General features: G+C 67.7%; 106 protein-coding genes, 3 tRNA genes and 3 pseudogenes (2 of these 112 cut by a window edge). 64 read left to right on the forward strand and 48 right to left on the reverse strand.

The features are described 5' to 3' along the window. Both RHA1_RS17595 and RHA1_RS17600 read left to right on the forward strand, forming a co-directional pair. Window positions 1–112, forward strand: partial view of a bile acid:sodium symporter family protein gene (locus RHA1_RS17595; RefSeq protein ID WP_011596232.1) — the final stretch only. Its footprint begins 881 nt before the window's first position; 112 of the gene's 993 nt are visible here — the last part of the coding sequence; the start codon falls outside the window, past its left edge; it ends in the stop codon at window positions 110–112. A gap of 10 nt (window positions 113–122) precedes the next feature. Then, window positions 123–905: a Mut7-C RNAse domain-containing protein gene (locus tag RHA1_RS17600; RefSeq protein ID WP_011596233.1), complete on the forward strand. Its 783-nt coding sequence runs from the start codon at window positions 123–125 to the stop codon at window positions 903–905. Here the strand turns inward: RHA1_RS17600 and RHA1_RS49475 are convergent. The 3 genes from RHA1_RS49475 to RHA1_RS17615 form a co-directional block, all read right to left on the reverse strand. Then, window positions 893–1,087 (reverse strand): hypothetical protein, encoded by a 195-nt coding sequence (locus RHA1_RS49475; RefSeq protein ID WP_011596234.1) that lies wholly within the window; start codon window positions 1,085–1,087, stop codon window positions 893–895. The two genes, RHA1_RS17600 and RHA1_RS49475, sit on opposite strands and share 13 nt — an antisense overlap. Window positions 1,088–1,156: 69 nt before the next feature. Then, complete coding sequence (locus RHA1_RS17610; protein ID WP_009476712.1) at window positions 1,157–1,762, reverse strand: YqgE/AlgH family protein; 606 nt, start codon at window positions 1,760–1,762, stop codon at window positions 1,157–1,159. Window positions 1,763–1,829: 67 nt separating this feature from the next. Continuing rightward, window positions 1,830–2,525, reverse strand: coding sequence for a TetR/AcrR family transcriptional regulator (locus RHA1_RS17615; protein ID WP_009476713.1), 696 nt, complete (start codon window positions 2,523–2,525; stop codon window positions 1,830–1,832). Between the two features lie 145 nt (window positions 2,526–2,670). Here RHA1_RS17615 and RHA1_RS17620 point away from each other — a divergent pair, with 145 nt between their 5' ends. After that, window positions 2,671–3,621 carry an NAD-dependent epimerase/dehydratase family protein gene (locus tag RHA1_RS17620; protein WP_011596235.1) on the forward strand — a complete coding sequence of 317 codons (951 nt, stop codon included), beginning with the start codon at window positions 2,671–2,673 and terminating at the stop codon, window positions 3,619–3,621. Then, a complete protein-coding gene (locus RHA1_RS17625; protein ID WP_009476715.1) occupies window positions 3,622–4,920 on the forward strand; it encodes an MFS transporter in 1,299 nt (432 codons plus the stop codon). 8 nt (window positions 4,921–4,928) lie between these two features. Here the strand turns inward: RHA1_RS17625 and RHA1_RS17630 are convergent, their stop codons facing one another. Further along, a complete protein-coding gene (locus RHA1_RS17630) occupies window positions 4,929–5,339 on the reverse strand; it encodes a PaaI family thioesterase (protein ID WP_009476716.1) in 411 nt (136 codons plus the stop codon). 265 nt (window positions 5,340–5,604) lie between these two features. On the opposite strand from RHA1_RS17630, the gene RHA1_RS17635 reads away from it, so the two are divergent. Further along, window positions 5,605–7,140: a glycoside hydrolase family 183 protein gene (locus tag RHA1_RS17635; protein WP_016884727.1), complete on the forward strand. Its 1,536-nt coding sequence runs from the start codon at window positions 5,605–5,607 to the stop codon at window positions 7,138–7,140. A 21-nt stretch (window positions 7,141–7,161) separates the two neighbouring features. Here RHA1_RS17635 and RHA1_RS17640 read toward each other — a convergent pair whose 3' ends face one another. From RHA1_RS17640 to RHA1_RS17665, 6 genes are all read right to left on the reverse strand, one after another. After that, window positions 7,162–8,241, reverse strand: coding sequence for a sulfate/molybdate ABC transporter ATP-binding protein (locus tag RHA1_RS17640; RefSeq protein WP_011596237.1), 1,080 nt, complete (start codon window positions 8,239–8,241; stop codon window positions 7,162–7,164). Then, window positions 8,238–9,044, reverse strand: coding sequence for an ABC transporter permease (locus RHA1_RS17645; protein ID WP_011596238.1), 807 nt, complete (start codon window positions 9,042–9,044; stop codon window positions 8,238–8,240). Before RHA1_RS17645 ends, RHA1_RS17640 begins: the two co-directional genes overlap by 4 nt. Continuing rightward, window positions 9,041–9,850, reverse strand: a complete 810-nt coding sequence (gene modA / locus RHA1_RS17650; RefSeq protein ID WP_011596239.1) for a molybdate ABC transporter substrate-binding protein — start codon at window positions 9,848–9,850, stop codon at window positions 9,041–9,043. Before modA ends, RHA1_RS17645 begins: the two co-directional genes overlap by 4 nt. Beyond that, window positions 9,847–10,251, reverse strand: coding sequence for a TOBE domain-containing protein (locus tag RHA1_RS17655; RefSeq protein WP_009476721.1), 405 nt, complete (start codon window positions 10,249–10,251; stop codon window positions 9,847–9,849). The genes modA and RHA1_RS17655 overlap by 4 nt, the downstream gene beginning before the upstream one ends. An 85-nt stretch (window positions 10,252–10,336) precedes the next feature. Continuing rightward, the gene (locus tag RHA1_RS17660; RefSeq protein WP_011596240.1) at window positions 10,337–14,473 is read right to left on the reverse strand and encodes a bifunctional nitrate reductase/sulfite reductase flavoprotein subunit alpha; all 4,137 of its coding nucleotides are present in this window, start codon (window positions 14,471–14,473) and stop codon (window positions 10,337–10,339) included. 244 nt (window positions 14,474–14,717) lie between these two features. Continuing rightward, the gene (locus RHA1_RS17665; RefSeq protein WP_011596241.1) at window positions 14,718–16,169 is read right to left on the reverse strand and encodes a CCA tRNA nucleotidyltransferase; all 1,452 of its coding nucleotides are present in this window, start codon (window positions 16,167–16,169) and stop codon (window positions 14,718–14,720) included. A gap of 149 nt (window positions 16,170–16,318) precedes the next feature. On the opposite strand from RHA1_RS17665, the gene RHA1_RS17670 reads away from it, so the two are divergent. The 5 genes from RHA1_RS17670 to RHA1_RS17690 all read left to right on the forward strand — a co-directional run bounded on the left by RHA1_RS17670 (window position 16,319) and on the right by RHA1_RS17690 (window position 24,736). Further along, window positions 16,319–16,894 (forward strand): NUDIX hydrolase, encoded by a 576-nt coding sequence (locus RHA1_RS17670; protein WP_005572816.1) that lies wholly within the window; start codon window positions 16,319–16,321, stop codon window positions 16,892–16,894. A gap of 2 nt (window positions 16,895–16,896) precedes the next feature. Then, complete coding sequence (locus RHA1_RS17675) at window positions 16,897–19,287, forward strand: DUF6049 family protein (protein WP_011596243.1); 2,391 nt, start codon at window positions 16,897–16,899, stop codon at window positions 19,285–19,287. A 113-nt stretch (window positions 19,288–19,400) separates the two neighbouring features. Beyond that, entirely contained in the window at window positions 19,401–23,279 is a 3,879-nt protein-coding gene (gene murJ / locus RHA1_RS17680) for a murein biosynthesis integral membrane protein MurJ (protein ID WP_011596244.1), read from the forward strand. Between the two features lie 47 nt (window positions 23,280–23,326). Further along, window positions 23,327–23,908 carry an RNA polymerase sigma factor SigM gene (sigM, locus tag RHA1_RS17685; RefSeq protein ID WP_011596245.1) on the forward strand — a complete coding sequence of 194 codons (582 nt, stop codon included), beginning with the start codon at window positions 23,327–23,329 and terminating at the stop codon, window positions 23,906–23,908. Between the two features lie 78 nt (window positions 23,909–23,986). Further along, a complete protein-coding gene (locus RHA1_RS17690) occupies window positions 23,987–24,736 on the forward strand; it encodes an RsmA family anti-sigma factor (RefSeq protein WP_011596246.1) in 750 nt (249 codons plus the stop codon). 3 nt (window positions 24,737–24,739) lie between these two features. On the opposite strand, the gene RHA1_RS17695 is transcribed toward RHA1_RS17690, so the two are convergent. Then, window positions 24,740–25,312 carry a TetR/AcrR family transcriptional regulator gene (locus RHA1_RS17695; RefSeq protein ID WP_011596247.1) on the reverse strand — a complete coding sequence of 191 codons (573 nt, stop codon included), beginning with the start codon at window positions 25,310–25,312 and terminating at the stop codon, window positions 24,740–24,742. 89 nt (window positions 25,313–25,401) lie between these two features. Here RHA1_RS17695 and RHA1_RS17700 point away from each other — a divergent pair, with 89 nt between their 5' ends. The 5 genes from RHA1_RS17700 (at window position 25,402) to RHA1_RS17720 (ending at window position 30,421) form a co-directional block, all read left to right on the forward strand. Continuing rightward, complete coding sequence (locus RHA1_RS17700) at window positions 25,402–26,373, forward strand: NAD-dependent epimerase/dehydratase family protein (protein ID WP_011596248.1); 972 nt, start codon at window positions 25,402–25,404, stop codon at window positions 26,371–26,373. A gap of 36 nt (window positions 26,374–26,409) precedes the next feature. Beyond that, complete coding sequence (gene nox, locus RHA1_RS17705; protein WP_009476731.1) at window positions 26,410–27,597, forward strand: 4,4'-dithiodibutanoate disulfide reductase; 1,188 nt, start codon at window positions 26,410–26,412, stop codon at window positions 27,595–27,597. Window positions 27,598–27,709: 112 nt separating this feature from the next. Further along, on the forward strand, window positions 27,710–28,693 hold the full coding sequence (gene trxB / locus RHA1_RS17710; protein ID WP_009476732.1) for a thioredoxin-disulfide reductase: 984 nt from the start codon (window positions 27,710–27,712) through the stop codon (window positions 28,691–28,693). A 39-nt stretch (window positions 28,694–28,732) separates the two neighbouring features. Continuing rightward, window positions 28,733–29,056: a thioredoxin gene (gene trxA, locus RHA1_RS17715; protein WP_009476733.1), complete on the forward strand. Its 324-nt coding sequence runs from the start codon at window positions 28,733–28,735 to the stop codon at window positions 29,054–29,056. 165 nt (window positions 29,057–29,221) lie between these two features. After that, window positions 29,222–30,421, forward strand: a complete 1,200-nt coding sequence (locus tag RHA1_RS17720; RefSeq protein WP_009476734.1) for an N-acetylmuramoyl-L-alanine amidase — start codon at window positions 29,222–29,224, stop codon at window positions 30,419–30,421. Window positions 30,422–30,439: 18 nt separating this feature from the next. Here the strand turns inward: RHA1_RS17720 and RHA1_RS17725 are convergent, their stop codons facing one another. The 5 genes and pseudogenes from RHA1_RS17725 to RHA1_RS17745 all read right to left on the reverse strand — a co-directional run bounded on the left by RHA1_RS17725 (window position 30,440) and on the right by RHA1_RS17745 (window position 35,255). Then, the gene (locus RHA1_RS17725; protein WP_005560833.1) at window positions 30,440–31,138 is read right to left on the reverse strand and encodes a GNAT family N-acetyltransferase; all 699 of its coding nucleotides are present in this window, start codon (window positions 31,136–31,138) and stop codon (window positions 30,440–30,442) included. 157 nt (window positions 31,139–31,295) lie between these two features. Then, window positions 31,296–32,378: a ParB/RepB/Spo0J family partition protein gene (locus tag RHA1_RS17730; protein WP_011596249.1), complete on the reverse strand. Its 1,083-nt coding sequence runs from the start codon at window positions 32,376–32,378 to the stop codon at window positions 31,296–31,298. Continuing rightward, window positions 32,375–33,388, reverse strand: coding sequence for a ParA family protein (locus RHA1_RS17735; protein ID WP_011596250.1), 1,014 nt, complete (start codon window positions 33,386–33,388; stop codon window positions 32,375–32,377). The genes RHA1_RS17730 and RHA1_RS17735 overlap by 4 nt, the downstream gene beginning before the upstream one ends. Window positions 33,389–33,456: 68 nt before the next feature. Continuing rightward, window positions 33,457–34,140 (reverse strand): 16S rRNA (guanine(527)-N(7))-methyltransferase RsmG, encoded by a 684-nt coding sequence (gene rsmG / locus RHA1_RS17740; RefSeq protein ID WP_029539744.1) that lies wholly within the window; start codon window positions 34,138–34,140, stop codon window positions 33,457–33,459. A 709-nt stretch (window positions 34,141–34,849) separates the two neighbouring features. Beyond that, window positions 34,850–35,255: pseudogene (locus RHA1_RS17745) on the reverse strand (nuclear transport factor 2 family protein). Window positions 35,256–35,811: 556 nt separating this feature from the next. Here RHA1_RS17745 and RHA1_RS51315 point away from each other — a divergent pair. After that, the gene (locus tag RHA1_RS51315; RefSeq protein WP_041811648.1) at window positions 35,812–36,006 is read left to right on the forward strand and encodes a hypothetical protein; all 195 of its coding nucleotides are present in this window, start codon (window positions 35,812–35,814) and stop codon (window positions 36,004–36,006) included. Between the two features lie 282 nt (window positions 36,007–36,288). On the opposite strand, the gene RHA1_RS17755 is transcribed toward RHA1_RS51315, so the two are convergent. From RHA1_RS17755 to rpmH, 5 genes are read right to left on the reverse strand one after another with little or no spacing between them, the layout of a single operon-like run. Beyond that, window positions 36,289–36,843 (reverse strand): Jag family protein, encoded by a 555-nt coding sequence (locus RHA1_RS17755; RefSeq protein ID WP_005249113.1) that lies wholly within the window; start codon window positions 36,841–36,843, stop codon window positions 36,289–36,291. 19 nt (window positions 36,844–36,862) lie between these two features. After that, window positions 36,863–37,975 carry a membrane protein insertase YidC gene (gene yidC, locus RHA1_RS17760; protein ID WP_011596256.1) on the reverse strand — a complete coding sequence of 371 codons (1,113 nt, stop codon included), beginning with the start codon at window positions 37,973–37,975 and terminating at the stop codon, window positions 36,863–36,865. A gap of 4 nt (window positions 37,976–37,979) precedes the next feature. Further along, window positions 37,980–38,345, reverse strand: a complete 366-nt coding sequence (yidD, locus tag RHA1_RS17765; RefSeq protein ID WP_011596257.1) for a membrane protein insertion efficiency factor YidD — start codon at window positions 38,343–38,345, stop codon at window positions 37,980–37,982. Beyond that, a complete protein-coding gene (gene rnpA, locus RHA1_RS46200) occupies window positions 38,342–38,719 on the reverse strand; it encodes a ribonuclease P protein component (RefSeq protein WP_011596258.1) in 378 nt (125 codons plus the stop codon). The genes yidD and rnpA overlap by 4 nt, the downstream gene beginning before the upstream one ends. 27 nt (window positions 38,720–38,746) lie before the next feature. Further along, window positions 38,747–38,890, reverse strand: coding sequence for a 50S ribosomal protein L34 (gene rpmH, locus RHA1_RS46205; protein WP_005263481.1), 144 nt, complete (start codon window positions 38,888–38,890; stop codon window positions 38,747–38,749). Between the two features lie 739 nt (window positions 38,891–39,629). Here rpmH and dnaA point away from each other — a divergent pair. The 21 genes from dnaA to RHA1_RS17875 all read left to right on the forward strand — a co-directional run bounded on the left by dnaA (window position 39,630) and on the right by RHA1_RS17875 (window position 63,700). Next, complete coding sequence (gene dnaA, locus RHA1_RS17775; protein ID WP_011596259.1) at window positions 39,630–41,216, forward strand: chromosomal replication initiator protein DnaA; 1,587 nt, start codon at window positions 39,630–39,632, stop codon at window positions 41,214–41,216. Between the two features lie 646 nt (window positions 41,217–41,862). Beyond that, a complete protein-coding gene (gene dnaN / locus RHA1_RS17780) occupies window positions 41,863–43,047 on the forward strand; it encodes a DNA polymerase III subunit beta (protein ID WP_005249107.1) in 1,185 nt (394 codons plus the stop codon). Between the two features lie 62 nt (window positions 43,048–43,109). Next, window positions 43,110–44,021, forward strand: coding sequence for a phosphogluconate dehydrogenase (NAD(+)-dependent, decarboxylating) (gene gnd, locus RHA1_RS17785; protein ID WP_011596260.1), 912 nt, complete (start codon window positions 43,110–43,112; stop codon window positions 44,019–44,021). Continuing rightward, window positions 44,022–45,254, forward strand: a complete 1,233-nt coding sequence (gene recF, locus RHA1_RS17790; protein WP_009476747.1) for a DNA replication/repair protein RecF — start codon at window positions 44,022–44,024, stop codon at window positions 45,252–45,254. After that, on the forward strand, window positions 45,244–45,810 hold the full coding sequence (locus RHA1_RS17795) for a DUF721 family protein (protein WP_009476748.1): 567 nt from the start codon (window positions 45,244–45,246) through the stop codon (window positions 45,808–45,810). The genes recF and RHA1_RS17795 overlap by 11 nt, the downstream gene beginning before the upstream one ends. Window positions 45,811–45,935: 125 nt before the next feature. After that, window positions 45,936–46,844: a metal-dependent hydrolase gene (locus tag RHA1_RS17800; RefSeq protein WP_011596261.1), complete on the forward strand. Its 909-nt coding sequence runs from the start codon at window positions 45,936–45,938 to the stop codon at window positions 46,842–46,844. Further along, on the forward strand, window positions 46,841–47,959 hold the full coding sequence (locus RHA1_RS17805; RefSeq protein ID WP_011596262.1) for a PDR/VanB family oxidoreductase: 1,119 nt from the start codon (window positions 46,841–46,843) through the stop codon (window positions 47,957–47,959). Before RHA1_RS17800 ends, RHA1_RS17805 begins: the two co-directional genes overlap by 4 nt. Window positions 47,960–48,008: 49 nt before the next feature. Beyond that, window positions 48,009–48,947 (forward strand): alpha/beta fold hydrolase, encoded by a 939-nt coding sequence (locus tag RHA1_RS17810; RefSeq protein ID WP_011596263.1) that lies wholly within the window; start codon window positions 48,009–48,011, stop codon window positions 48,945–48,947. Between the two features lie 197 nt (window positions 48,948–49,144). After that, window positions 49,145–51,187, forward strand: coding sequence for a DNA topoisomerase (ATP-hydrolyzing) subunit B (gene gyrB / locus RHA1_RS17815; RefSeq protein WP_009476752.1), 2,043 nt, complete (start codon window positions 49,145–49,147; stop codon window positions 51,185–51,187). A 425-nt stretch (window positions 51,188–51,612) separates the two neighbouring features. Then, window positions 51,613–54,438, forward strand: a complete 2,826-nt coding sequence (locus RHA1_RS17820; protein WP_011596265.1) for a sensor histidine kinase — start codon at window positions 51,613–51,615, stop codon at window positions 54,436–54,438. Continuing rightward, complete coding sequence (locus RHA1_RS17825) at window positions 54,435–54,851, forward strand: roadblock/LC7 domain-containing protein (protein ID WP_005249096.1); 417 nt, start codon at window positions 54,435–54,437, stop codon at window positions 54,849–54,851. The genes RHA1_RS17820 and RHA1_RS17825 overlap by 4 nt, the downstream gene beginning before the upstream one ends. A gap of 7 nt (window positions 54,852–54,858) precedes the next feature. Next, window positions 54,859–55,233 carry a DUF742 domain-containing protein gene (locus tag RHA1_RS17830; RefSeq protein ID WP_009476755.1) on the forward strand — a complete coding sequence of 125 codons (375 nt, stop codon included), beginning with the start codon at window positions 54,859–54,861 and terminating at the stop codon, window positions 55,231–55,233. 13 nt (window positions 55,234–55,246) lie between these two features. Continuing rightward, window positions 55,247–55,798 (forward strand): GTP-binding protein, encoded by a 552-nt coding sequence (locus tag RHA1_RS17835; RefSeq protein WP_005249094.1) that lies wholly within the window; start codon window positions 55,247–55,249, stop codon window positions 55,796–55,798. An 11-nt stretch (window positions 55,799–55,809) separates the two neighbouring features. Further along, complete coding sequence (locus RHA1_RS17840; protein WP_011596267.1) at window positions 55,810–56,667, forward strand: MHYT domain-containing protein; 858 nt, start codon at window positions 55,810–55,812, stop codon at window positions 56,665–56,667. Between the two features lie 151 nt (window positions 56,668–56,818). After that, window positions 56,819–59,341: a DNA gyrase subunit A gene (gene gyrA / locus RHA1_RS17845; RefSeq protein ID WP_009476757.1), complete on the forward strand. Its 2,523-nt coding sequence runs from the start codon at window positions 56,819–56,821 to the stop codon at window positions 59,339–59,341. Beyond that, window positions 59,341–60,744 carry a DUF3566 domain-containing protein gene (locus RHA1_RS17850; protein ID WP_011596268.1) on the forward strand — a complete coding sequence of 468 codons (1,404 nt, stop codon included), beginning with the start codon at window positions 59,341–59,343 and terminating at the stop codon, window positions 60,742–60,744. Before gyrA ends, RHA1_RS17850 begins: the two co-directional genes overlap by 1 nt. Before the next feature lie 131 nt (window positions 60,745–60,875). Further along, window positions 60,876–60,949, forward strand: a tRNA-Ile gene (locus RHA1_RS17855). Window positions 60,950–61,069: 120 nt separating this feature from the next. Further along, window positions 61,070–61,142 (forward strand) — tRNA-Ala (locus RHA1_RS17860). A 92-nt stretch (window positions 61,143–61,234) separates the two neighbouring features. Continuing rightward, on the forward strand, window positions 61,235–62,068 hold the full coding sequence (locus tag RHA1_RS17865) for a siderophore-interacting protein (RefSeq protein ID WP_011596269.1): 834 nt from the start codon (window positions 61,235–61,237) through the stop codon (window positions 62,066–62,068). A 19-nt stretch (window positions 62,069–62,087) separates the two neighbouring features. Further along, complete coding sequence (locus RHA1_RS17870) at window positions 62,088–62,678, forward strand: chorismate mutase (protein ID WP_041811655.1); 591 nt, start codon at window positions 62,088–62,090, stop codon at window positions 62,676–62,678. Between the two features lie 50 nt (window positions 62,679–62,728). After that, complete coding sequence (locus tag RHA1_RS17875) at window positions 62,729–63,700, forward strand: helix-turn-helix domain-containing protein (RefSeq protein WP_011596271.1); 972 nt, start codon at window positions 62,729–62,731, stop codon at window positions 63,698–63,700. Here RHA1_RS17875 and RHA1_RS17880 read toward each other — a convergent pair. After that, on the reverse strand, window positions 63,690–64,154 hold the full coding sequence (locus RHA1_RS17880) for a hypothetical protein (protein ID WP_009476763.1): 465 nt from the start codon (window positions 64,152–64,154) through the stop codon (window positions 63,690–63,692). The genes RHA1_RS17875 and RHA1_RS17880 overlap by 11 nt on opposite strands. A 190-nt stretch (window positions 64,155–64,344) precedes the next feature. Between RHA1_RS17880 and RHA1_RS46210 the strand changes: the two are divergent. Next, a pseudogene (locus RHA1_RS46210) lies at window positions 64,345–65,344 on the forward strand (alpha/beta-hydrolase family protein); the annotation flags it as partial. A 16-nt stretch (window positions 65,345–65,360) separates the two neighbouring features. On the opposite strand, the gene RHA1_RS17890 reads toward RHA1_RS46210, so the two are convergent. Further along, on the reverse strand, window positions 65,361–65,921 hold the full coding sequence (locus RHA1_RS17890) for a hypothetical protein (protein ID WP_011596273.1): 561 nt from the start codon (window positions 65,919–65,921) through the stop codon (window positions 65,361–65,363). 100 nt (window positions 65,922–66,021) lie between these two features. On the opposite strand from RHA1_RS17890, the gene RHA1_RS17895 reads away from it, so the two are divergent. Both RHA1_RS17895 and RHA1_RS17900 read left to right on the forward strand, forming a co-directional pair. Continuing rightward, window positions 66,022–66,549: a peptidylprolyl isomerase gene (locus tag RHA1_RS17895; protein WP_029539740.1), complete on the forward strand. Its 528-nt coding sequence runs from the start codon at window positions 66,022–66,024 to the stop codon at window positions 66,547–66,549. A gap of 13 nt (window positions 66,550–66,562) precedes the next feature. Then, window positions 66,563–67,480 (forward strand): rhomboid family intramembrane serine protease, encoded by a 918-nt coding sequence (locus RHA1_RS17900; protein ID WP_011596275.1) that lies wholly within the window; start codon window positions 66,563–66,565, stop codon window positions 67,478–67,480. On the opposite strand, the gene RHA1_RS17905 is transcribed toward RHA1_RS17900, so the two are convergent. Continuing rightward, window positions 67,474–67,932 (reverse strand): PH domain-containing protein, encoded by a 459-nt coding sequence (locus RHA1_RS17905; RefSeq protein WP_016884704.1) that lies wholly within the window; start codon window positions 67,930–67,932, stop codon window positions 67,474–67,476. The two genes, RHA1_RS17900 and RHA1_RS17905, sit on opposite strands and share 7 nt — an antisense overlap. Window positions 67,933–67,999: 67 nt before the next feature. Beyond that, a complete protein-coding gene (gene crgA / locus RHA1_RS17910) occupies window positions 68,000–68,263 on the reverse strand; it encodes a cell division protein CrgA (protein ID WP_005249082.1) in 264 nt (87 codons plus the stop codon). Window positions 68,264–68,382: 119 nt separating this feature from the next. On the opposite strand from crgA, the gene RHA1_RS17915 reads away from it, so the two are divergent. Both RHA1_RS17915 and RHA1_RS17920 read left to right on the forward strand, forming a co-directional pair. Next, complete coding sequence (locus RHA1_RS17915; protein WP_009476770.1) at window positions 68,383–69,084, forward strand: DUF881 domain-containing protein; 702 nt, start codon at window positions 68,383–68,385, stop codon at window positions 69,082–69,084. A gap of 55 nt (window positions 69,085–69,139) precedes the next feature. Beyond that, entirely contained in the window at window positions 69,140–69,793 is a 654-nt protein-coding gene (locus tag RHA1_RS17920) for an aminodeoxychorismate/anthranilate synthase component II (protein WP_011596277.1), read from the forward strand. A gap of 60 nt (window positions 69,794–69,853) precedes the next feature. On the opposite strand, the gene pknB is transcribed toward RHA1_RS17920, so the two are convergent. The 7 genes from pknB to RHA1_RS17955 all read right to left on the reverse strand — a co-directional run bounded on the left by pknB (window position 69,854) and on the right by RHA1_RS17955 (window position 79,575). Next, the gene (gene pknB, locus RHA1_RS17925; RefSeq protein WP_011596278.1) at window positions 69,854–71,773 is read right to left on the reverse strand and encodes a Stk1 family PASTA domain-containing Ser/Thr kinase; all 1,920 of its coding nucleotides are present in this window, start codon (window positions 71,771–71,773) and stop codon (window positions 69,854–69,856) included. Beyond that, window positions 71,770–73,152, reverse strand: coding sequence for a protein kinase domain-containing protein (locus RHA1_RS17930; protein ID WP_011596279.1), 1,383 nt, complete (start codon window positions 73,150–73,152; stop codon window positions 71,770–71,772). Before RHA1_RS17930 ends, pknB begins: the two co-directional genes overlap by 4 nt. A gap of 2 nt (window positions 73,153–73,154) precedes the next feature. Next, window positions 73,155–74,642, reverse strand: a complete 1,488-nt coding sequence (locus RHA1_RS17935) for a penicillin-binding transpeptidase domain-containing protein (protein WP_011596280.1) — start codon at window positions 74,640–74,642, stop codon at window positions 73,155–73,157. Continuing rightward, a complete protein-coding gene (locus RHA1_RS17940; RefSeq protein ID WP_009476773.1) occupies window positions 74,639–76,093 on the reverse strand; it encodes an FtsW/RodA/SpoVE family cell cycle protein in 1,455 nt (484 codons plus the stop codon). Before RHA1_RS17940 ends, RHA1_RS17935 begins: the two co-directional genes overlap by 4 nt. Beyond that, entirely contained in the window at window positions 76,093–77,553 is a 1,461-nt protein-coding gene (locus RHA1_RS17945) for a PP2C family protein-serine/threonine phosphatase (RefSeq protein WP_011596281.1), read from the reverse strand. The genes RHA1_RS17940 and RHA1_RS17945 overlap by 1 nt, the downstream gene beginning before the upstream one ends. Further along, on the reverse strand, window positions 77,550–78,014 hold the full coding sequence (locus tag RHA1_RS17950; protein WP_005249074.1) for an FHA domain-containing protein FhaB/FipA: 465 nt from the start codon (window positions 78,012–78,014) through the stop codon (window positions 77,550–77,552). Before RHA1_RS17950 ends, RHA1_RS17945 begins: the two co-directional genes overlap by 4 nt. Before the next feature lie 256 nt (window positions 78,015–78,270). Beyond that, window positions 78,271–79,575: an FHA domain-containing protein gene (locus tag RHA1_RS17955; RefSeq protein WP_011596283.1), complete on the reverse strand. Its 1,305-nt coding sequence runs from the start codon at window positions 79,573–79,575 to the stop codon at window positions 78,271–78,273. A gap of 255 nt (window positions 79,576–79,830) precedes the next feature. Here RHA1_RS17955 and RHA1_RS17960 point away from each other — a divergent pair. The 5 genes from RHA1_RS17960 (at window position 79,831) to RHA1_RS17980 (ending at window position 82,464) form a co-directional block, all read left to right on the forward strand. Beyond that, window positions 79,831–79,916: transfer RNA gene (locus RHA1_RS17960), tRNA-Leu, on the forward strand. Between the two features lie 282 nt (window positions 79,917–80,198). Beyond that, window positions 80,199–80,594: a DUF6292 family protein gene (locus RHA1_RS17965; protein WP_016884699.1), complete on the forward strand. Its 396-nt coding sequence runs from the start codon at window positions 80,199–80,201 to the stop codon at window positions 80,592–80,594. Window positions 80,595–80,648: 54 nt separating this feature from the next. Then, window positions 80,649–81,302: a hypothetical protein gene (locus RHA1_RS17970; RefSeq protein ID WP_009476777.1), complete on the forward strand. Its 654-nt coding sequence runs from the start codon at window positions 80,649–80,651 to the stop codon at window positions 81,300–81,302. Continuing rightward, the gene (locus tag RHA1_RS17975; protein WP_009476778.1) at window positions 81,299–81,760 is read left to right on the forward strand and encodes an RDD family protein; all 462 of its coding nucleotides are present in this window, start codon (window positions 81,299–81,301) and stop codon (window positions 81,758–81,760) included. Before RHA1_RS17970 ends, RHA1_RS17975 begins: the two co-directional genes overlap by 4 nt. 20 nt (window positions 81,761–81,780) lie before the next feature. Continuing rightward, a complete protein-coding gene (locus tag RHA1_RS17980; RefSeq protein WP_011596285.1) occupies window positions 81,781–82,464 on the forward strand; it encodes an AraC family transcriptional regulator in 684 nt (227 codons plus the stop codon). Here the strand turns inward: RHA1_RS17980 and RHA1_RS17985 are convergent. Next, window positions 82,454–82,849 carry a VOC family protein gene (locus RHA1_RS17985; RefSeq protein ID WP_029539739.1) on the reverse strand — a complete coding sequence of 132 codons (396 nt, stop codon included), beginning with the start codon at window positions 82,847–82,849 and terminating at the stop codon, window positions 82,454–82,456. The two genes, RHA1_RS17980 and RHA1_RS17985, sit on opposite strands and share 11 nt — an antisense overlap. Window positions 82,850–82,960: 111 nt before the next feature. Between RHA1_RS17985 and RHA1_RS17990 the strand changes: the two genes are divergently transcribed. Further along, complete coding sequence (locus RHA1_RS17990) at window positions 82,961–83,356, forward strand: SRPBCC family protein (protein ID WP_011596286.1); 396 nt, start codon at window positions 82,961–82,963, stop codon at window positions 83,354–83,356. Window positions 83,357–83,459: 103 nt separating this feature from the next. Here the strand turns inward: RHA1_RS17990 and RHA1_RS17995 are convergent, their stop codons facing one another. From RHA1_RS17995 to RHA1_RS18010, 4 genes are all read right to left on the reverse strand, one after another. Further along, window positions 83,460–84,227: a hypothetical protein gene (locus tag RHA1_RS17995; protein WP_011596287.1), complete on the reverse strand. Its 768-nt coding sequence runs from the start codon at window positions 84,225–84,227 to the stop codon at window positions 83,460–83,462. Then, complete coding sequence (locus RHA1_RS18000) at window positions 84,224–84,889, reverse strand: DUF8176 domain-containing protein (protein WP_237726920.1); 666 nt, start codon at window positions 84,887–84,889, stop codon at window positions 84,224–84,226. The genes RHA1_RS17995 and RHA1_RS18000 overlap by 4 nt, the downstream gene beginning before the upstream one ends. Window positions 84,890–84,960: 71 nt before the next feature. Next, the gene (locus tag RHA1_RS18005) at window positions 84,961–85,848 is read right to left on the reverse strand and encodes a hypothetical protein (protein ID WP_041811660.1); all 888 of its coding nucleotides are present in this window, start codon (window positions 85,846–85,848) and stop codon (window positions 84,961–84,963) included. Between the two features lie 300 nt (window positions 85,849–86,148). Beyond that, the gene (locus RHA1_RS18010; protein WP_237724208.1) at window positions 86,149–87,171 is read right to left on the reverse strand and encodes an FAD-dependent oxidoreductase; all 1,023 of its coding nucleotides are present in this window, start codon (window positions 87,169–87,171) and stop codon (window positions 86,149–86,151) included. A 54-nt stretch (window positions 87,172–87,225) separates the two neighbouring features. Here RHA1_RS18010 and RHA1_RS18015 point away from each other — a divergent pair, with 54 nt between their 5' ends. The 5 genes from RHA1_RS18015 (at window position 87,226) to RHA1_RS18035 (ending at window position 95,721) form a co-directional block, all read left to right on the forward strand. Beyond that, window positions 87,226–87,774 (forward strand): TetR/AcrR family transcriptional regulator, encoded by a 549-nt coding sequence (locus tag RHA1_RS18015; protein WP_011596291.1) that lies wholly within the window; start codon window positions 87,226–87,228, stop codon window positions 87,772–87,774. A 306-nt stretch (window positions 87,775–88,080) separates the two neighbouring features. Then, window positions 88,081–92,709 (forward strand): glutamate synthase large subunit, encoded by a 4,629-nt coding sequence (gene gltB, locus RHA1_RS18020; RefSeq protein WP_011596293.1) that lies wholly within the window; start codon window positions 88,081–88,083, stop codon window positions 92,707–92,709. Continuing rightward, window positions 92,702–94,153: a glutamate synthase subunit beta gene (locus RHA1_RS18025; protein WP_009476788.1), complete on the forward strand. Its 1,452-nt coding sequence runs from the start codon at window positions 92,702–92,704 to the stop codon at window positions 94,151–94,153. Before gltB ends, RHA1_RS18025 begins: the two co-directional genes overlap by 8 nt. Before the next feature lie 181 nt (window positions 94,154–94,334). After that, window positions 94,335–95,249, forward strand: coding sequence for a cutinase family protein (locus RHA1_RS18030; protein WP_009476789.1), 915 nt, complete (start codon window positions 94,335–94,337; stop codon window positions 95,247–95,249). A gap of 22 nt (window positions 95,250–95,271) precedes the next feature. After that, window positions 95,272–95,721, forward strand: a complete 450-nt coding sequence (locus RHA1_RS18035) for an acyl-CoA thioesterase (RefSeq protein ID WP_016884695.1) — start codon at window positions 95,272–95,274, stop codon at window positions 95,719–95,721. 32 nt (window positions 95,722–95,753) lie between these two features. Here the strand turns inward: RHA1_RS18035 and RHA1_RS18040 are convergent, their stop codons facing one another. After that, window positions 95,754–96,419 (reverse strand): TetR/AcrR family transcriptional regulator, encoded by a 666-nt coding sequence (locus RHA1_RS18040; protein ID WP_016884694.1) that lies wholly within the window; start codon window positions 96,417–96,419, stop codon window positions 95,754–95,756. A 116-nt stretch (window positions 96,420–96,535) separates the two neighbouring features. On the opposite strand from RHA1_RS18040, the gene RHA1_RS18045 reads away from it, so the two are divergent. Together RHA1_RS18045 and RHA1_RS18050 are read left to right on the forward strand one after the other, a co-directional pair. Beyond that, on the forward strand, window positions 96,536–96,979 hold the full coding sequence (locus RHA1_RS18045; RefSeq protein WP_009476792.1) for an SRPBCC family protein: 444 nt from the start codon (window positions 96,536–96,538) through the stop codon (window positions 96,977–96,979). Window position 96,980: 1 nt separating this feature from the next. Then, window positions 96,981–97,821, forward strand: a pseudogene (locus tag RHA1_RS18050) (SDR family oxidoreductase). 9 nt (window positions 97,822–97,830) lie between these two features. Here RHA1_RS18050 and RHA1_RS18055 read toward each other — a convergent pair. Continuing rightward, entirely contained in the window at window positions 97,831–98,739 is a 909-nt protein-coding gene (locus RHA1_RS18055; protein WP_011596297.1) for an SDR family NAD(P)-dependent oxidoreductase, read from the reverse strand. Window positions 98,740–98,770: 31 nt separating this feature from the next. On the opposite strand from RHA1_RS18055, the gene RHA1_RS18060 reads away from it, so the two are divergent. From RHA1_RS18060 to RHA1_RS18080, 5 genes are all read left to right on the forward strand, one after another. Further along, window positions 98,771–99,268, forward strand: coding sequence for a hypothetical protein (locus RHA1_RS18060; RefSeq protein WP_009476795.1), 498 nt, complete (start codon window positions 98,771–98,773; stop codon window positions 99,266–99,268). 61 nt (window positions 99,269–99,329) lie between these two features. Continuing rightward, window positions 99,330–99,623: a putative quinol monooxygenase gene (locus tag RHA1_RS18065; protein WP_009476796.1), complete on the forward strand. Its 294-nt coding sequence runs from the start codon at window positions 99,330–99,332 to the stop codon at window positions 99,621–99,623. A gap of 11 nt (window positions 99,624–99,634) precedes the next feature. Beyond that, window positions 99,635–100,330 (forward strand): dienelactone hydrolase family protein, encoded by a 696-nt coding sequence (locus tag RHA1_RS18070; protein WP_011596299.1) that lies wholly within the window; start codon window positions 99,635–99,637, stop codon window positions 100,328–100,330. 247 nt (window positions 100,331–100,577) lie between these two features. Further along, window positions 100,578–102,041: a DUF7159 family protein gene (locus tag RHA1_RS18075; RefSeq protein WP_193384934.1), complete on the forward strand. Its 1,464-nt coding sequence runs from the start codon at window positions 100,578–100,580 to the stop codon at window positions 102,039–102,041. Between the two features lie 71 nt (window positions 102,042–102,112). Beyond that, the gene (locus RHA1_RS18080) at window positions 102,113–103,339 is read left to right on the forward strand and encodes a DUF7159 family protein (protein WP_041811665.1); all 1,227 of its coding nucleotides are present in this window, start codon (window positions 102,113–102,115) and stop codon (window positions 103,337–103,339) included. Between the two features lie 7 nt (window positions 103,340–103,346). Here RHA1_RS18080 and RHA1_RS18085 read toward each other — a convergent pair whose 3' ends face one another. Genes RHA1_RS18085 through lysX form a run of 4 tightly spaced genes read right to left on the reverse strand, consistent with a single transcriptional unit; the run spans window position 103,347 to window position 108,806 of the window. After that, a complete protein-coding gene (locus RHA1_RS18085; protein WP_011596302.1) occupies window positions 103,347–103,946 on the reverse strand; it encodes a histidine phosphatase family protein in 600 nt (199 codons plus the stop codon). Between the two features lie 5 nt (window positions 103,947–103,951). Continuing rightward, on the reverse strand, window positions 103,952–104,770 hold the full coding sequence (locus RHA1_RS18090) for an alpha/beta fold hydrolase (RefSeq protein ID WP_011596303.1): 819 nt from the start codon (window positions 104,768–104,770) through the stop codon (window positions 103,952–103,954). A gap of 14 nt (window positions 104,771–104,784) precedes the next feature. Further along, the gene (locus RHA1_RS18095) at window positions 104,785–105,465 is read right to left on the reverse strand and encodes a DUF998 domain-containing protein (RefSeq protein WP_011596304.1); all 681 of its coding nucleotides are present in this window, start codon (window positions 105,463–105,465) and stop codon (window positions 104,785–104,787) included. Continuing rightward, the gene (gene lysX / locus RHA1_RS18100; protein ID WP_011596305.1) at window positions 105,462–108,806 is read right to left on the reverse strand and encodes a bifunctional lysylphosphatidylglycerol synthetase/lysine--tRNA ligase LysX; all 3,345 of its coding nucleotides are present in this window, start codon (window positions 108,804–108,806) and stop codon (window positions 105,462–105,464) included. Before lysX ends, RHA1_RS18095 begins: the two co-directional genes overlap by 4 nt. Window positions 108,807–108,916: 110 nt before the next feature. On the opposite strand from lysX, the gene RHA1_RS18105 reads away from it, so the two are divergent. Continuing rightward, window positions 108,917–109,144 (forward strand): RNA-binding S4 domain-containing protein, encoded by a 228-nt coding sequence (locus tag RHA1_RS18105; RefSeq protein ID WP_005263380.1) that lies wholly within the window; start codon window positions 108,917–108,919, stop codon window positions 109,142–109,144. On the opposite strand, the gene RHA1_RS18110 is transcribed toward RHA1_RS18105, so the two are convergent. Together RHA1_RS18110 and rraA are read right to left on the reverse strand one after the other, a co-directional pair. Then, window positions 109,135–110,490: a dipeptidase gene (locus RHA1_RS18110; protein ID WP_011596306.1), complete on the reverse strand. Its 1,356-nt coding sequence runs from the start codon at window positions 110,488–110,490 to the stop codon at window positions 109,135–109,137. The genes RHA1_RS18105 and RHA1_RS18110 overlap by 10 nt on opposite strands. A 36-nt stretch (window positions 110,491–110,526) precedes the next feature. Next, entirely contained in the window at window positions 110,527–110,997 is a 471-nt protein-coding gene (gene rraA, locus RHA1_RS18115) for a ribonuclease E activity regulator RraA (protein WP_005563989.1), read from the reverse strand. Window positions 110,998–111,038: 41 nt separating this feature from the next. Between rraA and RHA1_RS18120 the strand changes: the two genes are divergently transcribed. Together RHA1_RS18120 and RHA1_RS18125 are read left to right on the forward strand one after the other, a co-directional pair. Continuing rightward, a complete protein-coding gene (locus RHA1_RS18120) occupies window positions 111,039–111,884 on the forward strand; it encodes an SDR family oxidoreductase (RefSeq protein WP_011596307.1) in 846 nt (281 codons plus the stop codon). A 36-nt stretch (window positions 111,885–111,920) separates the two neighbouring features. Then, window positions 111,921–112,598: a TetR/AcrR family transcriptional regulator gene (locus tag RHA1_RS18125; protein WP_009476806.1), complete on the forward strand. Its 678-nt coding sequence runs from the start codon at window positions 111,921–111,923 to the stop codon at window positions 112,596–112,598. A gap of 29 nt (window positions 112,599–112,627) precedes the next feature. Here RHA1_RS18125 and RHA1_RS18130 read toward each other — a convergent pair whose 3' ends face one another. After that, window positions 112,628–113,032: a hypothetical protein gene (locus tag RHA1_RS18130; RefSeq protein WP_011596308.1), complete on the reverse strand. Its 405-nt coding sequence runs from the start codon at window positions 113,030–113,032 to the stop codon at window positions 112,628–112,630. A 134-nt stretch (window positions 113,033–113,166) separates the two neighbouring features. Further along, window positions 113,167–114,072, reverse strand: a complete 906-nt coding sequence (locus RHA1_RS18135) for an oxygenase MpaB family protein (RefSeq protein WP_009476808.1) — start codon at window positions 114,070–114,072, stop codon at window positions 113,167–113,169. Between the two features lie 115 nt (window positions 114,073–114,187). On the opposite strand from RHA1_RS18135, the gene RHA1_RS18140 reads away from it, so the two are divergent. After that, window positions 114,188–115,093, forward strand: a complete 906-nt coding sequence (locus RHA1_RS18140; RefSeq protein ID WP_041811667.1) for an IclR family transcriptional regulator — start codon at window positions 114,188–114,190, stop codon at window positions 115,091–115,093. A 39-nt stretch (window positions 115,094–115,132) separates the two neighbouring features. Here the strand turns inward: RHA1_RS18140 and RHA1_RS18145 are convergent, their stop codons facing one another. Then, window positions 115,133–115,343: the 3' end of an acetyl/propionyl/methylcrotonyl-CoA carboxylase subunit alpha gene (locus RHA1_RS18145; protein WP_011596310.1), read on the reverse strand. It continues 1,571 nt past the right edge of the window; only the last 211 of its 1,782 coding nucleotides appear in the window; its start codon lies beyond the right edge, outside the window — the gene reads right to left on this strand; the stop codon is at window positions 115,133–115,135.

Below are 115,343 nucleotides of genomic sequence, written 5' to 3' on the forward strand. Positions count from 1 at the left end.
GATAGTGCTGCCGCTGATGATCTTCCACCAGATCCAGCTCATCGTCTGCGCCGCGCTCGCGCAGAAGTATTCGAGGCGCAGCCGCGAGGAGTCGGCCAGTACTGTGGCATGAGGGATGTGAAATGCCGATGCCCGAGCCACTTCGTCACTGCGAGTTCCGCTTCTACGAGGAGCTGAACGACTTTCTGCCGCCGCTGCGGCGCAAGCGCACGTTCGAGCACGAATTCGATGGCACCCCGTCGGTGAAGGACCGGATCGAGGCGCTGGGCGTCCCGCACACCGAGGTGGATCTGATCCTCGTCGACGAGGTGTCGGTCGATTTCGCGCACCTGCTGCGCGGCGGCGAACGGGTCGCGGTGTACCCGATGTTCGAGCGACTCGAGGTGACCGGAGTCACGAAACTGCGTCCCCGACCGCTGCGGGACCCGACGTTCGTGCTCGACGTGCATCTCGGCCGACTCGCCCGCTACCTCCGCCTGCTGGGATTCGACACCCGCTACCGCAACGACTTCGCCGACCCGGAACTGGTGAACATCTCCCTGTCCGAGCATCGCATCGTCCTGACCCGGGACACGGGCCTACTCAAGAGGTCGGCGCTCACCCACGGCGCGTTCCTGCACGAAACCGACCCACGCCGGCAGTTGCGGGAAGTGCTGGACCGCTTCGACCTTCGGTCGCGGATCTCACCGTTCACGCGGTGCGCGCGCTGCAACGGCCTTCTCGCGCCGGTTCCCCGTGCCGAAGCGCTCGCCGAGGCGCCACCGGGCGTCGCGGGTAATGAACACGAGTTCAGTCGATGCCGCGACTGTGCGCAGCTGTACTGGCCGGGCAGCCATCTTCCGAAGCTGCGCCGACGCCTGTCGGAGGTCGGGGTGACGCTCGAGGTGGATTCTCAGGATGCGTGACGCAGCTGCTCGGCGAACTCCGCCGAGCACACGCAGTCGCCGAATTCGTCGCAGTCGATGATCAGTGCGTGCCGGTCCGCGGACAACTCGACGCACGACTCGTCCGTGCACTCTGCTCCGTAGAGCGCGTGCACGATCAATGTTCCGTGACAGGTGTCGATCACGTGTGCTGTCCTCCTCACTTCTCGTTCCCCACCTCTGTTGATACCACCCGTCCCCGACAGTCCGGGGACGTGCGCGGGGTGTGTCGGCTAGTTGCGCTCGACGTCGATCGGGTGAGTGGCGAGCAGGGCGAGGGGGAGCGGCTGCCTGCGCAGCACCTGCGCCCACACGTCGACCCGGGCGGGAGCGACCACGTCCGACGCGAGCGCGGAGATCACGATCCAGTCGTCGCGCTGGAGTTCGGAGTCGAGCTGGCCGTACGTCCAGCCGGAGTAGCCGGCGAAGATCCGGACACCCTCCACCAGCGGGGCGATGACCTCGGGGTCGGAGTCGAGATCCACCATCACCACACGGCCGTGGACCCGGCGCAGACCCGCGACACCGTCGGCCTGCGCACCGGTGCGCAGCGTCGCCAGGCACAGTGCGGCGTCCCGTTTGACGGGGCCGCCGACGTACAGCGCGGACGGGCGCGCGGCGAGCGGCGCCCACTGTGGCAGCACGTCGTGCACCGCGGTTTCGCTGGGACGGTTGATGACCACGCCGAGGCTGCCGGCGTCGTTGTGCTCGATCACATAGATCACGGTGCGACGGAATGCGGGTTCGACGAGATCTGTGGACGAGACCAACAGGCTGCCGGGCCGGACCACCGGTTCCGTCGACGCCGTTCGATCTTCGGGTTCTTCTGCGTGCGCCACCTGAACATCATCCCACCGCGGCGGACGCGATGTGACGGAGGACGCGACCTGCGTCCGGTTCGCCGCTTTACGCCCCGGACAGCCCCGCCGTCTCGGCCAGAACCGCGAGGTGGTGCTCGTACAGTGCCCCCGGTGTGGTGAACGTGTCGGCGCCGTACTGCCCGAACACCTCGAAGTTCACCGCCCCGAACAGAGCCGACCAGACCAGCACGCCGCGGGCGAGCAGATGGTCGGGGGTGGTGAGTCCGAGTTCGGAGCGGATGCGGTCGAGGTCTGCCGCGAGCTCGTCGTCGATGGGCGCGGCGGCGGCCGCCTCGAGCTTGCCCGCCCGGAACGCGTTGTCGAAGATCCCGACGAGGGCGTAGATCACCCGCGTGCCCGGCGTCGTGGTCTGCTCGCCGGGCGCGTGGTAGCCGGGAACCGGGCTGCCGAACAGCAATCCGTAGCGGGCGGGCTCGTGGAGCGCCCATTCGCGCACCGCCCGGCCGAGTGCCAGGAACTGTTCCCGCGGTTCGGCGGCGGACGCGACGGCTGCCTCCGCGGCGTCGCCGAGTTCGTTGTATCCGTCGACGACGAGCAGCGTCAGCAGTTCGTCGCGGCTCTTGACGTACCGGTAGACGGCGGAGGACACGACGCCGAGGTCCCGCGCGACGGCGCGCAGCGACAGGGCCGCGGCACCGACCGCGGCCAGCTGTTCGCGTCCGATCCTCGTGATGTCCTGCAACGTCTGCTCGCGGGCGCGCTCCCGTGGTGTTCCTGGCATGGGGTCCAGCGTGGCAATTTCAGAGAGCGGTGTCAACAAACGAGAGCAGTGCTCTTGACAATGAGGTCGAGGGGGAGCATTCTCGAATGAGACAGAGAGCAGTGCTCTCGAATCGCCGAAATCAACTCACACAGCAGGAGCGGACATGTCGAACATCGAGATCGTCACCGGAGCAGGACCCGTCGGCTGGACCGTCGCCCTGCAGCTCGCCGAACAGGGGCGCCAGGTGCGGGTCCTCACACGGTCGGGCAGCGGCCCGGACCATCCTCTGATCGAGCGGCGGAAGGTCGACGTCTCCGACGCCGACGCGTTGGGTGAGGCGTTCGACGGAGCCGTCGCCGTCTACCACTGCATCCACGCCGCCTACAACGCCGACGCATGGGAGCGCGAACTCCCCGCCGCCGAGCAGACCGTGCTCGAGGCCGCAGGCCGCGTCGGCGCCGTCGTCGTGTTCCCCGAAAGCCTCTACTCCTACGACACGTCGCACCAGCCGATGACCGAGCACACGCCGCGGCCGGCCGACTCCGGCAAACGCGGCATCCGGACCCGGCTTCTGAAAGCCCGCGCCGAGTCCTCGACCCTCACCGTGAGCGTCGTCGCGTCCGACTTCTTCGGACCGCAGGTGCTGAACGCGCACGCCGGAGAGCGCATGGTGCCCGTCGTCCTCGCGGGCAAGACGATGCGCGTCCTCGGTTCCGCCGACCTGCCCCACTCGTTCACGTACGTTCCCGACTTGGCGGCCGCGATGATCGCCGCCGCCCACGACCCCGCGCTGTGGAACTCGGTGCTGCACGCACCGACCGTCCCGGCCGTCACCCAACGGCAGATGGTCGAGGCCTACGCGAAGGCCGCCGGGGTTCCCGCCCCGAAGGTGCGCACCCTGCCCGGCTGGGTGATCCGCGGCGGCGGGCTCGTGCACCAGGGGAGCCGCGAGCTGGCCGAGATGCTGTACCAGTTCGAGGAGCCGTTCGTGATGGACTCGTCCGAGAGCGAGGCCCGGCTCGGACTGGCCCCGACCCCGCTGGACCGCGCCGCCGAGGAGACCGTCCAGTGGTGGCAGGACAGGCGGTCGCGGCCGCCGGATAGGGTCCTGTGAATGGCGAAACAGCTCGGCGACCGGCGCGAGGCGTGGCGCAGAACGGCGTACACCCTCCGGCGGTCGCCCGGGCTGGCCCGCCTCGCGACGGTGCGATTCGCCAGTCAGCTGGGCGACGGCATGTTCCAGACGGCACTCGGCGGCGCGATTCTGTTCAACCCGGAGCGCGCAACGGATCCCGTCACGATTGCCGCCGGTTTCGCGGTACTACTGCTCCCGTACTCGGTGATCGGACCGTACGCGGGCGCGCTCCTCGACCGCTGGGATCGCCGCGCCGTGCTGCTGTGGGCGAATGTTCTGCGCGGACTGCTGATTCTGCTGACCGCCGTGTTGCTGGAGACGGGGACCGGTGAGTCCGCGCTCCTCCTCCTGGCGCTCGCCGCCATCGGAGTGAGCCGTTTCGTTCTCGCGGGAGTCTCGGCGGCGCTGCCGCGAGTGGTGCACCGGTCCTGGCTCGTGGCCACCAATTCGGTGCTCGCCACCGCCGGCTCCGTCGTCGCCGCACTCGGAGCAGCGACGTCCGTCGCCATCATCTCCCTCGTGGGCGCCGGCGATCGCGGCTCGGGAATCGCCGTCGCGACAGCCGCCTGCGGTTCCGCGGTGGCCGCATTCGCGGCGTCGCGCTTCCACCATCGGCTGCTCGGCCCGCACGCCGACGAGAAACCCGAATACGGGGCGGTCCGCGCCGTCGCCGCCGGACTGCGCAACGGGGCGGTCGCCGTGTGGCAGTCACCGGGCGTCACAACGGCGATGATCGGAATAGGCACGCACCGGATCGTTTTCGGTGTCAACACGTTGATCATGGTCCTGGTACTCCGGGACACCGCCACCGTCAGCGCCCTGCCGGGCGGTCTGGCCGGGTTCGGCGTCGCCGTCGGCGCCACCGCCGCGGGCATGCTGCTGGCGGCGATCTCGACACCGTTCCTGATTCCGCGCGTCGGACGGTCGCGCACCATCGTCGGCGGCCTGATCCTCGCCCTCGTCGTGCAGTGCACGCTCGTCGCGACGCTCACGCAGGCTTCGCTGCTGTGCGGTGCGCTCCTCCTCGGATTCGCCGGGCAGTCCATCAAACTCACCGGTGACGCGGCGATGCAGATCGAGATCGAGGACGACCGCCGCGGACAGGTGTTCGCCCTGCAGGACACGGTGTTCAACGTGGCCTTCATCGCGTCGATCGCCGCGGCCTCCCTGGTGATCGCCCCCGACGGCCGGTCACTCGGGCTGGTGTTGGCGGGTGGCGCGGTCTACGGACTCGGACTGCTCGGCGTCCTGTTCAACTCCCGACGCGAACCCGCCTGAGAACCGCCCTATTTCGACCCCGGCATCGGCACGTTCTGTAGCCGCACCTGACCGCGGGCCACCTCCTTGCCGGTGTCGGTCGCGGTGATCACCACCGACCACAACTGCTGCACCCGGCCCTGCTGGATGGGCACCGCGACCACATCGACCCGCCCCTCGGTGCGGGCCCGCAGGAAGTCGGTACCGTTGTGCACACCCACCGCGAACTCACCACGGTCGGCGACGGCAGTGCTCGCACCGATACTCGCGGCCGATTCGACCGCCGTCGTGTAGACGCCGCCGTGCACGACTCCCCACGGTGTGTGGTGGTCGGCGGACAGGTCGATGTGGCCGACGACCTTCGTCCCCGACACCTCGTCGAGTTCCAGGCCGGCAGCGGCGACGAAGGCGCTCGCCGCCTCCCGGGTCAGATCGGTCATGATGCGTTCTCCTCGTCGAACACTCGGTTAGTTTGAAATCCCAACCCACTGTGCCCGGCTTCGGCACCGACGTCAATGGTCCCGGTAGTACCGGGCGATGACATTCTCCTGTGTGACAGTGAGACCGCACTGTGACCGGACGGGCCGGGCTCGTGCGCTGAGGATGCCGTCGCCGGGTGTTATCTTCAACCCGAACGTGCAGGTCGGTCCACTAGTACTCCGACCACCGATCTGGAGGGGTCCCGTGGTCGAGAAGTCATGGTCTGTGGCCGGAGTGCCGCTGTGCGTCGCCGCCGTGGTGGCCGCGACGATCGGCTTCACCGCCGCCCCCGCCGCGGCCGAGACCACTCCGTGGCTGCCGGTGAACGCGTGCGGCGAGACCGGGTTCAACCCGGCCAAGGAACCGCCGAGTCCGGGCGGCGGTCCACTGCTTCCGCCCATTCCCCCGACCGTGAGCATCCCGATCCCGTACCCCGACTTCGTGCCGGTGCCGGTCCCCGGACCGACCGCCGACCAGACGCGTGTCGCCCAGGACCTTCCCGCCGACCCGTGCGCGGACCCGTGCCCCGACCTCACCGATCCGGTCGACGAACCGGAGACCGAGCCCGGGTCCTCCGGCTCTGCAGGCTCTTCCGGTTCCGCGGGGTCGTCGGGTTCGTCCGGCTCGAGTGCGCTGCCGATCCCGAAGATCTCGATCGATCCGCGTCCCGAGACCATTCCCATCCCCGTTCCCGGCGGCCCCGGACCCGAGCCGCAGCCGGCGCCTCCCGTCGAGATCAACCCCGCCGAACGTGGTTCCCTCACCGCACCCGTGGCGAAGCCGGAGGTCGGCGACGTCCAATTGGTGTCGCAGCTGACGGGCCGTGGTTCGGAGAACCGCACGGACAAACGCTGGCAGGTCGACGGCACCGACCTCGGCATCACCTGGGAGACGAAACCCGGTGAGGTCGCGGTCGCGTTCGGGGACACGTTCGGCAAGGACTGGGCTCCACCCGGCGCGTTCGGCGAGGACTGGCGGAGCAACGTTCTCGGCCACAGCACCGACACCGACCTGTCCGACGGCATGACCATCGACAGCATGGTCCAGGACAGCCGGTGCCATGCCGCCGAGATCATCGACAGCAGGCACATCAACAACTTCGAGACCACCACCATCCCCACGTCGGGGTTCGCGATCGGTGACCGTCAGTACCTCAGCTACATGTCGGTGAAGCGCTGGAGCATGGTCCCCGGCATGTGGTACACGAACTACGGCGGCATCGCGTACTCCGACGACAACGGGCAGACCTGGACCAAGGACCAGCATGCCAAGTGGGACAACATCTTCGGCGCCCGATTCCAGGTGTCCGCGATGGTGCCGCAGGGCGACTACGTGTACATGTTCGGCACCCCCAACGGGCGGATCGGCACCATCGGCCTGGCCCGGGTGCCGGTCGATCAGGTCCTCAACACCACGTCGTACCAGTACTGGTCGGACGGCACGTGGACCCCGGTGTCCCAGCACCTCGCCACCCCCATCGTCGGTGGAGTGGCCAGCGAACTGTCTGTCCGCTACGACGCGACCGCGGGCACCTGGCTGATGAGCTACCTCGAGCCCGTCGGCGGCTCGATCATCCTGCGGCAGTCGTCGAGCCCGCAGGGTGTGTGGTCGGACGGCGCGACGCTCGTCGACACGGCCGACTACCCGATGGCATACGGCGGCTTCATGCATCCGTGGTCGACGGACAAGGATCTGTATTTCACGATCTCGGAGTGGGACAGCTACAACGTCTACCTGATGCACGCGTCCCTGCACCCGTGAGTACTTGTTAACCGCCCGCGGTTAACAAGTACGCACGGCATGGAGGGCGACCTCGGTGGCCTTGACGACGAAGAACACGTCCAACCCCGGAACCAGATCGAGTTCCGCGACGGACGCCGCCGTCACGTCGGCGCTGAGCTCGAACCGGCCTCCGGCTTCGGCGGCGCGCACCCGGACCGTCGGCCCTCGCACCTCGATCTCCGAGATGGACACCCGGAAGACGTTGCGCGGACTGCCTTCCGGGGAGCGCCGGTGGACGGCCACCGAATGGGGAGCGAACACCGCGACCGCAGGCGCACCCGGCACGAAATCGGCGTCGGGCAGGCCGTGCAGCCGAACACCGGTCTCGGTCTCGAAGCCGTCCTGCGCCCCGAACACGGGAACGAGGTTGAGCCCGGCGATTCGCGCGGCGAACGCACTGCGGGGGCGGGTCAGCACGTCTCGTACCGAACCGAATTCGACCACCTCACCGCCCTCGACGACGATCACCCGGTCGGCCAGCGCCAGCGCGTCGAGGATGTCGTGGGTGACCACGACCGCGGTCCGGTTGCCTTCCCGCAGCACCCGTCGGAGCAGGACGCGCAGGGCGGGCGCCGCGGCCACGTCGAGTGCTGCCATGGGTTCGTCGAGCAGGAGGGCCTGAGGCTCGGCCGCGAGGGCCCGCGCCACCGCGACCCGCTGCGCCTGCCCCCCGGACAGCTCGTGCGGACGGCGGTCGGCGAACTGCGTCGCATTCACTGCGTCCAGCCATTTCTCGGCGATCGCCCGCGCCTCCCGCCGTCCCCGGCCGGCACTGCGCGGGGCGAATGCCACGTTGGCGGCCACCGTCAGATGCGGGAACAACAGCGCCTGCTGCGCGAGCAGCGCAATTCCGCGCCGGTGCGGGGGCACGGCGACGCCGCGGGTGGTGTCGGTGAGCACGCGACCGTTCAGTTCGACCCGTCCGAAGTCGGGGCGCACCAGGCCTGCGACCACGGACAGTGCCGTCGACTTGCCGGCACCGTTCGGCCCGAGCACAGCCAGCACCTCGCCCTCGCCGAGGTCGAACCCCACGTCGACGCCACGCGCATCCACCCGCGCCGTGGCGCTCAGGCCGGTCATACTGCAGCCCTCGACGCCCAGCCCCGCGAACCCACCACGATGAGCACCGCGACAACGACCAGCACCAGCGACAACGCCACGGCCGCATCGGCATCGGTCTCACGCTGCAGGTAGATCTCGAGCGGCAGGGTTCGCGTGACGCCCTGCAGACTGCCCGCGAACGTCAGTGTTGCCCCGAACTCGCCGAGCGCCCGCGCGAACGACAACACCGCCCCGGACACCAGCCCGGGCAGCACCAGCGGCAGCGTCACCCGCCGGAAGACGGTGGTCGGGCTCGCACCGAGCGTCGCGGCGGCGTGCTCGTACCGGCTGCCCGCGGTCCGGAGCGAGCCCTCGAGGCTCACCACCAGGAACGGCAGCGCGACGAACGTCTGCGCGAGCACCACGGCGGTGGTGGTGAACGCGATGTGGATCCCCGCGACCTCGAGGTGCTGCCCGATCAGGCCCTTCCGGCCGAACGTGTACAGCAGGGCGATGCCCCCGACCACCGGTGGAAGCACCAGCGGCAGGAGCACCAGCGACCGCAGTACGTGCAGTCCGCGAAAACTGCTGCGCGACAGCACGGCCGCCATCGGGACACCCAGCAGGACGCACAGCACGGTGCTCAGGGCGGCGGTCCGCAGGCTCAGTTCCAGCGCTGCGAGCGAGGATTCGGACGTGACCAGGTGGAAGAACCGCGACCAGTCGACGCTCGCCAGCATCGCGAACAGTGGCAGGACGACGAACAGTCCGCCCAGTGCCGCCGGAACGAAGATCCAGCCCGGAAGCCCGGACGGGACTCTGACGCGCGCCGCCCGGATCACGGCTGGGCGAACCCTGCCCTCGCCAGCACTGCCTGACCGTCGGGTCCCGTGACGAGGTCGACGAAGCCCTGCGCTGCGTCCGGTGTCTTCGAAGCGGACAGCGTCGCAATGCGATAGGTGTTCACAGCCTGCGCGGCCTCGGGGAACGCCACGGCCGTCACCTTGTCGCCCGCGCTCGCCGCGTCGGTGACGTACACCAGTCCGGCGTCGGCCTGGCCGGCCGTCACCTTGTTCAGCACGTCGGTGACCGACGACTCCTCGCTGACCGGGTTGAGGTCGACACCCGACGCGGTCTCGACCTTCTGCGTCGCGGAACCGCACGGAACCTGCGGGGCACACGTGACCACCAGCGTCCCCTCACGGTTCAGATCCGCGAAAGACGTGATCCCCTTGGGGTTTCCGGGTGCCGTCACGATGGTCAGGGTGTTGGTGGCGAAATCGACGGGACTGCCCTCGACGAGCCCGGCGTCGACCACCTTCGTCATGTTGTCGGTGTCGGCGGACGCGAACACGTCGGCCGAGGCGCCCTGGTCGAGTTGAGCGGCGAGGTCGGAGGATCCCGCGAAGCTGAACTCCACGTGCGATCCGGGGTTCGCGGTCTCGTACATCTGGCCGAGTTCCGTGAACGTGCCCTTCAGCGACGCGGCGGCGAACACCGTGATGTCGCCAACCGGCGCGGACGCGGACGCCGGCTCGGCCGGACCCGAGGCTCCGCTGTCGTCGTTCGAACCGCAACCGGTGAGAAGACCGAGACCGAGCGCGGCCGCGGCAGCCCCCGTCGTGGCCCGGCGCCAGGACATTCTCATGAAATTCCTCCAGGTGTTTCGACGATCACCGTGGTCGACTTGACGACGGCGACCGCGACCTTGCCGGGCTCGAGCCCGAGATCGCGGACGGCTTCGCTGCTCATCAGGGAGACGACGCGAAAAGGCCCGCACTGCATCTCGACCTGGGCCATCACCTTGTCCATCACCACCGCGGTCACGATTCCGGTGAATCGGTTACGCGCCGAGGACTCCGATCCGAGCAGATCGGGGGACTTCGACGCGTTGGCGCGCGCGAACTCGGCGAGCGCCGGGCCGTCGACGACCTTGCGGCCCGACTCGTCCTTCTCCGCCGCGAGGCTGCCGTTGTCGATCCACCGCCGGACCGTGTCGTCGCTGACGCCGAGCAGTTCTGCTGCCTGTCGTATCCGGATACCCGTCATCCGAGAATTGTCCGCGCATGCGTCATACCGACATCCTATGTCGGCAAATACGGACCGATCAAGTGTGTATTTCCGCAGATGCGGATCAGTACACGTCGCGCACGTAGCGCTTGTCGGTCGCGAGCTGCTTCATGTACAGCTCGGTGTCCTCTTCGTCCAGGCGCCCATGGGTGCGAACGACTTCACGGACGGTCTCGTCGACGTCCTTCGCCATGCGGCTGGCGTCGCCGCAGACGTACAGCGAGGCACCCTCCTGCATCCAGCCCCACAGCTTGGCGCCGTGCTCGCGAATGCGGTCCTGCACATAGATCTTCTGCCGCTGGTCCCGGGAGAAGGCCGCATCGAGGTGGGTGAGAAATCCGTCGCGGTGCATAGCTTCCATCTCCTCGCGGTAGTAGAAGTCGGTAGCCTCGTGCTGCTCACCGAAGAACATCCAGTTCTTGCCCGTGTGACCCAATTCCCGGCGTTCGTGCAGGAATCCGCGGAACGGAGCGATGCCGGTACCGGGACCGACCATGATCATCGGTGCATCGGCGGCCTGCGGGGGACGGAAGTGCGCCGACTTCTGCACGAAGATCGGCACGTCGGCCTCGTCGCAGTGATCGGCGAGGAACGTCGAGCAGACCCCGGCGCGGTTCTTGCCCTCGTGGTTGTAGCGCACCGCGGAGACGGTCAGCTGCACCTCACCCGGATCGACCTTGGGGCTCGACGAGATCGAGTACAACCGCGGCTGCAGGCGCTTGAGGACGCTCAGCCACTCGTCCGCGTCGGCGTCGACCCCGTACTCCGCCAGCACGTCCATCGACTGCCGCCCCCACAGCCACTGCTGGAGCGCGATCTTGTTCTGCGGGCGCAGCAGCCGCGCCAGCTCGGTGTCCTGGGTGCGGCTCTGCACGAACCGCAGCAGCTCGGGGGTCACCTTCGTGATCTCGAGCTTCGTGCGCAGCGCCTCGCGCAGCGTCATCTCCGGCAGGTCCGGCAACTTCACGGGCGTGTCCGGGATCGACCGGGTGACCTTCAGCCACTCGTCGACGACGGCGTCGCTGTTGGTCGGCCAGACACCGAGAGCGTCGCCCGCCTCATAGGTGAACTCCGGATCGCTCACTTCGAAACCGAACTGCCGCACGTCCTTCGACGATCCGGCCGCGCTGAGCGGAATGTTCTTCGTCAACCGCGTGATCAACGGCGTCTTCCGGGTGAACGTCGCCGCCTTCTTCGCTGCGGGCCGGGCAGGTGCGGGTGTGGACGCCACCACGGTCGCACCGTCGGCCGCCGCACGCTCCCGGACCAGCTTCTGGACCTGGGTCAGCCACTGACGTGCCTGCTCCTCGTAGTCGGGTTCGCAGTCGACCCGCTCGGTGAGACGCTTCGCCTCCAGCTGCTCCAGCCGGGCGTCGATCCGCTTGCCGTGCCCGCAGAAGTCGTCGTAGTTGGAATCACCGAAAGCCAGCACGGCGTACCGGGTCTGCGACAACTTCGGGGCCTCGTCGCTGCTGAGCGCGGACCAGAAGCTGCTGCCGTTGTCGGGGGCGTCGCCGTCCCCGAACGTGCTGGTGATGATCAGGAGGTCGCGGACGTCGGCGAGGCCTGCGACGTCGTAGTCGTCCATGCTCGTCAGACGGGTGCCGTGCCCGGCCGCTTCGAGTTGTTCGGCACATTCGGCTGCGAACTCCTCGGCGTTGCCGGTCTGCGACGCCCACACCACCACCACGGGGTGCTGTACCGATTCAGCGTTCGCGTCCGGCACCACGACACTCTGCGGAACGTCGGAACGGGAGAACAGCCCCGCCATGAGACCGTCCAGCCACACTCGCTTGGACCCCGAGATCGGTGCGCTTCGCGGAAGAACCGGAACGCCCTGGATCGCGGTGGACTGCAGCCCCGACAGCAGCCCGGCGAGGTACATGCGTTCGTGCTCGTCGAAAGTGGGGGAGGCGGAGTCGTCCAGGCCCAGGATGCGACTCATCTCCGCGGCGGGCGAACCCTGCGCGAGGGTGAGCGCCCCACCGGTCTCCGGGACCTCCGGCGCCGACACCGGGGCCACCCGGGTCAGGGAGACGGCGCACGCCTTGAACTCCGGCTGGAAGGACGTGGGATCGACGGCGTCATTGGTGACGGCGTTGATGCTGAGGTACTCGCCGAAGGAGTCGTTCCAGTGGAACGGGGCGAAACACCCGCCGGCCAGGACGCGGTCGCTGACGACGGCGGGAAGGACGGCGCGACCGCGCCGCGACGCGACCTCCACCTTGTCGCCGTCGGTGATCGAAAGCTTCTGCGCATCAGCGGGATTGATCTCGACGAACGGGCCGGAGTGCAGCTTGTTGAGCTTGGCCACCTTGCCCGTCTTCGTCATCGTGTGCCACTGGTGCTGCAGGCGACCGGTGTTGAGGACGAAGGGGTAGTCGTCGTCGGGCATCTCGGCGGGCAGCATGTGCGGGCGCGGGAAGAAAGCGGCCTTGCCGGTCGCGGTGGCGAACGCCAGCCGGGGGAGTGAACCGTCGGGAGCCGACAGCAGGTTCTGGCTCACGCCGTCGTTGACGTAGCGGAGGGGGTTGCGGTCGGTGCGGTTGCCGGGCGGGCTCGGCCACTGCACCGGTGTCTCCCGCAGACGGTCGTAGGTGATGCCGCGAAGGTCGTAGCCGGTCCTGGGATTCCAGGTGCGCTTGATCTCCTCGAACACGTCCTCCGAGGAGTCGTAGGTGAACGCGTCCGCGTATCCCATCTCGCAGGCGACACGGGCGATGATCTGCCAGTCGGGCAGTGCCTGACCCGCCGGATCGACGGCCTGCTGCAACAGGGTGAGGTTGCGCTCGGAGTTGATCATCACCGAATCCGACTCCGCCCACAGCGCCCCGGGCAGCAGGATGTCGGCGTAACCGTTGGTCTCGGTGTCGAGGAAGACGTCCTGCGTGATCACGAGCTCGGCGGCCTCGAGGCCCTCGATCACCGTCCGCCGGTTCGCCACGGTGGCAACGGGATTGGTGCAGATGATCCAGCAGGCCTTGATCTCACCCGCCACCATCCGCTCGAACATGTCGACGGTTCCGGTGCCGACCTCCGTGCGGATACTGCCCTCCGGCAGCTCCCACAGATCCTCTATGAACGCCCGGTCGTCGGCGGCGAGCACCGACCGCTGCCCCGGCAGGCCGGGGCCCATGTACCCCATCTCGCGGCCACCCATCGCATTGGGCTGACCGGTGAGGGAGAACGGGCCGCTGCCCGGACGGCAGATCGCACCGGTGGCCAAGTGCAGGTTGCAGATCGCGTTGGTGTTCCACGTGCCGTGCGTGCTCTGGTTCAGCCCCATCGTCCAGCAGCTCATCCAGTTCTCGGCCTCACCGATCCACTGGGCGGCCCGACGGATCTCGGATTCGGGGATGCCGGTGATCTCCGCGACCTTCTCGGGGGTGTACTCCTCGAGGAACTCCGGCATCACCTCCCAGCCCTCGGTGAACTCGGCGATGAACTCGGGGTCGGTGTGCCCGTTCTTCACGAGCAGGTGCAGCAGGCCGTTGAGCAGCGCGAGGTCGGTGCCCGGCGCGATCTGCATGAACAGGTTCGACTTGTCGGCCGTCGCGTTGCGGCGCGGGTCGACCACGATCAGCTTGGCGCCGGCCTTGACGCGGTCCATCATCCGCAGGAACAGGATGGGGTGACAATCCGCCATGTTGGCGCCGATCACGAAGAACACGTCGGCCTTGTCGAAGTCCTGGTACGACCCGGGCGGGCCGTCCGCACCCAACGACTGCTTGTAGCCGGTGCCCGCACTGGCCATGCACAGCCTCGAGTTGGATTCGATCTGGTTGGTGCCCACGAAGCCCTTCGCGAGCTTGGTGATCAGGTACTGCGCCTCGATGGACATCTGACCGGAGACGTAGAAGGACAGGGCGTCCGGTCCGTGCTCGTCGAGTTGTGCCTTCAGCCGGCGCGCGGTCTCGCTGATGGCGGCGCCGACGTCGATCGAGGTGGGTGCCTCCCCGCGCTCGTCGCGGACGTACCCGGTTTCCATCCGGCCACCGGCCACCAGCATCTCGGCGCTCGTCGCCCCCTTGGTGCACAGCCGCCCGAAGTTGGTGGGATGGTCCTTGTCGCCGGACGCCTTGAGTACACGGCGCGCACTGGTCTCGGGATCGATCCCGACCTCGAGCACCATGCCGCAGCCGACACCGCAGTACGAGCAGGCGGTCTTCACGGTGGAAGTCCCGGCTTTCTGCTGCTGCATCGACTTAGCTCCTCACCTGCACGGTCGCAGCCTGTCCACCCGGCTCACGACCTGTATCAATGCTGCCGTGAACCGTGTTTCGTCGGGATTAACCCCCGTGAGCGTTCGGTGACGTCTCTCGCACCCGGACCCGGGCCCGGTGGTGATGTCGACCAGGCCGTGTGACCGTCGTCACGTCAGGTGAACGGCCGCCCGAAAGCGGAATAAGGAGATGAGACGTCGACCCGAACGGATCGACGCTCGGTCAGCCCTGCTGCGTGGCCCACCACGACAGCAGTTCGGCCTCGGCCTCGTCGCGGCTGAGGGGGCCACGATCGAGCCGGAGCTCCTTCAGGTACTTCCACGCCTTACCGACGTCGGGGCCCGCCGGAATGCCGAGCAACTCCATGATCGCGTTGCCGTCGAGGTCAGGGCGCACCCGCGCGAGATCTTCCTGCTCGGCGAGCCGGGCGATCCGCTCCTCGATGTCGTCGTATGTCGCCTGCAGGGCGGCCGCCCGCCGCTTGTTACGGGTGGTGCAATCGGCGCGGACCAGCTTGTGCAGCCGCGGCAGCAGCGGGCCGGCATCGGTCACGTACCGGCGCACGGCGGAATCCGTCCACTGACCCTTGCCGTAACCGTGGAACCGCAGGTGGAGGAACACCAGCTGCGAGACGTCGTCGACCATCTGCTTCGAATACTTCAGCGCCCGCATCCGCTTGCGGACCATCTTCGCGCCGACCACCTCGTGGTGGTGGAAGCTCACACCACCGCCCGGCTCGTTGCGCTTCGTGTCCGGTTTACCGATGTCGTGCAGCAGCGCCGCCCACCGCAACACCAGGTCGGGGTCGCCGTCCTCGAGGTCGACGGCCTGCTTCAGCACGGTCAGCGAATGCCAGTACACGTCCTTGTGCTGGTGGTGCTCGTCGATCTCGAGCTTCATCTGCGGCACCTCGGGCAGCACGAAATCGGCGAGACCCGTCTCGCACATCACGTTCATGCCGTCGATGGGGAACTCGCCGAGAATCAGCTTGTCGAGTTCGGCCCGCACGCGTTCGGCCGTGATCCGCTCGATCTGAGGCGCCATGTCGACGATGGCCTGATGCACACGCTCGTGCAGCGTGAACCCCAGCTGGGACACGAACCGGGCGGCCCGCAACATGCGCAACGGATCGTCGTTGAAGGAGTTCTCCGGCGCCGACGGCGTGTCCAGCACCCCGGCCAGCAGCGCGTTCATGCCGCCCAGAGGATCGACGAAGTCCTGCGATCCGTCCGCACCGATCCGCACGGCCATCGCGTTGACCGTGAAATCGCGCCGCACCAGATCGTCCTCGAGCTTCGTCCCGAACTGGACGACCGGATTGCGCGACACCCGGTCGTAGGCGTCGGCGCGATACGTCGTGATCTCGATCTGCTGGCCCGCCTTGGCGGCGCTGATCGTCCCGAACTCGATGCCCGTGTCCCACTGGTTGTCGGCCCAGCCGGACAGCAGTTTCTGCACCCGCTCCGGGTGGGCGTCGGTGGTGAAGTCGAGGTCGGTGCCGAGGCGGCCCAGGATCGCGTCCCGGACACTGCCCCCCACCAGGTACAACTCGTGACCGGCGGCGGCGAACCTCTCACCGAGCGGCGTCAGGACTTCGGACAGCTCGCGCAGCGTCACCGCGGCGCCGGCAAGCAGTCGCGTACGGCGCTCGTCGTCGAGAGAAGGGGCAGTCACGTCCAGGAAGCTTACCGAGGTGCGCAAATAGCGAGATACGCATACACGCTGTCACCTCGCCGTTCGGTTCACCACAGGTGTGTCACGAAGCGTCTCGGTTCGGGTGCGGCGTTCCGGTGGAGACGGCAAAGCCAACTACTATCGATGGGGTGTCTGCTGCCGAACGTGCGAACAGGAGTCGCCGCAACTCGCGGCGGCGCGGCGCCGTCGGCAAACCCGCGAAACCCCACATGAGGACGGTTCGCGAAACTTCGGCGGGCGGGCTCGTCGTCAACGGTCTCGGCGGACCGCGGGAGAATCTGTGCGCCGCGCTGATCGGACGCACCGACCGACGCGGGCGGTTGCTGTGGTCGCTGCCCAAGGGACACATCGAGCAGGGCGAGACCGCCGAACAGACCGCGATGCGTGAGGTCGAGGAAGAGACCGGCATCCAGGGCACCGTCCTCGCGTCGCTCGGCAGCATCGACTACTGGTTCGTCACCGAGGGCCGGCGGGTCCACAAGACCGTCCACCACTATCTGCTGAGATGCCTCGGTGGGGAACTGTCGGACGAAGACGTGGAAGTCACCGAGGTAGCGTGGGTGCCGCTCGCCGAGCTGGGATCACGCCTGGCCTACGCAGACGAACGGAAACTCGCAGAAATCGCCGGTGACTTGATCTCCAAGATGACTACCACCCCGACCGCTCCCGACCTGAAGCTCCAGAAGGGGCCAGACGCCGGATGAGGATGGCTTTGCGTCGGGTCGGTGCCGTGACGTTGACCGCACTCGCGGTCGTTCTGGCTCCCACCAGCACCGTGGTGGCTGCGGCCCAGGACCCGGTGCCGCCCGAGAGCGCCGGGACCCAGACGGTCGACGAGGACCCCGAGTTTCTCGAACTGCACATCGACGACGTCACGCCGTCCACGGTCACCACCACCAGCGACCCGTTCGTCACCGTCACGGGCTCGGTGAAGAACATCGGTGACCGCACGGTCCGCGACGTCGGCGTGCGGTTGCAGCGCGCTCCCGCCGTCGCGAGCAGCGAGGGCCTCCGTACGTCCCTCACCCTCGATCAGTCGCGGTACGACACGGTCGGCATGTTCGACACGGTCGCGGGCCGCCTCGACGAGGGGCAGAGCAAGCAGTTCACGTTGTCGCTGCCACTGCGGTCCGACACCGACATCTCCCTCGACATCACCGAACCCGGCGTGTATCCGCTGATGGTGAACGTGAACGGCACCCCCGAGTACGGCGGTGCGGCGCGTCTCGACGACGCCCGTTTCCTGCTCCCCGTGTTCGGGGTCCCCGGCACTCCGGCCGTGCCCCCGGACATCTCCAGTCCCGTCGCCGTCACCATGATGTGGCCGCTCGCCGACCGGCCCCGGCTCGCGGCGGGGGTGCCCGGCTCCGTCACCGAACCGGTCCGTCTCGTCGACGACGACCTCGCGACCTCGCTCGCGGACGGCGGCCGCCTCGACGAACTGCTGGGCGCGGCGGAGTTCGCCACCCGGGAGAGCGTCGACCGCGATCACACGCTCCGGGACAGTCTGTGCCTGGCCGTCGACCCGGACCTGCTGATCACCGTCGAGAACATGGCGCGTGGATATCTGGTGGTGGACGACCCGTCCGATCCCACCGGTTCCGCGCACGAGGGCGCCGGTAAGGATGCCGCGTCGGCGTGGCTCGACCGCGCCCGGTCGCTGGCCGCGTCCATGTGCACCACGTCGGTGCCGTTCGCGCAGGCCGACTTGTCCGCGATCACCGAGGTCGCGAACCCGGACCTCACCGCGACCGCCGTCGAAGCCCCCGCGGACATCGTCGACAACGTTCTGGGTGTCACGTCGCTGCGCAATTTCGTGTGGAGCGACGCCGGGGTGCTCGACGACGCGACGGCCCAGATGCTCCGCGGAGACGAGGCGACCACCACGCTCGTGGCCGCGAATTCCATCGACACGACGACACCCCGCGACAGCGCCCACGTCATCGAGGCGACACCGCCCCCCGCGCCCGTTCCCGCGAACGGGGAGACGACCCCGGCGGCCACCGAGACGCCCGCCGCCACCGGAAGCGTCGACGCGCTGCTGTTCGATCCCGCGGTCGGCACGGCGCTCGCGGCCATGGGGGCGACACCGCAGACCCCCTCGTACACCCCGGAGCGCGCGCGGTACGACCTCTCGGACGATTCCCAGACCGCCCGGCTGCAGGACGCGCTCGGCGCGGTGTCCTGGTCTGCCCTCGAACCCGAGGCCGCACGGGCCGCCGGCACCCCGCGATCGCTGATGGTGGTGCCACCGCAGCTGTGGACGGCAGGCGCCGAGGACGCGAAGACACTGCTGTCCACGGTGTCCTCGCTGATGCGCTCGGGGCTGGCGACGCCCCGGCCACTGCCCGCGATCCTGGGACGGCAGCCCGGATCACCCGAGATCGCGACCCTGGAGTACCCGGATCAGGCCGCCGAGGACGGCGTCCCCGCCCACATCCGCGACGCCGCCGCCACGCAGACACCCCGCATCGAGGCACTGAACGCCGCGCTGGTCGACGACCCGCAGGCCCCGCTCACCCCGGAACGCTTCACCGCACCGCTGCGGGAGGACCTCCTGCGCTCGATGAGCCTCGCGCATCGCCGCGACGACGAACGACGGTCCGCGGAAGAGGCGTCCGACGTGCGCGCCGACGAGGTGGCCGAGACCATGGACGACCTGTTCGGGGCCGTCACCGTCGTGTCGCCGGGCGGCGTCTACACGCTGGCCTCGGAACAGAGCCCACTGCTGCTGGTGGCCAGGAACGACCTGCCGGTCGGGATCACCGTCCGCCTCCAGGTGGATGCGCCGTCGGGGATGACCATCACCGACATCGGCCCCACCACACTGCCCCCGCGCGGCAGTCGCACCCTCACCGTTCCCACCGAGGCCAACGACTCCCGCAAGCTCGTCGTCAAATTCTCTCTGACCACCGCCGATGGACAGCAACTGGGAGAGCCGACCAGCGTGACGGTACGGTCCAACGCGTACGGGCAGGCATTGGCGATACTGACAGCATGCGCGGGTGCTCTGCTGCTGTTCCTCGCCGGCCGCCGGCTGTGGCATCGATTCCGCGGCCAGCCGGATCCAGCTGACGAAGGGTACGAACGTTCATGACCGGGAACTTGCCCAGTAGGGGCCAGAGGCTTCCCGATCGCTCCCATCCCCGGGTCGCGCCGTGGGAGCGGGACCACTGGGCTCGGGAAATCCGGCCGGACGAGGCGCCGACGGTGCAGTTCGCGGCCATCCGCGTCGACCCCTCGCCGCCTCCGGTCCGGGATTCCGGGCCCTCGACCGCGCCGCAGAAGCAGAGCAACTCGCGACTGCTGGCGTCCACCGGCTCGATCGCGGTGGCGACGCTCGTCAGCCGCATCACCGGATTCGCCAAACAGCTCCTCGTCCTGACGCTGCTCGGTGGGTCGGTGGCCAGCTCGTTCACCGTCGCCAGCCAGATCCCGAACATGATCTCCGAGCTCGTGCTGGGAGCGGTGCTCACCGCGATCGTGGTGCCCGTCCTGGTGCGCGCCGAACGCGAGGACCCGGATCAGGGTGCGGCGTTCGTCCGACGCCTGTTCACCGCCACGTGTGTGCTGCTCGGCACGGCGGCGTTGCTGGCGACCGCCGCGGCACCCGTACTCACCACCCACGTCTTCCTGTCGGCCGACGGCAAGGTGAATACGTCCCTCACCACAGCTCTGTCCTATCTCCTCCTGCCCGCGATCCTGTTCTACGGACTGTCGGCGCTGCTCACGGCCATTCTCAACACACGGCAGGTGTTCAAACCCGGTGCCTGGGCTCCGGTGCTCAACAACGTCGTGATGCTCACCGTCCTGGTGATCTACTACGCGACACCGGGGGAGATCACCCTCGATCCGGTGCGGATGAGCGACCCGAAACTGCTGGTCCTCGGTGTGGGCGTCACGCTGGGTGTGGTGGTGCAGGCGCTGAGCCTGGTGCCTGCGATCCGGCGCGAGGGCATCTCGCTGAAACCGCTGTGGGGCCTCGACGACCGGCTCAAGCAGTTCGGCGGCATGGCCGTCGCGATCATCCTGTACGTGCTGATCAGCCAGGCAGGAATGATCGTCGCCACCCGCATCTCGTCCCACGCGGACGCATCGGGTCCCGCGATCTACAACAACGCGTGGCTGCTGCTGCAGCTGCCGTACGGCGTGCTCGGCGTGACGGTGCTGACGGCGATCATGCCGCGGCTCAGCCGCAACGCCGCCGCCGACGACACCCCCGCCGTGGTCGACGACCTGTCCGTCGCCACCCGGCTCACGATGATCTCCCTCATCCCGATCATCACGTTCCTCACGTTCGCCGGCCCCGAGATCGGCCAGGCACTGTACGGGTACGGCAACTTCGGGTCCGGTGACGCCGAACGCCTCGGTCAGGCCGTCAGCTGGTCGGCCTTCACGCTCATTCCCTATTCCCTGGTACTGATCCAGCTCCGCGTGTTCTACGCCCGCGAACAGGCCTGGACCCCCACGTGGATCGTCCTCGGCATCACCGCGGTGAAGATCGCTTTGTCCGCTCTCACCCCCCTCATCGCCTCCAGCGACGACCAGGTGGTCATCCTCCTCGGCGCCGCGAACGGCCTGGGCTACATCACCGGCGCGCTCGTCGGGGGCTGGCTGCTGCACCGCAGTCTCGGCAACCTGCAGATGGCGAACGTCGGCAAGACGGTGTGGGTGGTGGTGCTCGCGTCGATGGCGGGTGCGCTCGTCATGCTCGGCGCCGACCGCCTCCTCGGGCTCGACCGTCTCACCAGTCTGTTCGGCGGTCCGGGCTCGATGGTCCGGGTCATGATCAGCGGTGTCCTGATGCTCGTCGTCACCTTCGTGATCCTCTGGTTCGCGAAGATTCCCGAAATCGTGTCCATCACCGTCGCCGTCGCCCGCAAAGTTCGCGCGCTGCGCGGTCGCGGCGCCGCACCGGAACCGGAGGCCGACCCGCTCGCAGACGCCGAAACCGAACTGATTCCCGTGGTCCGCGCCACACCGCACCACTTCGGGGGACAGCCGCGTGGTATCGAACGACCCGGTGGACTCCCGTACCCTGGACACGAGCGGGTCGGATCGCCGCCCGGTACTGGTCGGAGTTGGGCATTCGAGAATGAAGGAGTGAGGGTGAGCGACGACGACGTGGCCGGCAGCAAGAGAGCCGGAGGTTCTACGGTGCAAGCGTCCGAACGCGATTCGGCCGCCGCCCCCAACGGCGTCGACGCCCCGACCACCCGGATCTCGTCCGAGTCGGCCTCCACCGACTCCGCGAAGTCCGGCAAGCAGGCCGGCGCCGACGCACCGCAGAAGAAGGACGCGGACACGTCCGCGGGCGCCGCAGACACTCCGAAAACGGGGCAGAGCAAGGAGACCGGCGGTCCTGCGGATGCGCAGACGAAGGCTGCGCCGACGACTCCCGCCGACGACTCCGGCGAATCGCGCGGAGACACACGTCACATGGGCGCTGCCCCCGCACGGGATCTCAGTTACGACACCGGAGTGATCCCGATCACACCGGCACCCGGACGTGAGCCCGGCGCAGGCCCGCGTCGTACTCCCCGTGGCCCCAAGCTCATTCCCGGCGCGTCCGTCGCGGGCGGTCGGTACCGCCTGCTGACTCCGCACGGTGGTTCGCGCGGACTGCAGTTCTGGCAGGCACTCGACGTCAAGCTCGACCGCGAGGTGGCCCTGACGTTCGTGGACGCCGAACAGCGCTCCACCTCCGCCGGTCCCGAAGGCCCGCAAGCCATTCTGTCGCGCACCCTGCGCCTGGGCCGGATCAACTCGCCCGGTCTCGCCCGCGTGCTCGACGTGGTCCGCGGTAGCTCCGGCGGCATCGTCGTCGCCGAGTGGACCCCGGGCCGCTCGCTGCGGGAGATGGCCGACACGAAGCCGTCTCCGATCGGCGCCGCCAGTGCCATCCGCGCACTCGCCGCGGCCGCCGAGACCGCGCACCGGGCCGGCGGGGCACTGTCCATCGACCACCCCGACCGCGTCCGTATCAGCATCAACGGCGATGCCGTGCTGGCGTTCCCGGCCACGCTCGCCGACTCCGACTCGAGTACCGACGTGCGCGGACTGGGCGCCATGCTCTACGCCCTCATCACCGCCCGCTGGCCGCTGGGTGACCCGTCCGCGCCCTCGGGTGACCCGTCGGGGTCGCACCGTCCGGGCAGCGTCGGCGGTATGCGACTGGCCGACCGCGACTCCAGCGGACAGCCCATCGGACCGCGGGTGATCCGGCCGGAGGTCCCGTTCGAGATCTCCGCGGTGGCGTTGCGCTCGCTCGAGCCGAACGGGGGAATCCGCACGGCGGCCACCGTGCAGCACATTCTCGATCAGGCGTCCGTCGTCAACGACAAGACCGAATTCATCCCCGCCCTGCGGCTCGGGCAGCGGGGCCCCGGCACGACCGGTCACGCTCTCGCCGACCCGGAAGCGTTGGAGGCGGAGAAGAAGAAGTCCAACCGGATGATCGCGGCGCTCGTGGGCCTCGCGGTCGTCACGATCATCGTGCTGGCGCTCCTGGGCTTCTGGCTCGCGACGTTCCTCACGGGCAGCAGTTCCGACGCGCCGCTCACCGAACAGGACTTCGGGCTCACCACGTCGGCCGAGGCACCGCCCAACCCCGAGTCGCCCGCACCCGCGCCCGCCCCGGCGGCGAACGTGGCACCGGTCACGCCCTCGGGGGCAACGGTGTTCTCGCCGCAGGGCACACCCGACTCGGCCGCGAACGCCCGGCTGGCCGTCGACGGCAACACGTCCACCGTGTGGAGCACCGACTCGTACTTCCAGCCCTTCCCCGCGCTGAAGAACGGTGTGGGCCTGATGGTCACGCTGGACGAGCCGGCGACCCTGTCGAGCGTGTGGATCAACTCGCCGACTCCGGGCACCAACGTCGAGATCCGCAGCGCGCCGTCGGAGAACCCGACCCTCGACCAGACGCAGGTGCTCGGTTCGAAGGTCCTCGGCAACGGCGTCACCGACATCCCGGTGAAGTCGGAGGGACCCACCAAGAACGTCCTGGTGTGGATCACCGGCCTGAGCAATTCCGGTGGCAAGAACCAATCGTCCATCGCCGACGTCGGTTTCAACGCCGCGACCTAGTCGGCACCCGGTGCTCGCGGACCGGCGAATTGAGCTAACATCCGCCGGTGCGAATCTTCCGGGGGGATTCCGAGGGTGAGCCCTCGGACGTCGACCTGTTGGCTGCGCACGTCGCCGGCGATCGGCACGCCTTCGAGACACTGCTCGCGCGGCACTACGACCATCTGTGGCACGTCGCCAAACGCACCAGCTACACCACCGAGGATGCGGCGGACGCCCTGCAGGAGGCGCTGCTGTCCGCGCATCGCAACGCAGGCTCGTTCCGCCGGGATGCCGCGGTCCGCAGCTGGCTGCACACGATCGTGGTCAACGCCTGCCTCGACCGGATCCGCCGCAACAAGGCTCGTCCGGCGGTATCCCTGTCCGCGGACGAGGACGACGAGCCGCGCGACGCCCGCGACTATGTGTCCGAGGTGGAGCTCAGCCTGGTGGTCGAGCGCGCACTGGCGCAGCTGCCAGCGGATCAGCGGACCGCGATCGTGGCCGTCGACCTCGAGGGCCGTTCGACCAGCGAGGCCGCCATTCTCCTCGGGGTTCCGGAAGGCACCGTGAAGAGCCGCTGCGCCCGCGGCCGGAAGAAGCTGGCCGCCTCTCTCGAATATTTTCGGGTGGAGGGGAACCGATCATGACTCCGGGGCGTCAAAACGTAGTAGGAGCGGGTAACTGTCCTGACGTCCCGGACCACAACGACTCGGTGAGGAGGTGCCATGGCCGACCGTGAACCCGACCCGTCCGATGCCACGCTGCCTGCACCGCCGTACTCCGAGGACCTGTTGGCCGACCTTCATGCCGGGGTACTGCCGGAGTCGGTCAGCGATCGCCTGTGGCCACTCGTCCGGAACGACCCGCAGGCGATGTCGGTGATCGACGCCCTCGACCGGGTCACCGATCAGCTGGGTGCGCTCGGTCGCGATCATTCCGTCTCGACCCCGATTCCCGCCGACGTCGCCGACCGCATCAATCGTGCTCTCGCCGCGGAGCGGGACACACCTGCCGAGGCCACCGCGGTCCCACTCGCCCGGCGGCGGAAGTGGGCTGCCGCGGCCGCGGGGACGTTCGCGGCGGCGGCAGCGGTCGTGGTGGCCGTCGCGGTCGTCACGCCGGACAGGCAGGAACCCGAGACGCCGATCGTCGCCCTGCCCAGTTCCGAAACCTCGCCGGCACCAGCCGTTCTCGATCTGGGCACCGATCTCGACTCCGGACGCCTCCTCACCGTGATCGGTTCGCGGCAGCTCGGACCACTCGAGGATCCCGCACAACTGTCGGAATGTCTGCGCGCCAACGGTATCGAAACGTCCCGCCCCCTGCTCGGTTCCGGCGAGGTTCGCCTCGACGGTGTTCCCGGGGTACTGCTGCTGGTGGCCGCGCCGCGTCCGCCGCAGATCACGGCCCTGGTGGTCGGCCGCGAGTGCGGCGCGGGAGATCCGGCGACGATCGCCGTCACCGAGATCGGTTGATCCTCAAGATCGTTCCCGCCCCGAACGGGCGACCGGCAGGAGTAGCTCGAGGATCTTCCCACGCAGTTCCGGGGTGTCGTCCTCGACGGCGATCAGGCTGGTGAACAGCGCGGCGCCGGCGGCGAGCACCAGCACGGCCGTCGCGGTGCTCGACCCGGCCGGGTCCTCCTCGCTCTCGAACAGCTGAGTACTCGGCCCGCTGAATCCCCGCCACAGCGCGGTGCGGAGATCGTCGTGGTCCCGGATCGCGGCCAGCAGACCCGGCGTGGCCGCTCGCACCTCCGGTCGTAAGAACAGTTCGGCGCTGCCGGTCACCACCCAACGGATCCAGCCTTCGCGGTCGGTGCCCTCGAACGGTGTCAGGTCGGGTGTTGCACCGAGGATGGCGTCGAGAACCAGGTGCGCCTTCGACGGCCACCGTCGGGTGATGGAGGCCCTGCTCACCCCGGACCGCGTCGCGATGGCCCGCATGCTCAGTTGTTCCCAGCCCGATTCCACGAGCATCGCCCGGGTGACCGCGAGGACGTCGGTGTCGATCCGCGGGTCGCGGGGGCGGCCGCTTCCAGTTGCATTCATTGGTTCGAATTGTGGGACACAAGTGCCTTCCGCGCTATATCGTACCTATTACGAGACCAGTGGCACCGTAATTCGAACAGGACGGTCACATGAAGATCGCAGTCACCGGCGGCACCGGATACGTCGGCGCCCACACCACGCTGGCGCTCCTCGCCGCCGGCCACTCGGTTCGGCTGCTGGTGCTGCCCGCCGAATCTCCCGACGCCGTACTCGCGGCAGCCGGGGACGACGCCGCGCGGATCGAGCAGGTGGTCGGCGACATCCGCGACGCCCAAGTGGTCGCACGCCTCCTCGACGGCTGCGACGCACTGCTCCACGCCGCCGGGGTAGTGGGCACCGACGATCGACGCGAGCAGCTGATGTGGGAGATCAACACGCAGGCCACCGCCGCGATCCTCACCCGGGCGGCGTTCCTCGGACTCGACCCGATCATCCATGTCGCGAGTTTCAGTGCCCTGTTTCCGTCACCCGACGCCGTCATCGGCCCGGACAGTCCGACGGCGTCGGGCCGCAGCGCGTACGGCCGCACCAAAGCGGCCGCCGATCGCATCGCCCGCGCGCTCCAGGACGCGGGCGCCCCCGTGGTCATCACGTACCCGACGAGCGTCGTGGGTCCCGGGCTCGGATCCACGAAGGGCATCACCGAACAGGGCTGGGGCGCGATCGTCAGCGGCGGGGTGGCACCCCGATTCGACGGCGGCATGCAGATGATCGACGTGCGCGACGTGGCCGCGGTCCACGCCGCCGCGATGCACCCCGGCCGCGGTCCCCGGCGATACGTCTGCGGCGGCGAACTCGTCGAGTTCAACCAGCTCATCGACGTCCTCGAACACTCGTCGGGCCGTCGACTCCGGCGCATCCCGCTGTCGGGCAGCACCTTTCGCACGCTCGGGCGGATCGCCGACGTGATCGGCAGGTTCACACCTCTCAGCGCGGGGCTCAGTTACGAGGCCGCCTGGTTGCTCACCTCGGCGACCCCGACCGACGACTCGCGCACCCGCGACGAGCTGGAGCTCACCTGGCGGCCTGCCCGCGCGGCGCTGGCCGCGACCTTCACCTGAACGCCCTTCCACCACCACCCTCGAAGGCGGACCACCATGACCGTTCCACCACCGCACCCCGGCATCTGGGAGCCGGCCCGCCTGGGTCCCCTGACGCTGCGCAACCGCATCGTGAAGGCCGCCACGTTCGAGGGCGTCATGCCGCGCGGCCGGATCACCGACCAGCTCGTCGACTTCCACGCCGAGGTCGCTCGCGGCGGCGCCGCACTGACGACCGTCGCGTACTGCGCCGTCTCACCCGGCGGACGCGTCCACGCGAACACCCTCGTGCTCGACCGCGCCCGCGTCCCCGACCTGCGCCGGCTCACCGACGCCGTTCACGCCGAAGGCGGGTTGGTCGCGGCGCAGATCGGTCATGCCGGTCTGGTCGCGAACACACTGTCCAACCGCACCAAGACCCTCGCGCCGTCCACCCGCCTCAGCCCGCCCGCGATGGGTCTGGTGAAGGGGGCCACCCGAGTAGAACTCGACCAGGTCACTCGGGACTTCGAGGACACGGCCCGCAACGCCGTCGAGGCAGGATTCGACGCGATCGAGGTCCACCTGGGGCACAACTACCTCCTCAGCTCGTTCATGAGCCCCAACCTCAACAAGCGGACCGACGAGTACGGGGGCAGCCTGGAGCGGCGGGCGGCGTTCCCCAGGCGGGTGGTCGAGAGAGTGCGCCACGCCGTCGGCGACTCGGTGGCCGTCACGGCCAAATTCAACATGACAGACGGTGTTCCGAAAGGGCTGTGGCTCGACGACAGTCTCCGTATCGCGCAGCTCCTCGAAGCCGACGGGCATCTCGACGCGCTGCAGCTCACCGGGGGCAGCTCGTTGCTCAACGGGATGTACTTCTTCCGCGGCGAGGTTCCGATGGCGGAATTCGTTGCCTCACAGCCCAAGCTGGTGGGCTGGGGCCTGAAGGTCTACGGGCCGCGCATCTTTCCGACGTACCCCTTCGAGGAAGCGTTCTTCCTCCCGATGGCACGGCAGTTCCGCGAAGCCCTGTCGATGCCGCTCATCCTCCTCGGCGGCATCAACAGACTCGACACGATCGAGAACGCACTCGGCGACGGGTTCGAGTTCGTCGCGATGGCGCGCGCCCTGCTCCGCGACCCGGACCTCGTCAACAAGTTCCGCGACCGGCACGTGGCCGAGGGACTCTGCATCCATTGCAACAAATGCATGCCCACCATCTACACGGGCACCCGCTGCGTCATCCGGGAGACTCTGCGCTGATCAGGGCGCCCGCGAGGGGAGCGACCGGTATCACCTGCAGTCGGGGAACAACACCCTTTAGTCTTGTGTTGATCCATACGACTGAGCACCCCCTCACTACTGGAAGGCCCGCATGACCACTCCATCGACGGTTCATGAACTCATCATCGTTGGTTCGGGACCTGCCGGATACACCGCTGCCGTCTACGCGGCGCGCGCGGAACTCGAACCGTTGCAGTTCGAGGGGACCCAGTTCGGTGGCGCCCTCATGACCACCACCGAGGTCGAGAACTTCCCCGGATTCCGTGAGGGAATCATGGGACCCGACCTGATGGACCAGATGCGCGAGCAGGCCAAGCGGTTCGGCACCGACATCCGCACCGAGGACGTCGAGGAACTCGACCTCACCGGCCCGATCAAGAAGGTCGTCGTCAACGGCGAGACCTACCAGGCGCATGCGGTGGTGCTGGCAATGGGCGCCGCAGCCCGTTACCTGGGGATTCCGGGTGAAGAGAAGTTGCTTGGCCGCGGCGTCAGCGCCTGCGCCACGTGTGACGGATTCTTCTTCAAGGATCAGGACATCGTCGTCGTCGGCGGCGGCGACTCCGCCATGGAGGAGGCCACCTTCCTCACCCGCTTCGCGCGCAGCGTCACCGTGGTGCACCGCCGCGAGGAGTTCCGTGCGTCCCGCATCATGCTCGAGCGCGCCAAGGCGAACGCGAAGATCCGGTTCGTCACCAACGCGGCGCCCGTCGAGGTGCTGGGCGAGAACAGCGTCACCGGCCTCGTGATCCGCGACACCGTCACCGGTGAGACCTCCACGCTGGACGTCACCGGCATGTTCGTCGCCATCGGTCACGACCCGCGCAGCGAACTCGTCAAGGGACAGGTCGACCTCGACGACGCCGGATATGTGCTCGTCAAGACGCCGACCACCGCCACCTCCGTGGACGGAGTCTTCGCCGCCGGCGACCTGGTCGATCACATCTACCAGCAGGCGATCACCGCCGCCGGCACCGGTTGCTCCGCGGCGATGGATGCCGAGCGCTGGCTGGCAGAGCGCGGCGACATCACCGCCAACACCGTCGCCGCCGCGGGCTTACCGGTCGACGCCTGACCTCACCACACACACCCACCTCGAGTAAGGGAAATCCCCGTGTCGAATACCGTCACCATCACCGATGATTCGTTCCAGCAGGACGTCATTTCCAGTGACAAGCCTGTCCTCGTCGACTTCTGGGCCACCTGGTGCGGCCCGTGCAAGATGATCGCCCCCGTCCTCGAGGAGATCGCCGGTGAGCACAGCGAGAAGCTGACCATCGCGAAGCTCGACATCGACGCCAACCCGGGCGCTGCGCGCGATTTCCAGGTCATGTCGATTCCCACGCTGATCCTGTTCAAGGACGGCAAGCCGATCAACACGATTGTCGGCACCAAGGGCAAGGCTGCGCTGCTGAAAGAGCTCGCCGACGTTCTCTGATCGACACCCGAACACCCGGCGCGATTCCCGATTTTGTGGGAATCTCTGAGACAATCGATCGATGTGCTCCAGTCGCATCAGCTAGACCGACCGGAACACATCGATCGTTTTGTTTGTACCGAGACTCGTATGTACTCGTTGATTCGGACTGAGAGGCCCTGAAACATGCACCGACTCCGTCACGGCGACCATGGTCCGGCCGTCGCTGAGATTCGGGGCACTCTGGCCGGTCTCGGTTTCCTGCACAACGGCGTCGCCGACACCCGTCGCGAGGGCACCAACGGTTCGCACTGGATCGCCCCCGACGCCGTGTTCGATCACCACCTGGACAGCGCCGTACGGGCCTTCCAGCAGCAGCGTGGGCTTCTCGTCGACGGAATCGTGGGTCCTGCCACCTACCGGTCCATGAAAGAGGCGTCGTACCGCCTGGGCGCGCGCACGCTGATCTACCAGCTGTCCGCACCGCTCTACGGCGATGACGTCGCCACCCTGCAGACCCGCCTGCAGGATCTCGGCTTCTATGTCGGTCGCGTCGACGGCTTCTTCGGCCCGCAGACCCACGATTCGCTGTCCTCGTTCCAGCGGGAGATCGGGATCGCCGCCGACGGCATCTGCGGTCCGGCCACCCTGCGGTCGCTCGAGTTGCTCGGCACCCGCGTCACCGGTGGGTCACCGCACGCGATGAGCGAAGAAGAAATGGTTCGCAGCTCCGGACCCCAGCTGAGCGGCAAGCGGATCGTCATCGACCCGGGCCTCGGCGGCGACACCTACGGCACCATCGTCCGGTCCGCGTACGGCACGATCTCGGAGTCCGACATCCTGTGGGATCTCGCCAGCCGCCTCGAGGGCCGCATGGCCGCGACGGGCATGGAGACGTTCCTGTCCCGCCCGCACCACGCCAATCCGACGGACATCGAACGCGCGTCCACGTCGAACGCCTTCGATGCCGATCTGATGATCTCGTTGCGCTGCGATGGCAACACGAGCCCGTCCGCCAACGGTGTCGCGAGCTTCCACTTCGGCAACTCGCACGGTTCGACGTCGATGATCGGTCAGGTCCTCACCGGGTTCATTCAGCGGGAGATCGTGGCGCGCACGCCCCTGCAGGATTGCCGGACCCACGGCCGCACCTGGGACCTGCTGCGTCTGACGAACATGCCGACCGTGCAGATCGACCTCGGTTACCTCACCAACGACCTCGACGCCGCGGTGCTCTCCAACCCCCGGGCCCGCGACGCCATCGCCGAAGCGATCCTCATCTCCGTGAAGCGTCTGTACCTGCTCGGTCAGGACGATCAGCCGACCGGAACGTTCACGTTCGCCGAGTTGCTCGCCGAAGAGCTGTCTTCCTCCGAACGTTCCTGACGTCTCGTTCCCGAACGCTCAGTGCGCACCGACGGGTGTGCGCTCCCCGATGTCGACCATGCTCACCGTCGCGGTGTGGATCAGACGCTCCAGGGCAGCCTCGACGTCTTCCTTCCACCCGTGATCCCGGTTCAGCTCGAGCCGTAGGCGCGGGAACCGATGATGGGGCGCGACGATTTCGAAGCCGTTGTCCTCGAGGAAATCGGCCGGGATCATGCACTCCTCGGGGGAGCACTCGCGCGCCGCTGTGGCTGACGCCATCCCGTGTGTGTCGATCGGCCCGGTTCCGTCGGTGTTGCGGATACCGAACGCCTCGAGCGCGCGAACACCGCGGCGCACGAGATCGGCCACCACGGCTTGGATCAAGGTGGTTCCGAGATTCTGTTCTTCCCCGGCCGGCTCGAGCCGAAGGCTGGTGAGGAGGACAGCGTCGGCACCGACCGGAGCGGTCGGGAGAAGCTGCGCGCGCGGCACCGTCCGTGGGGGAGCGTAGAGGGCGCTGCCGACCGGCTTGCCATCCATGACGGCAACCTGACCGCACGATCCCCATTCGAGCATGACCATGGAGAGCCAGGCTTCCTTCTCGAACTCCTGGTCGCAGAATCCGCGCGAACTGTGGATGGCCGCGGGATCCATTTCCCAGAAGACACAGCGACGAGCGTGGGCGGAGAGCTTGTCCAAGCCGTCGAGAGTGAGCGATGTGACGTGAGTCGACACTGGCTAGCTCAGCCTCCATATGTCACTACCGCAGATCATTCGACATCCTCTGGTATTCAACGTTTTTCGCCCCCGATAGTTCTGCTGGAGTCGGTCCGTCAGCGGCCACTGTCACAGTGACGGATCACCCGCGGGTACTGCTACCTCTCTCAGGCGCTCATGAATCGGCCTTCTGTGCCTCCATCATCCCAACGATCCTCTGAAGATCGTCCACCGAACCGAACTCGACCACAATCTTGCCCTTGCGCTTGCCGAGGCTGACCGTGACCCTCGTGTCGAACGAATCCGACAGCCGCTCGGCGACGTCCTGCAGGCCCGGCATCTGGATCGGCTTGCGGCGCTGGGCGGGCTGCGCCGCCTGGTCGTCGCTGCGGTTGGCGAGCGTCACCGCCTCCTCTGTCGCGCGAACGGACATGCCCTCCGCGACGATGCGTGCCGCCATCACCTCTTGCGCGTCGGCTCCGGCCTCGAGCGACAACAGGGCGCGAGCGTGACCGGCGGACAGCACACCCGCCGCGACGCGTCGTTGCACGGGAATCGGCAATTTCAACAGTCGGATCATGTTCGTGACGACGGGACGCGAGCGGCCGATCTTCGCCGCCAGTTCCTCGTGGGTCACCTCGAACTCTTCGAGCAACTGCTGATACGCCGCAGCCTCTTCGAGCGGGTTCAGCTGCACGCGGTGGATGTTCTCCAGGAGCGCGTCGCGAAGCATGGCGTCGTCGCCGGTCTCGCGGACGATCGCCGGGATCGTCTCCAGCTCGGCTTCCTGGCTGGCACGCCACCGACGCTCGCCCATGACGAGCTGGAACTTGCCGTCGTCGAGCGGACGCACCACGATCGGCTGCATCAATCCGAACTCGCGGATCGAGTGGACGAGCTCGGCGAGTGCGTCGTCGTCGAACACCTGACGCGGCTGCTTGGGGTTCCGCTCGATCAGGTCTGGAGCGATTTCCCGGTACACCGCCCCGGTGGGGGAGGGGAGGGGTTGAGCACCGTTTCCGGATTCGCCGTCGGCGCCGTTGCTGCTTCCATTGTTTCCCGTGGACGCGGGAGCGGTCTTCTCGTCGGTCGCAGAGTCCGACGCGTTCGTCGCGGGAGCGGTCAGTACGGTGCGCCGGTCCGCGCCGATCACGACGTCCGCGGCGGCGTTGCCCAGCCCCGGTCCCGTCGTCGTCGGTCCCGTAGGAATGAGCGCAGCCAGTCCACGGCCAAGTCCACCCTTACGCGTCTGACTCATCGCTGCTCCTGCTTCGTGATGTGTGCGGTGCGTGCTGCGAGTTCACGTCCCGCGTCGAGGTAACTCATGGCGCCCCGCGAGCCGGGGTCGTAGTCGAGCACGGTCATGCCGTACCCGGGAGCTTCGGACACCTTCACGCTGCGGGGAATGACGGCGCGGAGGACGGCGTCACCGAAGTGGGTGCGGACCTCTTCGGCCACTTGGTCGGCCAACTTGGTGCGCCCGTCGTACATCGTGAGAAGGACCGTCGACACGTGGAGGTCCGGGTTGAGATGTGCCTGCACCAGTTCGATGTTCCGCAGCAGCTGTCCCACACCCTCGAGGGCGTAGTACTCGCACTGGATCGGAATCAGGACTTCCTTGGCCGCGACCATGGCGTTCACCGTGAGCAGTCCGAGCGAGGGCGGGCAGTCGATCAGGATGAAGTCGGCGTCCACCTCGCCGAGCGCCTTCTCCGAGAGCGCGCCCTTCAGCCGACCCTCGCGGGCGACCATGGAGACCAATTCGATCTCGGCGCCGGCGAGGTCGATCGTGGCCGGAATGCAGAACAGCCGGTCGTTGTGCGGGCTCTTCTGGATCGCCTCCGCTGCCGTTACCTCACCGAGGAGAAGCTCATAGCTGGACGGCACACCGGAGTGGTGGGCGACTCCCAACGCCGTGCTGGCGTTGCCCTGCGGGTCGAGGTCGATGACCAGAACGGTAAGTCCCTGGACCGCGAGGGCGGAGGCGAGGTTGACCGCGCTGGTCGTCTTGCCGACGCCGCCCTTCTGGTTGGCGATCGTGAGGATCCGCCGTTCGGGCGGCTTCGGCAGACTCACCGAGTGGGGGTGCAGCACCTGACTTGCGCGGTGCGCGGCGGCACCGATCGGAGTCTCCTCGACGGAGATTCCGTTGTAGGGGGCCGTGAATCCGTCGTCTCCGTTCCCGGAGCTCGTCGCCTGGCCGGATTGATGGTCGGCTTCACGTGAAGCTGTTTCACGTGAAACGGCGGATTCAGGCCCACCCGACATTGACTACTCCTTCGATTGGGAATCGCTCGTTACTCGACATATTCACTCCCTAGTCACCGTGCACATCGTCATCGACGCTGACGGCGTTTCGGTACACGTTCTGCCCGAACGACAACGGTGGGGACAGGAAGCAGGCCCACTCCGCATTCCACGATATCCAGCTTGCCAGCACCCAACCGAGTCAGGGAAGCGCGATCACGGGAAATCTCTTCGGCGGCGCTCGAACCTTTCAATGCGAGCATTCTCCCATGCTCGTGGATAAGCGGCAGCGACCACTTGGCCAACTTCTCCAACGGTGCCACAGCACGGGACGTCACGACGTCTGCGCCACCGGCTTCCTTCACCACACCCGACTCCTCGGCCCGGCCACGGACCACCAGCACGTCCAGACCGTTCGACTCGACGAACTCGGCGAGGTACACCGACCGTCGCAGCAGCGGCTCCACCAATGTGATCCGGAGATCAGGTCGCGCGATCGCGAGCGGGATACCGGGCAACCCGGCACCGCTTCCGACATCAACGACGGACTCACCCTCGGCGATCAGTTCACCGACGACGGCACAGTTGAGGAGGTGGCGTTCCCAGAGTCGCGGAACCTCCCGTGGTCCGATCAATCCCCGCTCGACCCCGTCGGACGCCAACGACTTGTAGTAGCGCTCCGCAATATCGAATCGTTCACCGAACACCTGGCGTGCCGCCGCTTGTTCGTCCCATTCGGCCGGCTCTCCACCATTCGGTTCCACGTGAAACATCCTCCCGCGAATAACGCGAAATCAACAAACACAGTTTCTTTATTATCCGCCCTCCGTTGCGAGTATGTCCCTTAACTCGAACGCGCAACGCCGGAACAGTGTCGAGCCGCACCCCTTCCGGTGGGGGAGGGGAGGGGTTGAGTTCGTGCACTGTCGGTGAGGCAACCCGCCGACTCGGCGGTCCCGCGTCGCCTCGCCGGTGAACGACCTCGGATGCGTCTCGCGCACATCGCGTCATCTGGTTCTGCGGATCAACAGCGGGGCGATCGACGCGCGGATGTTTCACGTGGAACAGGCGACGGATCGCAAAGGGCGATCTGGGGCCCGTCGTAGTCCCGGCCCGAGTTTGTTCTGCGCCGGTGCGCGCCCGGGACGGTGGTCCGTCTGATCGCATTCGGCGCGGGCAGTTTCACGTGTAACAACTGTCCTGTGTTTCACGTGGAACAGAACCGACACGCCCGCACGTCACCCGGCCGACGTCCCAAGTCGGCGGAGCCAGCGGTCCAGCGAATGGCCGACCTCCCAACGAGGCGCAGCCATCGACGCCTACTCGACGCTACCTCTCGACAACTTCACTCCGATGAAGCCCGAGTTCTCAATCATCACAGTGACGAAACTCCCGGGTGTGGTTGGGTGGGTGAAACTACAACCTAAATTCATTCAAAAACGTCCGAAATGAGCGGCCTGCGGCCTCCACATACGCGATAGGTCAGACCGTGGTGTCCGGGAACGAGTGGTGCTCGTGAGCGACGAGCCAACGACCATCTACCTTCCGCAACCCCACTGTTGAGGCGGAGCCGGTTTTCCGGATTGCCGGCGAGCTCCGCTTCCATTCCACAGCGGAGGAGCGCATGGGCGAACGCAACATCCTCGCCGGCAGTCACGTCCAATGACACCATCTCGAACCTGGCACCCTGCGACTGCCATTCGAAGAACGGCGGCCATGTCTCGCGATACGCATCAATTCCGCGAGCGCCCTCGTATGGCGGCGGCACGTCGAACATCACGATGTCGTCGGAGTGGTCCGCGAGAACCCCGGCCATGACGCCGCTATGCACAGCCTCCACCCAACGGTCGATCAGATTCCGGATCTGTCGTTCGTCCTCGCTCATCATTCACTCCATCAAGTCGACGGCACCGCTTCGGTCGCTTCAATCATGTGGACTTCGAGAAGCGTTGAAACTCATCGCACCGAACCACTGACACGTGAGTGGTATGTCTCAGGACTTCGCGGACGCTTGCGGATCGTTCCGCTCACCATCGCCTGACGAGCGGAACAGAGCTTCGATGGATCCAGCACCCTCTCCACGATCCCAGCAGTAGTCGCGGCAGGAGGGTTACCCGATCGCTTCGTCACAAGGGCCCCGACGGATTCACGTGAGGGCGGCCCCTGAAAACTGAGCGAGGCACGGCATCCCAATCTTGACCCGTCTCCATACATCCTGGCTCGAGTCCGCTCGGCCTGGGCCGCCGAGGGTTGTTGAAGAGTTCCAGACGATGCCGGCGACCCCACCTACTTTGCGGGGGACATCGTCAGCAATTTCCGCTTCCCGCCGCTGCTCGATGGGGCGCATCGCCGGGAAAGTCGGCCGCCTCCGGGAAGTCCGAGGCAGGGAAGAGTCATCTGGTCGACACGCTCGCGCGCACGCCGCGATCGAGACTCAGCTGCGGGTGCTGAAGGCAGTCGGACCCGCCGCCCGGACGCTGGCGAACTTCTGCTCCTGCGAGCTTGTGGTCGTCGACGACATCGGCATGCTGCCCGCCGGACAGAACGCAGCCGTAATCGTGGCGATGGACAATTCACACCGCCTCGCCGACACCTCGCTGGCATGTGCGTGCAGCCGCTCGACTGACGACGGAGGCTGAACTGACCCACCCCTGTCGCGGCACGATCGGGGCGAAGTCGGCGGACCGGTGGCGCAGTGACCCGCCCGCACTGTCCACGAAGTCCTGAGACAGCGCAGTCACGCGACGGTGGCGCACGAAATCTCGCCGCGGACACCCGACCTTTCGGTGGGGGAGGGGAGGGGTTCGTGTTTCACGTGAAACGAAACGAAGCCAAAGTGACGGATCGCAACTACGGATAGCGAGAAGGCGGGGCTCCCGGAGATGAATCCGGGAGCCCCGCCTTGGTGATGCTTGTGTGGATCAGTCCTTGATGACGACCACGCGACGTGAAGGCTCGGCGCCTTCGCTCTCGCTCGAAACCCCATCGACCTTCGCGACTGCGTCGTGAACGATCTTGCGCTCGAACGGTGTCATCGGAGCGAGCTCCTCGCGTTCACCGCTCTCGAGTACGCGGCGGGCAGCCGAGGAACCCAGCTCGGTCAATTCGGCGCGACGGCCGGCACGCCATCCGGCGATGTCGAGCATCAGGCGACTACGTTCGCCCGTCGCCTGCTGCACGGCGAGGCGAGTCAGTTCCTGGAGTGCGTCCAGCACCTCACCCTTGCGCCCGACCAACTTGGTGAGATCGTCTCCACCGTCGATGCTGACAACAGCACGGTCACCCTCGACGTCCAGGTCGATATCGCCGTCGAAGTCGAGTACGTCGAGCAGCTGCTCCAGGTAGTCGCCGGCGATTTCCCCTTCCTCGATCAGGTAGTCGTCAGAATCGGAATCCACCTCGGTGTCCGGGTTCTGCGTCGTTGCAGTCACGTCTGTCTCATCTCCGTCCACTGCGATGTCAGGCTCACTAGCCATGCTCGTTCTCTTTTCTGAATCAGCGCCGCTTGCGCTTGGGGGACTTTCCGCGGTTGGACTGGGGGCGGGCACCGGGCTTCGGCTTCGACGTTCCGGCAGCCGAACCGTCACCACTCACCTGATCGGAGGCGCTGTCTTCGACGATGCCCTCGACGATCTCCGGCTCGTCCGCCGAGGAAGAACCGTCCGTTGCGGTCGCGGACTTCTTCTTTTTCTTGGTGAGATCGGGACGTGCACCGGGCTTCGGAGCGTTGTCCGCCCGGCGTGCGATGGCAGCCTGCTTCTTCTCTTCCTCTTCTTGGTCGATGCGACGGAAGACGATGTGCTGCTGCCCGTAGGTCCAGATGTTGTTACTCACCCAGTACAGGAGGATCGCGATGGGGAGGAACGGACCACCGACGAGCACACCGAGCGGGAAGATCCACAGCGCGAGCTTGTTCATGATCGCGGACTGCGGGTTGGCGGCGGCCTCGGGGCTCTGCCGCGCAACGGAGGCACGTGAGTTGAAGTGAGTCGCGATGCTGGCGATGATCATCAGCGGAACCGCGACGACCGCGATGTTCAGCACGGTGGGGATCGGGCCGTACGCAGCGAACGCGTCGAGCTGCGCCTTCGGCATGGTGATCCAGGCCGAGATGGGAGCGCCGAACAGTCGGGCACTCAGGAAGGACTGCACGTCCTCCACGCTGAAGAAGTAGTTCGGAGTGTTCGCGTTGGCCTCGACCGACATGCCGAGCTGACCGATACCGGTGCCGGTGCGGTTGAAGGAGCGCAGCACGTGAAACAGGCCAATGAAGACCGGCGCCTGCGCGAGAACCGGGAGGCAGCCCATGATGGGGTTGAACCCGTGCTCCTTCTGGAGCTTCTGCATCTCGACGGCCTGACGCTGGCGGTCGCCGGAGTACTTCTTCTGCAGGGCCTTGATCTGCGGCTGAAGTTCCTGCATCTGGCGCGTCGTACGAACCTGCTTGACGAACGGCTTGTACAGCACGGCACGCAGCGTGAACACGAGGAACACGACGGAGAGCGCCCAGGTGATACCGCTGTCCGGGCCCAGGAAGGGAATAGCACCGAAAACCTTGTGCCAGACCCACAGGATCCCGGACACCGGATAGTAAATGAAGTCGAGCACGGCTCTATGTACTCCTCTGTTCGTCCACGTTCGCCGGACAGCAACGACGGCCACCCGCATGACGGTCGCGACGGGCAGGGACCGGGTCCCACCCACCAGGGTGCCAGGGGGCACACTTCGCCAACCGAACCACCGTCAAAAAAAGGCCTTTGATCACCCCGTGGGTACGCAGGGATTCCACCGCGTACTCGCTACAGGTCGGCATGAACCGGCAGGTCGGCATCCTCAGGGGCGACACATACGTCCGGTAGAGCTCGATGAAGAAAATGAGAGTGCGCGCCGGCAACGCACGGACCGACTTCCACGCGGAAGAGGCCGAGGAGGTGGCCTCGGCCGTATCGGCGCGCGACTCGTGGAGTGCGCTTTTCATGCGGAGGTACTCACGGGCGCAAGAAGGTCCAATCGAAGGAGACCTGCACGGAGTTGCTTCTCCAGGTCCCGGCTACTTGCAGTCGCAGCTCCCGGAAGAGCCCGAATCACCACATCGGTGCCCCGTGGAACCACGTCCACGAGGTCGATGCAGATATGACGAAGCCGGCGTGCGACTCGATGTCGAATCACCGCCGGCCCGACAGCCTTACTCACAACCAGTCCGAATCGCGGACCGCCGCTACTCACCAGCTCATCTGCCTGCGCACGGTCGAATGCGTGCACAACCAAGTCGCGTCTTCCCATCCGACGACCACGTCGCACAGTCATCGAAAAATCTGAATGACGACGCAATCGGTGCGGCTCAGGCAACACCCCGAGCTCCCGAACCCAGTGTCGGGATCAGGCGGTGAGAGATTCGCGGCCCTTACGGCGACGCGCCGAAACGATTGCACGACCCGCACGGGTCCGCATACGAAGACGGAAGCCGTGAACGCGCGCGCGGCGTCGGTTGTTCGGCTGGAACGTCCGCTTGCCCTTGGCCACGGTCAACACTCCTCGAAGTTCATCGACGCCTCCCGGCGTCATGGATCTAACATTGGCGAAAACTCAGGTGTTCATCCACAGGGTGGGGATGGAACGACTCCGAAACTGGACTCGAGCCAGCACGAAACCGCCACCTCACCACAGGGTGACTGTTCGAGAGTACTTACCACTCACGGTCAGGTCAAACTCGCTCACCTGCGATTCCCCCGCGAATCGGTTGACCGACACGCCGAGGATCGACAAATGCTTGCACCCCAACTTCCAATGTGCCAAACCGCTGTGAGGTTGCCGACACTGTTGCTAGCGTCTATGCATGGTCTCGCCGATGAACCCTGATCGAGTGCCCAGCTCTCGACTTCACCGTTCTCATCTGCATATTCACCACAATTCATCCACAGGGCACAGATGGTGTGCCGCTTCGGATCGCCACGAGGGTTGTTGACACCCTTCACTTCCCGGGTCCGTGAACCCGCTCATCCAGGCTTCGCATGCATAAGCGCAGGTCAGCGCGCTGGATCTGGACTCCTCGCCATGCAACGGCGTCTCGACAGGAGGCGTCTGCACTTTGTCCACATCTGTGGATAATTGTGTGGAAACACTGTTCAGATGGCATATTCGTAGGTCCGTACGGGGTCCATCCTCAGGTCGGGGAAGCTACCGATTCCACCTCGACGACGGCACCGACACTCGACTCGGCACCGCTGGCGCCGAATCCGCGAACACACTGGGGAGGAACCACGTGAACGACGATCCGAATGCGCTCGCACGGATCTGGATCGACGTCGTCGCTGACCTCACTTCCGATTCGCCCGGCGGCGATCTGCCGCCGTTGACGAGGGGACAGAAGGCGTGGTTGGCGCTCGTCAAACCGCTGACGCTCGCACAGGGCTTCGCGCTCCTGTCCGTTCCGTCGCCCTTCGCGCAGGAGGCGATCGAGCGGGATCTCCGTGAACCGATCCTCCACGCCCTCGGCCGGCATCTCGGTGAGCAGGTCGAAGGCCTCGGTGTGCGTATCGCGGCCCCGGTCGACGACGAACCCGAATCCGATCCGCCGAGCCGGGACCACCGGCCCGAGCCGGAACCTCTCCACACGCCTCGCCACCTCGAGCCCTCCGTCACCAGTTCCGGGTCGTTCCGCAGGCGCCGGTTCGGTTCCGGAGAGGATCAGCCCTACTCCGACACGACGGACTTCGAGGAAGTCGACGACGACCGCGAGGCCCTCGCCAGCGTCCACGAATCCTGGCCGTCGTACTTCACGAAGCCCCCGTCCGGCCCGGCACCGTCGGCGACCGGGGGGAACAGCCTCAACGCGAAGTACACGTTCGACACGTTCGTGATCGGCTCGTCCAACCGGTTCGCCCACGCCGCGGCGGTCGCCATCGCCGAGGCGCCGGCACGCGCGTACAACCCGTTGTTCGTGTGGGGAGCGTCCGGCCTCGGCAAGACGCATCTCCTGCACGCCGCCGGCCACTACGCCCAGCGGCTGTTCCCGGGGATGCGGGTGAAGTACGTCTCCACCGAGGAGTTCACCAACGACTTCATCAACAGCCTCCGAGACGACCGCAAGGTGGCGTTCAAGCGCCGCTACCGCGAGACCGACGTGCTGCTGGTCGACGACATCCAGTTCATCGAGGGCAAGGAAGGTATCCAGGAGGAGTTCTTCCACACCTTCAACACCCTGCACAACGCGAACAAGCAGATCGTCGTCTCGTCCGACCGGCCGCCGAAGCAGCTGGCGACACTCGAGGAACGACTGCGTACCAGGTTCGAATGGGGCCTGATCACCGACGTTCAGCCACCCGAACTCGAGACCCGCATCGCGATCCTCAGCAAGAAGGCCCGAATGGACCGCCTCGAGGTGCCCGACGACGTCCTCGAGTTGATCGCCTCCCGGATCGAACGCAACATCCGGGAACTCGAGGGTGCCCTCATTCGTGTGACGGCGTTCGCATCCCTGAACAGGCAACCCCTGGACCTCACGCTCGCCGAGGTGGTGCTGCGCGACCTGATGCCGGATTCGTCGAGTCTCGAGATCAATGCGGCGACGATCATGGCGGTCACCGCGGAGTACTTCAACATGTCCATCGACGACCTCTGTGGCCCCGGTAAGGCCCGTCCGCTGGCGTCCGCCCGCCAGATCTCCATGTACCTGTGCCGCGAACTCACCGATCTGTCCCTGCCGAAGATCGGGCAGACCTTCGGCCGCGACCACACCACCGTGATGTACGCGGACAAGAAGATTCGCAAGGAGATGACGGAGCGGCGGAAGGTCTACGACCAGGTCCAGGAGCTGACCGCCCGGATCAAACAGCGTTCCAAGAGGTAGTCGCCGTCCCGCCACTCCTGTGCCCCTGGTAGCTCGCCTACCGGGGGCACAGGTCGTTTCGGGGGAACTGCAGGGCCGCGGCAACTCGAGGGGCTCCTCGAGCCGGTCCTCGAGGGTTGGCTCGAGCGGGTCCTCGAGGACCCGCTCGAGGGTCTACTCGAGGCTCGTGCGAACCCCCGCCGATACGACACGCCGGTGCAACACGCCGACGCCGGGACCTGGGATAAAGCATGCACACCTGTGGATAAGTGTGGGGATGAGGTGGAATCTCTGTGGACAGAACGTGCAGAACTTTGAACAACCTCGAGTAGTCCACATGGGTGCCGGATTGGTCCTCGAGTTTGTCCTCGAGAATTCCCCATACGACGACGCGGACGGACCAGCGGCTACACGCCTTCGTCCACAGATTCCACAGGACCTAATAGTACTTCTCATTAATTCTTATAAAAACCTCTTTGAAAACAGGGTTGGGGACAGCGTCGGTTCACAGGCCTCGGTCGTCGACTCGAGGACGCGACGGTTCCGCTTTCAACTTCGTCCTCGAGGGCATACGGTTATGCATCGCCGCTCTGTGAAAGACTGCAGTGCTGTGGTCACGGCCCGACCGTGGCGAACAACCGTGCCTACCGAGAGGAACAACCCGGCGATGGAGCTTGGAAGCCTGAAGTTTCGTGTCTCCCGGGAAGAATTCGCTGATTCAGTGGCATGGGTCGCTCGCAGTCTGCCGTCGCGGCCTCCTGTCCCCGTTCTCGGCGGTGTTCTCTTGGACGCGACCGAGCAAGGGTTGACGGTTTCCGGATTCGACTACGAGGTATCGGCCCAGGTCAGGGTCGCAGCCGAGGTTGGCAGCGCCGGTCAGGTCCTCGTCTCCGGCAAGCTTCTCGCCGACATCACGAAATCGCTTCCCAACAAGCCGGTCGACGTGACTCTCGAAGGCACCCGCGTGCTGATCACGTGCGGAAGCGCCAAGTTCTCCCTGCCCACCATGCCGGTCGAGGACTATCCCCAGCTTCCGCAGTTGCCGCAGCAGACCGGCTCGATTCCCGCCGACGTCTTCTCCGAAGCGATCAGTCAGGTGGCTGTCGCGGCGGGCAAGGACGACACCCTGCCGATGCTCACCGGCATTCGCGTCGAGATCGAGCGCAACGCGATCGTGCTCGCCGCCACCGACCGGTTCCGTCTCGCGGTCCGTGAACTCGAGTGGTCGCCGGCGAACCCCGACACCACTGCGGCCGTCCTCATCCCCGCGAAGACGCTGTCCGAATCGGCGAAAACGCTTGCGGGAGATGCCACGTCGCCGGTCGAGCTGGCGCTCGGTTCGGGTTCCGCAGTCGGCAACGACGGCCTCCTCGGCATCGTCAACGACGGCCGCCGCACCACCACCCGGTTGCTGGACGCCGAGTTCCCGAAGTTCCGGCAGCTGCTGCCGTCCGAGCACACGGCACTGGCCACCGTCGAAATCGCTCCGCTCGTCGAGGCGATCAAGCGTGTTGCCCTCGTCGCCGAGCGCGGTGCGCAGGTCCGCCTGCAGTTCTCCACCGAGGGACTTCTCCTCTCCGCGGGTGGCGACGATGCGGGCCGCGCCGAGGAAGGCTTGAACGCGGTCTTCCAGGGTGAGCCGCTGACGATCGCCTTCAACCCCGGCTACCTGATCGACGGACTGTCCTCGCTGCACAGCGAGCAGGTGCTGTTCGGCTTCACGACCCCGAGCCGCCCCGCCGTGCTGCGTCCGGCCACCGAGGACGAGATCGAGCCCGACGATTCCGGCAACTTCGCGGCCCCGGAGAGCGCGTACACGTACCTGCTGATGCCGGTGCGTCTCCCGGGCTGACCGTTTCGCGGAAGCGAAAGCAGCACTGCCGAACGAAATCTCACGAGTGGACGGAGATCACGATGCAGATCGGGTTGGTCGGGCTCGGAAAGATGGGATTCAACATGCGCGAGCGGTTGCGCGCGCACGGGCACGAGGTGGTCGGTTACGACCCCCGCCCCGATGTCACGGATGTGGCGTCGCTCGCGGAACTCGCGCGGCGACTCGAGTCTCCCCGAGTCGTGTGGGTGATGGTTCCGGCAGGAAAGATCACCCAGGACACGGTGACCGAGCTGTCGTCGGTGCTCGAGACCGGCGACCTGGTGATCGACGGCGGCAACTCGAGATACACCGACGACAAAGTCCACGGTGAGCTGCTGGGTTCCCGCGGCATCGGCTACCTCGACTGCGGTGTGTCCGGCGGGGTCTGGGGACTCGAGGACGGCTACGGCATGATGGTCGGCGGATCGGACGCGGACGTCGAGCGGGCGCTGCCGATCTTCGACGCTCTGCGCCCCGAGGGGGAGCGTGCGGACGGCTTCGTCCACGCCGGCCCGGTCGGTGCAGGCCACTACGCGAAGATGATCCACAACGGCATCGAATACGGACTGATGCAGGCGTACGCCGAGGGCTACGAGCTGCTCGAGGCGGAAGACCTCGTCACGGACGTCCACGGTGTGCTGCGCGCGTGGACCAAGGGCACGGTGGTCCGGTCGTGGCTGCTGGAGCTGCTCGTCAAGGCATTGGGTGAGGATCCCGATTTCGCCGAGATCTCCGGTTACACAGACGATTCCGGTGAGGGTCGTTGGACGGTGCTCGAGGCGATCGATCATGCCGTGCCCGCACCGGTCATCTCGGCCGCGTTGTTCGCGCGGTTCGCCTCCCGGCAGGACGATTCCCCCGCGATGAAGGCCGTCTCGGCGCTGCGCAACCAGTTCGGTGGTCACGCCGTGAAGAAGGCGGCAGGCGAGGCAGAAGCCGGTTCTGGAACGTAGGTGTTCGTTCGCGCACTCTCGCTCAGAGACTTCCGTTCCTGGGACGCTCTCGGTCTCACCCTGCGTCCGGGCTGCACCGTCTTCGTCGGACCCAACGGGCACGGCAAGACGAACGTGCTCGAGGCGCTCGGCTACCTGTCGACCCTCTCGTCGCATCGGGTCAGCTCGGACGCCCCGTTGATCAGGACGGGGACCGGTCAGGCGTTCGCCGGAGCTACCGTCGTCAACGCCGGCCGGGAACTGACCGTCGATCTCGAGTTGAACGAGGGCAAGTCCAACAGGGCGCGGATCAACCAGTCACCCACCCGGCGGCCGCGGGAGATTCTCGGGATTCTGCAGACGGTGCTGTTCGCGCCGGAGGATCTGTCGCTGGTCCGCGGTGATCCGGGGGATCGGCGGCGCTATCTCGACGAACTCCTCACGTCCCGTATCCCACGGATGGCGGCGGTGCGCGCCGATTACGACCGGGTGCTGCGGCAGCGGTCGGCGCTGCTCAAGACCGCGGGCGGCGCGCTGCGACGGGTGTCTCGCGGCAGCGGCCGGCCGAGTGAGGACGGCGCGAGCGCCCTTGCCACGCTGGAGGTCTGGGACGGACATCTCGCCGCACACGGCGCACAGCTGCTCGCCGGGCGGCTCCACCTCGTCCATGATCTCGCGCCCCACCTGGCCGAGTCGTACCAATCGCTGGCGCCGGAGTCGAGGCCCGCGAGCATCCGCTACCGCTCGAGTCTGGGCTCCTCGCTGCCACCGGAGTTCACCGAACCGGCTCGAGTGCCCGAGGCGGGCGACATCGCGTTCCTCGAGGAGCGATTCCTTCAGGAGCTTTCCGTGATGCGCTCCAAGGAAATCGAGCGCGGGGTGTGTCTCGTCGGACCGCATCGTGACGATCTCGAACTGCACCTCGGCGACACCCCGGCGAAGGGATTCGCAAGTCACGGTGAGTCGTGGTCATTCGCGCTGTCGTTGCGGCTCGCGGGATTCGCCCTGCTGCGCTCGGACGGCAGCGATCCCGTCCTCATGCTCGACGACGTGTTCGCCGAACTCGACCGTCGCCGACGGCGCGCACTCGCCAAGGTCGCGTTGGACGCGGAACAGGTGCTGATCACGGCTGCCGTGCCGGAAGATGTTCCGGAGGAACTCGACGCCGTCCGATTCGGTGTGGAGGCCCGCGACACCGATCGAGGACGGATATCGCACATCGTGGAAGAGCCGGAGGACCGCAGTGACGGATGATCTCGAACCCACCGCACCGGCAGCGGCGGCCCCCGAACCGGAAGTGAAGGGAATCGACCTCGCCCGCCGTGCCCTCGAGGAGGCGCGTGCCGCGGCGAAGGCGAGCGGAAAATCTGTCGGGCAGGGCCGCCGATCCGGAACCGGTGTCCGGGCCCTGCGCGCCCGGCGTCGACGCGGATGGTCGGGTCCGGGGCCGGACGACCGCGATCCGCAGCCGTTCGGTGCACTGACCAACGCGATCGCGAAACAGCGCGGCTGGTCGCCCAAGGTGTCCGAGGGGACGGTCCTCGGTCGGTGGGTGCAGGTGGTCGGTGAGGACATCGCCGCGCACGCCGAACCGACGGGGCTGCGGGACGGGATCCTGAGCGTCTCCGCGGAGTCGACGGCCTGGGCGACGCAGCTTCGGATGATGCAGTCGCAGATTCTCGCGAAGATCGCCGCGGCCGTCGGCGACGGCGTCGTGAAGTCGTTGCGGATCACCGGTCCGACCGCTCCGAGCTGGCGAAAAGGGGAACGGCACATCCGGGGGCGCGGCCCCCGGGACACCTACGGATAGGCCGGAGCGGACGTTCGGTTCCTGGTTTTGTCTATTACCCGGTGTTACAGTTACTCCAGGTTTTCGAGTGAACTGTGCCACAGGCCTCCGTCGTGGCGCAGCCGCCGGCACGAAGGAGTATTGAGATGTCCGCCCCGACTGCACCCCGGAACGCGATCCCCGAACCGGACCACATCCTGTTGCAGGCCAGGAACGTGGAGTTCGACTGGTCGAACCTCCCCATGCACTGGATCCCGGGCGACCCGTTCAGCACGCACGCCCTCAACGTCCTGCATCTGCTCCTGCCCGCGGGCGAGGAGTGGTTCGTCGAGACGTTCAAAGAGGCGCTGCCGCAGATCGAGGACGAGCAGCTCCGCGACGACGTGGTCGGGTTCATCGGCCAGGAGGCGATGCACGCCAACGCCCACACCGGCGTGCTGGTGCACCTGAAGGAGAAGGGTCTCGACCCGACGCCGTTCACCGAGCAGATGGAATGGACGTTCTCCAAGATCCTCGGACCGCGACCGCTCACCGGTCTGCGGGAGAAGAACTACCTGATCGAGCGGCTGGCGGTCATCGCCGCCATCGAGCACATCACCGCGTTCCTCGGCGACTGGGTACTCAATGCCGAGGGACTCGATCGCTCCGGCATGCATCCGACGATGCTCGACCTGCTGCGCTGGCACGGCGCCGAGGAGGTGGAGCACCGCTCCGTGGCATACGACGTCATGCGGTACTTCGACAAGCGTGAGTCCCGGCGGATCCGCACCCAGGTGATCGTCACCCCGGTCATCGTGTGGCTGTGGGTGCGCGGCACCCGGTTCCTCATGCGCAACGATCCCGAGCTCGCCCAGTGGTCGGCGCACCGGCGTAAGCCGCATCTGACCGATTTCTTCGCGGCAGGCAAGCGCGGCACCCTCCCGACGGCCCGGGAACTCGGCAAGCGGATGTCGACGTACTTCACGCGTTCGTACCACCCGAGCAACGAGGGTTCGACGGCGCAGGCCGTGAAGTACCTGGCCTCCTCGCCCGCAGCTCAGGCGGCCGAACGATGAAGCTGTCGCAGGTGCGGGAGGTGCTCACCGGGCAGGGCCTGCCCCGCTACGACGCTCCCCCGGACATCAAGGGGCGACCGCGCCCCGACCGCGCCATGCGGATCACCGAGGCCGTGGCCGCCAAGTATCTCCGCGTTCTCACCGCGTATGAATACAACCCGGGCGTCGCCGGTCACAACCCGGACGTGACGATGAAACTGGTTGTCTCCCAACGCGACGTCGTCGCACGGGACGAGAACGTCGTGCAGTTGCGGCTCGAGGCCGAGGACGGTGCGGAACTCCCTGCGTGGCAGCCGGGTTCGCACCTCGACTTCCACTTGCCGTCCGGTCTGCGACGTCAGTACTCGCTGTGCGGGGAACCGTCCGATCGCACGGGCTACAGTGTCGCCGTCCGCCGGATCCCCGAGGGCGGTGGGGGATCCCTCGAGATGCACGCGCTCGAACCGGGCACACCGGTGACGGTGCGCGGGCCCCGCAACGGGTTTCCCTTCGTCGGCGAGGGGAGTGCACTCTTCGTCGCCGGCGGAATCGGTATCACGCCGATCCTGGCGATGGTCCGGGCGGCACGCGACCTCGGAATGGACTGGCAGTTCGTGTACTCCGGCCGGTCGCGGGAGTCGATGCCGTTCCTCGACGAGATCGAAACATTCGATCAGTCAAGGGTTTTCATCCGACCCGACGACGAGTTCGGACTGCCGACCGCCGGGGAGTTGCTGGAGCGTGCCGCGCCGGGCGGCGCCGTCTACTGCTGCGGACCGACGCCGATGCTGGAGTCGGTACGCCGCGCGTTCCCCGGAAGCCCCGCCACCGCATTGCATTTCGAACGCTTCGGGGCTCCTCCGGTGCTCGACGGCACCGAATTCGAAGTGCAGCTCGTCAGCACCGGTGAGGTGCTCACCGTCCCCGCCGACGAATCCGCACTGACGGTGATCAAGAAGACGATGCCCGGAGTGGGGTACTCGTGCCAGCAGGGATTCTGCGGCACCTGCCGGGTGAAGGTGCTGTCCGGCACCCCGGATCACCGTGAGACGCGGCTCACCGACGCCGAGCAGGAGAACGAGATGCTGATCTGCGTGTCCCGCGCCGACAGCGGCCGTCTCGTCCTCGATCTGTAGTTCCCACCGTCGATCCCATACCCGAACCCGCACGACCAGAGGACCCACCATGACTCCATCCACATCCCGTACCGCCCGGCGGATCACCAACGGTTCCGTCGAACTCGCCGTGTTCGAGGAGGGCAACCCCGACGGCGAGACGATCGTGCTGGTGCACGGCTGGCCCGACACCCACGACCTGTGGAACCGGGTGGTGCCGTTCCTGACGGAGTGGTTCCGGGTGGTCAGCTACGACAGCCGCGGCGCAGGCCGGAGCACCGTGCCCACCCGGGTCGAGGACTACCGACTGCCCGCCCTGGCCGGCGACCTGTTCGCGGTGATCGACGCCGTGAGCCCGGGCCGGCCGGTGCACGTGCTGGCCCACGACTGGGGATCGGTGGAGGGGTGGGAGGCGGTCTGCGAACCGGGAGCCCGCGAGCGGATCGCGTCGTTCACCTCGGTCTCCGGGCCCAACCTCGATCACCTCGGCAAGTGGATGCGCCGCCGCATCTCCGACCGCAGCTTCGGCGGGCCGCTCGCGCAGGCCGTCGCGTCCGGCTACACCGTCCTGTTTCAGATTCCGGGCCTGGTCACGCTGCCGTTGCGGCTGTGGTTCTCCCGGAACTGGCCGGCGTTCCTGAAGTTCTTCGACCGCCTCGACCCCGCGCTGGTGCGTCCGGCGCCGACGCTGGCGGACGACATGGTGAACGGTCTCAAGCTGTACCGCGCCAACATCCGGACGAGTCTGCTGCGGCCGCGCGAGCGGTACACCGACGTCCCCGTCCAGCTGATCCTGAACAAGAACGACAAGGCGGTACGGCCCGTCGGCTACGAGGACACCGAGAAATGGGCGCACGACCTGCGGCGTCGAGAGGTCGAGGCCGGGCACTGGTCGCCGATCTCGCACGCCGAGGACATCGCGCAACTCGCCGCGGAGTTCGTGCTGGACGTCGAGGACCGGCGGTGGGCGGATCTCCCCGACGGCCCGTCCGAGAGCGCTTCGGCCTAGGTTTTCACTCCCGAGACGCCCTGAAAATTCGTCTACGGGGCGCTCAGGGGTGTCATAGCCCGCTCCTGGCGCTGACGTACCAGTAAGATGGCCGAGGTAACTAGCGGCAAGATTCCCGATTCTCGTCTCCCGCGTGCCCGACCAGGGCGGTGGGCGCCTGCGTCGGGCATTGGACGGAGAAGGAGAGCTACCCACCCGTGGCTGCCCAGAAGTCAGACAAAAGCACCTCAAGCAAGGACTACGGCGCTTCTTCGATTACCGTCCTCGAGGGACTCGAAGCTGTTCGTAAGCGACCGGGTATGTACATCGGTTCCACCGGTGAACGCGGTCTTCACCACTTGATCTGGGAAGTCGTCGACAACTCCGTCGACGAGGCCATGGCCGGCCACGCCACCAAGGTCGAGATCACCCTGCTCGAAGACGGTGGCGTCCGGGTCGTCGACGACGGTCGAGGCATCCCCGTCGGGATGCACGCCTCCGGTGTCCCCACCGTCGAGGTCGTCCTCACCCAGCTCCACGCCGGCGGCAAGTTCGACTCCGACTCCTACGCCGTGTCCGGCGGTCTGCACGGTGTCGGTATCTCCGTCGTCAACGCGCTGTCCACCCGGCTCGACGTCGACATCAAACGCGACGGCTTCCAGTGGCACCAGACCTACACCGACTCGAAGCCGGGTGAACTCGTCAAGGGCGAGGCCACCAAGGAGACGGGCACCACGGTCACGTTCTGGGCCGACCCGAACATCTTCGAGACCACGGTCTACAGCTTCGAGACGGTCGCGCGCCGCCTCCAGGAGATGGCCTTCCTCAACAAGGGCCTGACCATCACCCTCACCGACGAGCGCGTCAGCGACGCCGAGGTCACGGAAGAGGTCGTCAGTCAGGTCGCCGACGCGCCGAAGACCGCCGAGGACGAGTCCGCCGAGGCGGAAGCGCCCGCAGTGCACAAGGTGAAGACCCGCGTCTACCACTACCCGGGCGGCCTCGAGGACTACGTGCGGCACATCAACCGCACGAAGCAGCCGATCCACAACTCCGTCGTCGGTTTCACCGCGAAGGGCACCGGCCACGAACTCGAGATCGCGATGCAGTGGAACTCCGGCTACTCGGAGTCGGTCCACACGTTCGCGAACACCATCAACACGCACGAGGGCGGCACCCACGAAGAGGGCTTCCGTTCCGCTCTGACGGCGACGGTCAACAAGTACGCGCTCGACAAGAAGCTCCTCAAGGAGAAAGACCCCAAGCTCACCGGTGACGACATCCGTGAGGGTCTCGCGGCGATCATCTCCGTGAAGGTTGGTGAACCGCAGTTCGAGGGTCAGACGAAGACGAAGCTCGGTAACACCGAGGTCCGGTCGTTCGTCCAGAAGGCGAGCAACGAGCACCTGTCGCACTGGTTCGAAGCGAACCCGGCTGACGCGAAGACGATCGTGAACAAGGCGGTGTCGTCGGCACAGGCCCGCGTCGCCGCCCGCAAGGCCCGCGAACTGGTGCGCCGCAAGAGCGCCACCGACCTCGGCGGCCTGCCGGGCAAGCTCGCCGACTGCCGGTCCAACGATCCGAGCAAGTCCGAGATCTACATCGTGGAGGGCGACTCCGCAGGCGGCTCGGCCAAGTCCGGCCGCGACTCGATGTACCAGGCGATCCTGCCGCTGCGCGGAAAGATCATCAACGTCGAGAAGGCACGCATCGACCGTGTGCTGAAGAACACGGAAGTCCAGTCGATCATCACCGCGTTCGGCACGGGCATCCACGACGAATTCGACATCGCGAAGCTGCGGTACCACAAGATCGTGCTGATGGCCGACGCCGACGTCGACGGCCAGCACATCGCAACGCTGCTGCTCACGCTGCTGTTCCGCTTCATGCGGCCGCTCGTCGAGCACGGCCACGTCTACCTGGCACAGCCCCCGCTGTACAAGCTGAAGTGGCAGCGCAGCGAGCCGGAGTTCGCGTACTCGGACCGCGAGCGCGACGTCCTGGTCAAGGCCGGCCTCGAGTCCGGCAAGAAGATCAACAAGGACGACGGCATCCAGCGTTACAAAGGTCTCGGCGAGATGAACGCCAAGGAACTGTGGGAGACCACGATGGATCCGACGGTGCGCGTCCTGCGTCTGGTGACGCTCGACGACGCAGCCGCAGCCGACGAGCTGTTCAGCGTTCTCATGGGTGAGGACGTCGAGGCCCGGCGAAGCTTCATCACCCGTAACGCCAAGGACGTCCGCTTCCTCGACGTCTAGGTATCCGGCACAAGAGATTACGGATGTCATGCAGCCACCGGCGGTCGGAAGACCCCGGTGGCTGCACCCGTCTGGGCCGGTTGCGGGACCGGGTCACGCAGAAATCCGTCCTCGACTGTGAACCGCGATTCTGTGTAGCCTGGTCCGCTGATCCACCCCGCGACGGCAACGTCTGGGATCGGTGGGGCGCATGTTACTTAGAAGTAAGGATCGGGGAATTTCTGTGGTAAGAACGTTCCCCATGGGGATGTGATGAACTCGTTACATTCGGAAATCGGTGCGTCGGGCAGCGCTGCGCACAGCGCAACTGATCGATCACTTTCCTCTGTCGACGCGTGTCGTCCGGGCCGGTACGACTGTCCCGCCGCAGGCGCGGTCACGAGCACAGAGCGACAAGCTATGAGTGGTTGGAAAGGAAGCGTGGGATGAGCGACGATTCGCCGCCCCGGGCAAAGTTCTGGGATATCGAGGGCTGGGGCCTGCGGTGGAAGGTCACCGCGGTTCTCGCAGTTCCCGTCACCGTCGCCATGGTGCTCGGCGGGCTCCGTGTGCAGGGCGAGCTGAGTAACGCCGTCCACTTCACCGAGGCGGCCGACCAGATCGTCGTCGTTCCGGACATCGTGGCCCTCGAGGCCTCGATGGGTACGGTGACCAGTGGTTACGCCTCGGGCACCCTCACCAAGCAGGACCGCGAGGACGCGGAAGCCCTGATGAACGACGTGTCCGAACAGGCCCGGAACCCGGAACTGGATCCCGCCGTCGCGAGTTCCATCAACCAGACCGTCTCGGACGGCCGCGCCCTCCTGAATCTGATGGATTCCCCGGGCGTCGCCACCGACCTGCTCGCGGAACGCCAGCGCGCGTTCGCCGCGGACTTCATCCGCGAAGTGGACGACATCGTTCGTCCCATCGAAGACAGCGAAGTCGTCGACAAGGGCTACCAGCTGACCAACGCGTGGCAGGCGCAGCGTCGTCTGTTCGACCAGGCCATGGGCCTCGTGATCGTGAAGGACGTCTACGCCGCTCCCGACGGACGGGAGAAGGCCCGCACGGGCGACATCCCCACGTCGGCCGTCATCGCGGCCGCAGGCGCCGAATCGAGCCTCCTCGACGTCCTCGACCGGTACTACCCCAAGGGGGATGCCCGTCTCGAGACGCTGCGAAACAACATCAACGACCGCAACGCCCTCATCGACCAGGGCCTCGCGGACGCGGCGCGTGGCGGGATGCTGCCCATCCTGCAGCTGCGCTCCTCGCTCATCGCGAGCCGTGACGTCTACCAGGAGCTGACCAGCGAAGCGGCGAAGGACATCGCGTCCACCGTGCAGGTCCGTGCGGCCGAGACCCGGTCCGCCGCGCTGCGTGACACGGCGATCGTCCTCGGAACCCTGCTCGCCGCGCTCGTCCTCGCGCTCCTCGTGTCGCGGTCGCTGATCGGTCCGATCCGCCGCCTGCGGTACGGCGCGCTGAAGGCCGCCCGCCGCGACCTTCCGGAGGCGATCGAGCAGATCAAGGCCAGTGACGATCCGCGGGCACTGTCGTTCGAGCCGGTGGCCGTGCACTCCTCCGAGGAGATCGGCCAGCTCGCCCGCGCCGTGGACGACATCCACGGGCAGGCACTCAAGCTCGCCGGTGAGCAGGCACAACTGCGCCTGCAGATCAACGACATGTTCGAAACGCTCGCGCGCCGAAGCAAGTCGCTCGTCGACCAGCAGCTCGGCCTGATCGAGAATCTCGAGTTCGAGGAGAAGGATCCGAAGCGACTCGAGAGCCTGTTCCGGCTCGACCACCTGGCCGCGCGTATGCGCCGGAACGGTGAGAACCTGCTGATTCTGGCCGGCACCCGCGTGCGTCGCTCGCAGGCGGCACCGATCCCGCTCGGCGACGTGCTGCGTGCCGCGATCTCCGAGGTCGAGGACTACCAGCGTGTGCAGATGGGTGCGACCCCCGAGGGCGCGCTCAGCGGCACCGTCGTCACGGACGTCGTGCACCTGCTCGCCGAACTCGTCGACAACTCGCTGCGCGCCTCGCCGCCCGACACGGTGGTGACGTTCAGCTTCGCTCGCGCCGTCGACGGCGGGGTGCTGCTCGAGATCGCGGACCGCGGTATCGGTATCCCGGCCGACGACATGCGCGCCGTCAACGAGCGGCTGGCATCGGGTGGTGAGGTCGGTCCCGAAACCGCCCGCCACATGGGTCTGTTCGTCGTGAGCCGGCTCGCGAAGCGTCACGGCCTGACCGTGCGCCTGCGGTCGACGTTCGACACCGCCCGCAACCCGGGTGTGACCGTGAGCATTCACATCCCGAATGCGCTGATCGTGTCGCAGGCTGCCCGGCAGGACACGGGACCGCAGCGGAAGATCCCCGCGGCACCGGTCCGGACCGCCATTCCGGCACCCGCGGCCCCTGCACAGCGCAAGGAAAACGGACAGCAGCCGGCAACCCGCACCGGACTGCCGACCCGCACCCCGTCCACGCCTCCGCCCGCGCCGAGCCCGGCACCTGCGGGCGCGGTGACGACGGCGTCGGGCACGAGCCTGCCCCGACGTCAGCCCGGTGCCAGTGGCATCGCGGCCGGCGCGGGATCGTCGGCCGGGGCGCCGGCCGCGCAGTCCCAGGACACCGTCAACGTCCGCGGATCCGGGGCGATGCCGAAGCTGCCCGTGCGGCGGCCGCAGGCGGCGACCTCGGAGACGGCACCGGCACAATCGCAGCCGCAGCACGCACCCCGCAGCGAGAACCGCATCGAGGCGCGGACCGCGGAGCAGCCGGCGCCCCCGTCGTCGAACGGCGACGACCAGGCACCGGTGCGACACCGCTACCGCACCAACTCGGCGAAGACCGCGTCGTTCTTCCAGTCGCGGATCGATCCGCCACCAGCCGAGGCCACACCTCGCCCCGGCGGCGGCACCCCGATCTTCTCCGACATGGTGTCCGACTGGCTGACCGATCCGACCGGCGCCGAAGGCGCACCCGGCGTCTGGCATTCCGCCGGCGACGCCGGATGGTCGGCCGCGGAACGGATCAGCGAGACTCCCGTCGAGGTCGACCCGGAGATCGGACTGCCGAAGCGGCGTCCCGGCGACCGGCTGGTTCCCGGCACGGTCGAAGGCGCGCACAATACGGGGACACTGCGCCGGGTGCGTGACCCTGAGACAATTCGCGCCAATCTCAGTCGTCACCAGCAGGGCGTCCGAAACGGCAGGGCCACGAGGCTCGCGGAACGTAACAGCATTGAAGGAGACCGATGAACACCGCTCATGGATCCGACGTCACGCGACCGCTCGACTGGTTGGTGTCGAACTTCGCCAGTGACGTGCCCGGTGTCTCCCACGCCGTGCTCGTGTCTGCGGACGGTCTCCTGATGGCAGCCAGCGCCCATCTCCCCATCGACCGGGCCGAGCAGCTGGCCGCGGTCACCTCGGGGCTGGCCAGCCTGTCGGCCGGTGTGTCCCGGTTGTTCGAAGGCGGCGGAGTGCTGCAGTCGGTGGTCGAGATGCAGCACGGGTACCTGCTGCTCATGAGCGTCGGCGACGGCTCGCACCTCGCGACCCTCACGGACGCCGAGTGCGACATCGGGCAGGTCGGCTACGAGATGGCGATCCTGGTCGACCGCGTCGGGGCATCGGTGCAGGCCACGGCCCGCACCCCGCAGGGTCTCTGACCAGCCCATGCTCATGAACGACCACCACTCGGAGCAGCCGGGCCCGAACATCGTGCGCCCGTACTCGCTGACGTCGGGCCGGACCCGGCCTGCGGTCGAGCTCGCGCTCGAAGCGTTGATTCAGGCACTGCCGCAGTCGGTGGACCGGCAGTGGGAACTCGACGACGTCAACGCGGCGATCGTCGCGTTGTGTCAGCAGTCGCCTTCGGTCGCCGAGATCGCCGCCCGGGTGGGCGTCCCCCTCGGAGTGGCACGCGTCCTGGTCGCCGACCTGGTCGAGGCCGGTCATCTCCAGATCCTGGCCACCCTGAAGGAAGACTCGACCGACTCCGAACGTCGTGAACTCATCGAAAGGGTCCTCAGTGGACTTCGCGAAATCTGATCCCCGCAATCGGGTGACCTCGACCAAGATCGTGATCGCCGGCGGGTTCGGCGTCGGCAAGACCACACTGGTCGGGGCTGTCTCCGAGATCGTCCCGCTGCGCACCGAGGCGCTCGTGACCAACGCCAGCGACGGCGTCGACAACCTGGCTGCGACACCGCAGAAGGGCACGACCACCGTTGCCATGGACTTCGGTCGCATCAGCCTGGCCGACGACCTCGTGCTGTATCTGTTCGGTACCCCCGGTCAGCACCGGTTCTGGTTCATGTGGGACGACCTGATCCGCGGTGCCATCGGTGCGATCGTCCTGATCGACACCCGCCGGCTGGACGAGAGTTTCGCGGCCGTCGACTTCTTCGAGGCCCGGCAGCTGCCGTTCCTCGTCGCGATCAACGAATTCGACGACGCCCCGCGCTACCCCATCGAGGACATCCGTGCGGCCCTCGCGATCTCCGAGGACGTGCCGATCATCCCGATCGACGCGCGTGACCGGGAATCGGCGAAACGCGCACTGGTCGCGATCACCGAATACGCACTGACCAAGCTCCACACGGCCGCGTACTGAGGATTCGAAACATGTCGGACGACTTGCAGCACTTCTCCATGGGCACGTGGATCGTCGCCCTCGCCGCGGTCACGGCGTTCATCGGCGTCTTCGTCGGTATCGCCAGCGCCCGCAAGGCGGTGACCGCGCCGAACCCGAGGCAGCGGTACCTCTGGCTGGCGTGGGGTGCGCTGTCCCTCGGCGGCATCGGCGCCTGGCTGCCGCATTACATCGCGATGGTCGGTTTCGAGGTCTACGGCAGTGTGGTGCGCTACGACGTCCTGTGGATCGCGGTCTCGTTCGTGGTGCCCGTCGCGGCCGCCGCGGTGGCGTTGCTGATCATCAGCCCGCCGCCCACGAAACACCGGCTGCCGAGCGCATCGGTGGAGATCGGCCGCCTGGCAGGCGGTGCGGTGCTCCTCGGCGTCGGCTTCACCGGAATGGACCTCGCGATCGTCGCCTCCCTCGAGATCCAGGGTTCGGTGGACTCCGACATCGTGCTGACGGCGGCGTCCGCCGTGATCGGCCTGGTCGTCGGCGCCGGAATCATGTGGTCGATCTCGGCCCTCGAGTCCCGCACGCTGCGACTCGTGGCGTCGGTGATCGTGGCGGCCGGACTGGTGGCCATGCACTACACCGGCGTGTTCGGGCTGAGCGTCACCGTCGACCCGTCCGTGGCGCGCCCGGACGGTCTCGAAGTGTTCTCGATCCTGTTCCCCGTCTTCGTGCTGGGCATGCTCGTCGTCACGATCCCGATCACCGCCCTGTTGATGGCGCCCGACCGCGTCGCCGCCGAGCTCGAACTCGAGGCCGACATGCTCGCCGCCGAATCCCTCGCCGCCGAATCCCTCGCCGCCGAAACCCAGGGCAGGGAGCTCGAACTCCAGTAGAACGGACGACTCCTGCGGCACCGATTCATGAGCGCACCCGAGTCCTTCACCCTCACAGCTGACCTGCACCTATAGACTCGGGTGGTTGCGCGACGTCGTGCAGGACCGCGAGTCCGCGAGGAGACGTCAAGCCGAGTAGAAGAAGGAGCTCATGACTGACACAACGTTGCCGCCGGAGGGACCGGGGCACGACCGCATCGAGCCCGTCGACATTCAGCAGGAGATGCAGAGCAGCTACATCGATTACGCGATGAGCGTGATCGTGGGCCGGGCGCTGCCCGACGTGCGCGACGGCCTCAAGCCGGTGCACCGCCGCGTTCTGTACGCGATGTACGACAACGGTTACCGGCCCGATCGCGGTTATGTGAAGTCTGCGCGACCGGTCGCCGAGACGATGGGTAACTACCACCCCCACGGTGACGCCTCGATCTACGACACGCTCGTGCGCATGGCCCAGCCGTGGTCGCTGCGGTACCCGCTCGTCGACGGCCAGGGCAACTTCGGTTCCCGCGGCAACGACGGCGCCGCCGCGATGCGATACACCGAGTGCCGGCTCACCCCGCTGGCCATGGAAATGCTGCGTGAGATCGACCACGAGACGGTTGATTTCACCCCGAACTACGACGGTCGTACACAGGAACCGTCAGTTCTCCCCAGCCGTATCCCCAACCTGTTGATCAATGGTTCCGGCGGCATCGCCGTCGGTATGGCCACCAACATCCCGCCGCACAATCTGCGGGAGGTCGCCGAGGCCATCTACTGGGCGCTCGAGAACTGGGAAGCCGACGAGGAGTCCACCCTCACCGCGGTCATGGAACGCGTCAAGGGACCCGACTTCCCGACGCACGGCCTGATCGTCGGCGGCCAGGGCATCCACGACGCCTACACCACCGGACGCGGCTCGGTCCGCATGCGCGGTGTGGTGGAGATCGAGGAGGACGCCAAGGGGCGCACCACGATCGTCATCACCGAGCTGCCGTACCAGGTGAACCCGGACAACCTGATCACGTCGATCGCCGAGCAGGTGCGCGACGCGAAGATCGCCGGCATCTCCGACATCCACGACGAGTCCTCGGACCGCGCGGGTATGCGCATCGTCGTCACCGTCAAGCGTGACGCGGTCGCGAAGGTCGTGCTCAACAACCTGTACAAGCACACCCAGCTGCAGACCAGCTTCGGCTGCAACATGCTGTCCATCGTCGACGGCGTGCCGCGCACCCTGCGCCTCGACCAGATGATCCGGCTGTACGTCGCCCACCAGGTCGAGGTCATCCGCAGGCGCACCGAGTACCTGCTCCGCAAGGCCGAGGAACGCGCTCACATCCTGCGCGGACTGGTGAAGGCGCTCGACGCCCTCGACGAGGTCATCGCGCTGATCCGGGCGTCGCAGACCGTCGACATCGCACGGGCCGGCCTGATCGAACTTCTCACCGTCGACGAGATCCAGGCCGACGCGATCCTCGCGATGCAGCTGCGTCGTCTCGCCGCCCTCGAGCGTCAGAAGATCATCGACGAACTCGCCGAGATCGAGCGGGAGATCGCCGACCTCAAGGACATCCTCGAGAAGCCCGAGCGTCAGCGCCGGATCGTCCGCGACGAGCTGAAGGAGATCGTCGACAAGCACGGCGACGACCGCCGCACCCGCATCATCGCTGCCGACGGTGACGTGGCCGACGAGGATCTGATCGCCCGCGAGGACGTCGTCGTCACGATCACCGAGACCGGCTACGCCAAGCGCACCAAAACCGACCTGTACCGCTCGCAGAAGCGCGGCGGCAAGGGCGTGCAGGGCGCCGGACTGAAGCAGGACGACATCGTCTCGCACTTCTTCGTCAGCTCCACGCACGACTGGCTGCTGTTCTTCACCACGAAGGGCCGCGTCTACCGGGCCAAGGCGTACGAGCTGCCGGAGGCGAGCCGCACGGCCCGCGGACAGCACGTGGCCAACCTGCTCGCGTTCCAGCCCGACGAGCGCATCCAGAGCGTCATCCAGATCAAGACGTACGAGGACGCCCCCTACCTGGTTCTCGCCACCCGCAACGGTCTGGTGAAGAAGTCCAAGCTCACCGACTTCGACTCGAACCGCAGCGGCGGCATCGTCGCCATCAACCTGCGCGGCGAGGACGAACTGGTCGGCGCGGTCCTCTGCTCCTCCGACGACGACCTGCTGCTCGTCTCCGCGCAGGGACAGTCGATCCGCTTCTCCGCAACCGACGAGGCGCTGCGTCCGATGGGCCGCGCCACGTCCGGTGTCCAGGGCATGCGATTCAACGGCGACGACGAACTGCTGTCGCTGAACGTCGTGCGCGAAGGCACCTATCTGCTGGTGGCGACGTCGGGTGGCTACTCGAAGCGCACCGGTATGGAGGATTACCCGGTCCAGGGTCGCGGCGGAAAGGGTGTACTCACGATTCAATACGACAAGAAACGTGGCACCCTGGTCGGAGCGCTCATCGTGAACGACGACGACGAGCTCTACGCGATCACGTCGGGCGGTGGCGTCATCCGCACCGCCGCCAAGCAGGTCCGCAAGGCCGGTCGGCAGACCAAGGGCGTTCGGTTGATGAACCTCGGGGAAGGCGACACCCTGCTCGCGATCGCGCGCAATGCCGACGAACCCGACGAACCCGACGACAACGCCGAGAGCAGCGGCAAAGGAGCTAAGGAGTCCTAGTGAGCACTCCCAACCAGCCAGGCAGTGACCGGCAGAACCCGGGTTCCGCCAATCAGGCGAAAACCGAGCAGCAGGCCTCCCGCACTCCCGAGAACGGGTCGGCGCGACCGAACCCGCAGCAGGGTTCCGCGCCGCAGGGGCCGCAGGCGTCCGCCGGTCGTGGTCCCGCTCAGGCGGGGCCGGCTGCCCGGCCGGGCGGTGCTCCCGACGCGAGACCGGATCGGCAGGCTCCGGCCGATCCGGCCCGGTCTCCGTCGACGCCCCAGCATCAGGGTCCGCGCACGCAGACCCCGCAGGGGCGGTCCGTGCCGCCGCAGCAGGGTCACGCTCCGAATCAGCAGGCTCCCGGGCATCAGGGTCCGCCGCAGCAGGCGCCCGGCAACCGGGCTCCCGCGGGTGGCGCTCCCACCGAGGGTGCGCAGTCCATTCGGGGGAACCAGGCTCCGCCGTGGCAGCGGGGAATGCAGCGGGAGCCGCAGACCAACCTGAAGCGGCCCGTGCAGGGCGGGGCCGGTGCCAAGCAGGCTCCGCGTCCGGAGGGTCAGCCGAACGCGTCCAATGGCGCGGGCACAGCGGCAGCAGCGGGTGCCGCGGCAGCGAAGGCTCCCGGTGGCCAGGACGTTCAGAAGCCGCAGACCGCTCCGACGCAGAAGACGCAGGCACAGGGTCAGCGACCCCAGGGAGCGCAGAACGCGGGTGCTCCCACCCAGGCCGTGCCCACCCAGAAGGCGCCCGCACAGAACCCGTCGGCGCCGGCGAAGGGCCAGCCCGCGCCCAAGCAGGGTTCCGATCGCACACCGTCCTCGACGGCGGCCACGGCAGCGGTCGGTGCGGTGTCCGGCGCAGCCGCGGCCGGTGCCGTGACGCAGCGGGAAGCCGCGAAGGCGAAGGCATCCGCAATCGACGGACCCACCCGGCACATCAACCGGGACGTGCTCCCCAAGGACATGCCGGACCTGTCCGAGGCCAAGCACCCCCTGCCCGGGACGGCGGCCACGGGTCAGCAGCCGAAGATCGCCGTGGCGCCGCAGCGGGTCGAGGAGGGTGAGGCGCTCCGGGCGACGGTGCAGGTCCGCAAGATCGATCCCTGGTCGACGCTGAAGATCTCGTCCGTCATCTCGGTGTCGCTGTTCTTCGTGTGGATGGTGGCCGTCGGTCTGCTGTACGTCGTCCTGGACGGGATGGGCGTGTGGGACCGGCTGAACAACGCGTTCACCGATATCGTCGCGGAGTCGAGCTCTGACGGGCTCGTGACGGCCGGGCAGGTCTTCGGATACGCCGCCGTCATCGGTCTCGCGAACATGGTGTTGTTCACCGCGCTGGCGACGATCGGCGCGTTCATCTACAACCTGTGTTCGGACCTCGTCGGGGGCGTCGAAGTGACGCTCGCCGACCGGGACTGAACGCGGAAAACGACGGGGGCTGAGCTGGGAAAAGAGCGTCTCGCCGGACCGGTTTTGGTAGTTGCCGGTCCGGTGGGGTAATCTTCCGACTCGGTTCAGGGAACTGCGCGAGATGAGTTTCCAGACTTCAGGGGCCTATAGCTCAGGCGGTTAGAGCGCTTCGCTGATAACGAAGAGGTCGGAGGTTCAAGTCCTCCTAGGCCCACTCCTGGTGCCGGTGAAAGGTCATTCGCATGAAGGTCCTCCTGTTTGTGGGAGCCGGAGTGCTGGTGGCGATCGGACTGTCCAAGTTGCTCCGCGGCAACGAGGTGTGGCACGAGGTAACGGGGCCTTAGCTCAGTTGGTAGAGCGCTGCCTTTGCAAGGCAGATGTCAGGAGTTCGAATCTCCTAGGCTCCACAGGTACGAATACAGAACGGTGTGCCCCGGACTCGGAAGAGTCCGGGGCACACTGCTGTGCGGACCAGAGTTTGTGAGGTTACCCTTACTTTATGACCGCACTCGACCCCGGAGCCCGTGAACGCCTCGACCCGCACAGTCGCGTCGTATCCCACCACCGGACCGGTAAGGGAACCGCACGCATCGGCTACCCGATCGGAGTCCGCACGGTCACGGTCCGTACACGCGAGTACGTCACCCCCCGCATGGTGCGCCTGACGATCGGGGGCCCCGGACTCGACGGATTCCACACCTATCAGGCCGACGATCACGTGAAGATCGTGTTCCCCGATCCCGACGGCACCCGCCGCGTGCCCGTCGTGAACGACGCGATGATGCTCGACTGGCCGCGACCGCTCCCGACCACGCGGAAATACACCGTCCGCCGCTACGACGCCGACGCCCGCGAACTCGACCTGGACTTCGTGCTGCACGACGGCGGGCTCGCGTCCTCCTGGGCGACGACGGTCGCGATCGGCGACGAGGTGACCATCGCCGGACCGCCCGGCGCCAAGGCATTCGCCCACAACTTCGACCACTACGTCTTCGCGGTCGATTCCACCGCGCTGCCGGCGGTCGCGCGGTGGCTCGACGAGTCCCCGGCCGACGTCTCGGCGCACGTGGTGATCGAGACCGACGACGACGTCGAGCACGGATACCCGCTGGCCGAGCGCGAGCACGTGGACGTGACGTGGCTCGTTCGCGACGGCAGCGAGTCCGCCCTGGCGTCGACGGTGCAGTCGCTCGCGCTGCCCGATCGCCGCCCCTTCCTGTTCGCGGCAGGCGAGGCGAATGACATCAAGCCGTTGCGCGCGTGGAGCCGGGACCGGATGGATTCGCTGTTCACCGGGTACTGGAAACGCGGAGTCGCCGGGCTGGACGACTGACCGGCCCTACACTCGCACCATGACCACGGTCCGGCCCGCACTCGCCCGCCGCACTGCGGTCGCCGCGGTGATGCTCGCGATGTCGACGGCAGGCGGTACCGCGCCAGCGAGCGCGCACACCCGGCCACTGGAACCGATCGCCCTGGCGGTCTCGCTGCGCCTCGCGACGGCCGACACGGTGGCGGCGGCAAAGTGGGGCACGCCGTCACCGATCGACGATCCCGCGCGCGAGGCACAGGTCCTGGGTGCGGTCGCCGCGCAGGCGGCCCACGAGGGCCTGAGCGCGGGGCGGGTGCAGCAGATCTTCCGGGACCAGATCGAGGCCAACAAGGAGGTGCAGCGCGCCCTCTTCGGCTGGTGGAGCGTCGCACCCGGCGCGGCGCCGACCGTCCGGCCCGACCTGACGCAGGTTCGTCCCGTGATCGACCGCCAGAACACGGACATTCTGCTGCAGCTGCGCGAACAGGAGGCCGTGCTCGCCGGTCCCGGCTGTGTGCCCGCTCTCGTCGATGCCGCGGTCGCGGTGGCTGCCGAACAGCGTCTCGACCCATTGCATCAGGCCACGCTGGCGCGTGCGCTCGTGTCGATCTGCGGGCCGGTCCGCGAATGATTGGCCGTTTCGACATGGTCCGGCAAGATGTTGCCATTTAGACTGGGGGCATGATCTCCAAGGTCGCCACGCTCCTCCTCGACCGTGTCTCGATGTTCGAGTTCGGGGTGGTCTGTGAAGTGTTCGGAATCGACCGCACCGAACACGGGGTTCCGCCGTTCGACTTCCGGATCTGCGGGATCCGTCCGGGCGAACCGCTCGCGTCGATCACGCCGGGACTGACGCTGTCCGCCGACCACGGACTGGACTCCCTGCGCGACGCCGATCTCGTCGTGGTCCCGCCGCCGGGGGCGCAGTCCGACTTCCCGGTGGAGGCGCTCACCGCGGTGCGCGGCGCCGCGGATGCCGGGGCCATCGTCCTCAGTCTGTGCTCGGGTGTCTTCCTGCTCGGTGAGGCCGGACTACTGGACGGGCGCAAGTGCACCACGCACTGGGAGTACGTCGAGGAACTGGCCACCCGGTTCCCGACCGCGACCGTCGACCCCGACGTCCTTTTCGTCGACGAGGGCAACCTCGTCACTAGTGCGGGTACCGCGGCCGGCATCGACGCCTGCCTGCACGTGGTGCGTCGGGAACTCGGTTCCACCGTCGCCAACACGATCGCCCGCAGGATGGTCGTGCCGCCGCAGCGCGACGGGGGACAGCGCCAGTTCATCGAGCAGCCGGTGGTCGCGTGCACGTCGGACAGCCTGAGCGAGACGATGGCGTGGATGAGCGAAAACCTCGAGTTGCCGCACACGATCGACGAGCTCGCGGCCCGCTCGTCCATGTCGACGCGCACGTTCGCCCGCAAGTTCGCGGCCGAGACGGGCACCACCCCCGTGAAGTGGCTGACGACGCAGCGAGTCCTGTACGCGCAGCAGCTGCTCGAGGGCACCGACCTCGGTCTCGAGGCGATCGCGAGACGCAGCGGATTCGGGTCCGGCGCACTTCTGCGCCATCACTTCAACCGAGTGGTCGGCGTCGCGCCCGCCGACTATCGGCGCCGGTTCGGCTGCAACACGGCCGAACTCACGCGATAAACGTGCCGATGGCGGGGTTCGCCTGGCAGATCGGGCTGCTGCCGAAGTTGATCGATCCGAACGCCGTCGCCACCACGTTCCCGACGCCGGTGTTCACCGTCGCCGACAGGAAGGGGTAGACGCCGCCGAGGTTCACGATCCCCGAACGGCCGCTGTCGGTGTTGACCCAGGCAACGGTGACCTGCGCGGCCGCCGGTATCGGCGGCGCGGCGGGGCGGGACTCGAAACGGATGTCGCCGTCGGCGAGGGGCGGTGACGCCTCCGGCCCGGACTGTCCGGTGAGCGCCGTCAACGACATCAGGCTGCCCTGGTTCGGACATCCGATGGTCAGGGCCGGTCCGCCGAACGGGTGGGGCGGATCGGCGCCGGCGGGGCCGGCCGTCAGCAGAGCCGTGGCGGCGGCGATCGGAAACGTGACGACGGCGATGCGGTGGACGATACGTCTGGCGGTCATGTCTGCTCCTCGGAACGGATCCTCGCGCTGGTGCGCATCTGCCTGCGGGATACCCCTGGTACAAGCCGTGAAACGAAGACAGGACACCAGGAGGGTTGTTTACCCAGGATTCGCAGATGCCGGAGACCGCACCGTCCGTCCCCTCCCGATTGTGGGACACGTCCGTGCGGTACGCGCGGTCGCTCCACCCCGTCGGATCGGGTGGTGGACCCTGCTCGGCGCCGCCGTCATCCTCGTTCCGACCTTCCTGGTGCTGGGGTCGTGGTGGCAGCAGATCGTCCGCGATCTGGTCGGTGCCGATCGCGCGAACCGCACCTATTACCTGCTGATCCTCGTGATCTCGTTCGCCGTCGCGGCACTGCTGCTGGCCGCGGGCAGAGGACTCCGCACTGTCGCGCGGCCACTCACCGCCGTCGGATTGCGCTACGTCCCCGCACCGATCGCGAAAATCGCGAGTGTCGTCGTGCTCGTCGCCGTCCTGTTCTTCGTCGTCAACGGCGCCCTCCACGCGGCCCTGCTCGCCCTCGCCAACGGCAGCCTCGCCGTCGCCGACCACGACACGGTCTCAGGCGTCACCCAGCCCACCGCGCCGGAACGGTCGGGCTCACCGGACCCGGCGGAACCGTGGGATTCACTGGGCAAGGAGGGGCGCACGTTCGTCGCCGCTCACGCCGATCCGCGCGTACGCGGGCCACTCCGCGGGCACCGTCGAGGAGGTCGCGCATCACGTGGTGGCCGAACTGAAACGCACCGGCGCCTACGACCGCGCTGTTCTGGCCGTCGCCACGACGACCGGTCGCGGCTGGGTCAACCAGGACGTCGCGTCCTCGCTCGAGTACCTGAGCGACGGCGACACCGCCATCGCGTCGATGCAGTACTCGTTCCTCCCGAGCCCACTCGCGTTCATCGCCGACCGGGAGACACCGATGGTGGCAGGCAGGGCGCTGCTCGAGGCCGTCTACGCCGAATGGGCTGCGTTGCCGCAGGAGTCGCAGCCGAAACTGGTGGTGTTCGGCGAGAGCCTCGGTTCGTACGGGGGACAGGTCGCGTTCGCCGGCGGCCAGGACATGCTGGCCCGCGTCGACGGCGCGCTGTGGGTGGGGACGCCCAACTTCACCGAACAGTGGACCCGGATCACCGAGAACCGCGACCCCGGGTCGTTCCAGCGAATCCCGGTGATCGAGGACGGCACTGAGCGAGCGCGCGCTACTGGCCGGGGAGTGACGGATCGGTTGGCGTGAGAGGCTTCGTCGCCGTGGGCGGTGTGGGCTGCTGCGTGTCCGCACTGTCGAGGTCGCGCAGGTTCGGGGGAGCGGATGCGACGCGCGGCTGCTCGCGGCGACGGCTCCTGACGAACACCGCGCCCCCGGCGACGGCGGCGCCGAGCAGGACGACAATCGCGATGCGACGGCCCTTCCGCGACTTCTTCTCCTCGACCGGTGCTACGGCCGAGGTCAGGGGACGAACGACATCCTGGGCGACCTTCTTCACCGGCACGGTCCGGGCGCGTTCGTAGCCCTTCTTGGCCAGTGAGGCCCCCTGACGGCCGAGGAACACACCGAGCTGGCCGGCACCGCGGGCCGTCGCGATTGCCGCCGAGCGTGCGTAGCGCCGCGCCTGATCGACAGCCTCGGATTCTTTGACGCGGGAAGCCGAATCCTCGACGTGGGCCAGAGCGGTCTCGACTCGTTCGGACACCTGCTCCTGCAGGGTCTCGGCGCGTTCGGTCGGAAGCAGATTCGTGAGGGACTTCGTCGCTCGTGTCATGTCCCCACTTTGTCACAAGAACCGGGAGCACGAACCGATCCGAAGTACTCGAGTCACCGCGGCGGAACCACACGGAACCCCACAATGGCAACATGGTGGTGTGACTTCACCTCATCAGACCGCAACCGCAACGCTGCACACCAACCGCGGCGACATCAAGATCGCGCTGTTCGGCAACCACGCGCCCAAGACCGTCGAGAACTTCGTCGGCCTCGCCGACGGTTCGAAGGACTACAGCACCGCCAACGCCGGTGGCACCGACTCCGGACCGTTCTATGACGGCGCCATCTTCCACCGCGTCATCGACGGATTCATGATCCAGGGCGGTGACCCCACGGGCACCGGCGCCGGCGGCCCGGGCTACAAGTTCGGCGACGAGTTCCACCCGGAACTGCAGTTCGACCGCGCGTACATCCTGGCCATGGCGAACGCCGGCCCGGGAACCAACGGTTCGCAGTTCTTCATCACCACCGGCCCGACGCCGCACCTCAACCGTCGCCACACCATCTTCGGTGAGGTCGTCGACGAGGAATCGAAGAAGGTCGTCGACGCCATCTCGACCACCGCCACCGATCGCGCGGACCGTCCGCTCGAGCCGGTCGTGATCAACAGCGTCACCATCGCGTAGGGAACGGCAGCACATGACCAACCCCGGCTGGGGCGGTGCCGCGAACGAGGGCACTCCGCCCCAGCCGCGGTGCGTCCGCCACCCCGATCGCCCCACTGCGCTGTCGTGCAATCGGTGCGGTCGTCCCGCGTGCCCCGAATGCCTGCGCGAAGCGGCCGTCGGCTACCAGTGTGTCGATTGCGTCGCCGCCGGACGGCGGGACGTCCGCCCGGTCCGTAACGTCGCCGGTGCCGTGACCACACAGCGTCCGACACCGCTGGTGACGTACATCCTGATGGCCGCGAACGTCGGCATCTTCCTGATCACCGCGGCGCAGTCCCGCAGCATCATGCAGAACCAGGCCGGGTCGAAGCTCTTTGCGGACTGGGCGCTGTTCCCACCCGCTGTCGTGGACGGGCAGATCGTCCGCGTGCTGGGCAGCGGATTCCTCCACTTCGGCATCATCCACCTGGCCGTCAACATGTTCGCGCTGTGGGTGATCGGCCGCGACACCGAACTGGTCCTCGGGCGTGCCCGCTACGCCTGCGTGTACTTCGCGTCGCTGCTCGGCGGTTCCGCCGCGGTGATGCTGTTCCAACTCGGCGCGGTCACCGCGGGTGCGTCGGGTGCCGTCTTCGGGCTGATGGGCGCCCAGGCCGTCATCCTCCTGCGTCTGCGACGCAGCCCCGCACCGGTCATCTCGGTGATCGCCATCAACGTGATCATCAGCATCACGATCCCCGGCATCTCACTGTGGGGGCATCTAGGCGGCCTGGTCGCCGGAGCCGCAGCCACCGCGGGAACCCTCTACGGGCCCCAACTGCTGGGCGTCGGGAACAACCGGGAGAAGGCCGTCACCGTCGGCTGGGTCTGCCTCGGCGTCGTGATGCTGGTGCCGCTCGCCGTCATCGCGATCCGCACCCTGCAGCTGCGCGCGAGCTTCGGCTACTGACCCCGGCCCACCAGACGGTGCACCGCGAGCGCATCGAACACGTCCTCCGGATTGGTGCCGAGATCCCACCGGCCGAAGATCATGAGTCGTTCGGTGCCGTCCTCGGTGCGGACGTCGATCTCGAGCATCGGCACCCGGCGGCCCAGCCGGGGATAGCGGACGAGCCGCGCGCGTTCGATCTCCGACCGGGCATACGCGTGGCGGCCGCTCAGCCGGTTCACCACGATCCCGCCGCCTTCCTTGTCGACGGCGAGGCGCGGGCGTTGCCGGAGCGCGGACGCGGCGGTCAGCAGCAGCCCGAGGGCGGCGACGCACACGAGGACACGGCCCGCCGGCTCGGTCGACACGGAAAGTCCCGCGACCCCCAACGCGACTCCGCCCGCGGCGAGAGCGATCACCGCGGCGAGGGGCGTCGACCACTCCAGCGGTGCCTCGTCAGCAGACATCAGCACTCGACCTGCGGCTATCCACAGGGGTTGTCCACATTGGGGATGAATGACATCGGTGTAATTGTGATGGTCAACGCCAGCGCATCGTCATGATCAGACCGACCACCATGAAGCCGAATCCGATGAGGAAGTTGTAGGCACCGAGGTTGTTCATCCACTCGAGCTGGTCGGCGGCCAGGTAGTAGACGAGCAGCCACACCAGGCCCACCAGCATGAACCCGAGCATCACCGAGACGTACAGGGTGCTCGAGGGGCCGGCCTTCACCTTCACCGGGGTGCGGCTCGCAGGGTTGATCGTGTAATCGGTCTTCTTTCGGACCTTCGACTTCGGCATGACGTCCTCGTTCGTGCGGCTCAACAGGAATGGGGGCAGGTAGATTCGGAAATACCTGCGTGTGTACACGCTAACGTAGCCGTGATTCGCGCGGCGAGGACGAGGGGACGGAAACACCGGTGACCAGGTCGATCTTCTGGCGGATCGCGGTGCTGGTGGTGTGTCTCGTGGCCGGTCTGCTGGTGGCAACCACCCGTCAGGTGTCGCACGGCAACGAGATCCGCGCCGGCGATTCCACCCGACTGTCCGACCTCGTGCGCAACGCCCAGTCCGAGACCGACCAGGTGGCCGAGACCCGCGACCGGCTGGCGGCGCAGGTCGAATCGCTGCAGCAGGACGCCGCCGCGTCCGACAGCGGTGTCGCGCAGGCGCTCGCCGACAGCAAGGCGCTCGCCACGGATGCCGGACTCACACCGATGACCGGTCCCGGCGTCACCGTCACACTCACCGACGCACCCCGCGACGCGGACGGCAAGTACCCCGTCGACGCGTCGCCGGACGATCTCGTCGTCCACCAGCAGGACGTCCAGAGTGTGCTGAACGCACTGTGGGTGGGCGGTGCCGAGGCGATCAGCATGCAGGACCAGCGGATCGTGAACACGTCGGCGCCGCGCTGTATCGGCAACACCCTGCTGCTGCACGGTCGCACATACAGCCCGCCCTATGTGATGTCGGCGATCGGGGACCCCGCGCGACTGGAGGCGGCGCTCGCCAACGAACCCGGAATCCGGGTATTCAAGCAGTACGCGACGCGGTTCGGCCTCGGCTACTCGGAGGCGGCGTCCGGCCAATTGTCCGTGCCCGGTTACGCGGGGCACTGAGCCCGAACCGTCCCCGGCCGTGCAGGGTGCGAGGCGGGCAGAATACCCTGCTTCCATGAGGATTCTCGTCGTCGACAACTACGACAGCTTCGTGTTCAACCTGGTCCAGTACCTCGGACAGCTGGGAACGCGGGCCGTGGTCTGGCGCAACGACGATCCGAACCTCACCGGGCCCGACGCCGTCGCGGCGGCGGCGGCCGAGTTCGACGGCATTCTGCTGAGCCCGGGCCCGGGCACACCGCAGCGGGCAGGCGCGACGATGGACCTGGTCACGGCGTGTGCCGCCGCCAGGACGCCGCTCCTCGGGGTGTGCCTCGGACACCAGGCGATCGGGGCCGCGTTCGGCGCCACCGTCGACCGGGCACCCGAACTCCTGCACGGCAAGACCAGCGTCGTCCACCACACCGGCGGGGGCGTTCTCACGGGTCTGCCCGACCCGTTCACCGCCACCCGCTACCACTCACTGACCGTCCTGGAAGACACCATCCCGGACGAACTCGAGGTCACCGCCCACACCGACAGCGGCATCGTGATGGCGATGCGGCACCGCGAACTGCCGATCCACGGCGTCCAGTTCCACCCGGAGTCCGTGCTCACCGAAGGCGGGCACCGCATGCTCGCCAACTGGCTCACCGTCTGCGGCGAAGCCCCGAAGGAATCCCTCGTCGCCACCCTCGAGACCGAGGTCGCGCAAGCATTGGGCGCGTAGCGCCCGTGAGTGGTTGACGAGTCCAGAGACTCCTCAACCACGCACGGGTGGCGGAGCCGCCTACCGCGGGATGCCCAGCGCGCCGACACCGACGGAGACGACACCGTTCTTGGTGATCTCCGATCCCGGCGGCTGTTCCTGGCTGATGATCTTGCCGACCATCTCCGGGTCCAGGGTGGACGTCTGCGTCTGATTCAGCGAGCTCGACGACCCGCTCCAGCCGGCGCTGCGCAGTTCGGCGAGCGCCTGCGACACGGTCTTGCCCGTCAGGTCCGGCATCTCGATGTTGTTGCCGTTCGACACCCGGATCTGGATGGTGTCACCCTTGGCTGCGGTGGAGCCGCCGACGGGATCGGTGGAGACGACCTGGCCCTTCGGCGCACCGGAGTCGATGTTCTGGATCTGCGCCTTGAAACCGGCGCCCTCGATGTTCGCCTGCGCGACCTCGACCTTCTGACCGGTCACGTCGGGGATGCGGATCTGCTCCGGCCCGGTGCCCAGCGTGACGGCGACTTCGGAGTCGAGGGAGATGCTCGCCCCGGAGGACGGGTTCTGGTCGATCACCTTGTCGACGTCGGATACGTCGGACGGTGCGCGTGCGACAGCGGTGTCGAGCCGCAGTCCCACCGCGTTCAGCTCCTGCTGGGCTTCCTGCTGGGTGAGGCCGGCGAGCCGCGGGACCTTCACCTGTTCGGGGCCCGACGACACCTCGAGGGTGATGGTGCTGCCCTCGTCCACCTGTACGCCGCCGACGGGCCGGGTGGTGATGACATTGCCGGTCGCCACGACGGCGTCCGGTTTCTGTTGCCGGGCGACGCGGAAACCGAGGTTCTGCAGTGTTGTCTCGGCGTCGTCCGCGGCCTGGTTCGTGACGTCCGGCATGGTCACCTGATCGGCCTTCGAACCCGGTCCCACGGACCACAGGAACGCGCCGACGACGCCGACGACGATGAGGGCGCCCAGCGCCATCAGCGCCACCCGCATCGGGTTCTTCTTCTTGTCGGGCTCGCCGCCGTCCGTCTTCGACGCGGTGGCCGGGGTCGGCGACTGCTGGCGCCGGTAGTTCCCCGCGCCGGTGTCGACGGCACCGAGGATCGTGGTGCGGTCCTCGTCGCTCATGACCATAGGCGCGCTGGGGCGCTGCCCGCCGAGCACCCGGACCAGGTCGCTTCGCATGTCCGCGGCGGTCTGGTAGCGGTTGGCGGGGTTCTTGCTCATCGCCTTGAGGATCACCGAGTCGAGCTCACGCGGAATGTCCGGGTTGACCGCGGACGGTGTCTGCGGGTCCTCCCGCACGTGCTGGTATGCGACCGCGACCGGGGAGTCACCCTTGAACGGGGGTTCGCCGGTGAGGATCTCGAACAGCACGCACCCGAGGGAGTACACGTCGGAGCGGGCGTCGACCTGCTCGCCGCGGGCCTGCTCGGGCGACAGGTACTGGGCGGTGCCGATGACGGCGGCCGTCTGCGTCATGGGGCTGGACGCGTCGGAGATCGCTCGCGCGATGCCGAAGTCCATCACCTTCACCGCACCCGCACGGTTGATCATCACGTTGGCGGGTTTCACGTCGCGGTGCACGATGCCGTTGCGGTGGCTGAAGTCGAGCGCCGCGCACACGTCCGAGATGACTTCCATCGCGCGGCGCGGTGCCATCGGGCCCTCGCTGCGCACGATGTCCCGCAACGTGTCGCCGTCGACGTACTCCATCACGATGTACGGCAGCGGTCCCGCTTCGGTTTCCGCCTCGCCGGTGTCGTAGACGGCCACGATCGCCGGATGGTTCAGCGCCGCCGCGTTCTGCGCCTCGCGGCGGAACCGGAGGTAGAACGTGGGGTCGCGGGCCAGGTCGGCGCGCAGGACCTTGATCGCGACGTCACGGCTGAGTCGGACGTCGCGGGCGAGGTGGACCTCGGACATGCCACCGAAGCCGAGAATCTCACCCAGCTCGTAGCGTGAGGAGAGGTTGCGCGGTGTCGTCATGGCAGTCCTTGTGGGGTCGGAGTAGTTGACTCCTCCGACGTGGTCGTCGTGGTCGTCGTCGTGGGTGCGGTGGTGGTCGTGGTGGTAGTCGTCGTCGGCTCTGTCGTCGTCGTGGTCGGCGGCTGGGTGGTGGTCGTCGTGAACGGCTGGGTGGTGGTCGTCGTGTACGTCGGCTCGGTGGTGTACGTCTGTTCCTCGGTCGTCGTGGTGGTCGTCGGCCGCGGTGTCGTCGTGATCGTCCGCAGCGACGACGTAATCGCCGGCGACGTCGGTTCCTTCGTGTCACCACCGTCGAACAGGACGAGCGCGAGCCCGACGATCGCCGCCAGCAGGAGCAGACCGCCCGCACCCCAGGCCACGGCCTTCTGGCCGCTGGTCAGTCCGCCCTTCTTGCCGCCACCGTTCGAGTCGTCCGGCGGCACCTGCCCGGTGACCGGTCCCGCGTATGCGGTCTGCGAGGGCGGCATCATCTGGGTTGCACCGGTCATCGGCGGGGGCAGCACCCGCGCCGCCCCGGTACCCGACACGCCGGGCGGCGGGGGACGCCTGCCCGCCCGGACCGCCGCGACCGCGTCGGCGAACTCTCCGCCACTGGCGTAACGGGTGCTCGGATCCTTCGCGATCGTGATGTCGATGAGTTCGCGGATGTTGGGCGGCAGGTCGCTCGGCAGCGGTGCCGGCGCCTCCTGCACGTGCTTCATCGCGACGGTGATGGCGCCGTCGCCGACGAACGGGCGACGTCCGGACAGCGCCTCGTAGCCGACGATGCCGAGGGAGTACACGTCGCTCGCCGCGGTCGCGTCCTGTCCGAGCGCCTGCTCGGGGGCGATGTACTGCGCGGTGCCCATCACCATGCCGGTCCGCGTGATCGGCGAGTTCTCCACGGCCTTCGCGATGCCGAAGTCGGTGATCTTCACCTGGCCGGTGGGGGTGATCAGGATGTTGCCGGGCTTCACGTCGCGGTGCACCACGCCGGCGTCGTGCGCCACCTGCAGCGCCCGGCCGGTCTGCTCGAGCATGTCCAGGGCGTGCGGCACCGCGAGACGGCCCACCCGGGAGAGGACGGCGTTGAGCGGCTCACCGTTGACGAGTTCCATCACCAGGTAGGCGGTGGAATCGCCGGTGGCGTCGCGGACCTCGCCGTAGTCGTAGATTCCGGCGATACCGGAATGGTTCAGCTGCGCGGTGGTACGCGCCTCGAAACGGAAACGTTCGACGAACTCCGGGTCGGATGAGAACTCGGACTTCAGTACTTTCACCGCGACACGACGGTTGAGCCGGTTGTCCGTCGCTTCCCAGACCTGTCCCATTCCGCCCGTGGCGATGAGCCGGATCAGGCGGTATCGATTGGCGATCAGCGCGCCGTTGTTCAGTGCCACAATCAGCCCCCTTGTAGTCCGGCTGCGATGACGGCACGGCCGATAGGTGCAGCCACCGAGCCGCCGGTTGCGGCCAGTGCACGATCTCCGCCGTCCTCGACGATGACCGCGATGGCCACGGTCGGGTTCTGGGCGGGTGCGAATCCGATGTACCAGGCGTGGGGCGGGGTGTTCCGAGGGTCGGTCCCGTGCTCGGCGGTGCCCGTCTTGGACGCGATCTGGACGCCCGGGATCTTGCCTTCGCCGCTGGTGTTGTTCTCGGAACCGATCATCAGGTCGGTCAGGGTGGCCGCCACCTGGGACGACATCGCCTGGCCTTCGGACACCGGGTTGGTGGTCGCGAGGTTGGACAGGTCCGGCCCCTGCAGTTCGGACACCAGTTGCGGTTGCATCCGCACGCCACCGTTGGCGACGGTAGCCGCGATCATCGCGTTCTGCAGCGGAGTGAGCGCGACGTCACGCTGGCCGATACTGCTCTGGCCGAGTGCAGCGTCGTCGGGGATCGACCCGATCGTGCTGTCCGCGACGGGGAACGGGACGCCGGGCATCTGCCCACCGATGCCGAGCGCGCTGGACTGGTCGCTGACGGCGTCGGTGCCGGTCTTCACACCGAGTTCGACGAACGCCGTGTTGCAGGACCGCGCGAACGCCTCACGCAGCGACGCGGTGGGGGCGCCGCCACACGTGGAGCCGTTGTAGTTCTCGAGCGTCGTCGACGTGCCGGGAAGGGTGATCTGCGGGGCCGCGGTCAGCTGGGTGTCGGGGGTGGTTCCGGCGGCGAGCGCGGCGGCGGTCACCACCACCTTGAACGTGGAGCCGGGCGGGTACGTCTGCGACACCGCGCGGTTGATCAGCGGCTTCTCCGGGTCGGCGTTCAGGGCCTCCCACGCCTGGGTGGTCTCGGTGCCGTCGTGGCTGGCGAGCGAGTTGGGGTCGTAGCTCGGGGTGCTGACCATCGTGAGGATGCGTCCGGTGCTCGGTTCGATCGCGACGACCGAACCGGTGTAACCCTTCGCCGTCAGCTGGTCGTACGCCACCTGCTGCATGACCGGGTTGATGGTGGTCACCACGTTGCCGCCGCGCGGGTCGCGCCCGGACACCAGGTCGAAGAAGCGGCGTCCGAACAGCCGGTTGTCGGAACCGTTGAGGACCGGGTCCTCGGACCGCTCCAGACCGGTGCTGCCGTACTGCATCGAGTAGAAACCGGTGACCGGTGCGTTGGCCAGCGGGCTGGACGGTGCCGCCGGGTTCGGCGGGTAGGTGCGCAGGTACTTGTAGCGGTCGTCGGTCGGGACGGACGCCGCGAGCACCTGGCCGGCCGCCGAGATCTGGCCGCGCTGACGCGAGTACTCGTCGAGCAGCACGCGCGAGTTCCGCGGATCGGCCCGCAGGTTGTCCGCCTTGATGACCTGGACGTAGGTGGCGTTGGCGAGGAGGGCGACCACCATCACCATGACGGCGATCGCGACGCGACGCAGAGGTGTGTTCATGAGCGCGGCACCATCTCGGTCGGGGCGTCGGCGATGGGTGCGGGGCCCTTCTTCTTCGGGACGGCCGGCTCACGGGCGGCGTCGGAGATCTTGATCAGGATCGCGAGGAGGAGATAGTTGGCGAGCAGCGACGACCCACCGTAGGACATGAACGGCGTCGTCAGACCGGTGAGGGGGATCAGCTTGGTGACGCCGCCGACCACCACGAACACCTGCACGGCGATCGTGAACGACAGACCGGCCGCGAGGAGCTTGCCGAAGCTGTCGCGGACGGCCAGCGCGGTGCGCAGACCGCGGATGACGAGGATCAGGAACAGCATCAGGACGGCTGCGAGCCCGATCAGACCGAGCTCCTCACCGATCGTGGCGACGATGAAGTCGGTCTTCGCGAACGGCACCTGGGCGGGTCGTCCGCTGCCGAGTCCCGTTCCGGCCACGCCTCCGGTCGCGAGCCCGAACAGCGACTGCGAGATCTGGTAACCGGTGTTGTTGTAGTCGGCCAGCGGATCGAGCCAGGTGCTGACGCGGACCCGGACGTGGCCGAACAGCTGGTAGGCGAAGAAGAAGCCGATTCCGAGAAGCCCGACGCCGATCAGCAGCCACCCGACGCGCTCGGTGGCGATGTAGAGCATCACCAGCACGGTGCTGAACAGCAGCAGCGACGTGCCGAGGTCCTTCTCCAGGACCAGCACACCCACCGACACCATCCACGCGACGAGGATGGGGCCGAGGTCGCGGGCGCGGGGGAGGTCGATGCCGAACACGTGCTTGCCTGCGGTGGTGAACAGGTCGCGCTTCGCGACCAGCACCGACGCGAAGAAGATGATCAGGAGGATCTTCGCGAACTCACCGGGCTGAATGCTGAAGCCGGGGAGGCGGATCCAGATCTTCGCGCCGTTCACCTCGGAGAAGCTGGACGGCAGGATCGCCGGGATGGCGAGGAACACCAGTCCGGCCAGGCCCAGCGTGTAGCTGTAGCGGGCCAGGAGGCGGTAGTCCTTGAGCAGCACCAGCACGGCAACGAAACCGGCGATGGCCAGCGTCGTCCACAGCACCTGCTGGTTGGCGTCCGGCGACGGGACGGGCAACCCGAAGTAGGCGGCGGACTGTGCGTCGGCGAGGTCGAGTCGGTGGATCAGCACCAGTCCGAGGCCGTTGAGCAGCGCGACGATCGGCAGGATCAGGGGGTCGGCGTACGGCGCGAACCGGCGCACCGCGAGATGCGCGATCAGAAACAGCGCCGAGTAGGCGGCGGCGTACTTGGCGAGGTCCCAGGTGATGCTCTGTTCCTGGCTGGCCTCGACCAGCACCAGCGAGATCGTCGTGATCAGGATCGCGAAACCGATCAGGATCAGCTCGGTGCCCCGACGCGTCGACTGGACGGGGGCTGGCGCGAACCCGCCGGGGGGACTGGGAAACTGCGCCCCCGGTGATGCACTTGCGACCGACATCAGCTAGCCGTCCTGCAGTTCTGACCGGGAACCTGGGTCACGGTCGGCGCCGGGGTGGCGGTCGGAGTCGGGGGTGTGGCAGGCGCCGGAGCGGGCGGTACCTCCGCCGGGGGAACAGGCGCGGGCGGCGGCGTGGTCTCCGGGACGGGAGCCGGAGTCGGTGCCGGAGTGGTCGTGGTGGTGGACGACTCCGACTCGCAGACCGGGAGCAGATCGTTCTGGGCGAGCCGCGTCATCTGGTTGCGGACGTCGTCGAGCTTGCCCGAGGGCAGCCCGGCACGCACCTGCTCGCGGGCGGACGGCTGGAGGTCGTCGACCTCGAGGATGGTGCACCCGCTGGGTGATTCGGTCGGCGACATCAACGTCAGGTCGCCGGCATCGCTCACACAGCCGACGAGATTCGCTTCCTGCAGCGAGTAACCCAGCACCGAGCCGGGAACTCCGCGCAGCACGGTGACGCGTTCGCCGTCGGCGCCGACGTAGTAGTTGTTGCGGACCAGAGCCCGCCCCACGAAGGCAGCGACGGCGACCACGACGATCAGACCGAGCGCGAGCGCAGCCCACCACATGCGGTGACGCTTCTTCTTCGTCGGCGGTTCCTCGACCTGCGGGACGACCCGCTTCGGGGTGGCCCGCGGCGGACGCATCGCGGCGGCGCGACCCGCGGCCGTGTTGGGCGGCGGTGTGTCCTCTTCGTCGTCGGCGGAGGCCGCACCGGCGACGATGGGGTGGCTCTGCCCGTAGTCGAGGTCGATGACGTCGGCGACGACGACCGTCACGTTGTCCGGGCCGCCGCTGCGCAGGGCGAGTTCGATGAGCCTGTCGGCGCACTCGTCCTGCGAGCCCTCACGCATCGTGTTCTCGATGGTCTCGTCGCTGACCACGTCCGACAGTCCGTCGGAGCACAGCAGGTAACGGTCGCCTGCGCGCGCCTCGCGGACCGTCAGCGTCGGCTCGATCTCGTTGCCGGTGAGGGCGCGCATGATCAGCGACCGCTGCGGGTGGGTGTGCGCCTGCTCGGCGGTGATCCGTCCCTCGTCGACGAGGGACTGCACGAACGTGTCGTCCCGGGTGATCTGCGCGAGGGAGTCGTCGCGGAGCAGGTAGGCGCGGGAGTCGCCGATGTGGACCAGCCCGAGCTTGTTGCCGGAGAACAGGATTGCGGTGAGCGTGGTGCCCATGCCGTCGAGTTCGGGGTCCTCCTCGACGTGGTCGGCGATGGAGTCGTTGCCCTCCCGGGTGGCGGCCTCGAGCTTGCCGAGAAGGTCTTCGCCGGGCTCGTCGTCGTCGAGATGCGCGAGGGCCGCGATCATCAACTGCGACGCGACCTCACCGGCCGCGTGACCGCCCATGCCGTCCGCGAGCGCCAGCAGGCGGGCACCGGCGTAGACGGAATCTTCGTTGTTGGAACGGACGAGGCCACGGTCACTGCGGGCGGCATAGCGGAGGACGAGGGTCACGGGCGCAACTCGATTACCGTTTTGCCGACCCGTACAGGGGTACCGAGCGGCACGCGGACAGATGTGGTGACCTTGGCGCGATCCAGGTACGTGCCGTTGGTCGAGCCGAGGTCTTCGACGTACCAGTCGGCGCCTCGCGGGGAGAGCCGAGCGTGGCGGGTGGAGGCGTAGTCGTCGGTGAGGACGAGGGTGGAGTCGTCGGCCCGGCCGATGAGGACGGGCTGGGTGCCGAGGGTGATGCGGGTGCCGGCGAGGCCGCCCTGCGTCACCACCAGATACTTGGCCGTCTTGGTCTTACCCAGCGACGGCAGGACGTTGCCGCTGCGCGAATATCGGGGCGGCACACGGACGCCGGATCCCGCGTAGATGTCGCCGCGCAACGCCCGCAGAACGGTCCACACGAAAAGCCACAGCAGAAGCAGGAAACCTGCTCGTGTGAGTTGCAGAATCAAACCTTGCACGGCAGTCCACCTCCTTCTGTGGCGGGAACGTTCGAGGTTCCAGCGTCTTTTTCTCGCAGCATCATATGGGCAACCCGCACCCTGGGATCAGGATACGGACAGCCCACAACGATACGGAGTCCCCACCGTGTTACGTCCGACACGGGCTCCGACGCGATGTCGGTCGAGTATCGAAGCCGTCTCGGTTGGGTCTCGGTGAGGCAGTTCGGGGTCGGGTATCGGCGGAACCTACTCGGAGTCCTAACTCGGTGGTGCCTCAGAGGATTCGGACCAGAATCTCCGAATGACCCGCCCGAATGATGTCTCCGTCGGCCAGCTGCCAGTCCTGCACGGGGGCACCGTTGACGGTGGTGCCGTTGGTGGAGCCGAGGTCGGACAGCATCGCGACCTGGCCGTCCCAGCGAATGTCGATGTGGCGGCGCGACACACCGGTGTCGGGCAGGCGGAACTGTGCCTCCTGGCCGCGGCCGATGATGTTGTTGCCCTCACGAAGCTGGAAGTGGCGTCCGCTGCCGTCCTCGAGCTGCAGCGTGGCCGTGAACGTGTGGCCGTCGGGCGCGTAGGCCTGCTGCCCGTAGCCGCCCTGGTCGTAGTCGGCGTAGCCCTGCTGGTCGTACGCCTGCTGGTCGTAGCCACCCTGCTGGTAGCCGCCGCGGTCGTAACCCTGGTCGTAGCCCTGCGGCTGCTGGTACCCGGCCTCGGCGTAGGAACCGTCCGGGTAGCGGGCGGGAGCCCCCTGCTGGTCGTACGCCTGCGGGTCGTAACCCTGCTGGTAGCCACCCTGCTGGTAGTCGTAGCCGGCGTCCGCGGGCTGCTCGTAGCCGGGAGCCTGCGCACCCTGGTCGTACGCCTGGCCGTACGCGGCATCCTGGGGGTACCCGCCGCGCTGGTCGTCGGGGTACTGCTGCTGGTCGTAGCCGCCCTGCTGGTAGCCGCCGCGGTCGTAACCGTTCTGGTAGCCCTGCGGGTACCGCTGGTCCTGACCTGCATGGGCATGACCGTTGCGCGCGTACTGCGGGTCGGGATTGCGGTTGCCCGCTGGTTCGCGGCTGGGGTCGTAGCCTGAGTTCTGCGTCATGGGGCCAGCTCCTGGATTCGACGTGACGGGTACAAACGGTGCCTGTGGTCGCGGTGCGGGACCGCGTGGCGGTTCGGGTCGCCCCGGCGTGGCCGCACCTGGGCGGCCGGCATCCGGATCCACCGAACCCCGGGTGCGGAACTGCCCGGTGTGCAGTGAAGGCGACGGTTCGAACGCGACATGAATGGGACCATACGTCTGCCAGCCCTGGTCGCGAATGAAGTCTTCGAGGTGTCGGGCGAAGGCCTTGACCGTCAAGTCTCTGTCGGCGGCAAGTTCTTCGTGATCCGAGTTGTTGATGGCGATGACATAGCTGTTCGGCGCGAGCAGGTGCCCGCCGTCCAACTGCTGGATTCGGTCGGAGGCTTCCTGCTGAAGCGCGGCCTCCACCTCCTGCGGCACCACGCCGCCGCCGAAGACCCGGGCGAACGCGTCACCCACGGCTCCCTGGAGCTTCCGCTCGAAACGTTGAACTATCCCCATCGGAACCTCCTCACGGTGCCTGGCTGTCGGGTCTTCTGTCCTCGGTGCGTGGTGGCTGTGACGAGACATGTCCGTGTCGCGCCACCGCCGTGCGCGTATCCCACGGTACTGTCATTGCCTCGGGCCACGACACGGGTCTACGCCATTGCATGATATCGGTCTTTGTCTGGACGGGTGTTTTTGTAGCCTTTTCGGGCCCTGACCTGCACGAATCGTAATTTCTGGCGACCTCGTGTTAATGTTTCCGGGTCGCTCGGGCGAGTGGCGGAATGGCAGACGCGCTGGCTTCAGGTGCCAGTGTCCTTCGGGACGTGGGGGTTCAAGTCCCCCTTCGCCCACCACAAGCGATTCTTCGGAATCGCGACATCGAGGCCACGAACTCCACGAGTTCGTGGCCTTCGTGTTTTTCCCACAAGGAGTGTGGGGTGGTGTATCCCCACCCCAGGGTGGCTACCGGGCGCCCCGTCGCAGCCCGACGATGGAGTAGAAGCCTCGTCGCGAACCACCGGCTCTATCCGGACCTGAACCAGTCCTCTCGGCGGTCCGTGACGAATGACTCGAGTGTGAACCTGCCGTCCGGCTTCTTCCGCTGGGTTTCTGCGAACGTCGAGAGTGGGTTGTGTATGAGCATCAGCCAGGTCCGGGCCACCAGCTCGGCGAATGTCGGTGAGTACGTCGGTTCCGTCGCGACGACGGTGGGTGCCCTGTCGGTCGACTGGTGGTGCACTCCCGCTTTCGACGCGGTCGTGACCCTTTCCTGCGAGATCCCCTACTACCGCGGCCGGAAGGCCGTGCTGGCCTGGAACCGCCACTTCGGGTGGTCGCTCGGGGTCCACGGACTCTCGCAGGGGAACGTGCTGGTGGTCGAGGGACTCGGGTTGGGACCGGCACCGGATCCCGCGCACTGCTCGGATCGGGTCGCCGAGTTGCTCACCGAACTCGCCGACTGGGCGCCCCGTCCGGCGTCCGGACAGCCCGCCCCGCGAATCGTGCACGGCCCCGGCGCGCCCCACGCCTGATCTATAAATCTGGAACCCGTGCGTCGCGGGCGCCGACCGGCTTGGATATCGAGTATGGACGGCAGGAGAGCCCCTGATCCGCTGCGCCTCGCGGCCGGCTTCGCCGCGACCACCGGCGGTGCGTTGCAGCGTGTGATCGGATTCGGCGTCGACACGGCGCGACTCCTGCCGGGAGTGGACCCGCTGCTGGTCACCCTCGAGGAACGCGGCACCCAGACGCTCCGCAGCGCCGACGAACTCGCGGATCGGGTGCTGCACGCAGTGCTGCGGAGAGTCGTGCAGGTCGCTCTTCAGGAGGTGGACCTCACCACGATCGTGCGTGATCACGTCGACCTGGACGTGGTCGCCGAAGGCATCGACATCCAGCGCATCATCGACCGCGTCGACGTGGATGCCATCGCCGCCCGGGTGGACATCCCGCAGATTCTCGATCGCGTGGACATCGACGCCGTCGCCGCGCGGATCGACGTGGATGCGATCGTCGACCGCGTCGACGTGGACTCCGTCATCGGGCGGGTCGATCTGGTGGTGCTCGCCGACACCGTGATCGAGGGCGTGGATCTGCCGCGCATCATCCGGGAGTCGACCGACTCGATGTCCAACGAGGCGGTCCGCGGGGTGCGGACCCAGGGCATGCAGGCCGACGACGCCGTCGCCGGGTTCGTGGGCAAGTTGTTCGGGCGCGGGCACGAACCGGACGATGCATGAGCACGCCGGCGCATCGCGCGGCCGGGATCGTGACCCGCGGTCTGGCAGCGGGCATCGACCTGGCGGTCGTCCTGGCCGTGATGGGCGGCATCTATGTCGGAGTGTTGTTCCTCCGGTTGCTGTTCTCGCCGCAGGAATTCTCGTTCCCCGATGCCAATGCCGTGCTCTCCGTGACCTTGTTCATCGGCGTGTCGGTGCTGTACCTGACGGCGTGCTGGGCCGTGAGCGGCCGCACCGTCGGTGCCGTGACGATGGGGCTGCGGGTGGTCAGCCGCAACGGTGAACTGATCGGCTGGCTGCGGGCCCTTCTCCGGGCGGTGCTGTGCGTGATGTTCGGGTTCGGATTGTTCTGGGCGGCAGTCGACGGCCGGCGGCGGTCACTGCAGGACATCCTGCTGCGGACCGCAGTCGTCTACGACTGGGAGCCGGATCTGCACGCCGTCGAGCCGGAGACCTGATGCCTGCCTAGCATGGGGTCATGTACGCGGAGCGGCGGTCGGTGTTCCCCGGCGCTGTGGTGTGGCAGAAGACCGCAGCCGGGGGTGAGGCGGCCATCCTGCCCGACGGTTGCATGGACCTCATCTGGATGGACGGTGACGTCGTCGTGGCTGGCCCCGACTCCCGGCCGTATCTGAACCGCAGCCGCGAGGGCGACCGCTACGTCGGATTACGCTGTTCCCCAGGATCTCTCCCGGATCTTCTGGCGACGCCGGCAGAGGAGCTGGCCAACCTTCGGGTGCCGCTCGCCGAGGTGCTGACGGACCGCGCCACCACGGATTTTCTCGGCAGGATCGCGGACGCCGCCGACCCCGGCCGGGTGCTCGAGGACTTCGCGAGGTCGCGCCGGATCCTCGGGCCGCCGCCGGACGGCCGGATCCCCGCGATCGTGCGACTTCTGGAGCAGCAGGCATCTGTCAGCGAGGTGGCGGACCGGATCGGTGTCGGCGAGCGCCAACTGCACCGCCTGTGCCGACGTCAGTTCGGTTACGGGCCGAAGATGCTGGCCCGGATCCTTCGGTTGCAATCGGCACTGGGGCTGGCGGGTGCTTCCATCCCCGCAGCTCAGGCGGCCGGCATGGCGGGGTTCGCCGATCAGGCCCACCTGATCCGTGAGGCACACGAGTTGACCGGCCGCACGTTCGGTCAGCTGGTCACGGTGTGAGCGCGGCAAATAGGTCGACGGGGTTGCCGTCGGGATCGTCGACGGTGGCGTAACGCTGTCCCCACGGTGCGTCCCACGGCTTCTTCCGACCGTTGTAGCCGTCGCCCGTGAACTCGTCGAACAGCGTGTCGACGTCGGCGGCGGTTCCGCAGTCGAAGGCGAGTGCGATGCGATGCCCGCCGGCGGGTTCGGTCCAGTCGGGTGTGAACGAGCGGATGGTCTCGACCGTGTCCCACAGCAGGCGGATCCCACCGGGAAACTCGAATTCGACGTGCGGCGCCTGATCGGCGTCGGCGGGAATGTCGAGTCCGAGCCGCCGGTAGAACGCGAGCGACGTGGGCAGGTCGTGGACGACCAGTTCGATGGCACTGAATGTTGCGGTCATACCGAGAACGCTAACGACCTCAGGCGGACCCGCATTGAAGGTTTCGGACATCGAGCACCGGAGTCCGATTTCTTCAATCACCCGTGCGGTGGAGCGGGGATGCTGGGAGTCATGACCACCGAATCAACCCATGTCAGTGTGTTCATCGCTCGGACCGCCGCCGACGTGTACGCCTACGCGGGCGACCCCGCCAACCTCCCCGCCTGGGCGGCCGGCCTGAGCACCAACATCACCCGGGACGGCGACCGCTGGCTCGCGGACTCCCCGATGGGACAGGTCGCCGTGACCTTCGCACCCGCCAACGACTACGGCGTCCTCGACCACGACGTCACCCTCCCGGGCGGCGACACCGTCTACAACCCCGTGCGCGTCATCCCCGACGGCGACCACAGCGAAGTCGTCTTCACCATCCGGCGACGCGACGGCGTCACCGCCGAAAAATTCGCGCAGGACGCAGCAGCCGTCACCGCCGACCTGCAGAGGTTGAAGGGGCTGCTGGAGGCGTGAGGGGGCGCGGGCCTTCGCGTTTGCACACCGATTGGTCAAACGCGCTGCAATTGCGGGTGCAGCTGACTGAATCGTGGGCGGATGTAGGTAAGTGGTCGCGATTTCAGACCCGTTCCGGACGACCTTCGACCACGGCCGACGCCGCCGCGGACACCCGGTCGTACGCCGCCCGGGTGTCCGGTCCCAGCCGGCTGTGATCGATGACGATCCCCATGCCCAGATGTTCGTCGTAGGGGATGGTCTCGACGCCCCACACCTGTCCGCCCAGGTACTCGCGGAGGAGGTCGACGTCCACCTGCCAGCCGGTGGCGTCCTGATTCGACACGGTGACGACGGTGCGGGCGAGCCCGGGTTCACCGAGCGTGTTACCGATCGACTGCAACGCGGAGCGGAGGCGGTTGAACGCGTCCGCCCGGCACGGCACGACGAGGACGATGGGCGACGGAGTAGCCAGGAGCGGCGCGAGGTACGCGGCACGCAACCGATGGCCGAGGTCGTGGACGGCACTCACTCCGCGAGCGCGCAGCGACTCTGTGAGAGTGTGGAATTCACCGTCCGACGCGGTCCGATTCCCGATGCGGCTCAGGATGCGGGTCCCGGCACTCGTGCGGGAGCAGTACCCGTCGAACACGTCGTCCGCGACGGGGCCGGCCGCCACCAGTTGCTCGAGGCCGCTCACGGAGAGCACGGCATCGGCGCCGCGTTCGGCGACGTCGCCGCCCGCGGGTGTCGCGTCGACGGCCACGACCGCGCCGCCGCGAGCTGCCGCGGTGTTGGCGAGCCCCAGCGTCGTCGTGGTTGCGCCGGCTCCGCCGCACGCCCCGAGGACGAGGGTGGACACCGGAAGTGCGTGCAGCAGTTGGTCGGTCACTTCGCGTCTCCAATGGATGTGATGTACGTGCGACCGTCGCGGTCGGCGGTGGTCACGACCTGCTCGTACTTCTTCGTCGACCCGTCAGGACGCAGTTCCGACAGCGTCACCGCGTAGCGGCCGGGTTCGGTTTCGGTGATGGCGAGGCAGTGCTCGGTGCCCGCGGGCACCGACTCGATGCCGCCCTGGATGGACTCGGCGGACCCCAGCGGCGCGTCGGGGGCGACCACCTCGCGGGCTTTCGTGCCACTGCGTGCGATGTAGTACGCGTGGTCGAAGGCCAGGATCGCGGCGACGCCGTCGGACGTCCCGCCGGGACCGTTGCCGACAGCCGTCGAGCCGTCGCGGGATTCGACGCACCAGCCGGAATCTGTAGCGGCGACGGGAGTTCCGCTCGCATCATCGGACGTCGAGGCGAACACGGCGGCCACACCGGCGAGGACGGCGAGCACCGCGGCGGCGCCCGCGACCACGAGCCTCTGATTACCGCGAACAGGTGGTGCGGGATCGGGCTCGTCGCCCGCGGTCAGCCACGTCGGAGCCGGGGGTTGCTGCTCGGGTTCCGCGGCGGGAGCCGTCGGCCTCGGTGCCGGGGCCGACGCGAACGGCGGGAACCAGTGCGAGAAGCGGTCGAGGGGTGCCCTGTTCGGCGGTTCTGTCACAGTTGAATCCTCCACACCTCATTCCCTCGCGCGGAGCCGACCCCGGGCGGGCTCCGCGCGAGGGATTCGGATCACACGTGCAGCGTCGCCTGGCTGCGCACGTTCACACCGCCGATCGTGGTGGTGGCCGGACCGCTGTCGGTCGACTGCAGCTGCGGCAGTTGCGGTGCGGGCAGGGACGCGATCGTCCGAACCAGCTCCCCGAACGCCGGGTACCGGTGGGCCGCATCCGTGATCGCGGCGGCGACGGGTGTGACGTCGACGGGCGCAGACCAATTGGTGGGGTGCTCGGCGTGGGAATCGGCCGAGAACGCGGAGACGGTGGCCGCCGTCGGCGAGGACGGGTCGACGGCGATGCCCGCGGTGCCGGTGGCGTTGCCGACGCGCCAGCCGATGGTGCCGACGTAGCCCTCGGGGTTGCCGTACTGGCGTCCGTTGACGGCCACGGGCACCGCGCCGACCAGTGTGTCGACGGCGGCGTTCACCTCGACGACCGGCTTCGGCACCGGAAGTATGGGGGCGACGGGTGCCTGGTGTGCCTTCGGCATGTCGTCGGGGTCGATCCACACGGTCGCCGGCCGGGCGGCCGGTGCCTCGTCGACGGCTCCCTCGGCGGCGGGCGCTGCCAGGTCGGGAGCAGCAGGCACGACCGTCTCGACACCCGGCACCGCCAGCGGAGCCTGCGGGGGAGCGGGCGGTGCCGCGGCCGGAGCGGCCGGGTCGGTGACGCCCGGCTGCGACGTGGTGGGCGGTGTCGTCGGGACCGTCACGCCGGGCTGCGACGTGGTGGGCGTGGCCGAGGGGTCGGTGACGCCCGGCTGCGACGTGGTGGGCGTGGCCGAGGGGTCGGTGACGCCCGGCTGCGACGTGGACGGCGGGGTGGTCGGAGCGGCGTGTGCCGTCGCGGCGCCGAGCAGTGCTGCGGCGGACACCGAAACAGCGGCTGCCAGAGCGTGCATGCGGATTCTCAAGTCTTTCACTCCCGAAGTCGAATGGACATGGTGATCGAACGGACTGGTGCTGACGAAGCAAACGCAAGAGTGGTGCAGTTCAGAGGCACCGAAAGAGGGAAGCGAACACAGCAGAATGCCTCCACCGACCAGGTGGATGTGTTGTTTCCCCGATGAGATACGTCCGTGCTGCCGGCACACTGCCGCAGCCGTCGTCCACCGCCCCCATGACCGCCCCCGGTTCTTTCTCGTCCCCCTACGGCGGCAAAGTACCAGACGGGCAAGCGTTCCCGCGCCCCCGCATTCCGGTCAGGCCAGGCCCGCGGCCAGCTTCACCGACAGATCGCGCAGCGGACGGAGACGGCCGGTCATCGCGACGGAGGACATGGCGCGCGATCCACGCACCAGCCGCCGCGTCGCGGGCCGCCGCGTACGGTCGTACCGGCGCAGCGCGGTGTGAATGTCGGTGTCGGCGGTGAGGAATCGGCCGAGCGCGACCGCGTCGACGAGGGCCTCGCAGGCGCCCCGGCCGAGGTTCGGCGCCATCGCGTGGGCCGCGTCGCCGAGCAGGGCCGCGTTGCCCGCCACGTACGACGGCAGCGCGGGCGACTCGTACAGGTCGTGGTGGAGCATCGCGTCGGGAGTGGCGGCATCCAGTACTGCCCGGACGTCTGCGTGCCAGTTCCCGAACCGTGACCGGAGGTAGTCGAGGCCGCCGGGGTGGCCTGCGTCGGTGCGGACGCACGCGAACCAGTTGACGAGATCGCCGTCGCGCGGGGTGATGCCGAAAAGTGCGTCCGTGTCCCAGGTTTCGCTGACGGTGTCGCGATGGCCGGGCACCCACCCGCGCCAGGCGGTCGCGCCTACGTACCGTGGCTCGAACTTCTCGCCGAACAGTTGTCGGCGGGTCGGGCTGCGCAGACCGTCCGCACCGATCACGACGTCGTGGTCCGTCAGCGCGTCGAGGGCGGGTGCCGGTGTGCCGAACGAGATCATGCCGTCGGGCAGGGCCTCGGCCAGTGTGGCCAGCAGGGCGGGCCGAGACAGCAGGTAGGCGGTGCGGTTGCGGTTGTCGATGGTGCCGATCACGGATCCGTCGGGGCGCAGGAGCGAACCGCGGTGCTGGGGTGATCCCAGCGTGCGAACCCGATCACCTGCGCCGATCGCGTCCAGCGCGTCGAGGGCCTGCGGCCACATGCCGAGTGCGGTGCCCGACGTGGGCAGGGTGTCGGCACGCTCGTAGACATCGACGTGCCAGCCGGCGCGGGACAGGTAGCGGGCGACGGCGAGTCCGCCGATGCCGCCGCCGAGGACTGCTGCGGAGTGCGTCACGACCACCAGGCTACTACGGATGTAGTGAATTTACTACCATTGTAGTGTCGGGGTATGGCAGACAAACGGGAGCAGGTGCTCGACGCCGCCATCGAGCTGCTCGGCACGAAAGGCGTCCGGGCTCTCACCCATCGGGGTGTCGACGAGCTGGTCGGAATGCCGCAGGGGTCGACGTCCAACTACTTCCGTAGCCGGGGCGCGCTGCTCGAGGGGATCGTCACACGGCTCGTCGAACGTGACCGGGAGGACTGGCAGAAGTTCGCGCACCTCCGGCCCGACAGCAGAGACGCACTGGTCGAGGCGCTGGTTGCCTTCGTGAGTTTCTCCACTGGTCCGGACCGCGTGCGCACGAGTGCCCGCTACGCGCTCTTCGTCGAGGCGTCCGTGACACCGGGCTTGGACGCGAAGATCGGGTCGGCGCGCCGAGTGCTCGTAGAATGGGGCGCGGACATGCTGGAACTCGTGGGATCGAGGAACCCGGCTTCCGACGCAGTGGTGATCACCGACTACCTGGACGGTGTAATCCTTCATCAACTCACCGTCCCGGATCTCGATTTCGATCCGACTGCGGGAATTACAGCGGTGCTCGGCGCGCTCACTTAACATGTACTCAGTGCAGTCGGACGAGGTCCGCCCTCGACAATGCCCAGTTCAGAGGGTGAATAGGCCAACCTAAGTTGTGTTTCGTCGGGGGTTCTGAATTATCGTTTTCGTTACACGTTGGACCCACGAAAGTCCGACCCGACCGAAAAGCCACGTCGCCCGGTGCGAGGACCACACCCAGCGTGCTGCAAAAGGGCGATAGCCGATCGGTGGTGCCGATCACGTCGTGACGGCACCTGCTTTGCAAGTTGATGGCCATCAGCGCTGCTGGTCGTCGGTGCATCTTTTGGCATACGAAGGCTAGGTATGAAGCAACTTCCAGGCCCCCAGGGGCTGTATCACCCGTCGAACGAGCACGATTCCTGTGGTGTCGCGTTCGTCGTGGACATGAAGGGCCGCCGCAGCAGGGACATCGTCGAGAAGGCGATCACCGCGCTGGTGAACCTCGAGCACCGTGGTGCCGCGGGCTCCGAACCCAACACGGGTGACGGCGCCGGCATCCTCCTCCAGGTCCCGGACAAGTTCTTCCGCGCCGTGGTCGACTTTCCGCTGCCCGCGGAAGGCACGTACGCCACCGGCATCGCGTTCCTGCCGCAGAGCAAGGCCGACGCGCAGCGCGCAGCCGACGCCGTCGAGAAGATCGTCGAGAGCGAGGGCCTGAAGGTCCTCGGCTGGCGTGAGGTCGCCACCGACGACTCGTCGCTCGGCGCACTGGCCCGCGACGCCATGCCGACGTTCCGGCAGATCTTCATCGGCAGCGAGAACGACGCCCTCACCGGACTCGACCTCGAGCGTCGCGCCTACGTGGTCCGTAAGCGCACCGAGCACGAGCTGGGCAGCGAAGGCGCCGGCAAGGACGGCCCCGGTCGCGAGACCGTGTACTTCCCCAGCCTGTCGAGCCAGACGTTCGTCTACAAGGGCATGCTGACCACCCCGCAGCTCAAGGGTTTCTACCTGGACCTGCAGGACGAGCGGCTCGAGTCGGCCCTCGGCCTCGTGCACTCGCGCTTCTCCACCAACACGTTCCCGTCGTGGCCGCTGGCCCACCCGTTCCGGCGCGTGGCCCACAACGGTGAGATCAACACCGTCACCGGCAACGAGAACTGGATGCGTGCCCGTGAGGCGCTCATCGACAGCGACATCTTCGGCGGGTCAGGAGAGGTTGGGCCCGGCAAGGATCGGCGCAGCCAGCTGGAGAAGATCTTCCCGGTCTGCACGAACGGCGCCAGCGACACCGCGCGGTTCGACGAGGTGCTCGAGATGCTGCACCTCGGTGGCCGCAGCCTGCCGCACGCCGTGCTGATGATGATCCCGGAAGCCTGGGAACGGCACGAGAGCATGGACCCCGCACGGCGGGCGTTCTACCAGTACCACTCGTCGCTCATGGAGCCGTGGGACGGACCGGCGTCGGTGTGCTTCACCGACGGCACCGTCATCGGCGCCGTCCTGGACCGCAACGGCCTGCGTCCCTCGCGCCTCTGGGTGACCGACGACGGCCTCGTCGTCATGGCCTCCGAGGTCGGCGTCCTGCCGATCGACCCCGCCACCGTCGTGAAGAAGATCCGGCTGCAGCCCGGCCGCATGTTCCTCGTCGACACGGCCGAGGGCCGCATCATCAGCGACGACGAGATCAAGTCGGAACTGGCCGCCGAGCACCCCTACCAGGAGTGGCTCGACCAGGGTCTGACCCACATGGACGACCTGCCGGACCGCCCGTACACCTACATGTCGCACGAACGCGTCGTGCTGCGTCAGCTGATGTTCGGGTACACCAACGAAGAGGTCAACCTCCTCGTCAAGCCGATGGCGCTCTCCGGCGCCGAGGCGCTCGGCTCCATGGGTACCGACACCCCGATCGCCGTGCTGTCCTCGCGGTCGCGGATGCTGTTCGACTACTTCTCGCAGCTGTTCGCGCAGGTCACGAACCCGCCGCTCGACGCCATCCGCGAGGAGGTCGTCACCAGCCTCGGCGGCACCATCGGTCCCGAGCACGACCTGCTGCACCCCACCGCGGAGTCCTGCCGGCAGATCTTCCTGCCGCAGCCGATCCTGCACAACGACGACCTGTCGAAGCTCATTCACGTCAACGACGACGGCGAATTCCCGAACTTCCGCAGCGTCATCGTCCGCGGTCTGTACCCGGTCGCGGAGGGCGGCGCGGGCCTGCGCAAGGCCCTCGACGACGTCCGCTACCAGGTGTCGGAGGCCATTGCCGGCGGTGCGCGCCTCGTCGTCCTGTCCGACCGTGAGTCGAACGAGACGTACGCGCCCATCCCGTCGCTGCTGCTGACGTCGGCCGTGCACCACCACCTGGTGCGTGAGAAGACCCGCACCAAGGTCGGCCTCATCGTCGAGGCCGGCGACGCCCGCGAGGTGCACCACATGGCGCTCCTCATCGGCTTCGGTGCGGCAGCGGTCAACCCGTACATGGCGTTCGAGACCGTCGACGAGGCCGTGCAGAACAACGAACTGCAGGGCGTCAGCCTCGACAAGGCCATCCAGAACTACATCAAGGCCGCGGGCAAGGGTGTGCTCAAGGTGATGTCCAAGATGGGCATCTCCACCCTGGCGTCCTACACCGGCGCTCAGCTGTTCCAGGTCATCGGCCTGTCGCAGGAACTGGTCGACGAGTACTTCACCGGCTTGCAGTCCAGCCTCGGCGGCATCGGTCTCGACCAGATCGCCGCCGATGTCGCGGTGCGCCACTCCAACGCGTACCTGGACCGTCCCGAGGAGCGCGCGCACCGCGAGCTCGAGGTGGGCGGCGAGTACCAGTGGCGTCGCGAGGGCGAGTACCACCTGTTCAACCCGGACACGGTGTTCAAGCTGCAGCACTCCACGCGCACCGGGCAGTACGAGGTGTTCAAGGAGTACACGAAGCTGGTCGACGACCAGTCGGAGCGCCTCGCAGCGTTGCGCGGCCTCTTCGAGTTCAAGAAGGGCGTGCGCGAGCCCGTCCCGCTGGACGAGGTCGAGCCCGCCACCGAGATCGTCAAGCGCTTCTCGACGGGTGCGATGAGCTACGGCTCCATCTCCGCCGAGGCGCACGAGACCCTCGCCATCGCCATGAACCGCCTCGGCGGCCGGTCCAACTCCGGTGAGGGCGGCGAGAGCCCGGCCCGCTTCACCCCGGACGAGAACGGCGACTGGCGGCGGTCCGCGATCAAGCAGGTCGCGTCGGGACGCTTCGGTGTCACGTCGCACTACCTGACCAACTGCACCGACATCCAGATCAAGATGGCGCAGGGAGCGAAGCCCGGTGAGGGCGGCCAGCTGCCGGCGCACAAGGTGTACCCGTGGGTGGCCGAGGTCCGGCACTCCACGCCCGGCGTCGGGCTGATCTCGCCGCCGCCGCACCACGACATCTACTCGATCGAGGATCTCGCGCAGCTGATCCACGACCTGAAGAACGCCAACCCGCAGGCGCGGATCCACGTGAAGCTGGTGTCCGAGGTCGGTGTCGGCACCGTCGCCGCCGGTGTGTCGAAGGCACACGCGGACGTCGTGCTGATCTCCGGTCACGACGGTGGCACCGGTGCCACCCCGCTGACGTCGATGAAGCACGCGGGCGCCCCGTGGGAGCTCGGCCTCGCCGAGACCCAGCAGACGCTGCTGCTCAACGGTCTGCGCGACCGCATCGTCGTGCAGGTCGACGGCCAGCTCAAGACGGGCCGCGACGTCATGGTCGCCGCGCTGCTCGGCGGCGAGGAGTTCGGTTTCGCGACCGCTCCGCTGGTGGTGTCGGGCTGCATCATGATGCGGGTCTGTCACCTCGACACCTGCCCCGTGGGTGTCGCCACGCAGAACCCGGTTCTGCGCAAGCGGTTCAGCGGCAAGCCGGAGTTCGTGGAGAACTTCTTCCTCTTCATCGCCGAAGAGGTGCGAGAGCTCCTCGCCGAGCTCGGCTTCCGCACCCTCGACGAGGCCGTCGGACAGGTCGACGTCCTCGACACCACGAAGGCGCTCGAGCACTGGAAGGGCAGCAAGGCCGGCAACCTCGACCTGTCGCCGATCCTGCACGAGACCGAGTCGGCGTTCATGGACCAGGACCTGTACTGCACAGGCACCCAGGACCACGGCCTCGACAAGGCACTCGACCAGCAGCTGATCGTCCAGAGCCGCAACGCTCTCGACAAGGGCCAGAAGGTCACGTTCGAGTCGCCGATCACCAACGTCAACCGCACGGTCGGCACCATGCTCGGCCATGAGGTGACGAAGGCGTACGGCGGCGAGGGCCTGCCGGACAACACGATCGACATCACGTTCACCGGTTCGGCCGGTAACAGCTTCGGTGCGTTCGTCCCCAAGGGCATGACTCTGCGCCTGCACGGCGATGCCAACGACTTCGTCGGCAAGGGCCTGTCCGGTGGACGCCTCGTGGTGCGTCCGCCGCTGGAGACCGCCCCCGGCTTCATCGCCGAGGACAACATCATCGGCGGCAACGTGATCCTGTTCGGTGCCACGAGCGGTGAGGCTCTGCTCCGCGGTGTCGTCGGCGAGCGATTCGCGGTCCGCAACTCCGGCGCCACCGCGGTGGTGGAGGGAGTCGGCGACCACGGTTGCGAGTACATGACCGGCGGAAAGGTCGTCATCCTCGGTGCGACGGGACGTAACTTCGGCGCCGGCATGTCCGGTGGTGTCGCGTACGTCTACAACCCGGACAAGGTGTTCGAGGACAACCTCAACACGGAACTGGTGGATCTCGAGGACCTGACGGGTGACGACTTCACCTGGCTGAAGTCCGCCATCGAGCGTCACCGCGACGAGACGGGCTCGGAGGTTGCCGCGCGCATCCTGTCCGACTGGTCGCAGCAGGTCAACCATTTCGCGAAGGTGATGCCCCGCGATTACAAGAAGGTGCTCTTGGCCATCGAGGCCGCGAAGAAGGATGGAAAGAACGTGGACGAGGCAGTGATGGAGGCAGCTCGTGGGTGATCCAAGCGGCTTCCTGAAGCACACGTCACGCGAACTTCCGGTTCGCCGGCCGGTGCCGTTGCGCCTGCTCGACTGGAACGAGGTCTACGAGGAGTTCTCGCCGGACACCCTGAAGACTCAGGCCAGCCGGTGCATGGACTGCGGTATCCCGTTCTGCCACAACGGGTGTCCGCTGGGGAACCTGATTCCCGAGTGGAACGACCTGGTGTACCGGGACCGGTGGCACGACGGCATCGAGCGTCTGCACGCGACCAACAACTTCCCGGAGTTCACCGGGCGGCTGTGCCCCGCACCCTGTGAGGCGTCGTGCGTCCTGGGCATCAACCAGGACCCCGTCACCATCAAGCAGGTCGAGGTCGAGCTCATCGACCGCGCCTTCGACGAGGGCTGGGTCAAGCCGGTGCACCCGACGCGGTCGACGGGCAAGAAGGTCGCCGTCGTCGGTTCCGGTCCCGCGGGTCTCGCTGCAGCGCAGCAGCTGACGCGCGCCGGGCACATGGTCACCGTGTTCGAGCGGGCCGACCGCATCGGCGGGCTCCTGCGGTACGGCATCCCCGAGTTCAAGATGGAGAAGCGGCACATCGACCGCCGTCTCGACCAGATGAACTCCGAGGGCACCGTCTTCAAGACGGGTGTCAACGTGGGCGTCGACATCACCGCGGACGCACTGCGCGAGCAGTTCGACGCCGTGGTCCTGGCCGGCGGTGCCACCGAGGCCCGCGACCTGCCGATCCCCGGCCGCGAGCTGGACGGCATCCACCAGGCGATGGAGTTCCTGCCGATCGCCAACCGCGTGCAGCTCGGCGACCTGGAGAAGCCCACCATCACCGCGGAAGGCAAGAAGGTCGTCATCATCGGCGGCGGCGACACCGGCGCGGACTGCCTAGGCACCTCGCACCGTCAGGGTGCCGAGAGCGTTCACCAGTTCGAGATCATGCCGAGACCGCCCGAGACCCGCGCCGAGCACACCCCGTGGCCGACGTACCCGCTGATGTATCGGGTCGCGTCCGCGCACGAGGAGGGCGGCGAACGCCTCTTCTCCGTGAACACGGAACGGTTCGTCGGTGTCGACGGCAAGGTGACCGCGCTGAAGGCCCACGAGGTCGAGATGAAGTCGGGTCGCTTCGAGAAGGTGGAGGGTTCGGACTTCGAGCTCGAGGCCGACCTCGTGCTGCTGGCGATGGGCTTCGTCGGACCCGAGAAGCCGGGCCTGCTCACCGATCTCGGCGTCGACCTCAACGAGCGCGGCAACGTCGCCCGCTCCGCGAAGTGGGCCACCAACGTCGACGGCGTCTTCGTGGCCGGCGACATGGGACGTGGTCAGTCGCTGATCGTGTGGGCCATCGCCGAGGGTCGCTCCGCGGCCGCCGCGGTCGATGCGTACCTCGAGGGCGAGTCGGCGCTGCCGTCTCCGATCGAGACCACCACCGCCCCGCAGCGGTAGCTGTAACTGCTCGTACAATCCGCACCCCGGTAGGTTTTCCTACCGGGGTGTCGGTTTATCGTGCGGGGGTCACGTTCGGTCGGTAACGTTCATTTACCGATCGTGCATCTTTAGGTCACGTCGCCCTGGCAGCATCCCGTCTGCAGGACGGCGAAGGGGAGAACAGGTTGAGGCCATGGCAATGAAACGGGTTATTGCATTTCTGACCGCAGTGGCTGCTGCGGCAGCCATCCCGGTGGTATCGGGTGTGGTGGGCACGAGCGCAGTAGCGAACGCGGACCCCTGCCCGAGTCTGTACGTGGTCGCGATTCCTGGGACGTGGGAAACGTCCACCAAGGACAATGTCAGGCCGACGCCGGGTCTGTTGTCCGCGGTGACGAACGGTCTGCCGTCGTCGATCCGCACCGACTACGTCACGTACGCCGCCACGGCCTTCCCGTGGGAGTCCGAGGTGTACGGGCGCTCGAAGGCGCAGGCGGTCAGCAATGCCAAGGGCATGCTGTCGTCGATGTCGCAGCAGTGCCCCGACACCAAGCTGTCGATCATCGGTTACAGCCAGGGCGCCGACGCCGCAGGTGATCTCGCTGCGGAGATCGGCACCGGCCTCGGTGTCGTCCCCGCCGACAAGATCGCGGCCGTCGGACTCGTCTCCGATCCGCGGCGGTCGCCGACCGACGCCCTCGTCGGACCTCCCGTCGCCGGCAGCGGCGCCGGTGGTCCCCGCATCGGCGGGTTCGGCTGGGTCAGCCAGAACACTCGGACCTTCTGCGCGTACGGCGACCTGTACTGCTCCACGCCGAAGGAAGACTTCGTGACCAGGCTCGCCGGATTCCTCGCGCAGACGTCGGATCCGACGCCGACGCTGTTCGGCCGCTACCAGCAGGAAGCGCTCGCGATCTGGAACGACATCCTCGCTGTCGGCGGTGTGCCGGCCCTGATGGCTCAGCTGGACGAGCAGTCCAACGAGAGGCGCATCGACGAGTTGGAGCAGTTCTACAAGTCGCAGGCTCACCAGGACTACACCCGCTACGCCGTCGACGGATCGGGCACGCCCGCCACGGCGTGGCTGAGGAACTGGTTGCGCGACATCGCGTGAGTTCGGCCGACGGCGGCAGGGGATGATGTCCGACGTGACTGACACCTCTGCCGCCGTCGTCGGCTACGACGCCTTCGTGACCGTCCGGTGGTCCGACATGGACGCCTTCCAGCACATCAACCATGCGCGGATGGTGACGTTGCTCGAGGAGGCCCGGATCGACTGGCTGCTCAGCGAGGGCAGTGAGAACTCGTCGCTCATCACGAGCGCATTCATCGCCGACATCCACGTGAAGTACCGGGGACAGTTGCGGCACTCCGACAGTCCCCTGCGGATCACGATGTGGATCGCGAAACACCGGGCGGTCGACTTCACCATCGGTTACGAGGTGCGGGGTGCGCGTACTCCGATCACCGACCCGCCTGCCGTCACCGCCACCACTCAGATGGCCGTCGCGGATGTCGATGCCCAGCGGCTACGCCGCATCACCGCCACCGAGCGCGAGTACCTGACCCGCTGGTCCCGCACGTGAGTGCGAAAGTGTGTTCCGGCACGCTTTCCCACTCACGTGCGGAGGTCGTCGGGGGCCGGTAGGGGACTGTCCGGGTCGAGGACCGCGCCGCGGCTGCGCATCGTGGTGTCGACCAGCGCCCACGCCCACGCGGCCAGCTGTTCGGTCAACGCGCCGACGTCGGTGCTGCCCGGGCGGTCGATCCACTCGGCGGACACCGACTCGACCATCCCGATCAGCGCATTGGCCAGTGGTGTCGCGGTGGCGGCGGCGCCGAGGGCGTCCAGGTAGGGGTGGAGCATGTCGGAGACCGCGGTGCTGATGGCCCGCCGCACCTCTCCGGCCGCGGGGGAGAACGACGTCAGGTAGCGGTACAGGTTGGCGTGTTCGGTGACCCAGTCGAGGTGGGTGCGGGCGGCGCGGGTGAGGATGGCGCGCGGTGCGCCGTCGACGGTGATCACGGGCGCGTATTCGAGGAGCATCATCGCCGCGACCCGCCGGGCGACGGCGTTCTTGAGGTCGGTGCTGTCGTCGAAGTGCCGGTAGATGCGGGTTCGCGCGACCTCGGCGTACACGGCCATCGTTGCGACCGACACGTCGGGGCCTTCTTCGTCGATGGCGACGAGTGCTCGTTCGACGAACTCCGAGCGCCGCTTCTCGCGTTGGCCGCGCCACCGGGCAGCGCGCCCGTCACCGGCGTCTTGCTGGGGTTTCGTCATCGAATCGAATCGTAGTCTTCCCTGTCGCTGCGTTTCCGTATACCGTCGGCAGTATGCGGTACATAGATGTACCACACACTCTTCGCCTCGGACGTCGACACGTTGGGATATCCGTCTTGTCCATTCAGCTCTGCCTGTCCGGCCCCCGCAGCCCCGGGCGTTCGCCGATCGGCTTACGCAGCACCACGGTCATCGTCGTTCCGCCCGCGATGGCGTTCGAGTACCTCGGTGATCCGGACACCGTGGCCGGTGCGATCTCGCTGCCGTCCCGCGCCCGGGTGGTCGCGTCGGATCCGGGCCGCCGGCTCGTCGTCGAGGCCGATCACGGCGTGCACGGATCGGTCTGGACCTTCGACGCGCTCAGCCCGGACGAAACGGCGCTCACCGTCGACTTCCGCTACCACCGTCCCGGCAGACCGGCCGGACAACTGCTCGGCGGTGTGGCCGCACCGGTGGTGTGGCAGGCGCTGCGACGCGCACAGGTGACGTTGAAGCACCGGATCGAAACCCTCTACCACGAGCCCGCCGACCCGGCCGGTGTCGATCGAAGGAGAGCATGACGTGGCATTCTCGGCAGCGGGCAAGACGGTCCTGATCACCGGGGCGGCAATGGGGATGGGACGTCTCTTCGCCCGCCTCGCCGCCGCCGACCACGCGGGCACGGTGGTGTTGTGGGACATCGACGCCGACGCGCTCGAATCCACGGCGCAGGAAGTGCGCGAATCGGGGTGCACCGTCAGCGCACACGTCGTCGACGTCGCCGACCTCGATTCCGTCCGCACGGCGGCCGCCGAGGTGCGGGTTGCGTTCGGTCGTCCCGCACGTGCTCGTCAACAACGCCGGTGTGGTGCGCGGCAAGTACTTCTGGGATCACGACCACGAGTCGGACACGAAATTCGTGATGGACGTCAACACACTCGCGCCGATGTACGTGACCAACGAGTTCCTGCCCGCCATGATCGAGGACCGCGGCCGGGACTGCCGCATCGTGAACATCGCCTCGGCCGCGGGGACCGTGGCGACACCGAGGATGGCCGTCTATGTGGCGTCGAAGTGGGCTGTCCTGGGCTGGAGCGATTCGCTGCGACTCGAACTGGTCCAGGCCGGTCACGGGCACGTCAAGGTCACCACCGTGTGCCCGAGCTACATCTCCACCGGCATGTTCGACGGTGTGAAGAATCCCCTGTTCGCCCCGATCCTCAGCCCGGAGGACGTCACGGCCCGGTCCTGGCGGGCGATGAAACAGGGGAAGCCGCTGCTGATGCTGCCGCGGTCGCTGTATCTGTCGCGGGTGGCGAAAGCCGTCCTGCCCGTACGTGCCTGGGACCGTCTGGCCGACCGGCTCGGTGTGTGCCACAGCATGGACGCCTACACCGGCCGGGTGCAGGCCCCCACCCCCTGACGGTTCGGATCAGCCGAGGTCGAAGCGGGCGCCGAGCCGCATGCTGCCCGGGGCCAGGCGGCTAATCGCCCGCCCGAACTTGGCCTCGGGCGTGACGGGGACGACGGCCCTGTTGTGCTTGACGGCCCTCACGATCTGCGTCGCCACCCGGTCAGGGGTGAAACCGCGTCTGCGGTAGAGCTTGTCGGCCCGGTCCCGCATCTTCGCCTGGTCCTCCGGTGTGGCTCCGGCGAAGTCGGTGGCCTTGACGATGTTGGTGTGGACAAGTCCGGGACAGATGGCGCTGACGCCGATGCCGTGATTCACCAATTCCGCACGGAGACAGTCCGACAGCATGAACACCGCGGCCTTGCTCGTCGCGTACGCGGTGAGCCGCTTCTGCGGCGTGAAGGCCGCGGCGGACGACAGGTTGACGATGTGCCCACCGGTTCCGCGGTCGATCATCTGCTGGGAGAACGCGCGAGAGCCGTAGACGACACCCCAGAAATTCACGTCCATCACCCGCTCGAAATCCTTCTGCGGGGTCTTCGTGAACGTGCCCGAGTATCCGATCCCGGCGTTGTTGACCACGATGTCGGGGGTGCCGTGCTCGGCCTGCACCTGCTCCGCGAAGCGCTGCACCTCGTCCTCCACCGCGACGTCCACCTGATAGGCGTGGGAGCCGCCACCGAAGATGGCCACCGCACCACCGCCCTTCATCTGGGCGGAGTTGATGAGATCGGAGGTCTGCTGCGCGGATTCGAGATCGCGGTCGGCGACCACCACGACGGCACCCTCGGACGCGAACGCCAGCGCCGTCTCGCGGCCGATCCCGCTGCCACCGCCGGTGATCACGACGAGGGTGCCGTCGAGGTCCCGCAGGCGGTGATGCTTCCGCGAACCGCTGCGCCAGCCCCTGACTTCGCCGAGAAGATTCATGTGACCATCTTGTCCGAGTACGGTCGTTTGTGTGCTGATCTGGTACGTCAGCTATGGATCGAACATGGCGACGACGCGTCTGACCTGCTACCTGCGTGGTGGTTGCCCGGCCGGGGGCAATCTCGTGCACGCGGGTGCCCGCGACGGGAGCGCCCCGCGCGAGTCGATACCGGTGGTGATACCCGGCTCGGTGTTCTTCGCGGGAGAGTCGCGGATCTGGGGCGGCGGCCGCGCGTTCTACGACCCCGACGCGCCCGGCTCCGTCGCGGCCCGCGCATTCCTGGTGACACAGGAACAGTTCGAGGACATCCACGCGCAGGAACCCGCCTGCTACGACCGTCTCGTCACTCTCGGCTCCCGCAACGGTGTCCCCATGTGCACGTTCACCACCCGGGCCCGCGGTGACGTCGTCGCCCGGAACGCGCCGGCGCCCGCCTATCTCGCGACCATCGCGGACGGTCTCCGTGAAGCGCACGGCTGGGACGAACCGAAGGTCGCCGATTATTTGACGCGACTTCGGGTTTCCTAGCCGACCCAACTGTGCTTACGTGAGACGGGCCACACGAGGTGGCGTTCACGAAAGGGAGTCGATGTCCGATCTGCATGTCGTAGCGACCATTCCTGCCAAGCCCGGTTCCGAGGACACCGTCCGCGGCGGACTGTCCGCGCTGGCCGCGGAGAGCCGCAAGGAAGAGGGCTGCATCTCGTACGAGGTGTTCGAATCAGCCGCGGTCGCGGGAACCTTCGTCACCGTCGAGGTGTGGACCGGTCAGGAGGCGGTCGACGCGCACATGAAGTCGCCGCACTTCCAGGCCGCGCTCGGGACGTTCGGTGAGCACCTCGCCGGGGCACCGGCGATCCACCCGCTGAAGCCGGTTTCCTAGAGTCGTAATTCGTGACCACACCACTCACCAGCATCACCCCCGAAGGTCCCGTCCGCGGCGGTGTAGTCGTGATCCAGGAGGCGTTCGGCGTCACCGGGCACATCGTCGACGTCTGCCGTCGTTTCGCCGACGCCGGATACCACGCGGTCGCGCCGCACCTGTTCCACCGGAGCGGCGATCCGGTGCTGGAGTACGACGACATGACGTCGGCGATGTCGTTGATCGGTGAGCTCACCGCTGCGCACATCGACGAGGACGTCGACGGGGCCGTCGCGGCTCTGTCGGCGGCCTCGATCGACCCGCGGAACACCGCGATCGTCGGATTCTGCATGGGCGGAACGGTCGCGTTCCACACGGCGGCGCGCCTCGAACTCGGGGCGGCGGTGAGTTTCTACGGCGGTGGCGTCGCGAAGGGACGATTCGGATATCCGTCGCAACTCGACGTCGCCGGGCAGCTCCGAACGCCGTGGCTCGGCCTGTTCGGCGACCGCGACAAGGGGATTCCGACCGAGGATGTCGAGGAGTTGCGTGACGCGGTCGCGCACGCCCCGGTGGACACCGAGATCGTCCGCTACGCCGAGGCCGAACACGGCTTCCACTGCGACGACCGTCCTGCCGTGTTCAACGAGGCGGCCGCCCGGGACGGTTGGGCTCGCACGCTGCAGTGGTTCGGCGCCCACGTCGACGTTGCCGCCGGAACCGACTGACCGCGGCCGGATCACCGCGACCGGGCGGTCGTGTGTTTGTACGCCGGCGCTGCATCCGTACACGACCGTGACAAGTCGCGGCGTGTTGCGGATACCGCCACGCGGGCCTGCGTTTCCGCAGCTTTCGGCGTCGATGCCGCGAACGGGGACCCGATGTGCGTCACGGGGGTACGGCAAAAAGCGCCTGACGTGCCGTCCGGTCTGCTTCATGCGCGAGACCCGTGACCGAACCGTTATAGTCGGCGTCATGACTTCAGTTCTCGGTGTATCGGTAGGCGCCAGCGCGGTGCGCTTCGCGTGCCACGACGCCGTGACTCTCGAAACGCCGATCTTCCAATCGCGCTCGGTGACCGCAACACTCGAACGGCCGGAGGAACTGGCTGCCGAGTCCATCGGGACGGTCCTCGCCGAGCGCGACGAAGCCGACGAGGTGCAGGCCATCGGTGTCGCATACCAGGACGAGGCGCAGGCCGGTGCCGTGCAGGCTGCGATGTCGAGGCTGCAGATCGGCAACTTCCAATTGGTCCCCGAAGTGACGGCCGCGCTCCAGATGCTGGAGATGTCCGGAGAACTCGCCGACCACTCGACGCTCGTGTTCTATGACCTCGGCAGTTCGGGTCTCACCGTCACCGTGGTCGACCGAGACACCGGCTTGGTGCTGAGCAGTGCGCGTTCGGACCAGATCAGCGGCGACCTCGTCGACCGGCTGATCTGTGACAACCAACTCGAACTGCACCGCTTCGCGCACCCTGCCGACGCGGCGGCCGCGCTCGCGCTGGCCGCGCGGTGCCGGGATGCGAAGGAGCAGCTGTCCACGAACGGCGCCGTGTGCATGCCGGGCGAGGGCGGGCTTCTTCTCCTGTCGCAGGACAGTTTCGATTCGCTCATCGTGGGCCCGGTCGAGACGTCGGCGCGCCTGACCCGCGAGGTCATTCGCCGCTCGGGTCGCCTTCCCGACGCTGCGGTGCTGATCGGCGGCGGCGCGCACATTCCGTTGGTCACATCCGTGATGGAGTCCTGGCTCGACCTTCCGGTGATCGTCCCCGCGCAGCCCGAGCTGGTGGCGGCCGAGGGTGCTGCCCTGCTGGCGCGCCCGACGTCCGACGAGTTCGTCGGGGCGGCGGCGCCGGAGCACCGGTTCGAGCCCGAGCCGGAGTTGGAGCTCGAGTCCGAGCTGGAGCTGGAGCTGGAGCTGGAGCCCGAGCCCGAGACACAGGTCGAGGAGTACGCGCCGGTCCGGAAGCGTCGTGGCCTCGTCCTCGCCGGCAGTGTGGTGGCCGTGGTCGCCGTGGTGGGTCTCGGACTCGGCGTCGGCACCGACCTCCTGCAGGGTTCGGAGCAGGACCCACAGCCCGCCGCCACGCAGTCGAACACGCAGGCACCGGAAGCGAGGCAAGTGATACCGCCGCAGCCCGCGACGACCACGGATGTGGCCCCACATTCGGAGGCCGCCCCATCGGTGGTCGACGAGCAGCCGGTGATCCCGCCGCAGACCGAGGTGCGCACCACGTACCAGCCGCAGGCGCAGAGTTCGACTCAGGCACCGGCCGCCCCCGAGGGTCAGAGTGTCGTGCCGTCCGACACGTCGGCTCCGCCGACCGCACCGGAACCTGCTCCGCTCATTCCGGGTCTGCCGCAGATTCAGCTGCCGACCATTCCGCCGCCGGCACCGCTCCCCATGCCGGAGTTTCCCCGGATCCCCGGGCTCTGAGCCCGTATAACGAAGCCGGCGGCAGCGAGGCTCCGACACGCGTTCCGTGATCAAACCGTTATAGTCTTTCCATGGTTTCAGTTCTCGGTGTATCGGTGGGTGCCAGCGCGGTACGCGTGGCGTATCCGGACGACGAGGGGGCCGTCTTCCGGTCGTTTCCGGTGGACGCCGCCCGCGAGCACCCGGAACACGTGGTTGCCGATGCCATCGGAACGGTGATGGCCGAGCGGCCCGTCGACGACGTGCAGGTCTTCGGTGTCGCGTACCGGGACGAGGCGCAGGCCGCTGCCGTGCAGGCCGCAATCGACTGCCGGCTGGTACCGGAAGTGACGGCCGCGCTCCGGATGCTCGAGCAGTCGGGGCAGCTCGGCGACCATGCGACGCTCGTGTTCTACGACCTCGGCAGCTCCGGCCTCACCGTCAACGTCGTCGACCGATTCACCGGCGCGGTGCTCGGGACGGCGCGCACCGACGAGATCAGCGGTGATCTCGTCGACCGGTTGATCCGCGACCATCAGCTGGGCGAGAAGCGCATCGCGCCACCGGCCGACGAGGCCGCGGAGTCGGCGCTCGACGCCCGTTGCCGCCGCGCCAAGGAAGAGCTGTCCACCAACACCGCGGTGTGTGTGCCCGGCGACGGCGGTCTGCTCCTGCTCTCGCAGGACATTCTCGACTCGCTGATCGTGCGCCACGTCGAGGCGTCGGCGCGTCTGGCGCGCGAGGTGATCGAATCGTCCGGGCGTGCTGCGGACGCGGTGGTTCTGATCGGGGGCGGCGCGCATATTCCGCTGGTCGCGTCTCTGATGGAATCGTGGCTCGCGCTCCCGGTGATCGTGCCGGCGCAGCCGGAACTGGTGGCCGCGGAGGGCGCTGCGCTGCTGGCGCAGGAACGCTCGGATACTTCGGATCGCATCGGTGCCGAGAGATTCGCAAGACCGGTGATCCGTGGTGGCGCGCTGGTGGGCGGTGCGCTGGCCGTCGTCGCCGTGATCGGTCTCGGTCTCGGCGTCGGTGGCAGCCACCTGCAGAGCTCCGACGGTGACGCACGTCCGGTCGCCACTCAGCCGAGTGACGTGGACGTCTCTCCGTCGCCCGCACCGGCACCGGTGTCGACGCCACCGCCGTCGGCCGCGGTGTCGGTTCCGGGCCCGGTCGAGGAGGAGGCGAGCGTGCCGGAGCCTGCTCCCGCGCCTGCCCCCGCCCCGCGTCCCCTCATTCCGGGTCTACCGCAGATTCAGCTGCCGACCCTCCCGCCGCCGCCTCCGCTCCCTCCGCTGCCCCGGATCCCGGGCCTCTAGCGACCGCTCATCGGCGCAGCATGTCCCTGACGTGACCGGTCTCGTTGACCGACGCCACTCGCCGCTCACCGCTGCGGGAGACGAGCACCCGGGTCACGGAGACGTACTCGATCGGGAACACGAGGGGCCGGTCGAGCCCGAGCAGGTCCTGCAGGAACACGTTGATGACGCCGCCGTGGGTGAATACGGCGACGGTGTCCTCGTGGCCGGACTCGTCGACGATGCGGCCGAGGGACTCGAAGACCCGTGTCCGGAATGCGTCGGCGTCGACGGACTTCGGGAACTCGCCGGCCCGAATCCGGGCGAAGGCCTCGGGCGCCCGCGCCTCCGCCTCGTGGAACGGGATGTAGTGGTCGAGGTCGTAGTCGTATTCCGCGAGGCCGACGTACTCGGTGACGGGCAGGTTGAGGGCCTCGGCGACCGGTGCCGCCGTCTCGAGTGCCCGTCGCTGCGGGCTGCTCACGATCCGGGCGATGCGGTACGGGGCCAGCGCGGCAGGCAGCCGCTTGGCCTGGGCGTGACCTTCCTCGGTCAGTGCGGGGTCCGCGCGCCCGTCGGACGCGGTGACGAGCTCGGGCAGCGCGTGGCGGATCAGTAGCAGTTGCACGTCGATCAGCTTGCCAGCTCCCGTACCAGTGCCGCGATCTGGCCGGGCTGATCGATCATGGCGTGGTGGTGCGCGGGACGCACGACGCGGAACGCGGCACCGAGGAAGTCAGCGAACTGTCTCTGCATGCGGATCCACGCCGACCCCCACGGTGTCGGACGTCCGGTGTGGGCGGCGGCCACGACGACGGGTGCCGTCATCGTCGTGGTCTCGCGCAGCGCGGCCAGCTCCTGCGCCAGCGCCGGGTACGACGCGTTCTCGACGATCGAGGATTCGAGATACGCCGGCTCGCGGTAGATCCGCTCGACCCATCGACGGGTGCCCGGCGCGATTCCGTCGGGGGGTGTCGAGTGGTTCAGGATCCGGCGGACCGTGGGCCCGAGGAGGCGTTGCAGACCCACCCTGGTGGCCGTTCGGGCCACCCGCCTGCCGATCGTGACGCGCCATCGGGTCGGGATCACGCGGTGCGGATGGGCCGTGACGGTGGCGTCCAGCAGGATCACGCCGCCGGTTCGGTCGGGGTACAGCCGGGCGAAGGCCTCGACGTAGATGCCGCCGAGCGAGTGGCCGACGAGCACCGCGGGGGTGGTCACGGACAGCGCGTCGAGGACGTCGGCGATTCTTCCGGCCTCGCCGAGGGCGGACGGCCGCTCGGCGGACGGGGGACTGAAGCCGTACCCTGGACGATCGATCCGCACCACGAGGCAGCTCCCGGACAGCAGCTCGGTCACCTCGTCCCAGTCGAACCAGTTCCCGCCCAGGCCGCCGTAGAGGACGACGGGTGGGCCCTCGCCGTCGACCACCACGTGCACTCCCGCGACCATTTCCCCAGGACGTTTCACGTGGAACCATCCCTTTCCGGGGTGACGTGAATCACGCTGAGCGCCACGAAGATCAGCCATCCGCAGAAGGCGAGCAGCTGGACGCGCTGGCCGAGCCCGAGCCAGGCGTCCTGGTCGCCGCGCAGTCCCGCGGCGGTCAGCGTCCATATCGTGCCCCCGACGAACACGGTTGCCACGGCCACGCCGGTAATTTTCAACCAGGCCGGCCAGCCGTAGCGGAACGCGGCCAACAGGAACGCGAGGGACGACACCACGCCACCCGTCGAGGCGGACGCGCTGGTCACGGCGTGCAGATCATGGGTGAGCGGCAGGTGTCCGGCGGCCTCACGCGCGGCGCAGACGGGGTCGTTGGTCGCCGCGCAACTCATCGGCAGGCGCGAATCCGTGATGGTCGCGACCGCGAACACGATCAGCGCGAGCCACCCGACTGCCGTCACCCAGCCCTGCGAGTACCGCGACAGTCCGAGCACCCCGGCCACGGCGACGATGCATCCGGTCAGCAGGTCGCCGGTCCGGAACCAGATTCCGTACGGCTGGTCCGCGGCGGCGAGTTCGCTCGCGTACCCCCGCAGCGGATCGATGCCGGTGTCGAGGACGAATTCGAGTAGCCACGACGCGTAGCCGATGGCGCCGAGGATCAGCAGTGCCGCGACGGCCACCCGGCCACGGGAGGTCATTGCCTCGGCTTGGCCAGGGGGAACGCGAGGGTTTCACGGATGCTGCCGCCGGTGATGAGCATGACCACCCGGTCGACGCCCATGCCGAGCCCGCCGGTCGGGGGCATGGCGTGCTCGAGGGCCTGCAGGAAGTCCTCGTCGAGTTCCATCGCCTCCTCGTCACCGCCGGCCGCGAGCATCGACTGCTCGGTGAGCCGGTTCCGCTGATCCACCGGGTCGGTGAGTTCGCTGTACGCGGTGCCGAGTTCGACGCCCCACGCGACGAGGTCCCACTTCGCGGCGACCCCGGGAATCGTGGGGTGCGGCCGGGTGAGCGGTGACATCGACGTCGGGAAGTTGGTGTAGAAGGTGGGGAACTCGGTGTAGTCCTCCACCAGGTGCTCGTACATTTCCTGCGCGACGGCGCCGGCGTCCCAGGTGGACTGGTACGGGATCTCGTGCTCGTCGCAGAGCCGTTGCAGTTCCGTTAGCGGCGTTTCCGGTGAGACGTCGACGCCGAGCTTCTCGGCGACCGCCTGGTGCATCGTCTTGACGGGCCATTCGCCGGAGATGTCGACCTCCACCAGCGCGCCGTCGGGGCCGGGCCGCATGATGATCTCGCGTCCGTACGCCGCGATCGCCGCGGTCTGGATGAGCTCCCGGCACAGCACCATCATCTTCTCGTAGTCGCTGTGCGCCTCGTACGCCTCGAGGATCGTGAACTCGGGATTGTGTTTGAAATCGACGCCCTCGTTGCGGAAGACGCGGCCGATCTCGAACACCTTCTCCATGCCGGCGACGCACAGCCGCTTGAGGTACAGCTCCGGCGCGATCCGCAGGTACAGGTCCAGGTTGTAGGCGTTGATGTGGGTGAGGAACGGGGCCGCGTTGGCGCCGCCGTGCACCTGCTGCAGGATCGGTGTCTCCACCTCGAGGAAGCCGCGCCCGCCGAGCGAATCGCGCAGCGACTTCACGACGGCGCTGCGGGCCTCGAGCAGTCGGCGGGCATCGGAGTTGATGGCCAGGTCGACGTACCGCTGCCGGACGCGGGTCTCCGGATCGGACAGGCCCTTCCACTTGTCCGGCAGGGGGTGCAGGCACTTGCCGGTCATGCGCCATTCGTTCGCGAGCAGCGACAGCGCGCCGCGGCGGCTGTATCCGATGACGCCGGCGACCTCGACGAGGTCACCGAGGTCGAACTCGGCGGCGAACGCCCGGATGCGGTCGGTACCCACCCGGGCCTCGTCGACGAGGATCTGGATGTCGCCGGACCAGTCCCGGACCACCGCGAACACGACGCCGCCGTAGTCGCGGATCCGGAGCAGGCGGCCCGCGATGCGGACCGTCGTTCCCTCCGGCGACTCCACGGCCTCGGTCACCGTGTGGCTGGGCGGATACGCGACGGGATAGGGATCGATGCCCTGTTCGGCGAGGCCGGCCAGTTTGTCGAGCCGGACGCGGACCTGCTCGGGACGCTTCGGGCCGGTCGCCGTCGGTGCGAGGCCTTCGCCGGGTGCGCTGCCGTCGGAGTGCAGTCCTTCGGCGGCGACGAGTGCGGCGGGGACCGCGGCGTGGGTGCCGGTGTGCTCGAGGGCGTCCCGGGTTCCGGAGCGGCCGAAGCGGGGCAGGGTCACGAATCCTTCCGCGACGGCCGACGCGAATCCGACGCGCAGCAGTTCCCGGTTGTCCTCGAAGCAGAGGAACCGCGGCACCCATTCCGGCTGGTACTTCACGTTCGACCGGTACAGCGCCTCGAGCTGCCACCAGCGGGAGAAGAAGACGAGGATCGAACGCCAGATCCGCAGGATGGGTCCGGCCCCGATGCGGGAGCCTTCCTCGAAGACGGAGCGGAACACCGCGAAGTTCAGTGACACCTTGGTGATGCCGAATTGATCCGAGGTGGTGGCCAGTTCGGACACCATCAGCTCCACCACCCCGTTGGGGGACGTCGGCTTGCGTCGCATCAGGTCGAGGGAGACACCGGTCGGCCCCCACGGCACCAACGACAGGATGCCGTCGATCTCGCCGTCCTCGGCGACCGCCTCCACCAGCAGGCAGTCGCCGTCGAGGCGGTCACCGAGCCGGCCGAGGGCCATGGAGAAACCGCGCTCGGTCTCGGTGTCGCGCCACGCGTCCGCGAGCCGGATGGTCTCGGCCATCTCCTCCGCCGGGACGTCCCGGTGTCTGCGGATCCGGACGGTGACGCCCTGACGCCGGACACGGGTGACGGCCTGGCGGACCTGCCGCATGTCGCGCCCGCTGAGGTTGAATTCGCGGGTGCGGAGGATGGCTTCGTCGCCCAGCTGGAGCACGGTGAGACCGGCCTTGTTGTACGCGGTGGCGCCGGTTTCGCTGGCGCCCATCACGGCGGTGGCCCAGCCGTATTGGGACGCGAGTGCCTGCCACTCCTCGATCGCGTGGGGCCACGCCTCCGGGTCGCCGATCGGGTCGCCGCTCGCCAGGCACACGCCGAGCTCGACGCGGTAGGTGATGGCCGCCTTCCCGCTGGGTGCGAACACGACGGCCTTGTCGCGGCGGGTGGCGAAGTAGCCGAGGGAGTCGTCCGCGCCGTACTGCAGCAGGAGCCCGCGCAACGCCGATTCGTCGTTGCCGGTGAGCGCGTTGTGGGAGCGTTGGGCACGGAACAGAGTGATGACGGCGGCGAGAAGTGCGATCGCACCGAACAGGCCGAGGAGGGTGTTGACGAATCCGTGTGGGCGCCCGGTGAATTGTTCGTTGTCGGCGGCGGCGAGCGCGGTCACGCGATTCAGCGCCCACAGGAAACGTTCATTCTGCGGCAGGGTGCCGGGGAACAGTTCGACGAGGCCCCAGCCGAGGAGCGTGCCGATGGCGAGCCCGACGATGAGTACGCCGAGGGCTTTCCAGCCGGCGCCGCGCCGGACTCGGGTGTAGAACTCCGGGCGGGCCGCGATGAGGATGCCGATCAGCACCACCTGGACCACGGCGGCGGCCATCGCATTCACGTTCTTGTCCGTGATGCTCACGATCACGTTGGTGATCAGGAACAGAACCAGGTAGATCGTGAGCAGCCACCAGGCGATCCGCTTGCGACTCGCCAGCGCCGCCGCGAGCAGCGCGACCACCAGAGCCCACGACAGGCTGGTGTCGGGGGCGTCGAAGTAGTAGGTGTCGACGTACTCCCGCGGCACGTGCACGTAGTAGCGCAGCACCGGCGAAATGCTCCACAGGAACACGAGCACCGAGAAGACGCCCAGGATCAGTCCCGCGATGTGGGGAACCTGGTGCAGGCGCCCGTTCTTCGTGCCGAGGCCGGGTCGGGGCCGTGGTGCGGTGGGGACGGCCGCCTCGGACGCGTGGTGTGTCTCGGTGCTAGCTGACATCGAGCGTTTCCTTCCCGGCGAGAGATACGTACCGATCACGGGAGACAGGTGTTCCAGTGTTCAGTGTGAGCCGTCGGGCCGCGATTTGGGTCGAGAGGGAAGATAGAGGCATGTCCGACATCCACGACGCCGTCCCGATCCGCGACGAATCCATCCGACTCGGCCAATTCCTCAAGCTCGCCAACCTCATCGAGTCGGGTGCCGAGGCGAAGGAAGTGATCGCCGACGGACTCGTGTCGGTGAACGGAGAGGTCGAGGTGCGGCGGGGGCGGCAGTTACGGGACGGGGACGTCGTGGAGATCGGTGGGATGACGGCTCGGGTGAGTTCTCAGTCCTGACGGCCGGCGGTCGCGAATCTCTGCAGGAACAGCGCTTCGGCGACGGCGAGGTTCTCGATTTCGCCGGGATCCACACTTTCGTTGGGGGCGTGGATGAGGCAGCGCGGTTCCTCCACCCCGATCAGGGCGATCTCCGCTGTCGGGAGGACGGCGGAGAAGACGTTGCACAGTGGGATGGAGCCGCCCTGCCCGGCGGTTCCGAGTTCCTTCCCGAACGCCTCCTCCATCGCCGCACCGAGGGCCGCGTAGCCGGGACCGTCGGTGGTGGCGCGGAACGGGGAGCCCACCGCTTCGCGTTCCACCGTCACCCGCGCATCCCACGGGGCGGCGTTCTCGAGGTGCGCGGCGAGCGCGTCCTGCGCGTTCCGCGGGTCCATTCCGGGTGGCACCCGCAGGTTGAGGCGCGCCGATGCGCGCGGCGGGATGGCGGCGGCAGAGCCGACCACCGGCGGGCAGTCGATGCCGAGGATCGTCAGCGCCGGCCGTGCCCACACGGCGTCGGCGACGGAACTCGAACCGGCGAGACGCACACCGTCGAGCACGCCGGCGTCGGTGCGGAACTGCGCCTCGGGGTAGTCGACGCCCGTCCACTTCTGGTCCGACTCGAGCCCGTCGACGACGGTGTTGCCGTCCGCGTCACGCAGGGTGGCGAGCATCTGGACGAGGGCGGCCAGCGCGTCGGGGGCGGGCCCGCCGAACATGCCCGAATGCACCTCCCCGGCCAGGGTCTCGACGTGGACCACGACGTTCGCGATGCCGCGCAGCGTCGTGGTGACGGTCGGGCTGCCGACCGCGGCGTTTCCGGTGTCGACGACGAGGATCATGTCGGCGTCGAAGAGTTCGGGCCTGGCCTCGACGAGGTTCTCGAGCCCGCCGGTGCCCATCTCCTCGGATCCTTCGGCGACGATTCTGATGCCGACGGGGAACGGGGTGCCGAGTGCGCGCAGCGCCAGCAGGTGCATCACGATGTTGCCCTTGCAGTCGGCAGCGCCGCGCCCGTACCAGCGGCCGTCTCGCTCGGTGAGGGTGAAGGGGTCGGTGTGCCAGAGTTTCTCGTCGCCGGGCGGTTGAACGTCGTAGTGGCAGTACAGCAGTACCGTCGGGGCCCCGGCGGGCGCGGGCTGATGTCCGACGACGGCGTGTGACCCGTCGGATGTCTCGAGCAGTTCGACTTGTCCGATTCCGGCCCCGAGGAAGGCGTCCCGGACCCATTCGGCGGCGCGAACGCATTCCTCCGGTGGGAACTGCCGCGGATCGGCCACCGACCGCATCGCCACCAGTTCGGCGAGTTCGTCACGGGCCGCGGGCATCAGCCCGGCTACCTTGGAACGGATTTCGTCGGACATCGACGCCTCCTCGGGGTTCGCGCGGTTCTCGTCGGGTCAGCGGACGACGACGCCGTCCTGATCGCTGTAGACGGTCTCGCCGGGATTGAACGTGACGCCGCCGATCTCGATCGGGACGTTCTTCTCGCCGGAGCCGGTCTGGGTGCTCTTGCGGGGGTTGGTGCCCAGTGCCTTGACACCGATGTCGAGGGTCTTCAGGATCGCCGAGTCGCGGACCGCGCCGTTGACGATCACACCGGCCCAGCCGTTGTCGACGCCGCGTCCGGCGATGATGTCGCCGACCAGGGCGGTGTGGATGCTGGCGTCACCGTCGACCACCAGGACGCCGCCGTTGCCGGGTTCGCCGAGGGTCTGCTTGACCAGCAGGTTGTCCTGGAAGCACTTGATGGTCGTGATGGGGCCGGAGAACACTTCACGGCCGCCGAACTGGATGAACTGCGTGTCGCAGCTCCGGATGTCGGGTCCGATCTCGTCTGCCAGGTCAGCGGTTGCCACGGGTTCAGTCATACGCGTCAGGATAGAGGGCCGGCGCTGGGAGAATGCGGGGCATGACCATTGCAGTGACAGGAGCCACGGGGTCGATCGGCGGCAAGGTGCTCGAGCGGCTCGGCGGCGGCGCCGGGGTCCGGCTGATCGGGCGGAACGCGCAGCGGCTCGAGCCGCTGGCCGAGCATTACGACTCCGCGTTCGCGGTGGCCACGTATGCCGACGGTCCGGCGATGACCGCCGCGCTGGACGGCGTCCGGTTGCTGTTCCTGGTCTCGGGACACGAGAGCGCCACCCGCCGCGAGGAGCACCGCACCGCCGTGGACGCCGCCCGTGCCGCCGGGGTGGAGCGGATCGTCTACCTGTCGTTTCTGGGCGCGGCGCCCGAGTGCACGTTCACGTTCGGGCGCGACCACTACTTCACGGAGCAGCACATCCGGGAGTCCGGGCTGAAGTACACGTTCCTGCAGGACAGCTGGTACCAGTCGATGATCCCGCTGATGGCCGACGATCAGGGCGTCATCCGGGGTCCCGCCGGGGACGGCCGGGTGAGCGCGGTCGCGCCCGACGACGTCGCCGATGCGGTGACGGCGGTCCTCACCACCGGCAACGGCGACCACGACGGCGTCACCTACCGGCTGACCGGGCCGGAGGCGTTCACCCTCACCGAGGCCGCCGAGACGATCACGAGGGTGACCGGACGTTCGGTGCGGTTCGAGGACGAGACGCTGGACGAGGCGTACGCGTCCCGCGCCCACTTCGGGGCGCCGGATTTCGAGGTCGCAGGGTGGGTGACCTCGTACGCAGCGATCGCGGCCGGTGAGTTGGCGGTCGTGACGGGGGATGTCGAGACGCTCACCGGACGGCCGCCGCAGACCTTCGCCGACTATCTGAACAGCTACACTTGACCCGTCCTGGCATAGCGAGCGGTAGATAGGTCTTCGATGGTCAGCTCATCCAAGGGTGCGACGCCCACCGAGGTCGGCAACGCAGCGGACTGGCGCCGCCTCGAACCCACGAAGTTGACGCCGATCCTCAGCGCCTCCCTCGACGCGTTCTACGAGCACGGTTTCCACGGCACCTCGGTGCGCGACATCGCCCGCCGAGTCGGTGTCACGGTACCCGCTCTCTATTACCACCACGAGAACAAGGAGGCCGTTCTCCTGGCGCTCCTGGAGCTCTCCACCAGCGACGTCCTCGAGCGTGCCCACGCCGCGAGCGCCGATGGCGGCGACGATCCGGTGCAGCGACTCGCCAACGTCATCGAGGCGATCGTGCTGCGGATGACCATGCGATCCCGTCTTGCGGCGCTCGAGAGCGAGGTGCGCTACCTGAGCCCGGAGAACCGGCAGCGTTACCGCACGGTCCGCAAGGGTGTGGAGGAACTGGTCCTCGAGATAGTCAAGGAAGGCAAGAAGCGGGAGCTCTTCGACGTGTCGGATGCGGCGGAGACGACGCGGGCGCTCCTCGGTATGTGCCAGTCGATTCCGCGCTGGTATCACGCCGAGGGCAAGCTGACCCCGGACGCGGTGGCCCGCAAGTACGTCGAGATCGCGATGAAGACCGTGGGGTCCATCGAAGCTCCCGTCAAGCCGAAGAAGAGGCGCACCGCCGGCGTCTGACCGGCGATGCGTCTCGGCAGTTTCGGTTGTCAGCTCCCCAGGCCCAGCCCCGGTGACGCGACGGCATCGAATTCCGTCGTCGTCTCGGTCGGCTCGCCGTTCGGTGGCGCGAACGTGAAGACGGCGGTGTAGCGGCCGGCCTCGTGGGTCCGGATCGCGGCCGTCCCGGCGCCCAGGGTGAGGGGGATCGACCGCGCGGTCACGTCGCCGGAGGGGTCGGTGAGTTCCAGCTCGACCGGGGTGGTGCCGTCCGTCCCCGTCGGGGTGGGGGTGACGAGCGCACCGAGCGTCACCAGGTTGTTGGCGTAGACGGTTCCGATCGGTGGGACGACGTTGATCTGATAGGTGGTGGCGGCGGTTGCCATGGGGGCCAGAGCGAGTGAGGCCGCTCCTGCCAGTGCGGCAATGGTCAGGGTCCCTCGCGAGAAGTGCACAAAATCCCTTCCTGTCGACGGTCTCTACGCGCAGCCACGTTACGGCAGAACCCGGTGGTATCCGCCCCCATTCACCGTGTGTCCGAAAATAGTTCGAACACACGGCTTTCCGTCGATCACGCTTCCAAAGCGGTTCAGGATGCGGTGTTTTCCCGCGCGACCGTACCGTTGGTGTGCTGCACGGGGCAGGTTCTGGGGAAGGTGCCCAGTTTCTCCACTTCGTACCCGGTCGGGTAGCTGCGAATGTTGGGAAGGTCGCGGGCGAACTTGGGCTCGGTGCGCACGGGGTAGAACCGGACGAGGCGGGCGCGGGCCTTCAACGCACCCCGCGACAAAGTCCGCGCGAGGCGGGACGGTCTGCGGTAGGCGAACGCGTCGAGAAGCGGATCGTCCATGAGTGCCCAGGAGAAGCGCTTGATCAGGGCGGCGGGCGCGAGGTTGTTCGGCGGGAACGTGCAGAGGAGTTCGAGCGTCGAGTCGGCGACGGCGCGGCCACCCCGGTCGAAGAGAAAGTGGTCACGCTCGTAGTCGTCGAGGAATTTCTCGAACGCCTCGAAGGTCTCGGGAATCTGCTTGATGCCCATGTACTTGCCGAGCGCACGGTAATAGTTGGTGGACCCGACGATCTCGTTGCGGGTGAGTTTCCGCCAGCCGAAGTCGTCGATCCAGCGCACCGGGGTCACCACGAACGTCGACAGCACGTACCGCATGTCGTCGTTGGAGATGTCGTAGGAGCCGTGCATCTGGTTCATCCGGCGGATGGCGACGCGACCGGGATCGCTGGTGAAGCCGTGTTCGAGAACGGCGTCGAGGATCAGTCCGGTGTCGTCGTAGCGCTTCTGCACGCGTTCGGTGAACTCGCCGGTCTCGAACAGCAACCGGCCGATGGTGGGCACGGCGTACGTCCGGAACAGCGCGAAGCTGAGGGCTTGGTTGATGTCCCAGGGAAATTCCTGAGTGGCGAGAATCCGGTACATCTCTTCGTGCTGCGTCTCGGGATCGAGTCGGTCGGTCCGGCGACGTAGATCGAAGCGTTTCATGAGTTTCACTTCCTGCAGCGGCTGTGACGGATGGCCAGGCAATTTAGCGATCGTTCAGACAGCTCGACTGTATCCCTCGTCACAGTGCGCCGCCAGAGTGGCATTATGCAAACACATGGCACGAAATTCACCGCAGACCGAACGTATCGTGATGCTCACGGAACTCCTGGCAGACGAGCCGGAGACGCCCCGCAGCCTCGCCGACATCGCCCGGCACCTCGGCGTCGCGAAGGCCACCTGCTATCCGATGGTCGTGGCCCTGACCGAGGCCGGTTGGCTCATCCGGCACCCCAGCCGCAAGACCTACCGTCTCGGGCCGGCGCTGATCCCGGTCGGGCGCGCCGCCGAGACGGCCACGGACGTCGTCGACCTCGCGCGGTCGGTGATGCACGAACTGGCCGACGCGTCCGACATGGCGTCCATCGCGTTCGTACAATCGGGCAGCGACGTGGTGGTCGCGGAGGTGGTGCAGCCGGTCGGGGGACGCCGCGGAACCCTGGGTCTGCGGCTCGGCGACAAGGTGCTGCTCGCGCCGCCCATCGGTTCGGGGATCGCGGCCTGGTATCCGCCGGAACGGCGCGAGGAATGGTATGCCCTCGGCGGGCAGAATCTCGGAGTCGACGTGGACGTGCTGCGGGCAACATACGAGCCGGCCCTCGCGCTCGTCCGGGAGCGCGGATACGCGATGGAATGCATGGAGCAGCAACAGCATTCGCTCGCGGATGCCGTGTCGGAACTCCGCGGTCGCGGTGTGGGCGGGCACCGCTCGACCGTCGCGTTGCGGGAGGCGCGCAAATTGTTGTCGGCGGATGCGGTGGTCGGTGACATCGACCCGGAGGGCAGCTACCAACCGCTGTCGATCAATGCGGCGGCATTCAACCGTGACAGTGAACCCGCGGTCGTGCTGTGCGTCGCCGACGCGTCCCGGCCGATGTCGGGTGTGCGCACGGCGGAGATCGGTGAAATGGTCCGCGACGCCGCGGCGCGGGTGACGGCCGCCATGCACGGCCGCCACCCGTGAGTACTTGCCAACCGCGGGCGGTTGACAAGTACTCACAAGCTATTTCAGTTCGGCGAGGACGGTGCCCTGGGTGATGGCGGCGCCGGGTTCGACGGCGAGGCCGGTGACGACGCCGGCCTTGTGGGCGTTGACGGGGTTTTCCATCTTCATGGCCTCGAGGACGGCGATGAGGTCGCCCTCGGCGACTTGTTGGCCTTCTTCGACGGCGACCTTGACGACGGTGCCCTGCATCGGGGCGGTGACGGCGTCA

It is taken from the genome of Rhodococcus jostii RHA1 (genome assembly GCF_000014565.1).
Lineage (GTDB): Bacteria > Actinomycetota > Actinomycetes > Mycobacteriales > Mycobacteriaceae > Rhodococcus_F > Rhodococcus_F jostii_A.

Coding starts and splice junctions, on each gene's coding strand:
- RHA1_RS17825 (WP_005249096.1), top strand. CDS start 54,435: ATGAACACCGCTCATGGATCCGACGTCACGCGACCGCTCGACTGGTTG.
- RHA1_RS17700 (WP_011596248.1), top strand. CDS start 25,402: ATGAAGATCGCAGTCACCGGCGGCACCGGATACGTCGGCGCCCACACC.
- gltB (WP_011596293.1), top strand. CDS start 88,081: ATGAAGCAACTTCCAGGCCCCCAGGGGCTGTATCACCCGTCGAACGAG.
- RHA1_RS17615 (WP_009476713.1), bottom strand. CDS start 2,525: ATGCCAGGAACACCACGGGAGCGCGCCCGCGAGCAGACGTTGCAGGAC.
- RHA1_RS17970 (WP_009476777.1), top strand. CDS start 80,649: ATGGACGGCAGGAGAGCCCCTGATCCGCTGCGCCTCGCGGCCGGCTTC.
- RHA1_RS17890 (WP_011596273.1), bottom strand. CDS start 65,921: ATGACACGAGCGACGAAGTCCCTCACGAATCTGCTTCCGACCGAACGC.
- modA (WP_011596239.1), bottom strand. CDS start 9,850: ATGAGAATGTCCTGGCGCCGGGCCACGACGGGGGCTGCCGCGGCCGCG.
- gnd (WP_011596260.1), top strand. CDS start 43,110: ATGCAGATCGGGTTGGTCGGGCTCGGAAAGATGGGATTCAACATGCGC.
- RHA1_RS17695 (WP_011596247.1), bottom strand. CDS start 25,312: ATGAATGCAACTGGAAGCGGCCGCCCCCGCGACCCGCGGATCGACACC.
- rsmG (WP_029539744.1), bottom strand. CDS start 34,140: ATGTTTCACGTGGAACCGAATGGTGGAGAGCCGGCCGAATGGGACGAA.
- RHA1_RS17660 (WP_011596240.1), bottom strand. CDS start 14,473: ATGCAGCAGCAGAAAGCCGGGACTTCCACCGTGAAGACCGCCTGCTCG.
- RHA1_RS17940 (WP_009476773.1), bottom strand. CDS start 76,093: ATGTCGGTCGCAAGTGCATCACCGGGGGCGCAGTTTCCCAGTCCCCCC.
- RHA1_RS17980 (WP_011596285.1), top strand. CDS start 81,781: ATGTACGCGGAGCGGCGGTCGGTGTTCCCCGGCGCTGTGGTGTGGCAG.
- RHA1_RS17985 (WP_029539739.1), bottom strand. CDS start 82,849: ATGACCGCAACATTCAGTGCCATCGAACTGGTCGTCCACGACCTGCCC.
- RHA1_RS17875 (WP_011596271.1), top strand. CDS start 62,729: ATGATCTCCAAGGTCGCCACGCTCCTCCTCGACCGTGTCTCGATGTTC.
- RHA1_RS18110 (WP_011596306.1), bottom strand. CDS start 110,490: ATGTCCGACGAAATCCGTTCCAAGGTAGCCGGGCTGATGCCCGCGGCC.
- RHA1_RS17625 (WP_009476715.1), top strand. CDS start 3,622: ATGGCGAAACAGCTCGGCGACCGGCGCGAGGCGTGGCGCAGAACGGCG.
- RHA1_RS18065 (WP_009476796.1), top strand. CDS start 99,330: ATGTCCGATCTGCATGTCGTAGCGACCATTCCTGCCAAGCCCGGTTCC.
- gyrA (WP_009476757.1), top strand. CDS start 56,819: ATGACTGACACAACGTTGCCGCCGGAGGGACCGGGGCACGACCGCATC.
- RHA1_RS17840 (WP_011596267.1), top strand. CDS start 55,810: ATGTCGGACGACTTGCAGCACTTCTCCATGGGCACGTGGATCGTCGCC.
- RHA1_RS18120 (WP_011596307.1), top strand. CDS start 111,039: ATGACCATTGCAGTGACAGGAGCCACGGGGTCGATCGGCGGCAAGGTG.
- RHA1_RS18125 (WP_009476806.1), top strand. CDS start 111,921: ATGGTCAGCTCATCCAAGGGTGCGACGCCCACCGAGGTCGGCAACGCA.
- rraA (WP_005563989.1), bottom strand. CDS start 110,997: ATGACTGAACCCGTGGCAACCGCTGACCTGGCAGACGAGATCGGACCC.
- RHA1_RS17935 (WP_011596280.1), bottom strand. CDS start 74,642: ATGAACACACCTCTGCGTCGCGTCGCGATCGCCGTCATGGTGATGGTG.
- RHA1_RS17920 (WP_011596277.1), top strand. CDS start 69,140: ATGAGGATTCTCGTCGTCGACAACTACGACAGCTTCGTGTTCAACCTG.
- RHA1_RS17810 (WP_011596263.1), top strand. CDS start 48,009: ATGACTCCATCCACATCCCGTACCGCCCGGCGGATCACCAACGGTTCC.
- RHA1_RS17620 (WP_011596235.1), top strand. CDS start 2,671: ATGTCGAACATCGAGATCGTCACCGGAGCAGGACCCGTCGGCTGGACC.
- RHA1_RS18135 (WP_009476808.1), bottom strand. CDS start 114,072: ATGAAACGCTTCGATCTACGTCGCCGGACCGACCGACTCGATCCCGAG.
- yidD (WP_011596257.1), bottom strand. CDS start 38,345: ATGAAAAGCGCACTCCACGAGTCGCGCGCCGATACGGCCGAGGCCACC.
- RHA1_RS18075 (WP_193384934.1), top strand. CDS start 100,578: ATGACTTCAGTTCTCGGTGTATCGGTAGGCGCCAGCGCGGTGCGCTTC.
- pknB (WP_011596278.1), bottom strand. CDS start 71,773: ATGACGACACCGCGCAACCTCTCCTCACGCTACGAGCTGGGTGAGATT.
- RHA1_RS18105 (WP_005263380.1), top strand. CDS start 108,917: ATGTCCGACATCCACGACGCCGTCCCGATCCGCGACGAATCCATCCGA.
- dnaN (WP_005249107.1), top strand. CDS start 41,863: ATGGAGCTTGGAAGCCTGAAGTTTCGTGTCTCCCGGGAAGAATTCGCT.
- RHA1_RS17865 (WP_011596269.1), top strand. CDS start 61,235: ATGACCGCACTCGACCCCGGAGCCCGTGAACGCCTCGACCCGCACAGT.
- RHA1_RS17805 (WP_011596262.1), top strand. CDS start 46,841: ATGAAGCTGTCGCAGGTGCGGGAGGTGCTCACCGGGCAGGGCCTGCCC.
- RHA1_RS17720 (WP_009476734.1), top strand. CDS start 29,222: ATGCACCGACTCCGTCACGGCGACCATGGTCCGGCCGTCGCTGAGATT.
- RHA1_RS18095 (WP_011596304.1), bottom strand. CDS start 105,465: ATGACCTCCCGTGGCCGGGTGGCCGTCGCGGCACTGCTGATCCTCGGC.
- RHA1_RS17900 (WP_011596275.1), top strand. CDS start 66,563: ATGACCAACCCCGGCTGGGGCGGTGCCGCGAACGAGGGCACTCCGCCC.
- RHA1_RS18055 (WP_011596297.1), bottom strand. CDS start 98,739: ATGAATCTTCTCGGCGAAGTCAGGGGCTGGCGCAGCGGTTCGCGGAAG.
- RHA1_RS17880 (WP_009476763.1), bottom strand. CDS start 64,154: ATGACCGCCAGACGTATCGTCCACCGCATCGCCGTCGTCACGTTTCCG.
- RHA1_RS18035 (WP_016884695.1), top strand. CDS start 95,272: ATGATGTCCGACGTGACTGACACCTCTGCCGCCGTCGTCGGCTACGAC.
- RHA1_RS18030 (WP_009476789.1), top strand. CDS start 94,335: ATGAAACGGGTTATTGCATTTCTGACCGCAGTGGCTGCTGCGGCAGCC.
- RHA1_RS17630 (WP_009476716.1), bottom strand. CDS start 5,339: ATGACCGATCTGACCCGGGAGGCGGCGAGCGCCTTCGTCGCCGCTGCC.
- RHA1_RS17870 (WP_041811655.1), top strand. CDS start 62,088: ATGACCACGGTCCGGCCCGCACTCGCCCGCCGCACTGCGGTCGCCGCG.
- RHA1_RS17735 (WP_011596250.1), bottom strand. CDS start 33,388: ATGTCGGGTGGGCCTGAATCCGCCGTTTCACGTGAAACAGCTTCACGT.
- RHA1_RS17730 (WP_011596249.1), bottom strand. CDS start 32,378: ATGAGTCAGACGCGTAAGGGTGGACTTGGCCGTGGACTGGCTGCGCTC.
- RHA1_RS18005 (WP_041811660.1), bottom strand. CDS start 85,848: ATGCACGCTCTGGCAGCCGCTGTTTCGGTGTCCGCCGCAGCACTGCTC.
- RHA1_RS17800 (WP_011596261.1), top strand. CDS start 45,936: ATGTCCGCCCCGACTGCACCCCGGAACGCGATCCCCGAACCGGACCAC.
- RHA1_RS18015 (WP_011596291.1), top strand. CDS start 87,226: ATGGCAGACAAACGGGAGCAGGTGCTCGACGCCGCCATCGAGCTGCTC.
- RHA1_RS17640 (WP_011596237.1), bottom strand. CDS start 8,241: ATGACCGGCCTGAGCGCCACGGCGCGGGTGGATGCGCGTGGCGTCGAC.
- RHA1_RS18090 (WP_011596303.1), bottom strand. CDS start 104,770: ATGGTCGCGGGAGTGCACGTGGTGGTCGACGGCGAGGGCCCACCCGTC.
- RHA1_RS18080 (WP_041811665.1), top strand. CDS start 102,113: ATGGTTTCAGTTCTCGGTGTATCGGTGGGTGCCAGCGCGGTACGCGTG.
- RHA1_RS17990 (WP_011596286.1), top strand. CDS start 82,961: ATGACCACCGAATCAACCCATGTCAGTGTGTTCATCGCTCGGACCGCC.
- RHA1_RS17675 (WP_011596243.1), top strand. CDS start 16,897: ATGGCTTTGCGTCGGGTCGGTGCCGTGACGTTGACCGCACTCGCGGTC.
- crgA (WP_005249082.1), bottom strand. CDS start 68,263: ATGCCGAAGTCGAAGGTCCGAAAGAAGACCGATTACACGATCAACCCT.
- RHA1_RS17755 (WP_005249113.1), bottom strand. CDS start 36,843: ATGGCTAGTGAGCCTGACATCGCAGTGGACGGAGATGAGACAGACGTG.
- RHA1_RS17690 (WP_011596246.1), top strand. CDS start 23,987: ATGGCCGACCGTGAACCCGACCCGTCCGATGCCACGCTGCCTGCACCG.
- RHA1_RS17600 (WP_011596233.1), top strand. CDS start 123: ATGCCGATGCCCGAGCCACTTCGTCACTGCGAGTTCCGCTTCTACGAG.
- RHA1_RS18040 (WP_016884694.1), bottom strand. CDS start 96,419: ATGACGAAACCCCAGCAAGACGCCGGTGACGGGCGCGCTGCCCGGTGG.
- lysX (WP_011596305.1), bottom strand. CDS start 108,806: ATGTCAGCTAGCACCGAGACACACCACGCGTCCGAGGCGGCCGTCCCC.
- RHA1_RS17975 (WP_009476778.1), top strand. CDS start 81,299: ATGAGCACGCCGGCGCATCGCGCGGCCGGGATCGTGACCCGCGGTCTG.
- trxB (WP_009476732.1), top strand. CDS start 27,710: ATGACCACTCCATCGACGGTTCATGAACTCATCATCGTTGGTTCGGGA.
- RHA1_RS17955 (WP_011596283.1), bottom strand. CDS start 79,575: ATGGGGATAGTTCAACGTTTCGAGCGGAAGCTCCAGGGAGCCGTGGGT.
- RHA1_RS17655 (WP_009476721.1), bottom strand. CDS start 10,251: ATGACGGGTATCCGGATACGACAGGCAGCAGAACTGCTCGGCGTCAGC.
- RHA1_RS18140 (WP_041811667.1), top strand. CDS start 114,188: ATGGCACGAAATTCACCGCAGACCGAACGTATCGTGATGCTCACGGAA.
- nox (WP_009476731.1), top strand. CDS start 26,410: ATGACCGTTCCACCACCGCACCCCGGCATCTGGGAGCCGGCCCGCCTG.
- RHA1_RS17820 (WP_011596265.1), top strand. CDS start 51,613: ATGAGCGACGATTCGCCGCCCCGGGCAAAGTTCTGGGATATCGAGGGC.
- RHA1_RS17830 (WP_009476755.1), top strand. CDS start 54,859: ATGCTCATGAACGACCACCACTCGGAGCAGCCGGGCCCGAACATCGTG.
- RHA1_RS17965 (WP_016884699.1), top strand. CDS start 80,199: ATGAGCATCAGCCAGGTCCGGGCCACCAGCTCGGCGAATGTCGGTGAG.